Here is a 114,262-nt window from a genome sequence, read left to right as displayed (position 1 = left end):
CGCGCCTTCATTGCGGCCAATCAGGACAACGGCGATTCTCATTCTTGCCCCTCCGGTCTGAGGTGTTTGGGGGGCACGCCCTCTGCATACCCCTCAAAGAGAGCGGCCAGCCATGCCGCCTCGATGTCCGAGGCGAATTCGGCTTGCACCCGTGCGCGCCCAGCCACGCCCATATCGCGGCACAGATGGGCATCATAGAGAAGTCGCCCAATCGCCATGCGCAGGGCATGAGCATCACCCGGAGGCACCAAAAGACCGCTCACCCCATCCTCGACCAGCTCTGGCACGCCTGCAATGCGGGTTGTCACGACCGGCACCCGTGCCGCCATCGCCTCCATCAACACGACTGGCACGCCTTCGGCAAAGCTGGGCAGGATCAAGGCCGTCGCCGTTTGCAGCAGATCCGCCACCTCCGCCTGTGACCGATAGCCCGCAAACGTGATCCGCGATGTCAGGCCCATTTCGCGGGCGCGCCGCTCTAGTTTGCTGCGCTCTGGCCCATCCCCCACCAACGTCAGATGCAGCGCGGGATGATCGGCGCTCAGATCACGCACCGCGTCCAGCAGCATCGGAACGCCCTTGACCCCCGCCAGCCGCCCCACAAACAAAAGCTGCGCCGGTTCAGGCATAGCGGGGCGCTCATACCGCGCCGGATCAACACCGCAATGGACGATATGCAGCTTGCCCCAATGCTCCGGATCGGAAAACGCCATGGCCTGAGAGCGGGCGAAATGACTGATACAGGCGACGAAACGCGCGCGCGCAATCTTTTCATCCAGCCGCCAGCGATAGGGCTCATAGAAAATATCCGGCCCGTGCAGCGTGAAACTATAAGGAATACCCGACATTTCCGACATGAGCATCGCCACGGTGCAGCTGGATTTGGCGATATGATTGTGCAGATGCGTCAGCCCACGGGCGCGCAGATGCTCCGCCAGAACGGCGGCTTCGGCCAGATAGATGAACTGGTAAAGCGTGGCTTTGATCCCGCCGGGGCTGGTGCGCCATGCCAAACGCAGCGCGCGCAGCCATGCACCCGGCCTGCGCCACGCCGCCAGATGCGCCGCGATCAGATGCCGGGGCGAGAGGGCGGCTTCGAGAACATGAAATGTTCCCACGGCCTCGGTCTTCTGCTCGGGTCCGGTGTGATGCTCTGGCCCCGTGCGCCGGATCGAGCATGTCTCGACAGTCAAGCCTCGGGCGCGCAGGGCCGCCACTTCGCGCTGAATAAAGGTATCGGTGGCGCGGGGATATTCGCCGGTCAGATAGGCGATGCGCAAGCTCATGTGGCGGCCTTTGTCGCGCGCAGAAACGCGGTGTCGAAATCATCCTGCGGCACCCAACCAAGCGCCAGTTCTGCCGCTGCGATATCATAGCGGAGCGGCCGCATGCGCGCACGCAGCACGGCGGGGCGCAAGAGCCCCGGCAGCCGCGCGCCCAAAGGCGAGAGCAGCCACGCCAAAGGCAGAATAAGCCGCCAGTTGAGCGGCACCACATGGCGCGGCCAGCCTGTGCGCCGCAGGGCGGCCACATACCGCGCCCGCGTCGGCAGGTCCGCGCCCAGAATATTGAGCGCGCGCCCCTCGCCCGGTGCCTCTGCAGCCAATGCAAAGGCGCGGGCACAATCGGCCAAAGAAACAACCGGCACCTCACCGCCCTGCTCCATCAGGATCAAGGCGCTGCCGATACCCGGCCCCAAATGGGCATTCATTACCCGCCCCGGTCCAAGGATCGCACCGGGGCGCAAGATGGTGTGCCGCAGACCACTCTCGCGCAACATCGCCTCTTGCGCCAGCTTGGCACCGGCATAGGCATCACGCTGCTCAGGGTGGTCTTCCAGAGGCGTCGCCTCGGTGACAACGCCCATTGCATCGGCGCTATAGACTGCGATCGAACTCGACAGCACCAGACGCGGCGGCAGGGGCTGTGCCTGCATCGCCGCAATGAGGCGGCGTGTGGCGTTCAGCGTGTCACTGGTTTGCACCGCCCAATCGCCCGAGAGCGCCCCGGCCAGATGAATCACGCAATCAACGTCCTCGAAAAACCCGCCCAGATCATCCGTCGCCAGATCGACATCGGCGCGCGTCACCCCGCGCACCGCATGCCCGCGCGCACGCGCCTCGGCCATAACCGCGCGGCCCAAAAACCCGCCTGCCCCCGTCACGATCAGGTTCAGACCCATGGGGCAACCTCCATCGGGGCGCAGCGGCTTTCGATCTCGACCACACCGGTTGGACCCTGAAGCGCCAGCGTCACCTCGGTCAGATGCAGCGCCATTGCATTCGTCAGCCGACAGGCGCGCCCTTCGGCCAGAGCCGCCAACATCTCGGCTGGACCAAGCGCGAAATTCATCGACGCCGCCCCCCACCGCCCCACCTTGGGATGCGAGGGCCCACGCGCGCGGATGCGCCGCCCGATCGGATGCTCGATCAGCCTGCGCCGCAAGGTGAACCGCCGGTAAAACCGCACTGCCGCAGCATTGTCCCAGACTTCACGCACCTGAAGCACACCCTTGTCGCCAAAGATACGTAAACGGTGATCATGACTGCCCACAATTGAGCAGGTCAGCCGTGTCACCGGGCCATTTTCAAAGAAAAGCGTGGCCACCGAAACATCAGGCGCACCGCTCGCGCCGGGTTTGTCAGGGATCACCTCGGCAGAGGCAGACACGACCCGCGTGACACTGCCGAACATCGCGATGAGCCAACTGAGCACATAGCCTGCATGCTCCAGCGTGCAGCCAACCGCGAATTCATCGGCATGGGGCCACGCCGCGCCACTTTCGCTCTGCCATTTGGCGTAGGGGGCTTGCGGGATAAAGCCATCATCCATCTCGGCATAGATCAGTCGGGGCGTGCCCGCCACACCGCGCCGCACGGCTCCAATCAGCACCTGCGCTGCCTCGCCCAACAAGGACGAGGGCGCAGAAGCCAGCATGAGGCCGCGCGCCTCCGCCAGATCATGCAGCGCGCGGGCCTGCGCCAATTCCAGTGTCAGCGGCTTTTCGCACCAGACGTGATGGCCCGCCTCCAGACAGGTGCGGCTCACGGCAAAATGCGCCGAAGGGTTGGTGAGGTTCAGCACGACATCGCCGGGGCTAAGCCGCGCCAAGAGGCTCTCAAGCGTTGGCGCACGCGCAACGCCCCAATGCGCTGCAAACGTTGCGATACGGGCTTCGTCATGGTCATGGGCGGCGACCACGGCAATCTCGGGATGGGCCGCGAGCGAGCGCATATAGAGATCGGCAACGAATCCGCACCCCACCAGCGCCACACGCCCCAGCTTTGCCTCTCGGCTGCTGTTCCCTTTGCCCTGTGCCTGCATCATTGCCCCTGTATCTCGGCCTTCGGTTAATCACAGGATCATGGCGAGAATCTGACCATTTCCCTACAGTTTCAAGCCTTTGCGAGCCCATGATGCAGCGCGGGCACAGTCGCCCTTCGCAGCGCCGCGAAAGCCGCGCAATTTCGCCCTAGTGTCACCAAGTCCTGCGGTTCATATAGCATCAAACGCCGCGACTGTCGCAGGGGGATCGGGTGGAATTTCGCATTCAGGATGAGGTGATACGCATCGCGCCCCGCGATGCCTCGCGTCTGTTGTCGGTCCTCAGAGATCGGTTTCGTGCCCGGCGCGGCTTTGCTCTGGCAACGCTGAACCTCGATCATCTGGTGAAACTGCGCCACGATTCCGCGTTTCTGGCGGCCTATTTACGGCATGATCTGGTGGTTGCCGATGGCAATCCGGTGGTGTGGTTGTCACGCCTTGCGGGGCGTCCCGTCGGGCTGGTGCCGGGCGCGGATATGGTGGTGCCCATGGCGCGGCTGGCGGCAGAGGCCGGGGCAAGCGTGGCCCTTGTCGGCAGCACAGAGGCAGCCTTGCACGCCGCCGGAGAGGCGCTTTGTGACCGTGTTCCGGGGCTGGTGATTGCCGCACGCATCGCGCCGCCGATGGGGTTTGATCCGTTGGGCGCGCAAGGGACAGAAGTGATTGCCGCGCTGCGCGCCTCGGGCGCGGGGCTGTGCCTTTTGGCGCTTGGCGCACCCAAACAAGAGATTTTCGCCGCCCGCGCCCACGCCGCACTGCCGCATATGGGATTTGCCAGCATCGGTGCCGGTCTTGATTTCATCGCAGGCGTGCAACCCCGCGCGCCCCTTTGGGCGCGGCGTCTGGCGCTCGAATGGCTATGGCGGATGCTGTCCAGCCCACGTCGGTTGGTGCCGCGCTATGCACGCTGCGCGGCTATTCTGCCGGGGCTGATGGTTGCGGCGTGGCGCCTGCGCGGCTGACACTGCGCCGCCGTGGCCCCCAGAGTGCGGCCCCCCCCAGGATCACGCCCGAGACCGTGGCGATCATGCCCGCCGCACTGACCGCGTTGTCATAGCCCAGCCAGAGCGGGCCATAGCCCGCCAGCACATAGCCTAAGACCGCCGATAGCGTGGCAAACCCTACGCTCCACGCCACTTGGCGACCCAGCCGGTCTGTCATCAGCCGGGCGCTTGCGGGCGGGCAGATAAACATCGCAATCACGATGATTGAGCCCACTGCGTCAAACGCCGCCACCGCCGCCAATGCCGCCACCGCAACAAGCGCCAGCCCCAAGATAGCCGTTGGGATGCCCATGGCGCGGGCAAACCCCTCGTCAAAGGTTGCAATCACAAGTGGCCGCCATAGCACCGCGATAAAGAGCGTCGTGCAGATCAGCACCGCTACCATACGGCCCAATTCGGGCGGCAAACCCGCCAAAGCCGCGGGATCGGTCAGCGCGCCCCAACCATAGCCATCCAGCCAGATCAGGCTTTCTAGATTGCCATAAAGCGCATGTTGAACATCGAGATGCACGCCGGACGCAGCACTTTGTTCCAAGAGCAGCACACCGCCCGCGAACATGGCAGTAAAAACCACGCCCATCGCCGCCCCCGGCTCGATCCGGCCGAGACGACGGATCGCCTCGATCAGGATCACAGCCACCAATGCCGCAGCCGCAGCCCCCAGCATCATCGGCCCGGTGGCGACCATGCCGGTCACGAGGAATCCGGCCACGATCCCGGGCAACACCACATGGCTGATCGCATCACCGATCAGCGCCTGCCGCCGCAACAGCAGGAAATTCCCCGGCAGCGCACAGGCCACCCCCGCTGCAATGCCAATCAGCAGTGGCGCGAGCGACAGCATGACGAAATCCTGCCCCATCACACCGCCCCCTCTGGCCCAAGCCTCCGGTCGAGTGCGGCGATCTGATCGCCCGTCAACACCTCGTCCAATGGGGTCAGACCATCATACCGCGCTGCCGCTGCCTCGAACGCCGGGTCCGAGCGCAGGATTTGCCAACGCCGCTCATCCAGCCGCGCCCGCGCCGCCATGGCACGCCCTGCCTCGGTCGCAACTCCATCGGCGCGCGCCAGACCCGCGCGGCGCATCAATCGCAGCGTCAGCGGCTCATAGACCGGCTGCCCCGCCGCCAGCGCCAAGAGACCTTGGCGCAGATGCACCCGCCGCTGGAACCGCAGATGCCGCAGCGCCGCTGCCAGCACACCGCGACCCGGCGCCATCAAGAGCGACAGCACGAAAAGCGCAAAGGCCGCCAGCACAATCAGCGGCCCGGTGGGCAGGTCGGGTGCCGTAGCGGAAAACGCCGCGCCGAGATAGCCAGCAACCCCGCCAACCGCGCCCGCGATCATCACCACATGGCCTGCGCGTTCCGACCAGAACCGCGCCGCCACCGGCGGGATGATCAAGAGCGCCACGATAAGCACAAGTCCCACCACCTTGAGCCCGGTCACGGTAATGGCCAGCGCCAGCCCCATCATCGCCAGATCGACACGCGCAAGCCGCATCCCCTGACCCACAGCATAGTCCGGATCAAAGGCCACCAGGATCATGGGCCGATGCAAGAGCCGCACCAGCGCCAGAACCACGACACCGCCAGCAGCAATCGTCAGCGCCTCATCGCGCAGCATGCCCGCGGTAGCGCCCAACAAAAAGGTTTCCAGACCCGCCTGCCGCCCCGCATCCATCACCTGCACCACCGTCAGCAGGACCACGCCAAAACCAAAGAACACCGACAGCACCGCGCCAATCGCGGCATCCTCATGCAACCGCGTGCGCGTTGTCAGCCATGTCACCGCCAAAAGACCAAGCACCGCCGACAGCGCCGCCCCCAGCATCAGACCGGGCAAAAACCGGCCCTCGCCACCCAGCGCCACCATCACCATGAACCCCAGCACGACACCGGGCAGCGTGGCATGGCTAATGGCATCAGAGACCAGCGCGCGCTTGCCGAGATAAAGGTAGGTGCCCGTCGCACCCGCGCCCACGCCCAGCATGGCAGCGCCCAGCGTGACCAGCGTGGCGTTATAACCCAGTTGCAGCGTGAGCGCGTCCCAGAGCATGCTCAGCCCGCCGCCGCCCCACCCATCTGCGCCAACGCCAACCGTCCGCCATAGGCGGCTTGCAAATGATCGGGGGTAAACACCTCGGCCACCGGCCCTTCGGCAATAGCGGTGGTGTTGATGAGAAACACGCGGTCGAAATATTCGGCCACCGTGGCCAGATCGTGATGTACGGCAATGACCGTCTTGCCTTCGGCCCTGAGGCCATGCAGCACTGCGATGATTGCCTTTTCCGTTGCGGCATCGACCCCGGCAAAGGGTTCATCCAGCAGATAAAGATCCGCCTCCTGCGCCAAGGCGCGCGCCAGAAACACCCGCTGTTGCTGCCCACCCGAGAGCTGTCCGATCTGGCGATGCGCAAAGCCCTGCATGCCAACTCGATCGAGACAGGCCATGGCCCGAGCACGGTGGCTGGCCCGTACCCGGCCCAAGAGACCCAATTCGCGGGCCAGCCCCATCATCACCACATCGAGCACACGGGCCGGAAAATCCCAATCCACGCTGGCGCGCTGCGGCACATAGGCAATCTGCGCGCGCCGCTCTTGCAGCGGACGCCCAAGGCTTGTGACCTGTCCAGACAGAGGCCGGATGATCCCAAGCGCGGCCTTGAGCAGCGTCGATTTGCCTGCGCCATTAGGGCCGACAATCGCCGTCATCTGGCTTGGGTGAAAATTGACATCAACGGAAAAAACAGCAGGCTTCTCGCCATAAGACACCGTCAGCCCCCGGATCGATAGCGGGCTGTCGGTATTGGGCGCGGGCCGTGTTCCGACCAGTTCCAATGGCATGATCATCCCCCTGCCGACAGATTGCCATCCATGCCCCGTGCTGGGGCAGTGCCGCCAAGGGCATTGGCAATGGTCGTCACATTATGGTCAATCATGCCCAGATAGCTACCCTCATAGGTGCCCGGCGTACCCATGGCATCCGAGAACAGCTCGCCACCGATGATCACCTGATGCCCCTCGGCCGCCGCACCTTCGATCAAGGCACGGATATTACGATCCGACACGGTGCTTTCGACGAACACTGCGCGGATTTCACGACTGACCAGCAGATCGACCAGATCACGGATGCGCGCCAGACCGGCCTCAGATTCCGTGGATAGCCCCTGAATGCCCTCCACCTGATACCCATAGGCCCGGCCAAAATATCCGAATGCGTCATGCGCCGTGACCAGCACGCGCGCAGGCTCAGGCACAGAAGCAAGCGCGCCGGTGGCGTAGTTGCCCAATCGCGCCAGTGCTTCTTTGTAGCGCGCGGCATTGCCGGCAAAGAAATCCGCATCCTCGGGCCGTTCGGCGCTCAGCGCCTCGGCGATGCGATCCACAACAGAGGCCCACAACTCTGGCACCATCCAGACATGCGGATCAAAGCGCCCCTCGTAATCCTCATGCGCGATGCGCGCGGCCATGGGCACCGCCTCGCCCACCGGGACAACGGGCGAACGGGCGGCGAGTTTCAGCAAAAACTCTTCCATCTGCGCCTCAAGATAGAGGCCATGCCAGAGCACCAGATCGGCGCGCGCGAGGGCAGCGATATCGCTGCGGGTCTGACGATAGGAATGCGGATCAATCCCCGGCCCCATCAGGGCCCGCACCGCAACCCGGTCGCCGCCCACAACCCGCGCGGCATCGGCGATCATGCCGGTGGTGGCAACCACCTCGAGCGGGGCGGTTTGGGCGAATGCAGGGCGTGAGGCAAGGACTGCCGCGCCAATCGCTAGGCCAAGCGCGCGGCGGCGGGTCAGAGACGGAAAGGCTGTGATATGATGTGACATGAGAATGAATATGAGAACTATTCGCAACAAGTCAAGGGCTCCTCCGGCCCGATTGATCCCCCTCTGCTTTCATGCCACCGTCGCGGCTGAGGCACGAAGGAGGGAACCACCATGCAGGGTCAGATGATGCATCGGCCGCTCAGGATCATAGACATCCTGTTGCACGCCGCCGAGGCGCATGCCGCCGAAGGCATCGTATCCGCACGGGTTGAAGGTGACCTGCACCGCCAGAGCTATCCGCAAACGCTGGTGCGGGTGGCGCAACTTGCGCAGGCGCTGACCGCATTGGGCGTTGAACAGGGCGACCGGGTTGCCACTTTGGCATGGAACGGCCACCAACATTTTGAGCTCTACTACGGGGTCTCCGGCATCGGTGCGGTCTGCCATACGCTTAATCCGCGCCTCTCGCATGAGCAATTGCTTTACATCATCGCCCATGCCGATGACCGGCTCTTGTTCCTTGATCTTTCCTTTGTGCCGCTGATCGAGGCGATCTTGCCTGATCTACCACAGGGTCTGCGTTTCGTGATCCTGACCGACCGCGCCCATATGCCGGACTGCTCTTTTGACGCGCTCTGCTACGAGGATTTGCTGGCCGCGCAGCCGCCCGATTTTGACTGGCCCACCTTCCCCGAGGATACAGCCGCCGGTCTTTGCTACACCTCTGGCACCACAGGCAATCCCAAGGGCGCGCTCTACACACACCGCTCCACTCTGCTGCATGCATTGCAAGTGCCGCTTTGCCAGACCTCCAGTTTTCGTGCGGGGGCGCGCGTGCTGCCCGTGGTGCCGCTCTTTCATGTCAACGCTTGGGGATTGCCCTATGTGGCGCCGCTCACGGGGATGACACTTGTGATGCCGGGGCCAAATCTGGACGGGGCCAGCCTCTTTCGCCTCATGGAGGCCGAGGGTGTCTATTCCGCTTGGGGGGTGCCAACCGTCTGGGCGGGGCTGCTTGCGGAGATCAAGGCACAGGGCCGCATTCCATCCGGCTTTGCCGATCTGGTGGTCGGCGGATCGGCCATGCCGCGCGTGATGATCGAAGCCTATGAGACGCGCGGCGTCATTGTCTCACAGGCGTGGGGCATGACCGAAACCAGCCCGATTGGGGCCTATGGCGTGCTGTCCCCCGCGCTGCAAACGGCACTGCTGCCAGAGAGGATCACCGCCAAATGCTGCGCAGGGCGGCGGCTTTTTGGGGTAGATTACAAGATCGTCGATGATGCTGGCCAACGCCTGCCGCATGACGGACAGGCGGCAGGCGAGCTATACATACGCGGCAACACTGTGATCAGCGGCTATTTCAACAACCCCGAGGCCACCCGCGCCGCGATGGATAGCGAGGGTTGGTTCGGCACCGGCGATGTCGCCTCGGTCAGTCCCGAGGGGCGGCTCACGATCCGCGACCGCTCAAAGGATCTGGTGAAATCGGGGGGCGAATGGATCAGCTCGATTGATCTGGAAAACGCCGCCCTCTCGCATCCCGGCATCGCTGCCTGCGCGGTGATCGCCGTGCCGCATCCGAAATGGGACGAGCGGCCAGTTTTGGTGGCGGTCGCCACGGGCTCAGAGCGCCCCACGCTGGCCGATGTCTGCACCCATATGGCATCGCATTTCGCCAAGTGGCAATTGCCCGATGATCTGCTGTGGGTCGAGGCACTGCCAATGACCGCCACCGGCAAGGTCTCGAAACTGACACTGCGCGACCAGTTCGCCGATTACATCCACCCCGACATTCGCGGGGACAGCGCATGAGCGGTCTTGACACAGACGCCGTCGCCGCATGGCTTGCCGTGCATTTGCCGGGCTTTGCCGGGCCGCTCACGGCGCAGAAATTCAGCGGCGGGCAATCCAACCCGACCTACCGTCTCATAACGCCCACGCGCAGTTACGTACTGCGTCGCAAACCGCCCGGCGTTCTGTTGAAATCCGCCCATGCGGTCGAGCGGGAATTTCGTTTGCAACGCGCGTTGCAGGACACATCGGTTCCTGTCGCCCGCATGCACATCCTGTGCGAGGATGAAAGCATCATCGGCACGCCCTTCTACATCATGGACGAGGTCAAAGGCCGCAGCTTTGACGCCCCCGCGATGCCCGGTCTCACCCCGCCCGAACGCCACGCTATCCTAGACGAGATGAACCGCGTTCTGGCCGCCATCCATGACGTTGATCTCGTGCAAACCGGCCTTACAGACTACGGCCCGTCCGGCAATTACTACCGCCGGCAGGTGGACCGCTGGTGCGCGCAATATACCGCCACAGCCACCGATGACCTGCCCGAGATGACCGCCCTTATGGCCTGGCTCGATGCGCATATTCCCGAAGATGACGGGCAACGCACGCTGGTGCATGGCGACTACCGCCTCGACAATCTGCTTTTTGCGCCCCATGGCACCGCGTGCGTTGCCGTGCTGGATTGGGAGCTGTCGACCCTTGGCCACCCCTACGCTGACCTCGCCGCCGTGATCATGCAATGGTCTATGCCCGCAACCGCAGAGGGGCGCGGGCTGGCGGGAGTGGACCGCGCCGCCCTTGGCCTCTGGTCGGATGCGGAGTTCATCGCCCGCTATTGCGAAAGACGCGGGATTGCGCCCATTGAGGGGTTCCATTTCTACCTCGCCTTCAGCTATTTCCGCATGGCGGCCATCCTGCAAGGCGTCAAAAGACGCGCGCTGGATGGCAACGCCTCTGACCCCGCGCGCGGTCTGCGTCTTGGGGAGTATGTGCCCGAATTCGCCCGCGCGGGCCTCTCTGCGACCAAGGACAAGATATGACGCAAGACATAGACCCAAACCTGCTTGAACCCCCCTCTGCGCTGCAAACCCATCTTGGATATCGCCTGATTGCCTGGTCCACAGATTTTGCGCGGATCGAACTGCCGCTAGAGCCGTTCCTGATGAACCGTCAGGGGCTGCCGCATGGCGGCATCCACGCCACGCTGCTCGATACCGCCATGGGCTTTTGCGGCTGCTACACCGGCGACCCGGCGCGGCAACAGATGGCTCTGACCCTGTCGCTCACAGTCAATTATCTGGGGCAGGCCAAAGGCACGCGGCTCGTTGCCGAGGCCCGCCGAACGGGCGGCGGCAAATCGACCTATTTCGCAGAAGGCATTGTGCGGGATGACAACGGTACGCATATCGCAACCGGTACAGGCGTATTCCGGCTGCGGCGGGATCAGGTTCAATAATCAGTAGTTATGGTTACAGTTAGTAAATCCAATTATTAATTATTGAACGCATCTGTTACACGACCCGAGGATAACGCGCGTGGCCACTGGAATCGGTCGCATTCTGATCGGCGCAACCAGACCACTCACCAACGACAACGATCTAGGTAGGAGACGAAAATGGACGGTAACAACATCGGCAAATGCCCGGTCATGCACGGCAGCGTGACAGAAACAGGCGCCAGCGTCATGGATTGGTGGCCCAAATCCCTCAATCTCGACATCCTGCATCAGCACGACCAGAAAACCAATCCGCTCGGCGCAGACTTCAACTATGCCGAAGAGGTCAAGAAACTTGACTTCGAGGCCGTCAAGGCCGACGTCAAGGCGCTGATGACCGACAGCCAGGATTGGTGGCCCGCCGATTGGGGCCATTACGGCGGTTTGATGATCCGTCTCGCCTGGCACTCGGCTGGTTCTTATCGTCTGGCCGATGGTCGCGGTGGCGGTGGCCATGGCAATATCCGCTTTGCTCCGCTGAACAGCTGGCCGGACAACGGCAACCTCGACAAGGCGCGCCGCATTCTCTGGCCGGTCAAAAAGAAATACGGCAACAAGCTGAGCTGGGCCGACCTGATCCTGCTCGCGGGCAACATGGCGTATGAATCCATGGGCCTTAAAACCTATGGCTTTTCCTTTGGTCGTGAAGACATCTGGCACCCCGAAAAGGACACCTACTGGGGCGCGGAAAAGGAATGGCTGGCGCCGAGTGACACCCGCTATGAAAGCGTCGAAAACCCGGCCACGATGGAAAACCCCCTCGCCGCTGTGCAGATGGGCCTGATCTATGTGAACCCCGAGGGCGTGAACGGCCAACCCGATCCGCTGGCGACCGCCGGTCAGGTGCGCGAAACCTTTGCCCGCATGGCGATGAATGACGAAGAAACCGCGGCACTGACCTGTGGTGGTCACACCGTTGGCAAGGCGCATGGCAATGGCGATGCGTCGACATTGGGGGCAGAGCCTGAAGCGGCAGACGTCGAAAATCAGGGCTTTGGCTGGGTCAACCCGAACCTGGGCGGCAAAGCCACCAATGCCGTGACCTCTGGCATTGAAGGGGCCTGGACCACACACCCAACCAAGTGGGACATGGGCTATTTCAAACTGCTGTTCGGCTATGACTGGGAACTCACCAAATCCCCGGCGGGCGCGCAGCAGTGGCAGCCCATCGACATCAAGGAAGAGGACATGCCGGTTGATGCGACCGACCCGTCCAAGCGCGTCATGCCGATGATGACCGATGCCGATATGGCGATGAAAATGGATCCGGCCTATCGCGCCATCTGCGAAAAGTTCATGGCGGACCCGGCCTATTTCGACGATTGCTTTGGTCGCGCGTGGTTCAAGCTGACACACCGCGACCTCGGACCGCGGACCCGCTACATTGGACCGGACGCCCCCAAAGAGGATCTGATCTGGCAAGATCCGATTCCGGCAGGATCGACCGGCTACGATGTCGCCGCCGTCAAGGCAAAGATCGCCGCAAGCGGTCTGAGCCTGTCGGATATGGTCGCCACCGCATGGGACAGTGCTCGCACCTTCCGCAACTCTGACCTGCGCGGCGGTGCCAATGGCGCACGCATCCGTCTTGCCCCGCAAAAGGATTGGGACGGCAACGAGCCTGACCGTCTGGCACGGGTTCTGGCAACACTTGAACCCATTGCAGCCGAAACCGGGGCGAGCGTGGCGGATGTGATCGTTCTGGCCGGCAATCTCGGGATCGAACAGGCGGCCAAAGCGGCAGGGTATGCCGTTGAGGTGCCGTTTGCCCCCGGTCGCGGCGACGCAACGGCAGAGATGACCGATGCCGCGTCTTTCGAGGTGCTGGAACCGCTGGCCGATGGCTTCCGCAACTGGCTCAAGAAAGACTACATTGTTGCGCCCGAAGAAATGTTGCTCGACCGGGCACAGCTCATGGGGCTCAATGCGCATGAGATGATCTGCCTCATCGGCGGCATGCGGGTTCTGGGCACCAACCACGGCGACACGGCGCATGGCGTGTTTACCGACAAGGTGGGCGCGCTGACCACGGACTTCTTCACCACGCTCACCGACATGAGCTACAAATGGGAGCCGAATGGCGATGGCACCTATAACATCGTAGATCGCAAATCCGGTGCCGTGAAACACACGGCCACCCGCGTCGATCTGGTGTTCGGCTCGAATTCGATCCTGCGCGCCTATGCAGAGGTCTACGCACAGGACGATGCGCCCGAAAAATTCGTGTGCGATTTCGTCGCCGCATGGACCAAGGTGATGAACGCCGACCGTTTCGATCTGGCCTGATCGGACTGAGCATTCCAATCAGAGAGGCGCGGCGAGAAATCGCCGCGCCTTTTCGTTTCCGCCCCCTTGATCGCTTTTGATTTGGAAACAATCGGGCTATTCTGTGACAAGAGCCACACAACCAAGGGGCCGGACAATGCGAGCGGTATATATCGGATTATTGAGCGTTCTGATCGGGGCACCACCGGTGCTGGCCGGGGCGGTGGACCAGTCATTACGCCCGCAGATGCGGCCCGGTTCGGGCCTCATCACAGCGGCGGTGGTTGTTTCGAGCGACGTGCCAGTGCGCAGCCTACGGCCACAATTGCGCCCGGCGGATGTGTCTGAGACCGCCATCGTGCCGGTCAATGCCAATCCGCGCTTTGACACCTGGGTGGCCGGTTTCCGGGGTCGCGCGCTATCGCAAGGGATCAGCGGACAGGTATTTGACCGCGCCTTTCGTGGTGTGACGTTCAACCCCGACATTGTATCAAAAGACCGCAACCAATCGGAATTCAAACGCGAGATCTGGGACTACCTTGACAGCGCCGTCTCGCCCATCCGGGTCAACAACGGACAAGAGGCGCTGCGCAAACACCGCCGCGCACTCGAACGGATCGAGGCACATTACGGCGTAGAAAAAGAGGTGGTCGCCGCCGTCTGGGGGATGGAAAGCACCTATGGCGAACGGCTTGGTGATTTGCCGTTGATCCAATCGCTGGCGACACTGGCCTATGACGGACGGCGCGGCGCGTTTTTTGAAAAACAGCTCATCGCTGCCTTGCAGATCCTGCAATCGGGCGATGTGACACCTGAAAACATGAAAGGGTCATGGGCCGGGGCTATGGGGCATACGCAGTTCATGCCCACTTCTTACCTGGCCTATGCGGTGGATTTCACCGGCGATGGCAAACGCGACATCTGGTCGGACAACCCAACCGATGCCCTGGCCTCAACCGCCGCCTATCTCAAGCGCTTTGGCTGGACCAAGGGCCAACCTTGGGGCGTCGAGGTACAGGTTCCGCGCGGGTTCAGCGCCGCCGCGGCCAAGGCCAAGCGGCTACCGTCTCAATGGGCGGCGCAGGGCGTGGTCGGTATGGACGGGCGCGCGGTGCGCGATTTCGGCACTGCGTCGATCCTGCTGCCCGCCGGGCTTCAGGGGCCAGCCTTTATGGTTTTCGACAATTTCGGCGTGATCAAACGCTACAATAATTCCGATGCCTATGCGATGGGCGTTGGGCATCTTTCAGACCGGATCGGCGGCGGGCCAGAAATCAGGGGCGCTTGGCCACGTGGCTATAACCCCCTGTCTTTTGACGAAAAAATGGATATGCAGCGCCGCCTGCAACGCAAGGGTTTTGCCATCGAAAAGATCGACGGCATCATCGGCCCCAATACGATCAACGCCATTCGCGCCTTTCAGCAATCGGTCGGGGTGACGCCGGACGGCCTGCCCTCGCAGGAATTGCTGGCGCTGCTCAAACGCTCGTGAGCGTCCGCCAATCCGCACCCGACGAGTTGGCGGGCCTCATCTGCTGCCCGACGTGTGATCTGGTCTATACCGCGCCCCAGGTGGCGATGCGGCAACGCGCCATTTGCGCGCGCTGTCATACAGTCTTGATCGCACCACGGCGAAAGGCAGGCAAGCAGCTGATCGCTCTGGCGCTGACTGTTCTGATCCTGATCGTGGCAGCGGTGCTCTTTCCCTTTTTGTCGATCGGCGCGGGCGGGCTACACCATGACGCCTCGATCCTGCAGGCTGCCTTTGTGTTCGAGGGCGGGCTGTCTGTGCTGGCGGTGGCAGTTCTCTTTTTCATCGTGGTCATACCGGCGCTGCGCCTGATGCTGCTGATCTATGTCTTGGCCCCCATCATCCGCGATCACCCCCCCGCCCCTCTGGCGCGCCCTGCCTTTCGTCTTTCAGAGGCGCTCGTGCCGTGGTCCATGGCCGAAATCTTCGCCATCGGTTGCGCCGTGGCACTGGTCAAACTCAGCGATCTGGCGGATGTGGTCTTTGGCCCGGCGGCGTGGATGTTTGCGGTGCTGGTGGTGCTGGTGGTGGCGACCGACAGTCTGATGTGCCGCTATTCAATCTGGGCCTCGCTGGACGCATGAGAACCGCGCGCGACATGGGACTGGTGGGCTGCACACGTTGCATGGCTGTGGCGCCTCTTGGCACAGCGCGCTGTTCGCGTTGCGGCAGTGCGTTGCAATCCCGCGATCCGATGGCGCTGCAAAAGGTCTGGGCGTGGTGGCTGTTGGGCCTTGGCTGCTACATTCCGGCCAATCTTTTTCCGATGCTAGAGACGCGCACGCTGGTCAGTACGCAATCTGATACGATTGTCGGCGGGGCGGTGACGCTGGCAGAGCATGGCAATTGGGGCGTGGCACTGATTATTCTTGTGGCCAGTGTGGTGATCCCGGTGGCCAAGTTTCTGGTGCTGGCCGCTCTGGCATTCGGCGTCTGGCGCGGCTCGCGCTTGTCAAAGGCGCGGCGGCACCTGCTCTATGAGATAGTCGAATACATCGGCCGCTGGTCGATGATCGACGTTTTTGTTGTGGCGATCCTGTCATCCCTGGTGCAATTGCAGGCCTTGGCCACGATCACACCGGGCCGCGCCAGCCTGTTTTTCGCCCTTTCGGTGGTTTTCACCATGCTCTCCGCGCAAAGTTTTGATAGCCGGATGATCTGGGACGGCACCCGCCGACCCGAAGACCAAGAGGATAGCCAAACGTGACCCAAGACAGCACGCCTCCGCCAGAGCCCACTGTTCTTCCTGCCGGACGGAGCCTGATCGACCGGATTTCAGTGATCTGGCTGGTGCCGCTGGCGGCGCTTTTGGTCGTGCTGGTCGTGGCGTGGCAGGCCTATTCCGAGCGCGGGCCGCTGATCGAAATCGCCTTTGAAAATGCGTCGGGTGTTCGGGCGGGGGCGACCGAGCTTCGCTACCGCGATGTGACCGTCGGCATGGTCGAGGACGTAAGTTTTGCCCCGGGTCTCGACCTCGTGCTGGTCAAGGTCCGCGTGGATCAAGAGGTGGCACCCTATATCGACCGCGACGCCCAATTCTGGGTGGTCCGTCCCCAAGTTACGGCGCGGGGCGTCACTGGCCTTGGGACCGTGCTCTCGGGCGTCTACATCGAAGGTTTGTGGGACAATAGCCCCGGTGCGGCCGTCACGCAGATAGCAGGCCTGCCCGATGCCCCCTTGGAACGGGTGGGGCAGGATGGCCTGCGCCTCATGCTGCGGGCGCAGGGGCGCGCCTCGCTGGTCGAAGGCGCTCCGGTGATCTATCGCGGGATCGAGGTGGGGCGCATCGGGCGACCGCGCATCACTGCTGATGGCAGCTCCGCCGAGGCAGAGGCGCTGATCTTTGCCCCGCATGATCGTCTGATCAACAGCGCGACGCGCTTTTGGGACACCTCCGGCTTTTCCTTTTCGCTCGGACCCGGCGGCGCACAACTCGATTTCTCATCCGTTGCCGCACTTGTGTCCGGCGGCGTCACCTTCGAGACGATGATTTCAGGTGGCACATCGGCGCGGGCCGGAGACAACTACACCGTCTACTCCGAAGAATCCGCGGCACGTGCCAGCCTGTTTCGCGGGGACGACAACGAAATCCTCACGCTTGCGGCAGTGTTCGAGGACAATATCGCAGGTCTTAGCGTGGACGCCCCCGTTGAGTGGAACGGGTTGCGCATCGGTCAGGTGAGCGCGCTTAATGGCGTGGTCGATGAGGCGCGATTTGGCGATGACCGCGTGCGGCTTCTTGTCAGTCTGGCAATCCGTCCGGGACGGTTGGGGCTGGAGGGAGGTGCAGGGCGCGACTCGGCGCTTGCCTATTTGCGCGAGAGCGTGGCGACGGGCCTGCGCGCGCGGCTGGCCTCGGCGTCCATATTGACCGGAGGGCTCAAGGTTGAACTGGTCGAAGTGCCCGATGCCCCCCCTGCCGAAATCGAGACGGCAGATGGCGGCGATCTTCTTTTCCCCACCACCGAAAGCGAGATCGCGGATGTATCGGCAACCGCAACGGGCGTATTCGAGCGGATCAATGCCTTGCCCATCGAAGAGGTGATGGCCGAGGCGATCACCCTGCTGCAAAACGCCAATGCCTTGGTCTCCAGCGCCGATACGCGCGCCGTGCCGGGCAATGTCAACGCGCTTCTGGATGAGACACGCGGCGTGATTGGCGCGCCAGAGGTGCAGGCCCTGCCTGGGCGGCTTGATGCCGTGCTGACCGAGATGGAGACGCTGGTCGCGCAAATCGCGCAAGAGGCCATAGCGGCCAAGTTGAGCACCGCGCTCAGCGATGCCTCTGCCGCGTCTCAAGGTGTGAGCGATGCCGTGAGCGGTGTGCCAGATCTCGTGGCGCGGCTGGATGCCGTGGCGAAAAAGGCCGAAAGCGTCGAGATTGATGCCATGGTTGCACAGTTGACCGCGCTCATAACCTCGGCTGACACGCTTTTGGCGCAAGAGGGCACACAGGCCCTGCCTGCCACGCTGAACGCAACCCTTGACGAAATGCGCAGCGTTCTGGCGCAATTGCGCGAAGGCGGCGTGGTCGAGAATGCCACCGCCGCCCTTGGCTCTGCCCGCGATGCCGCGGATACTTTTGCGCAAGCGGGCCGTGATCTGCCGGGCCTTATTGCCGAGGCCGAGGCCGTGCTGGCACAGGCGCGCGGCACGCTGGCAGGCTATGCCGCCGACAATGGTGTAGGCCGCGACGCCCGCGCCGCAATGCGCGAGGTTGAACGCGCCGCGCGTGCTGTGTCATCCTTGGCCCGAGCCATAGAACGGAATCCAAATTCGCTGCTTTTGGGAAGATGATGAGAATGAAGAGATTTTCCGCCCTGCTTTTGCTGGCCGCCCTCACCGCCTGCACCTCTGCTCCCGAACAGCGACTGACCGTGCCACGCGCGCCGGTTGAGACCAAGCAGCGCATCGCCTTTGGCTCGGTCGCGCTGCGCGAGGTGTCCTTGCCGGGATATGCCGCGGGTGAGGAAATCTATTTCTCGGATGCAACAGGTGTTCTGAGCACTCAACCCGGCCTCTTTTGGGCCGATGATCCGGGCCGCGCCATCACGTTGGAACTCAGCCGTCATCTGGCCCAAATCACCGGCGCGCGGGTGGCGGCAGAGCCTTGGCCCTTTGGTGGCTTTCCCGAGGCGCAGGTCGAGGTGCGGGTCGAAGAGATGCTGGCGCAAGCGGATGGCGTATTCCGGCTTGCCGGGCAGTATTTCGTGTCATCTGAGAATGGCCGCGCACGCGCGCAGCTTTTTGACCTGAGCGTGCCCGTACCGGACGAGGCAGGCATTACCGCCATCGCCGCAGCACGCGGTCAGGCCGTGCGGGATTTGGCGGTTACGATTGCACGCGACGGGCTGCGCTGAGGGCGTCCGATCTTTTACCTACCGACGCTTGCGCTCGGCCTTGCGCCTCTCGACCGTCGCCTTGCGCTTGGCGCTGCCAAGCTTGCGTTTGGGCGGCTTGCCGCGTGTGGCGCGCGGGCCTTTGGGCAGGGTCTCGCCATCAAGGCTAACCAGTTCAAGCGCAATGCCACCTGTCACGGGCGCGGCCTCGGCCAGCTTGACCGTCACGCGCTGCCCCAAGCCAATCGTAAGCCCGGTATCGGACCCCATCAGCGTGCTTGCTTCGCGGTCGAAGTGGAAATATTCCCGGCCCAATGAGCGGACCGGGATCAACCCATCCGCCCCGGTTTCATCCAGTTTCACGAACACGCCGAATTTGACGACGCCGCTGATACGCCCGGTGAATTCCTCACCCAATCGCTCCGACAGAAACGCCGCCAGATAGCGATCATTGGTGTCACGCTCGGCCATCATCGAGCGGCGCTCGGTGTCGGAAATATGCTGCGCCGTCTCCTCAAGCTGCGCTTCTTCCTCATGGCTCAGACCATCTTTGCCCCAGCCATGCGCCGAAATCAGCGCCCGATGGACCACAAGATCGGAATAGCGCCGAATGGGCGAGGTGAAATGCGCATAGGCCTGAAGTGCAAGGCCGAAATGTCCGAAGTTTTGCGGCGCATAATAGGCCTGCGTCATCGCGCGCAGGGTGGACATGTTGATCACCTCGGAATGATCCGTATCGCGCGCTGCATGCAGCAGCGCGTTAAGATGTGCGGTTTTCAGCACCTGACCCTTGGCAAGCACCATCCCCGCCGTCGCCGCTACCTCGCGCAGGGCATCAAGTTTTTCGGGGCTTGGTTCCTCATGCACCCGGAACAAAAGCGCCGATTTGCGCGCCACCAGCGTTTCGGCGGCGGCCACATTGGCCAACACCATACATTCCTCGATCAGCTTATGGGCCTCCAGTCGCTCGGTGAAATTCACCGACAAAACCTTGCCCGCGTCACTCAGGACCACCTTGCGCTCGGGCAGGTCGAGGTCGAGCGGCTGACGACGACGCCGCGCCTCCTCTAATGCGGCATAGGCGGCATAGAGCGGTGTAATCACCTCGTCCATCAGGGGCGCGCATTTGTCATCCGGCGCACCATCCTGCGCCGACTGAACCTGTTGATACGTCAGCGACGCAGCAGAGCGCATAAGACCGCGCACAAACCGATGCCCGATCTTTTCACCGGTCGCGGTGATCTGCATCCGCACCGCGATACAGGCGCGTGGCACACCCTCATGCAGCGAACACAAATCACCAGATAGGCGGTCGGGTAGCATCGGCACAACGCGATCAGGGAAATAGCTCGAATTGCCGCGCTTGCGCGCCTCGTGGTCAAGCGCCGTGCCGGGGCGCACGTAATGCGCCACATCGGCAATCGCCACCCAGATCACATGCCCCCCTTCGTTCTTGGGATCATCATCGGCATGGGCCCAGACCGCATCGTCATGGTCGCGCGCATCCCAAGGATCAATCGTGATCAGCGGCATATCACGCATATCCTCACGGCCCTTGAGGCCCGCAGGTTTCATCGCATCCGCCTCTGCAATCACGGCATCGGGAAAGCTGTCGGGGATTCCGTGCTGATGGATAGCGATAAGCGAAACTGCCTTGGGTGCCGAGGGATCGCCCAACCGGTCCAGAACCCGCGCGCGCGGCAGGCCCATGCGGCCCGCAGGACCCGCCTGTTCCGCCTCGACAAGCTCGCCATCCTGGGCGCCGCCTGTGGCATCCGCGGCCACGTGCCATTCCTTGCCGTCGCCCTTGTCGATAGGCAGGATGCGCCCGCCCTCTGCCCCTTTGCGGAAAATTCCCAGCACTTTTCGCGGGTTGGTGCCGATACGGCGAATCAACCGCGCCTCATAGTGATGGCTTTCGCCCTTGACCTCTTGCAGACGCGCCAGGATGCGGTCGCCTACCCCCATCGCGGGGTCAGAGGCGCGCGGAATAAGAAGCACGACAGGCTCTATTCCCTCACCCGTCCATTCCAAGGGCCGCGCAAGCAGTTCTCCGTCAGAGGCCTGCCCCGTGATCTGCAACACGCTTACAGGTGGCAGCCGGTCAGGGTCACGATAGGATTTCTTGCGCTTTTCCAGATGGCCTTCGTCCTCGAGCTCCTTGAGCAGGCGCTTGAGGTCGATCCGCGCAGCCCCCTTGATGCCAAAGGCCTTGGCGATATCGCGTTTCGCGGTGAGGGTCGGGTTGTCCGAAATCCATTGCAGGATTTCGACCTTGCTGGGCATCTGGCTCATGTCTCGGCCCTAGCACGAAGCGCGAGCGGCGTCATCCGGGAAACCACCGAAATACCGGGCAGGGTTTAGAGAATTCTTCACCCTTTGGCCCCTAAGGTCAGACGAGACCCGCAGAGAGGCCCACGATGAAAACAACCACCCCTTTGGCCCGACTGAGCACCGTCGCCCATGGCGGGGTGGCTGCTCATCTGACGCGCGCGCAAAAGGCGGCGATCATCGTCAGGTTTCTGATCAACGAAGGGGCTGAAATCGCGCTGACCGACCTGCCGGACGTGTTGCAAGCGCGCCTCACCACACAGATGGGGTCGATGCGCTATGTCGACCGAGGAACGCTTGCGGATGTGGTCGCGGAATTCGCGCAGGAGTTGGAGGGGATGGGGCTGACCTTTCCGCGCGGCGTGGCCGGGGCGCTTAGCGCGCTCGATGGCCGGATCAGCCCGCAAACCGCTGCGCGCCTGCGCAAGGAGGCGGGCGTGCGCCAACAGGGCGACCCTTGGGAGCAGGTGAAACACGCCGATCTTGCCGCGCTCATCCCCATTGTCGAACGGGAAAGCACAGAGATTGCGGCCGTGCTCTTGTCCAAGCTCGACGTGGCGCGCGCGGCGGACCTTTTGGGCAAACTCCCCGGAGAATTGGCGCGGCGGATCACCTATGCGGTATCGCAGACCGGCGCGGTCAGCCCCGAGGCCGTTGACAGGATCGGTCTGGCACTTGCCGCGGAATTGCACGACATCCCCGAAACCGCCTTTGCCCAAGGGGCGGTCGAACGTGTGGGCGCAATACTCAACTTCTCGCCCGCCGCGACGCGCGATGACGTGCTGACAGGATTGGACGAAGCCGATCAAGACTTCGCAAACCTTGTGCGGCGCGCGATCTTTACCTTTGTGCATATTCCTGAGCGGGTGAAGCCCACGGATATCCCGCGCATCACGCGGGAAGTGGATCAGGCGGTTCTTGTCACGGCGCTTGCGGGGGCAGCCTCGGGCGATCTGGCGCCCGTGGCCGAGTTCATCCTCAGCAACATGGGCAAACGCATGGCAGAGGCCATGCGTGAGGAAATACAAGAGCGCGGCCGCGTACGCCTGCGCGATGCCGAAGAAGCGATGACCGCCGTGGTCAACGCCGTGCGCACCCTCGAAGCGGCGGGCGAGATCGCCTATGTGACCCCCGAAGAAGACCAGAGCGCGTGACCACTGGACAAGCCACGCCGGCCCTCCTAGGCTTGATCCCATGAGTGATTGGGATGGACGCCGCTGGCACGACATGGGCGGACAGGCTGCCGGGCCTGTGCCGATGGACGGTCATGATTTTGCCCTTTGGGAAAAGCGCATTGATGCGCTGATGGTGCTCTGCGGGGAAAAGGGCCTGTTTACCGTTGACGGGCTGCGTCGCGCTCTTGAGGATATGGGCGAAGACGCGTTTGAGACGTATTCCTATTACGAACGCTGGATCGCTGCCGTGAACCAGAACCTGCTCGAGGCCGGTGCCTATTCGCTTGAGGAATTGGCGGCCCGGATGGATGCTGTTGCCGCGCGCGGTCCAACCTATGCCGAGGCGCAAGATGGCTGAGCGGGTGCGGGTCAAGGCGCTGACGCCGCCGGGTCATGTGCGCGCCCCGTGGTATCTGCGCGGCAAGCAGGGCGTGATCGAGCGATCCTTGGGGGCCTTTCGCAACCCCGAGCAACTGGCCTATGGCCTGACCGCCGAGGAAAAGCCGCTGTATCGCGTCCGTTTTGCCATGCGCGACATTTGGGGCGAAACGGCAGAGAACCCCGACGACACGCTCGATGCCGAACTCTACGCGCATTGGCTGGAACAGGTGGATAGCCATGCCCCATGACCACCACGATCACGATCACGACCATTTCCACCATGAGGGGATGAGCCCCTCTGGCCATCCCTACCGCGCCGACAACGATGGCCCACTGACCTATTGGCAGCGCATGGAAATCGCAGTGCGCGAATTGCTCGTGGAAAAAGGCCTGCTCACCCCCGCCGAGATTGCTGCGCAGATTGAGGCGATGGATGCCCGCAGCCCCGCCAACGGCGCGGCCGTCGTGGCGCGCGCCTGGGTCGATCCCGATTTCAAGGCGCGGCTTTTGGCCAATGCCTCTGCAGCCAGCCGCGAGATGGGGTTCAACATCGGCCCGCTCCATCTGATCGCAGTTGAAAATACCGCCCAGACCCATAATCTCATCGTCTGCACGCTTTGTTCGTGCTACCCGCGCAACCTGTTGGGCTTGCCGCCCGATTGGTACAAGACGCGGGAATATCGCAGCCGTGCGGTGCGCGAACCGCGCGCGGTTCTGCGTGAATTCGGTCTGGACCTGCCCGATGATGTCACCGTCCGCGTCCACGACAGCACCGCCGATATGCGCTATATCGTGTTGCCCGCCCGGCCAGAGGGGACCGACGCGATGGACGAGGCGCAATTGGCCAGCTTGGTCACGCGCGATTCGATGATTGGTACGGGCCTGCCCCGTCAGCCCTGAGAGGCGGCTGGCATGTGCGGACGCTTTGTCATCACCCTGCCCAATGACGCGATGGCGCAACTCTTTGGCGCGGCCCCGGACAACGACCTGCCCGAGCCACCCGATTACAATGTCTGTCCCACAGCCCGGATCGCGACTGTTCGTCTGGGCGAGAGCGGCACGCGGCGGCTTTCGGCCTTGCGATGGGGGTTCTTGCCGAATTGGTATGACAGCCCCACCGCTGGCCCGCTGCTGATCAACGCCCGCGCCGAGACCATTGCTGAGAAACCCGCCTTTCGCGAGGCGGCACGCGCGCGCCGATGTCTCATTCCCGTCGCAGGCTTTTACGAATGGACGCGGGATGGCAACACACGCCTGCCGTGGTTTACCCAAAGGCGCGATGGTGCGCCGCTTATCATGGCCGGGGTCTGGCAAATCTGGGAGCACGGCAATACCCGGATCGACACCTGCGCGATTGTCACCTGCGCCGCGAATGACAGCATGGCGCAAGTGCATCACCGGATGCCGGTGATCCTTGAACCGCAGGATTGGCCGCTCTGGTTGGGCGAGGCGGGGCATGGCGCGGCGCGGCTGATGCGCCCCGCGCCCGAGGACACACTAGAGATGTGGCGCGTCGCCCCAACGGTCAATTCCAACCGCGCGCAGGGGGCTGACCTGATCGTGCCGATCCCACACACGACGGCTTGAACCCCTTCTTTCACGGGGACCCTTTTCTAACCCCGGTCAAACGATATATAGACGTCATGAAACAGACCCTGTCACATGGCAATAATCCGATAGTGCGACTGAAATGATCCAGCATCCGATTACAATGACCGGGCCCAAGGAGGACGCGGGCGATCCTGCGGTGGTCGTTGCCACACGGCCCAAGACCAAGCGCCCGCCGCTCTACAAGGTTCTGCTGCTGAATGACGATTACACGCCGATGGAATTCGTGGTGGCCGTGCTTGAACGGTTTTTCGGCATGTCGCACGCGCAGGCCTTTGAAATCATGCTGACCGTGCACAAAAAGGGGCTGGCGGTCGTGGGTGTCTTCAGCCACGAAATCGCCGAAACCAAGGTGGCGCAGGTGATGGATTTTGCCCGCCGTCACCAACATCCGCTGCAATGCACCATGGAAAAAGAATAACTTGGCCATCGCCACCCGCCTGACACTTGCCCTCGCCGACGGGGTTGCGACCCTGCCCGAGGCTGGACGCATTGCCGTATTCACCCCGCGCGTCGGGGCTGATCTCTCCGCCTTGCCCATGGACCGCGTGCAGGTGATCACGCCACTCAAGCCCGATTATGATTACTTTGCCGGTTTGGGATATGACTGTGCCATAGCCCCCGAGGGGCGGTATGGGGCTGCAATCCTCTGTCTGCCCCGCGCCAAAGCACGGGCACGCGCCGCATTGGCAGAGGCCGCCACCGTCACCGATGGCCTGATCATCGTCGATGGTCTCAAGACCGATGGCATCGAATCGGTGCTGCGCGACTGCCGCCGCCGCGTCGCGGTCAGCGCGCCGTTGTCCAAGGCACACGGCAAGATCTTTAGCTTTGCCGCAGGCCCTGAATTTGCCGATTGGGCCGCAACCACAGCGCAGCCGATTGCGGGTGGATATGTCACGGCACCGGGGGTCTTTTCCGCCGATGCGGTTGATCCGGCATCGCGCCTTTTGGCGGATAGCCTGCCGCAAGCGCTTGGCGCGCATGTGGTCGATCTGGGTGCGGGATGGGGCTATCTAAGCGCGCGCGCTCTGGAACGCGCCGGCATTACCCGTCTTGATCTGGTTGAGGCCGATCATGCGGCCCTCGCCTGTGCACGCCAGAATGTCACAGACGCCCGCGCGCAATTTCATTGGGCCGATGCGACCGTCTGGAAGCCCGACGCGCGTGCCGATAGCGTCATCATGAACCCACCTTTTCACGAGAGCCGCAGTGCCGATCCCGATCTTGGCCGCGCCTTTATACGCGCGGCGGCGGGCATGCTCAAACCCTCGGGTAGTCTCTGGATGGTGGCCAACCGGCATCTGCCCTATGAGACCACGCTGGCACAGTCCTTTACCTCGGTCAGTGAGGTAGCTGGCGACACCCGCTTCAAGATCCTCCACGCCAGCCGTCCTGTGCGCCAGAGCCGCTAGTGCCCCCATGCGCGCCAGACCCAGCTTGAAAGGTCCGATATGTCCTTCTCGATCACCGGAAAAACCGCCATTATCACCGGAGGTGCCAATGGCATCGGCCTCGCTATCGGGCGTCATTTCGCGGACAAGGGCGCCAATGTTGTCTTTGCCGACATGGATGAAGCACGCCTGATCAAGGAATTGGGCGAGAATGACGACAGCAGCAACATCCGCTATTTCGCGGGCGACCTGCGGCAAAAACTGACGCAGGCCAATCTGCTGTCGGCCACGATCGACGCCTTTGAACAGGTGGATATCCTCGTCAATGCCTGCCGCCAGATTGTGCCCTCGGATGCGCTCAACCCCGATGATGACGCGGTTGAGATGCTATTGGAGCAGAACCTTTTGACCGCGCTGCGCATGAGCCAACAGGTCGCGCGCCGGATGATCAAGCAATCCGAAGGCCAGACCGAAGGCAGCGCGGGCACCATCGTCAACCTGTCCTCGATTGCCGCGCGCTGCACCCATCCGGATCTCTTGGCCTATTCGGTGGCCTCGGCGGCACTGGATCAGATGACACGCAGCCTGGCACTTGCCTTGGCACCGCACCGTATCCGGGTCAACGCCCTGGCCTTTGGCTCGGTCATGAGCGCGTCGCTCAAGGAAACGCTACGGGAACACAGCGATTACCGCGCCGATATTGAATGCCACACGCCCCTTGGGCGGATTGCCTCGGCGGCGGAACTGGCAGAAGCGGTGCATTATCTGGCCTGTGATGGATCAGCCTTCATGACCGGACAGATCATGACGGTGGACGGCGGGCGGACCCTGCTTGACCCCTGCGCAGCCCCGGCGCACTAATAGGCAACATCGCCCGAGGACCAGACGCATGACCGACGACTTTACCCAGCAAAAATCACGTGCCGCCGCATGGTTTCGCCAGTTGCGCGACGATATCGTTACCGCGTTTGAGGGGTTGGAGGACAACCACGCCACCGGGCCTCTGTCAGACGCCGCGCCCGCGCGGTTTGAGGTAAGCGACAATAGCCGCCATAGTGACGACGGATCGGACGCCGGGGGCGGGCTGATGAGCGTGATGCGTGGCGGGCGGGTCTTTGAAAAGGTCGGCGTCAATGTGTCAGAGGTCTATGGCACCTTGGGAGAGGCCGCACAGCGCGCCATGGCGGCGCGCGGTGTGCCCGGCATGGACAGCGATCCACGGTTCTGGGCCTCTGGGATCAGCCTTGTGGCGCATATGCAGAACCCGCATTGCCCGGCGGTCCATATGAACACCCGCATGTTCTGGACCCCGCATGCGTGGTGGTTCGGTGGCGGATCGGATCTTAATCCCTGTATCGAGTATCCCGAGGACACGGCCCATTTCCATGGCCAGCAACAGGCGCATCTAGATCCGCATGGCACAGACCTCTATCCGAAACTCAAAGCTTGGGCGGATGAGTATTTCTTTGTGCCGCACCGCAATCGGGCGCGCGGCGTGGGCGGTATTTTCATGGATGACCGCAACACTGGCGATTGGGAGGCCGATTTTGCGCTGACACAGGATATTGGTCGCGCCTTTCTGCCTGCTTATGTTCCTTTGGTGGAAAAACGCCGGGTGCAGCCTTGGTCGGATGCCGACAAGGACACGCAGCTTGTGCATCGTGGCCTCTATGCCGAATACAACCTCGTCTATGACCGAGGCACGAAATTCGGACTGGCCACAGGCCATGACGCCAACGCGGTGCTTATGAGCCTGCCCCCTCTGGCGAAATGGACCTAAGCGCGTCCTAGGCGACGAGCTTTGACAAATCCGCCGCCGCGTGTCGCATCGGTTCTAGATACTCCATCGCCCGCTCGATGCTGAACCGCTGCGTCGGCGCGTGAAAGGCCAGTGTTGCCATCAGCCGGTCGTTGACATCAAGGATCGGCACAGCCAGAGCGATCATATCCTCCATGAACTCTTCGCGGTCGAGCGAGTAGCCTTGCTCGCGCACACGCTGGATCTCGGCCAAAAGGGCATCGGGGTCGGTCAGGGTGTTGGCGGTGCGGGCAACAATATCTGTCGCAGAGAGATAACGCACCAGGTGGCTGCGCGCCAAAGTGCTCAGATACATCTTGCCACTGGCCGTACAATAAAACGGCACACGCGTGCCGATCGGCAATTGTATCCGGAGCGGCCATTGTGTCTCAACGCGCTCTAGATAGATCATGGCATCGCGGTCCGGTAAGGCGATGTTGCAGGTCTCGCCTATTTCGCCGCTCAACCGCTTAAGGATTGCCTGCCGCGCTGTGCGGATGCGCAGCGACGACAGGATACCCCCGGCCATGCTGCGCAGGCGCGGACCCGGGGAATAAGTCCGCCCATCCATGTCGCGTTGCAGAAACCCTTCCTCTTCGAGTGTAGCGAAAAGGCGGTGGATCGTCGGCTTGGGCAGGCCAAGCGCTGCGTTGATCTCGGTGGGCGTGACGGGCACGCCCACGCGCGCGATCTCCTCGAGCACAAGCAGGAGCCTCAGATTGGTGGGAATGGTCCCTGCGTCGTCACCATCCATGTCCTGACCTTTCTCACCGTTGCGGAAGCAGCGCTGTGGATAGGGAAGGCACCAGAGCCACAAGCACCCAAACCGACAACAGCGCCACAAGATAAGGCACGATGTAGCGCAAGAGCTTGAAATAGGGAACGCCCGTCACCCCAGAGGCGACATAGAGGTTCAGCCCATAGGGCGGCGTGACAAAGCCGATAGAGGCCCCGACAAGGAAGATCACCGCAAACTGCACCGGCTCAACCCCGACGGAATGGGCGATAGGGGCCAGAATAGGGGCCAGAATGATCGTCACAGGCAGGCTTTCGAGCACCATGCCACAGACAAACACAATCGCCATCGCGGTAAAGAGCACCGCATAGTACCCGCCCATTGAGGTCACGAAATTACCAATGACTTCCTGTGCCCCCAGAACCGACAGGATCTGTTGCATCACGACTGAAACCGCGATGAGAGGGGCAAGAATACCGGTGATTTGCGCCGAGCGCATGGTGATAGAAGGCAATTCCAGCGGGCTGAATCCTTCGACGACCAGCATCTCCGAGATTTTCTTTTCGCTCACGTCACGCCCTTTGGCACCGCCCATCAGCTTGTAAAGCGGCAGGCTGATAAAGCCCACGATCACGCAAAAGCCCACGGTCACGCCCGCCGCCTCTGTCGGAGAGAATTTGCCGGTGTAGATGCCCCAAAGAACAAGGCCGATGGCAAAGAACCCAAGCCATGCGCCGATGGCGGTTTTGAAAACGCGCAGGGGGCTGAGGGGAATGAGGAACCCCCAGCCATTACGCCAGCAGATCAGAAAGGCGGCGAACATCATCGCCAAAACCATCAGCGCGCCGGGAATGATCCCCGCAACGAACAGTTCCGAAATCGGCAGGTTGAGCAGAAAGCCGTAAACGATGAAAATGATCGACGGTGGGATGATGATGCCCACAGTCCCCCCCGCCGCCGCCGTCGCCGCCGAAAAGCGCGCATCATACCCGCCCTTGATCATCTCGGGATGCAGCATCGAGCCGATGGTCGCGGTAGTGGCCGAGTTAGAGCCCGAGATTGCGGCAAAGAGCCCACAAGCGCCAAGCGCCGCCATGGCCAATCCGCCGCGTATCCACCCTAGGCAGGCATAGGCAAAATCACTCAAGCGCCGCGCAATGCCTGAGCGGTTGATCAAGTCTCCCGTCAGAATGAACAGCGGCATCGCCAAAAGCGCAAAGCCGTCCGTGAACACATCGCCCAATGCGCCCCCAATATTCTGGAGCGGCATACCAAGGACAAATGACACACCGATCACCCAGTAACCGATGACCAGAAACACCGGCACACCCAGCATGAAAAGGAACGTCACCCCAATGGAAATGGCGGTGATGAGGGTTGGGTCGCTCATATCAGTCGCCTCCGATCACAGCTTGGGTGATCAAGGTCTCACCACTGCGGAAATTGGCAATATCGGCTAGGACATTCTCGATCACCCGCGCCACCAGCGTGGTAAAGGCCAGAGGCACGGACAAAAGGAACCACCATTGCATGACATTGTCGGTGCCCAGCATGATTTGGAAATTCGCTGCCGAATTGATCGCCACCTTGGTCGAGGTAACGACCACGACCCAAGAAAACCCGGTCCAGAGCAATGCATCCAGCATGAGGCAGGCCATTTGTCCCGTGCGCGACATCGCGTTGCGGAATTCGGCAAAGGCCAGATGCGTGCGCAGCTTGACGTTATAGCTGCACCCGAAATACGTCATGATCAGAAAAAGAAAGGGCGGCAGGGTGGTCGACCATGGGACCTGTTGTGACAAGACGAAACGGCGAAACACCTCGACAAAGATGATCCCGCCAATGGCCAAATAAGACACGACCATGATCGTCTTTTCCAGATTACGCTCTGACCAAGGGCTGAAGCGATAGAACACCAGAATCAACAAGGCCAGCGCCAGCATCGCCGCCAGCCCAAGCGGCCAAGCCGCCGGTTCGTTCATCGCCTGACTCAACATCCAGGAATCGCCTGCCATGAGGGCACTCATGATATCGCCTGTGCCCTGAAACCAGCCGGTCATGCCCGTTCCTCCCTTTGGGTTGCCGTATGTATTCGCCGCACGTCTCGGCGGCTTGGGGTAACGGGCCGCGCGGATGGCGCGACCCGAGCAGAGCCTATCGCGTCAGGCTGATCGCCACCAGCGGCGCGGCTCGACATTCTCGGGCAAGGTATCCACAGGAATCTCGCGGGCCACGTTGTAGATTTCTTGATAGGTGTCGATGCCACCAGCCCAGCCATTGAGACGCTCACGCCACTGCGCCCATGGCTCTGGATTGAACTCGGGCGAGCACATTTCTTCGGCCATCTTGATCTGATCGTCTGCCAGAAACGCCGGGCGCACATTGTTCTGGGCAAAGATGGTGCCGGGCAGTTGCGGGTCAGAGAAGCCAACGGTTTTGACCAGCGCCGCCTCATTGGCCGCCTGCACATGAACCTGCGCCAGATAGGCGGATTCCATGATGGCATCCTGCAAATGCGGCTCCATCGCGTCAAACACCTTGACCGACATGGAGGTATGTTCCGTGCCGCAGAAGAACCGCAGGTCAACCGATTGGCTGACAACGGGGGCCATGTTGGCATAGGCCACAGCAGAGGCCCAGGTTTCCGCGCCGTCAATGAGGCCCTGCTTGAGTCCGTCCAGTGTTTCTTCCCAGGCCACCGGCACCGGGTTGAGGTTGAGCAACTGCATGGCGATACGGCCCAACTGTGTGCCAGTCACGCGGTTCTTGGTGCCAAACAGCTCTTCCAGCTTGGTGACGGTGGGTTTGTCAGCAAAGGACTGACCCATCTGGAGGCCGCGCAATTCGCAATGCGAGAACAGGAACTTCAGCCCATGCCGACTTTCTAGTGGTTCACGCAAAATCTTTTGCGAAGCGGGGCTATAGAGGAAATGATACTGCGCGGCGCGGCTCGGGAACATATAGGCATAGTCGAGCACGTTGAGATAGGGCGCGCCCCCGGCCGAGTTCTGCGTCGAGGCGGCATACATATCCACCACGCCGGTCTGGGTTTTTTCCACGCAGTTGAGCTGGCCACAAATTTGGTTGTCGCCGATGAACTCTACACGGATTTCGCCGTCAGTGCGTTCTTCCAGATCGCGGGCGAATTCCAGAACGCCGGCGCGCTCGATCAGCAGGTTGCGCGCGTTAAACCCCGAAGCCCCCAGTTTCAGCGTATGTTTCGGCTCTTTGCCAAAGCGTTTTTCATAGGTGCTCTCGGCGGCCCGCGCCACCGACGAAAGCGAGACCGCCCCCGTCAGCGCCCCGGCCCCCAACACAACGGATGATAGGCCAAACTGACCTGACAGACGGAACAGGTCCCTGCGGGAAATTCCGCTCAGGGCTTTCGATACTTTCATGGTCTCCTCCCTATTTTGCAATTTTGATACTTGCAGTCTCAATAATGATCGAATTATCCTTGATCTGGCAAGGAGATTTTTTCCTTGCGCCAAGATTGAGCAAGGAGGCCCGGAATGTCGGAGATTTCAGCGGACTACGTGATCGTTGGCGCGGGTTCTGCCGGATGTGTTCTGGCGAATCGCCTCTCTGCGGATCCTCGGAACACGGTTATTCTGCTTGAGGCGGGTGGGCGCGATTGGAACCCGTGGATTCACATTCCGGTTGGGTATTTCAAAACGATGCATAACCCGGCGGTGGACTGGTGCTATCGCACGGAGCCAGATCCGGGGCTCAATGGCCGCGCACTAGACTGGCCACGTGGCAAAGTTTTAGGGGGCTCATCCTCGCTCAACGGTTTGCTTTATGTGCGCGGACAGCCGCAGGATTACGACCGTTGGGCGCAAATGGGCAATCCCGGCTGGGGATGGGACGATGTGCTGCCGCTCTTCAAGCGCTCCGAGCGACAGGAACGCGGTGCCGACGAGTATCACGGCGATCAGGGCACGCTTTGGGTGTCGAACATGCGCCTGCAAAGGCCCATCTGCGATGCCTGGGTCGCGGCGGCACAAGAGGCGGGCTATCCATTCAACCCCGATTACAATGGGGCCACGCAAGAAGGTGTGGGATATTTCCAACTGACAACGCGCAATGGCAGGCGGTGTTCTGCTGCCGTGGCATTCCTCAACCCGGCGCGCAAAAGACCGAACCTGACGATCATCACCCATGCGCAAGCCAGCCGTATCATGCTGGAGGGGCGACGTGCTGTTGGCGTGGCCTACCGTGACCGGGCGGGGTTGGATCAGGTGGTCAAGGCCGGACGCGAGGTCATCCTCTCCTCAGGCGCGATTGGTTCGCCGCAACTCTTGATGCTCTCGGGCATCGGAGAGGCGGCGCATTTGCAGGATCACGGCATCGAGGTGCGCCAGAATCTGCGCGCCGTGGGCCGCAACATGCAGGACCATCTGCAAGCGCGTCTGGTGTTCAAGTGCCATGATGCCACGTTGAATGACGAGGTGCGCAGCCTGTCCAATCAGGCGCGGATCGCCCTGAAGTATGCTCTTTTTCGCTCGGGCCCCATGGCCATGGCCGCAAGTCTTGCCACGGGCTTTATGCGTACGGGCGACCATGTCGAGACACCAGACATTCAGTTTCACGTCCAGCCATGGTCCGCCGACAGCCCCGGCGAAGGGGTGCATCGCTTTTCGGCCTTTACCATGTCGGTCTGTCAATTGCGGCCCGAAAGCCGCGGGGAAATCCGCCTCGCCTCATCGGACCCGCGGAAGTATCCCAAGATCATTCCAAATTACCTCTCGACCGAGACCGACTGCAGGACCATCGTCGAAGGAATAAGGATTGCCCGTCGCATTGCGCGCTGCGCGCCGCTGACCTCCAAGATCTCAGAAGAATTTCGCCCGGACCGCACGCTGGATCTAGACGATTACGAAGGCACGCTCGACTGGGCGCGGCGCTATTCGACAACGATCTATCACCCGACAGGCACCTGCAAGATGGGACAGGGGCCGGATACCGTCGTCGATGCCCGGCTCCGGGTGCATGGCATCGACGGGCTGCGCGTGGCGGATTGTTCGATCATGCCCGAGATCGTGTCAGGCAACACCAACGCCCCCGCGATCATGATCGGCGAGAAAGCCTCGGACATGATCCTTGCGGATCACGCGGCGGGCTGAGTCCTACTCAGCCCTTCCAGATCGGGTTGGACCAAGCGCGCTTGCCTGCCGCGTCCACCACAGTGACCCGCAACCACGGTGAGGCGACGCAGCGGGGGTCAAGGGTAACGCGCGCGCGGGTCATGGAATGGCCATGCACCGCCACCCCGGCTGATCCGTGGCCCAGCACGATCACCGCAGACGCAGCAGAGCATTCAACCTCGACCGCCCCGTCTTCCAGATGCAGCGCGCGAATTTCAGGACCTTGGCTGGAATAAAACAGCCCCGTCTTGAGTGCGGCAAGCAGAGCCTCGGGGCTGTTTTCCTCTGCCTTGACCATGACCCAGCCACCGAAATGATCCGGTTCCGAGAAATGCGCGTCATCTGTGGCAATCAAGCTCAGACGCCGCCCCTCGCTCAGCAAGAGGTCGGCAATCCCAAATCCGTCTCCCCGGTCACAGCCCATATGGCATCCATGGTTGTAAATCTCGACCGCATGCGCCGCCGTAAGACTGCGCGCATCGGCGAGTGTCAGCCCTGACCATTGTGGATGTGCCACGGCGACAAAGGCCCCGGCGGCGACAGCCCGCGCCGCAATCTCGGGTCCGGTTTCCTGATTGGCAACCGGTTTGAACTCGGGGGAATGGGAGGGGGCGAAATCATCCGGCAGACCCACGGCCAGAATATGCCACACCTCTCCATTGACCAAAGCGCCAGAATGCAACTCGGCCCCAAGCAGGGTGGTAAAGCGATTGCTGCGATAGGCGCGGGTATCGGTGATCGGATAGCCGTAGCGCCCGACAAAATGATCGGTCAGCGCCATGAAATCATAGCCCTCGGCGGCATAGCGACGGCAGACTTCCTCAGGGGGCAATACCCCATCTGAGCGGGTTGAATGGGTGTGCAGATTGCCGCGCCAGAACCGTCCGGGGGCCGAGAATGTGTCGATCATGCCGATGCTCCGTTTGCGGCGCGGCGCTCGCGCTCTTTGAGGATGGCCCAGATCACCGCGCAGGTGATCGTTGCAAGGATAAAGAGAATTCCGATGACATTGACCACCGGCGAAAGACCAAAACGCATACGGGAGCCGATTTCCGTTACCAGCGTATGCTGACCGCCGATGGCAAACATGGTGGTGTTGTAATTCTCAAAGCTCTGCAAGAAGGCGATGACAGCCGCCGTGGCGATGGTGGGGCGCAGGAACGGCAGGGTGATCCGGCGAAACGCCTGCAAAGGCGTGGCACCAAGGTCACGCGCTGCCTCTTCCAGCGCTGCATCCTGTCGCTGCAACCGCGCCATGAACATCAGCATCGCGTAAGAGGAAACAAAGGTGGTCTGCGCAAGAATCGCAGTGAACAGCCCCCCCGCCACCTCAAAATTGCGCCAGAAAATTACGGTTGAGATGCCCAAGATGAGTCCGGGCGTCAAAAGTGGCGACACCATCAACGTATAGAGCACCCCAGCCGCCCGGGTGCCCAACCGCCCCAGCAAAAGGGCCCCCGCCAACGCCATCGGCAGAGCGAGCGCGATCACGGCCCCCGCAATGATCAGCGAGTTGCGCAGGCCCGACCACATTCGCGCATCCGCCCAAAGTTCGCCAAACCAGCCTAGGGTAAATCCCTGCCAGACCGTGACAGACGGCGGCGAATAGGCATTAAATCCCGCTGCGACCATGATCCCGAGCGGCAGGAACATATAGACAAAGAACAGCGCCATATAGAGGCGGAGGATAACACCGCTGCCCTGCCCTCTCATTTCGCAATATCCTTGAGCCGAACCTTGAGCAGCCGCATCATCAGGAAAATGAACCCGGTGCAGACGACCAGCAGGCTAAGCGCATAGGCGGCCCCTACGTTCCAGTTGGTCGCCTGAAAAAAGCGGTTGTAGACCAGTTGCGTGAACCACGGATCAGCGGTGCCGCGCGTCATGATATAAGGCACCGCATAAGACCCCGCCGACAGCATGAATGTCATGATACAGCCTACTGCAATCCCGGGGCGGGCATGCGGCAGCACCACGCGGCGGTGGATTTGAAGGGTTCCGGCCCCCAGATCCCGCGCCGCCTCGATCTGATGGGTATCGAGCGTTTCCAGCACGTTGTAGAGCGGAAAAACCATGAACAGGATATAGGCATAGACCATGGCTATAAAGACGCCAGACCCACTTTCTAGAAAGGGCACCGGGCCAATCCCCACCAGCCCAAGGGCCGCATTGATCGGCCCACCGTAGTTCAGGATCATCTGCCAGGCAAAGACCCGCAGCAGCTCGTTAAGGGCATAGGGCACGATCAGCGCCATCATAATCATCGCGGCCCGGCGCGGCGGCTCTAGCTTGGCGATGGCAAAGGCGATGGGATAGCAGACGACAAAGGCGATGGCCGTCACCGCAAGCGAGGCAAGGATCGTCTTGGCAAAGATTGCAAGATGCGCCTGCCCCATCTGCCCGTAATTGGACAGCGTCCAGGTTTTGACAGGCGTGGTTTCCCGGGCTTCGAGCGTGGCAATTTCGGCCCGAACCGTGTCGCGCTCGGTGTCGATAGCGGCGCGGGCTGCGGCGTCTGCGGCGGCCTGATGGTCCAGCGCGAGAACATCGAGACGATTGTAGAGCCCGTCGATTTTGACCGACAGTTCGGCGGCGCCGTCGGGGCGCTGCATGGTCCAGAACGACTGCTCGATCATGATGATCTGTGGCGCGGCAATCAGGCCCAGAATCCAGACCCCCACCAGAAACACGATCAGTGCCGACAAGGGTGCCCCAAAGGCGCGGCGCAACTCAGTCATGGGCGGTTTCGCCCAAGGGCAGGATCACCCCAGCCTCTTGCGAGAACCCAAGGCGCAACGGGCCCTCCGCAAGGGGGATGCCCCCGCCATTCACACGGTGCACGGTCAAATGGCTTTGGCCGGTGTCAATCACGAGCGTCGAGAATGCCCCCTCCATATCGCGACGTATGAGGCCACCGGCCAGCATGTTGGCGCGGCTCTCGCCTTCGGTCAGCACATGCAACCGCTCGGGCCGCAAAAAGAGAAACGCTTGTGCGCCAACACCCAAACCCGCCGGATTGAGCGCGACAAAGGCCCCCTCGGGTGTGGCGATGCGGGCGCTTTGCCCGTCTTCCGCCTCGATGCGCCCGGTCAAACGGTTGGTTTCGCCGACAAAGGTTGCAACAAAGGCATTAGTGGGGCGGTCGTAAAGGTCGTCCGCCGTGCCCAATTGCACCAGCCGTCCGGCGTTCATGACGGCCACCCGGTCGGACATGGTCAGCGCCTCGCCCTGATCATGGGTGATATAGACAAAGGTGATGCCAGTCTCGCGCTGTAACTGCTTGAGTTCGGCGCGCATGTGCTGCCGCAGCTTGAGATCCAACGCCGAGAGCGGTTCGTCCAACAGCAGAACCGCCGGTTCAACGGCCAGAGCACGGGCAATCGCCACCCGCTGACGTTGCCCCCCCGACAATTCCGAAGGCAGCTTGTCGGCCTGTTCGCCAAGGGCGACCATCGTGAGCAGTTCAAGCGCCCGCGTGCGGCGTTTGGCCTTGCTCCAGCCGCGCATCTCTAGGCCAAAGGCGACATTCTCCCACACTGGCATCAGGGGAAAGAGCGCAAGATTCTGAAAGATCAGCGCAGTTGGACGGTCCGAGGGCGCAATGCCCGCCATCGACCGGCCACCGATCAGTATGCTGCCCTCTGAAGGGTCCAAAAACCCCGAGACAAGGCGCAGAATCGTGGTTTTGCCACAGCCCGAGGGGCCAAGGATCGAGAAAAACTCGCCCGCGCGAATGGTCAGGTCCGTGGGGTGCACGGCCTGAAAGTCGCCAAATCGCACGGCGGCTGAGCAGAGGGTGATTTCCATACCGCGAGCGGAAACTGTCATTGGGGTCGTTCCATGAAACGGGCGCGGGGAACTCTCCCCGCGCCACTCTGTCAGCTCAGGCGTTGGTCAGTTTTTCGGAATACTCTTCGCGCACCGCCGAGAACCACGGCGTGAACATCGGCCACCACCACAGGTTCTCGATCGCACCGTTCTGATAGGCAAAGGCAAACGCCGTCTTGTTGGCCTCGCTCAGATGCGCCGATGCGCCGACAGCCGCTGAATTATAGCCGGTCGCATTGGCAAACATGCCGCCGATTTCCGGGCTCATCAGAAAGTTGAGGAACTCATAGGCCTGATCGACATTCTCGGCACCCGAGGGGATCGCAGCGGTATCCATCCACGCCAGAGCGCCCTCTTTCGGGGCGGCATAGCGCCACTTGGGGTCCACATCCATGTGCAGCTTGATGCCGGTTGTATCCCATGTCTGGCCGATGGTGCAGCCCGCATCGGTAAAGGCACCGGTGGCCTCGGTGGCGTTATTCCAATAAGCGCCGATATTGGCCTTGTTCTTGGCGGCAAAGGCCACGCAGGCATCAAAGATACGGCGCGTGTCTTCTTCGGTCTTGTAGAGATCCATGGCCCGGTTCGACGGCACTTCGCCAATCGAGTCGAGATAGATCGCAAGGGTGATCAGCACTGATTTCTGGCGCATGGCAACCTTGCTATCCAGCCCGTCAGCCCAGAGATGGGCATAGGACAGATCGGCAGGCGCGACATCGACAGCGCTCGAATCCCACGTCATGCCCTCAGTGCCCCAATCGAACGGGACCAGATAACGCTTGCCGCGATGCGCAGCCCCCAGTTCCAGCGACGAACGCCACAGCGCGGGCTCGATCCGATCCACCTTGAGGCGGCTCTCGTCGATCTCAGCCAACAGGTTGCCCTCGTCATAATTGGGACGGGTGTCAACCGAGGGGAAGAGAATGTCAAAGCCCTTGCCGCCAGCGGCGCGCAGCTTGGACGCGGCTTCTTCGTTCGAGCCATAGGTCGAGACATTCACCTTGATGCCGGTGGCCTTGGTAAAGGCTTCGGGGATCTCGCCATTCTGGAAGTAATCGCCCCAAGCAAAAACATTCACCTCGCCAGACGAGGCAAGCGCGCGGCGCGCAATCAGCGGGGTCGCCAGGGCGGCGGCACCCGTGGCCAGCATGGCACGACGGGACAGGGATTGAAGGGGATAGGTCATTCTTGTCTCCTGAGTTTGATCAACTCCGGCCCAAAACTGGCCGAGTTGCTCAGGCGTTTAGAATGCTCAGGCAACAATCACGTGACAGTCCCCGGCTCTTGCCGGGAACTGCCCAAGGTCAATCGCGCGACTTGGCCCGGCCAAAGAGACGCGTCACGATCACAAAGAAGAGCGGCACAAAGACCACGCCCAACACTGTGCCCGAAATGGTCCCGCTCAGCACGCCGGACCCAATGGCATTGCGCCCACCGGACCCTGCGCCAGAACTCAGCACAAGCGGCAGAACGCCAAGAGAGAACGCCATCGAAGTCATGATGATCGGTCGGAACCTTTGACGCGCCGCCTCGATCACCGCCTCCAGAATGGTCTCGCCTGCCTCATAGCGTTCTCGGGCAAACTCTACGATCAGGATCGCATTCTTGCCCGTCAGGCCCACCACCGTCAGCAGCCCCACCTGAAAGAATACCCCATTCTCAAACCCGCCAATCCACGCGCCGGTCAGCGCGCCCACGATGCCGATGGGCATGGCCAACATGACCGCAAAGGGAATTGACCAGCTTTCATAGAGGGCCGCCAATGACAGGAACACCGCCGCCAAAGAAAGCGCGTAGAGCAGCGGTGCCTGATTGCCCGACTCGCGCTCTTCCAGCGACAGCCCGGTCCAGGCCAGCTCATAGCCCTGTCCCAGTTCCGCCACGAGACGCTCCATCTCGGCCATCGCCTCGCCCGTCGACACACCGGGCGCGGGCGAGCCCTGCAACTGCACCGATGGGATGCCGTTGTAACGATAAAGCCCCTGCGCGCCGTAATCCCATCGCCCTTCGGCGAAATTGGAAAACGGCACCAGCCCGCCGCTGGCGTTTCGTACCCGCCATTTGTCAATATCGGTGGGTTGCGCGCGCGCGTCGGCCTCTCCTTGAACATAAACCCGCTTGATCCGGCCCTGATCAAGGAAGTCGTTCACATAGCTGCCCGCCCAAGCAATCTGGAGCAATTGCCCCACATCCGTCGGCGTCAGCCCCATAGCCCCCGCCTTGCGCCAGTCGATATCAAGATTGTATTGCGCCGCATCCTCTAGCCCGTTGGGCCGAGCCGAGGCGATAAGATCGCTTTGCGCCGCCATGCCCAGCAGCTGATTGCGCGCGGCCATCAGATCGGCATGGCTTTGCCCCGCCCGCGCTTGCAGGTAGAAATCAAAGCCCGACACATTGCCCAGCTCGATCACCGAGGGCGGCACGACCGGGAACACCATCGCATCACGGATCTGGCTAAAGGCCCCAAAGGCACGGCCCGCCAAGGCCTGCACGCTCTGTCCCGGTTCGGTCCGCTCTTCCCAATCCTTGAGCTGAACAAAGGCCAGACCCATGTTCTGCCCATTCCCCGAAAAGCTGAAGCCGACGACGCCGAACATCGAGTTCACAACATCGGTTTCTTGTTCGAGATAATAATCCTCGACCTGCTTGATCACCTCCAGCGTGCGCTCGGCGCTTGATCCGGTAGGGGTTTGGATGAGGGTAAAGAGAATGCCCTGATCTTCTTCGGGCAGGAACCCGGTGGGCGTGCGCAGGAACATCAGCGCCATGCCCAACGCCAACGCCAAATAGACAACGAACACCCGCACCGGGCGGCGCACCGACCAGCCCACCGCGCCGCCATAGCCATTGGTCAGCTTACCAAAGCCGGTGTTGAACCACGCGAACGGTCCGCGCGTCGCACCATGGCCGTTCTTGGCCTTGAGCAGGGACGCGCAGAGCGCGGGCGTGAGGGTGATCGCAACCACCACCGACAGCGCCATGGCGGACACGATGGTGATCGCGAATTGCTGATAGATCACACCGGTCGAGCCGGGAAAGAACGCCATTGGCACGAACACCGCCGAAAGCACCATGGCAATGCCCACCAGCGCTCCGGTGATCTGGCCCATGGATTTATGCGTAGCTTCACGCGGGCCAAGGCCCTCTTCCTCCATGATACGCTCGACATTTTCAACAACGACAATCGCGTCATCAACCAAAAGGCCGATCGCCAGCACCATCGCCAGCATCGTCAGCGTGTTGATCGAGAACCCCGCCGCCGCCAGCACCCCGAAGGTGCCCAACAAGACAACAGGCACCGCGAGGGTAGGGATAAGCGTCGCGCGCAGGTTTTGCAGGAAGAGGAACATCACGAGAAACACAAGACCAATCGCCTCGAACAGGGTCTTGACCACTTCCTTGATCGAAATCTCGACAAAGGGCGTGGTGTCATAGGGGATCACGTAATCCACACCTTCGGGAAAGAAGCGGGCGAATTCGACCATCCGCTCCTTGATCGCGCGCGCCGTATCGAGGGCATTCGCCCCCGGTGCCAGAGTGATCGCCATACCTGCCGCAGGGTCGGTGTTGAACCGCGCCGTCGTGGCATAGTTTTCCGCCCCAATCTCGACCCGCGCCACATCGTCGAGCAGCACGAGGCCGCCGTCAGTCTCGGCACGCAGCACGATCTGACGGAAATCCTCAGGCGTGCTGAGCAGCGATTGCGCGGTGATCGTGGCGTTGAGTTGTTGGCCTTCGACCGCCGGTTGCGCGCCAAAGGCACCAGCAGAAATCTGCGCGTTCTGCGCCGAAACCGCCGCCACAACGTCTGACGGCGTCAGGCCGAATCCCGCCAGCTTGGACGGGTCGAGCCAGATCCGCATCGCATATTGCGCACCAAAAACGTTGACCGATCCGACCCCCTCGGTCCGACTTAGTTCATCAACAAGGTTGGTGACCATGTAATCCGACAGGTCCACCTGATCGAGCGTGCCATCGGTCGAGATCATCCCAACCACCATCAGGAAGCCTGCCGAGGATTTCTCGACCGTGATCCCCTGACGCTGCACAATCTCGGGCAAGAGTGGCGTGGCCTGACCTAGTTTGTTTTGAACCTGCACCTGCGCGATATCCGCATCTGTGCCCGTCTCAAAGGTCAGAGTCACCTCGGCACTGCCCGCCGAGGTCGAGCGAGACGAGAAATAGCGCAGGCCGTCCAGCCCAGTCATCTGCTGCTCGATCACCTGTGTGACCGTATTGGCCACAGTATCGGCCGAGGCCCCGGGATAATTGGCGGTGACCGTGACAGAGGGCGGCGCGATTTGCGGATATTGCGCCACAGGCAGGATCAGGATGGCCAGCACCCCGACCCCCATGATCAGGATCGAAATGACCCATGCGAACACCGGGCGGTCGATAAAAAAGCTGGCCATTCGGAATATCCTCTGCCCGGTCGGTTATTGTTGTTGTGCGGCGGCGCGCTCTTCAGGCGTCACGGTCGCCCCCGGTGCGGTTTTCTGGAACCCTGCCACCATCACGCGATCACCAGGGTTCAACCCCTCATCCACCACCCAGGCATTGCCACGGTCTTGGATAATGTTCAGCGCGCGTTCCTCGATCACACCGTCACCATTGACCACCCAAGCAAGCGGACGACCGCGCCGATCGCGAACCACGCCCTCTTGCGGCACGAGGTACACATCGCGCGCCACTTCAACCGGCATGTCCACCTGCACATACATCCCCGGCAGCAAAAGAAGATCAGGATTGTCGAACTGCATCCGCAGCGTGACAACCCCGGTTTGCGGATTCACATTGGGTTCCGCCGCCTTGAGCTGACCTGTCTCGCTATAGTCCGAGCCATCCGCCAGCTTGAGCCGTACCGTGGCATCCGCATCCTCAAGCTCGCGCTCCGTCTCACCGCGCCGCCACCGCAAGAGGTCTGCAGCGGATTGCGTCACATCGACATAAACCGGATTGATGTTGCGGATCACAGTCAAAGGCTGGGCTTGGCTTGCGGTCACAAGCGCACCCTGCGAGGTTAATGACAGGCCTATCCGCCCCGACAGGCGGGCCCGAATAGTGGTGCGTGACAGCTCGATTTCCGCAGAATTGAGCTGTGCTTCGGCGAGTTCCAGCCCTGCTGCCGCCGCATCGCGGGTCGATGTCGCCTCGTCAAGCGCCTGCTCGCTGGCGACATTTCGGGATTGCAGTTCTACCAGACGTCTCGCCTCGCGCTCTGCCGCGCGCAGCTGCGCTGCGGCCTGCGCCACACCGGCACGCGACTGCCGCACAGTGGCCTCATAGGTGGCCTTGTCGATCTGATAGAGGGGATCACCGATGGTCACATCAGCCCCTTCTTCAAACAGGCGTTCCGTGATGATCCCGTTGACCTGCGGACGCACCTCAGCCTCTGCCGAAGCTGCCACGCGCCCCGGCAAGAGCGACGTCAAGGTCACATCCTGCGGCGCAAGCGTTACAACGGTCACGGGTGTCGGCCCCTGGGCCTGTTGCGCAATGGCAAATCCCGGCACAAAGCCAGCACAGAGCGCGAGCACGCGGATCATTCGGGGAAACGCAGCCATCAGAGACCCTTTCACGATATGGATTGGCAGAACGGCGTCCAGTCAGATATAAAACGCGTGCGTTTTATAAATATGACAAACGGGCAAATGGCAACAGCACAGCGCCATGCGCACAACCAATGTGCGAAAATGAGGCCACGTGATGCGAGATGGCACACGACGCGAGCAAGCCCAGAGCAAGATCCGGCGCGGACGCCCGGTCACACGCAGTTGCGAAGACCGGCGCGACGCCATTTTTGCCTCACTCGAAGCGGTGCATGCCGAGCGCGGTCTAGACGGGGCCACGATGGAGGCAATCGCCGCCCATGCAGGGATGTCCAAGCGGACGCTTTATGCCGCTTTTTCCAGCCGCAGCGCGCTCTTTCGGGCCTATATCAATAAGGTGGCCGATGCGTTCATCCGTCCGCTGCCCGACGCCGACACGGCCCTGCCCATCGCCGCGCGACTTGAGCGTGTGTTATCCCAAGGTGTCCGGCATCAGGGTTATGGCTTGCCGCTGGAAATCCTGCGCGCCTTCATCGCACAGGTGCCGCAGGCACCGGATATAGGCCGCGATCTGGTCCAAACCCTGATGCGACGTGATCTGTCGATCCTCAAGGCCGAGTTGGACCGTGGTCTTGACCGAAGTGAAATTGCGGTTGCAGATACCACTGACGCGGCGCTCCTGCTGCTCGATATGGTGCGGCCATGGCCGCTGGAGTCTCTGCTGGATCCCACCTGTCTTGCAACACCAGAGGCCCTTGCCATGCGGCAAAGATTGGCGATCCGAGTGTTTCTCAACGGCCTTGTGCCTTAGTTGCCCGGCACTCCAGCCGCCAGGACCAGCGGTGGCTGCACCTGCAATCCCCCCTCCCGCACGATGAAATCGACAATGGCATCAACGCCCAAGCCGCGCCGCACTTGCGCCAGCACATAGGGCCTACCAGCGCGGGCCTGCGCCGTATCCGCCTCAAGACGCACCAGATCGACGCCAACATAGGGGGCAAGATCGGTCTTGTTCACCACCAACAGGCCCGATTTCGTTACCCCCGGCCCACGTTTGCGCGGAATGTCCTGACCGGCGGCAGTATCAATCACATAAAGGGTAATATCCGCCAATTCCGGGCTGAACGTCGCGGCAAGGTTGTCACCGCCAGACTCGATCAGGATGAGATCGAGATCAGGAAAGGCGACCGTCAGCTCCTCCACTGCGGCCAGATTGATAGAGGCATCCTCGCGAATGGCCGTATGCGGGCAGCCGCCGGTTTCCACCCCGCGAATGCGGTCTGCGGGCAGGACCTGCGCACGCAGGAGGTATTCGGCATCCTCGCGGGTGTAAATGTCATTGGTGATAACCGCCATCGAACAGCGCGGCGCCAGCGCACGCGCCAGCATTTCGGTCAGCGTCGTCTTGCCCGCGCCCACTGGGCCACCGATCCCCACACGCAGCGGGCCATTCATGCTCTTGCCTGTCATGTCCGGAATATCCTCACGTCCTGAGTTTCATGTCGCAACGCCGCAAGATCACCCGCCAGCGCACAGGTCCCGATCTCGTCAAGGGTGGCTCGCGCCGCCCGATCCGCCTGCGCGTGAATATCCGGCAAAAGCCGCGCCAACGCAGCCTGCCCTTCGGTCTGACCCAATGGCACGTGGCGGACGCTGATGGTCACAAGGTTCCCGACAAAGCCATGCAGATAAAGCGCGATCACATCGCGCTTGGGCAGGTCCAGCGCCGCCGCCGCCTCGCCCACCGCCACAGGTAGCAAACGCGCGGGCAAGGCGCGCCCGGTGATCCCCGCCACGCATCGCGCCAGTGCCGCCCCCTGTTCCCGGCTTTCCTGCAAGCGTTCGGCGCAGGGTTGCAGCGCGCGTGCAAGATCGTCGAGCCTGTCACATTCCCCATCCAGCGCATGGGCCAGCAGCACCGCATCTTGCCAGCCAGCGCCATATCGCAGGATATTGCCAAGCCATACCACAAGGCTTGCGGCATCCCGCACCGTGCCTGCCGCAATCTCAGCCTCCAGACCATGTGAATAGGCAAACGCCCCGGTTGGAAAGGCTGGCGAGAGCCATTGCACAAGCGTGAGATGCGCAGAGCTGAGCATCAGGCGTGGCTGTGATGGGCGCGGCTGTGATCCCCGTGGTCATGCCCCATGGTGCGCCCCTTGCCATAGGCCCCGCCCTCGGGCCGGAACGGGCCAGTGACGGGCGTCAGCTTTGCACCCAGATAGGCCAGCATCGCCTCGATCACGTGGTCGCGGCGGATACACAGATGATCCGCGCCAATCTGGCAAGGCGTGTGCCGGTTGCCGATATGCCAAGCCAGCCGCGCAAGATCGCCACGCACCTCAATCAGATCTTCGGGTGCGGCCTCGACCGCCACCGCGCGCCCATCGTCGAGCGCAAAGCCCCAGTGATCGTCAAGGTTCGTCACCTCTGCCAGATCGACAAGAAATGCCAGGCCATCCCGCCCCACCAGCCGCTTGCGGCGCATCAGCCGCGCGTCATAATCCAGCACGACCGTGTCAGACACCCGATCAGGGGCGTGATGAAGCAGGTGGCGGGCAACAGGCAGGTCGGTCATGGCAGGCCCTCAGAACATGAAATAGCGTTGTGCCAGCGGCAACTCAGAGGCTGGTTCGCAAGTGAGCAATTCGCCATTGGCGCGCACCTCGTAGGTTTCGGGATGCACCTCGACCTCGGGTGTCAGGCTGTTGTGGATCATGTCGCGCTTGGTGATCTTGCGGGTATTGGCGACGGCGAGGGTCTCTTTGGCCAGCCCCAAGGCCGCGCCGATCCCCTCGGCCTGCGCTGCGGCACTGACAAAGAGCACGGCAGAGCGTTCCACCGCCCGCCCATAGGCCCCGAACATGGGCCGCGAATAAACTGGCTGGGGCGTGGGAATAGATGCATTGGGATCACCCATCTGCGCCAAAACGATCGTGCCGCCCATCAGCACCATTTCCGGCTTTGCACCAAAAAACGCCGGGCTCCAGAGCACAAGATCAGCGCGCTTGCCGGGGCTGACACTTCCGATATAGGCGCTCATCCCGTGTACAATGGCGGGGTTGATGGTGTATTTCGCGATATAGCGTTTCACCCGCATGTTGTCGTTATCGCCGGTCTCTTCCGGCAACCGCCCGCGCTGCTTGCGCATTTTTGAGGCCGTTTGCCATGTGCGGATGATCACCTCGCCCACGCGCCCCATCGCCTGACTGTCCGAGGCCATGACAGAAAACGCGCCCATGTCGTGCAGGATATCCTCGGCGGCGATGGTTTCACGCCGGATCCGGCTCTCGGCAAAGGCCACATCCTCGGGGATCGCTTTGTCCAGATGGTGACAGACCATCAGCATATCGAGATGTTCCTCGATCGTGTTGACAGTGTAGGGCATGGTCGGGTTGGTCGAAGACGGCAGGATATGTTCATAGCCCACCACTTTCATGATGTCCGGCGCGTGCCCTCCGCCTGCGCCCTCGGTGTGAAAGGCATGGATCGTGCGGCCTTTGATGGCGGCAAGGGTATTTTCCACAAAGCCGCTTTCATTCAGCGTGTCGGTGTGGATCATCACCTGCACATCCATGTCATCGGCAACACTCAGGCAGCAATCAATCGCACCGGGCGTGGTGCCCCAATCCTCGTGCAGCTTCATCGCGCAGGCCCCCGCGCGGATCATTTCGATCAGCGCCTCGGGTTGGCTCGCATTGCCCTTGGATGACAGGCCGAAATTCATCGGGAACGCATCCAACGATTGCAGCATCCGCCCGATATGCCACGCTCCCGGCGTGCAGGTTGTGGCAAGCGTGCCATGCGCGGGGCCGGTGCCGCCACCCAGCATGGTGGTGATCCCGGAATGCAGCGCATCCTCGATTTGCTGCGGGCAGATGAAGTGGATATGCGCATCAAAGCCACCCGGAGTAAGGATCTTGCCTTCTCCGGCGATGATCTCGGTGCCCGGACCGATGATGATATCGACACCCGATTGCGTGTCTGGGTTACCCGCCTTGCCTATGGCGGCAATCAAGCCATCGCGCAGGCCGACATCCGCCTTGGTGATCCCTTGATGATCGACGATCAGCGCGTTGGTGATGACGGTATCCATCGCACCCCCGGCGCGGGGGATCTGGCTCTGGCCCATCCCGTCGCGGATCACCTTGCCGCCGCCGAATTTCACCTCTTCGCCATAGGTGGTCAGATCACGCTCTACCTCGATGATGAGATCGGTATCACCAAGCCGCAGCCGGTCGCCCGTGGTGGGGCCATACATGGCGGCATAGGCAGAGCGGGGGATCGCATAGGGCATCTAGAGGTCTCCCATCACCTGTTGATTAAAGCCGAACACACGCCGCGCGCCGCCGTAGGGGATCAGCCGCACCTCGCGGCTTTGCCCCGGCTCGAACCGGACGGCGGTGCCAGCAGGAATATCCAGACGCTGGCCGCGCGCCGCGTCGCGGTCAAAGCTGAGGCCGCTATTGGCCTCGGCGAAATGGTAATGGCTGCCGACTTGAACTGGTCTGTCGCCGGTATTGGCAACCATCAGCACAGTCACCGGAGCGCCTGCATTCAGGGTGATGTCACCGTCAGCGGGCAACACCTCGCCGGGGATCATTTGCGCCTCCGACCCAGCACATAGCCGCCAGCAGCTGCGATCACCCCGACAACGCCAAGCCACATTGCGTCAATCCCATGCGGGTGCAGATGCGGACCAGGGTCGGCCAGTGCCAGCGTCGGTGTGAGCAGGAAAAAGGCAACGGGATAGCGCATGATCAGTTCCTTTCAGCGGATGGGATTATGAACGGTGACAAGCTTGGTGCCATCAGGAAAGGTCGCCTCGACCTGCACTGCATGGATCATCTCTGCGATGCCATCCATACAGTGCTGGGACGTGATGACATGCGCACCCGCCTCCATCAGATCGGCCACCGTGCGCCCGTCGCGCGCGCCCTCGACCACGTAATCGGTGATCAGCGCCACGGCCTCGGGGTGGTTAAGTTTGACGCCGCGTGCGAGCCGCCCTCGTGCGACCATCGCGGCGAGGCTGATCAACAGCTTGTCCTTTTCACGCGGGGTGAGGTTCATCGCGGTTCTCTCCTAAATCTGCCAGACGCGGGGCAAAGGGCCAGGGCGCAACACCGAAACCAGCCGCATGATCTGCCGCTTGAGCGGCCAGCCATCAGCGGCCATAAGGCGGATCACCAGCTTGCCGTCAAAGCCCGACGCGCCGCTGGTCACGCCCTCTTCGGTCAGTTCTGCACGAGCGCGCTCCACCGCATCCGCAGCCCCCGGCGCCACCAACGCCAGCGTGGCAAAGGCCCGCGCTGCGCCCAAAATGGCGGGACCAGCGGTCAACGCCTCGGTGCCCAAATGCAGCGGCTCGATCAGCACCGGGCGGCCCAAGCGCATGATCCGGCGCGTATCGCGCAGCGTTACATCGGCCAGTGTCTCGCCCATGGCAATGCGGCCCAAAACGATGGCCTCCAGCATCAGGCAAGAAGCATCCTCGGCCAAGTCTATCTCGGTTTCGCGGACGAGGTGGCTGCTGTCATAGAGGATGGTTTCCTGCGGCAGCCAATCGAGGTGCCCGCCGCCCCCTACAGAATGCCGCACCGTGACATGCGCCGCACCATCCGCGCTGCGATAGGCGCGTTCAGCGGTCTGCGTGGTGGCGGTGGCACGGCACCCCGCTGCCAAATCAAGACGGTAGGCCAAGGTGTCTCCCCCCGCCAAACCGCCGGATGTGTTGAGAAAGACCACCTCAGGGCCAGAGGCACCCGGATGCACGAACGCTTTGGCCGACCCCGCCTGGTGCAGCCGGTCCAGCCTCGCCCCGGCTGGGCCCGGCAAGAGGGCGACATGTGCCGCGCCGTGGCTACGCTGATGCAAGGGGGCGGGACAGGCGGTCATGGGTGATTCCGAGTTGCGACAGGTCAGAGGCTACCTGTTGTGTCGGGGCCTGCCAGTCGCCCGGCGCGCCAGCCTGAAATCCCACAGGCGCGCCGGCTGTATATGCCTATTTTTAGCGCAGATGGCCTATTAAATAGACACCTCACGCAAGAGCCGGTCGCGCTCCACCATCGCCGCAGGCTCGGACAGCCGCACTTCACCCCGGTTCAAGACGACCAGATCATCCGCCAGCCCATAGGCGAAATCGAAATACTGTTCGACCAACACGATGGCAATTTCCCCCTCGTCCCGCAGCAAACCAATCACCTCGCCAATTTGCTTGATGATATTGGGTTGAATCCCCTCGGTCGGCTCATCGAGCAAAAGCACGCGCGGCTTGGCGATCAGCGCACGGGCAATGGCCAACTGCTGCTGCTGCCCGCCCGAGAGGTCGCCGCCGCGCCGGTCCTTCATCTGGTCCAGCACCGGAAAGAGATCATAAATCCGCGACGGAATCCGGTGGTCGGATTTGGGCAGACAGGCAAAGCCGGTTTCGAGGTTTTCGGTCACAGTCAGGAGCGGAAACACCTCGCGCCCCTGCGGCACATAGCCGATGCCGGCCCGCGCCGCCTGCGCCGCGCTCAGATGATCCAGAACCGCCCCATCAAGCGTGATGTGCCCACCCGAATAGGGATGCCGCCCGGCAATCGCCTTTAGCAAGCTGGTCTTGCCCACACCATTGGTGCCCATCACCGCCGTCACAGCACCCGGGCGCGCCGTCAGGCTGACACCATGCAGGATCTGTGACGCACCGTAATGCAGCGTGAGGTTCTCGACGCTCAGCATCGCTTATCTCCCCAGATAGACATCAATCACCTGCTGGTTTTGGGTCACATGATCCAGACTGCCCTCGGCCAGAACCGAGCCTTCGTGCAGCACCGTCACCTTGCACCCCAAGCGGCGGATGAATTCCATGTCATGCTCGATCACAACAACGGCGCGGGTCTGCGCCGCGCGTTTGAGAATATCCGTCGTATGCTCGCGCTCGGCGGGGGTCATCCCGGCGGCGGGCTCATCCACCAGCAAGAGACGCGGATCTTGGGCCAAGAGCATGCCGATTTCCAGCCATTGCTTTTGCCCATGGCTCAACTCTCCGGCGCGGCGCGGTAGCGCATCAAGCAGGCCGATTTCCTCAGCCAATTCAGCAATCCGGGCCGTGGCACGCAAGGAGCGGCGATAGAACAACACATCAAACGGCCCGCGCTTGGCCTTGAGCGCCATGGCAAGGTTCTCGCGCACGGTCTGCGCCTCAAAGACCGTCGGCTTTTGAAACTTGCGCCCAATCCCTGCCCGCGCGATCTGGCTTTCGCTCATCCCAAGCAGCGAGACGGATTTCTCTCCCCAGATCACGCGGCCCTCATCGGGCCGCGTCTTGCCGGTCACGATATCCATAAAGGTTGTCTTGCCTGCGCCATTCGGTCCGATCACGGCGCGCAATTCAGGTTCTGCCACTTGGATCGACAGGTTATTGATCGCGCGGAACCCGTCAAAGGTCACGGAAACGCCTGAAACTTCTAGAAGCGTGCTCATGGTTTTCTCACGATCTTGTCAAAGAGGCCACCGATGCCACGCGGAAAGAACAGTGTCACCGCAACAAAGCCGAGGCCCAGCAACACCAGCCACCAATCGGTCCAATTGATCGTATAGAACCCGAGGTTGATGTTGGGCGCACCGCCCCCCGTGAACCAGCTTGACGCAAGGCTGACAACCGCAGCCCCAATCACCGCCCCATAGAGCCGCCCACGCCCGCCGATGGCCACCCAGACGGCAAGGTAAATCGAGGCAATCGGCGCAATCTCGGCTGGGTTGATAATACCAGCCTGCGGATAATACAGCGCCCCGGCGATTGCCGACACCACCGCTGTCAGCGTGAAAATGACCAGTTTGTAACTCTCGACATCATAGCCCAGAAACCGCACCCGCGCCTCATTGTCGCGAATGGCGCGGATGACCGATCCGAATTTGGCCGAGACCAGCCAAGCAAAAAGCAGATAGCCGAGCCCAAGCGCAAGCGCTGAGGCCCAGAAGAACCACAGCGACAACGTGGATTGCGGCACATGATCAAGACCGGGAATATTTTGCAGGCCCGACAGACCGTTGTTGCCCCGCAACCCGGTGTCGTTCTGGAAAAGATAAAGCGACAGCGCCAGCGTCATCGCCTGCGTGAGAATGGAAAGATATACCCCGGTAACCCGACTGCGAAACGCCAGCCAGCCAAAGACCAGCGCCAAAAGGCCCGGCACCAGCAAAACCATCAACAATTGCAGCGTGAGACTGTGCGCAAAGCCCCAAAGCCATGGCAATTCATTGCTGCCCACCACACCAAAAATCTGGCTGGCGATGGCATTTTGAACCTCGCTCTGCGTTGGAGGAATGGGCGCAGCGGAGAGCGACTCGACCACGATCCCTTGGGTGCGGGCATACATCAGCCACATGCCGATGGCATAGCCGCCAAGGCCGAAAAAGGCGAAATGCCCTAGGCTGAGGATGCCGCAATAGCCCCAGACCACATCCATCGCAACCGCGATGAGACAAAGGCAAAGCGTCATACCAAGGATCTTGACCATCGAGGTTGAGAGAAGCGCAATGCCGAACCCCTCGGACAAAACCGTCACCCCAAGGGTGAAGAGCGCGAGGCAACCAAGGAACCACAAAACCGACGGGTTCTCTGCCAAAAACCGCTTGCGTGGGGCAATCTCGGGTTTGCTCATGGCTCAGTCCCCCGCCGCACGACCCTTGAGGGCGACGATACCCTTGGGCCGGAATTGAATGAAAAGGATGACGAAAAGCACCATATAGGTCTGCGCGGCCAGGGTGTTCGAGGGGTTGAACCACTCGATCCCCTTTTGCAGAAACCCGATCATCGAGGCCCCCGCCAGCGTGCCCCAGACGTTGCCGACGCCGCCCACTACAACGGTCATAAAGCTCTGAACGATGTAATTCGCCCCCATCTCGGATGTGACCTGCGCGTAAAGACCAATCGCCACGCCCGCGATGCCAGCGATGCCCGACCCAAGGCCAAAGGTCAGCATGTTGATGCGGTCCGGGTCGATGCCCATACTTGCCGCCATCCCGGGATTTTGAGTGACCGCGCGCACCTCCAGCCCCAGCCGCGTGCGCTTGAGGATGAAAAGCAAGAGCGCCAGAAAGATCAGGGCAAGCACGAAAATTGCCACGCGAATATTGCTGATGCTGACAATGTCATTCAGCGTCAACGCCCCGCTCAGCCAGTCAGGGGCCGTCAGAGGGCGCGCCTGCGTGCCAAAGATGTTCTTGGCGAGCTGTTGCAGGGCAATCGAGATGCCAAAGGTCGCGAGCAGTGTTTCCAATGGCCGGGTGTAAAGATGCCGGATCACCAGCCGCTCCATCACCACGCCCGCGCCAAAGGTCACGACAAAGGCCAGTGGCAGGGCAATGATCAGGCTGACGGTGTAATCGGGGATGAACAGCTGCACCACATAGCCGGTGTAGGCCCCCATCATGATGAATTCGCCATGCGCCATGTTGATCACGCCCATGACGCCAAAGGTGATGGCAAGACCGATGGCCGCGAGGAAAAAGATCGAGGCGAGCGAGAGCCCGTCAAGCACCAGATCGAACGTCTGAAAGAGGCCAAGCGCGCGCGAGGTGGAAGCGAGCGCCGCCTCGGCGGCGGCTGTCACCTCGGGGTTCGGCTCGGCATAGACCTCGTAGAACACATGCGCCGCAACTGCGCGCGCCACTTCATCATCGGCAGCGCGAGGGGGCACAGTGCCTGCAGCCTCCAACGCCTCATAGGCGCGGGCGCGGGCATCATCTGTATTGAGAAGATGCAAGGGCACCCCCCCCACAGCCCCATCGACGATATGCTGTGCCAGCACATCACGACGATCAGTGGCGCTCTGACGTGGCGGCGCGAGATTGGCAGCCACCAGCCGATCATAGGCCTCAACCTCGGAAACATCCGTGCCAACCTCAAGCACGCGCGCAATATTAGCATCAGTGGGCAGGGCGGTGCCGACGCCCTGCGCGCGAGCCGTCAATTGGTTGAGCACGCTGCGCGCTTCAATGCTGATATCCCCGGCCAACCCTTCGATTGCCGCGAGGCGGTAGGGCAGCGCCGATGCAAACTGCGCGGTCAATAGCGTCAGAAGCCGTTCTTTGCGCTGTTTCAGCGCGGGATCTGTCTCGGTCTCAATAGACTTGCTCAATGGGTCGATCTGGCTGGCGTCCCCACTGCGGGCAATCGCGTCTAGTGCCGCCGCGCGTCGCGCCGGATCGGGCGCATTCAGCTCAAAGGGCACAAGCGCCGCCGCGATTACCCCACGCACCCCAGAGTTGGGCCGGATTTGATTAACGTCACGGCTGCTGACCTCGGCCACCGCAGCCCCGCCGTCGATGTCGATCAGACGCAGTGCGCCGCCCGCCTCTTCAGCATAGAAAAACAGCCCATCGTCAGGCCGCTCATAGACCCCGCGATCCTGCCACCGCAGCAGGAATTCGGCGGTTCCGGGCCGGTCCGCAGCCATCAACGCAGACAGCACCCGATCAACGGTGCTGCGCGATGGCTTGGCGATCTCTGCCTGATACTCTTGCAAGAGCGGCTGTAGCCCCTCTTGTGCCCGTCCCTCGGAGGGCCGCAACAGGGACAAAAGGCCAATGGCCAGCACTGTCGCCACAAGCCGGGCGAGAAAAAGAAACGAACGCATCTGGATATGGGCCTTGCCTGAGAGGAAAGGCGCGCAGGGGGCTCCCCCCGCGCGCCCGGTGCGCGTCAGTAGTTCGACGTCATCTGCACGCAGGTCTTGGTCTCGGTGTTGTACATACCGCAGCCAAGATCTTTCCAATCGCTCGTGAGCGGTGCGCTCTCGGGCAGGTAATCGGTCCAGGCATCGCCCGGCACCTCTGAGGTCTGGCTGATGATGTCAAACTGCCCATCGGCCCGGATCTCGCCGATCAACACCGGCTTGGTCAGGTGATGGTTCGGCAGCATGACAGCCGTGCCGCCGGTGAGGTTCGGAAATTCCTGTCCCCACATCGCCGAGCGCACCGCGTCCACATCGGTGGTGCCCGCCGCTGTGACCGCGTTCACCCACATGTTGAAGCCGATGTAATGTGCCTCCATCGGGTCGTTGGTTACGCGGTTTTCACCGGCATAGGCCTTCCACGCCTTGACGAATTCGGCGTTGATCTCGGTATCGGCGGACTGGAAATAGTTCCATGCCGCAAGATGGCCCACGAGTTCGGTGGTATCGAGACCCGACAGTTCTTCCTCACCCACAGAGAAGGCCACGACAGGAATGTCGTCGGCGCTTACACCGGCGGCGGCAAGTTCCTTGTAGAAGCCGATATTGGCATCGCCATTGATGGTCGAAATCACACCGACCTTTTTACCGCCAGCGCCCAAAGCAACCACATCCGCGACAATGGTCGCCCAGTCGGAATGGCCAAACGGGGTGTAGTTGACAAAGATGTCCTCGGCGGCGACGCCCTTGGATTTGAGATAGGCGTCAAGGATGTTGTTGGTGGTGCGGGGATAGACATAGTCTGTACCCAACAGAGCAAAGCTCTCGACGCCCAATTCTTCAAGGAAGTAATCCACCGCCGGGATCGCCTGCTGATTGGGCGCGGCACCGGTGTAGAACACGTTCCGCGAGGATTCCTCACCCTCGTATTGCACCGGATAGAACATCAGGCCGTTCAGTTCCTCCAGCACCGGCAGGGCGGATTTGCGGCTGACACTGGTCCAAGAGCCAAAGATCACATCAACCTCGTTCACCGTCAGCAACTCGCGCGCCTTTTCGGCAAAAAGCGGCCAGTCAGAGGCCGGATCGACCACGACTGCCTCAATCGGGCAACCCAGCAACCCGCCCTTGGCGTTCTGCTGTTCCACCAGCATCAGGACTGTGTCCTTGAGCGTGGTTTCCGAGATTGCCATCGTCCCCGAGAGCGAATGAAGCACGCCCACCTTGACCGGGCAATCCTGAGCCAGCGCAGGGGCCGCCACAAGAACGGTGGTCGCAACGAGGCTCGCCATAAATGTTCTTTTCGTCATATTGTTCGGAACTCCCTTGTCCGGGCTGCGCGCGTCGTGGCGTTGTTCAATTTCGGGTCCCCCACCGTCATTTTGGCGACGCAGCATTTTGTTTGCACCTCTCCGCAGAGGAGCGCCGTTTGGTGTGACCAGCGCCGCCTTCAGAGGGTCTGAGCGATTTCAGACAGAACGAAGCAAACAGATTTGCGGCGATTTGCTCTAGCGAGAGCGTGCAGCGCGGTGGCGAACCTGCCAAGATTACCGCTTTTTGGGCAGTTCGCAGGCGCACCGCCTATTTTATTTGCGATTGCAGAAAAAATGCCGCGCTGCGGCATTGCGCGATCAAGGCTTTTGCCCGCGCCCTTGCACAAGAATACCAAGAAGGCCCAACAGGCCTGATCCCACCATCAGCGTGACCGATACGGCATTCAGCACAGGGGTCGAGCCTTCGCGCATCCGGTCGAACATCGTCACCGTCAGCGGCGCATTCGATCCGTTCAGGATCAGCGTGGTATTGAAATTCTCAAACGAAATCAAAAAGGCCACGATCCCCGCACCAAAAAGCGCGGGCCGCAGCCATGGCAAGGTGATAGTCAGAAAGACCACCGCAGGGCTTGCCCCGAGGTTGAGCGCCGCCTCTTCCAGCGTGCGATCAAAGCGGCGCAGGCGCGCGGCGATCACCAGTGTCGCAATCGTGGTGATAAAGGAAAACTGCCCGAGAATCACCAGAAACAGCCCCGGTCGCAGGGCGGAAACCTCGTATCCCGTCAGTGAATTCACCGCCTCTGCCAGAGTGGACGAAAACACGAGGATGGAAATGCCCAAGATCACCCCCGGAATGACCAAGGGTGCCAGCATCATGATATAGGCGAATTCCTTGAACCGGAAATCGTGGCGATCAAAGAGAAAGGCGGTGGTGGTCGCCACACTCAGCGACAGGGCCGTGACCCAGAATGCCACAAACGCCGAGTTAAAGAAGCCCGCGACGATGCGCCGGTCGTTGATCAGACCCAAGCGAGGTTGCTCCGCCCCGATGAACCAATCCAGCGTAAACCCTTCCCACGGGAGGCCAGGAAACTGACTGTCGTTGAATGCAAAAACCGCCACCACCGCCAGCGGCAGCGCCATGTAGACAAAGAACAGCGCGACATAGGCCGCATAGGCAAAGCGCAACAGCGGCGAACGGGGGAGCGAAGCCAGCATCCTAGCGCCCCAGCGTATTCGAGAGCGACTGCCCCGACAGCCGCAACAAGAGCCAGACAAGCGCGCTCGACGTGGCCAAGAGGATAAAGCCAAAGGCCGATCCCAACTCCCAGTTGAAGCGCGTGATGAACTGCGAATAGATCTGCGCGGTGAACCACTGTCCGCTCTTGCCGCCCAGCAAGGTCGGCGTCAGATAATTGCCAAGCGCCAGCATGAACACCACGATAGAGCCCGCGATGATCCCCGGCATGGCATAGGGAATGACGATACGCGTCAGCACGGTCCAGCCATTGCCGCCCAGATCATACCCCGCCTCGACCAGCGCATCATCCATGCCGTCAATGGTGGAAATCAGCGGCACGATCATAAAAAGCATCGAGGTATAAACCAGCCCGATCAGAATGGCTGCGTCATTATAAAGAAACTCAACCGGCCCCGATGTGATCCCCAAGCCCTGCAAGGCGTTGGAAATCAGCCCGGTTTCCCGCAAGAGCAGCATCCAGCCAAATACGCGCACGATCTCGGAAACCCAGAACGGCAAAAGGCATAGCATGAAGAGCGCCGCCTTGGTGCGGCCCTGCGCAATCTTGGCGATGTAATAGGCCACAGGAAATCCGATGAGGAATGTCAGAACCGTGGCGATGATGGAAAAGACCACCGTGCGCAACAACGTCCAAGGATAGACCCACGTCGCCGCGAAATCCGCATAGTTTCGAAACCCGGTTTCATAGACGCGCGGGGCCACTTTTTCGCGCAAGGACAGGATCAGCATGTCGATATGCGGGATCACGATCAAAAGCGCGATCCATGCTATGAAGGGTGCGAAAAGCAACCAAAAGACCAGCTTGCCCTCGCGCATCACACCCCCGCCGCCGCAAAGGACACGACAGACCCCGGCCCTAGCCCTAGCGCCACAGAGGCTCCGCGCCGCAAGGGTTCAGCCTCTCCTGATTGTGGCAACAGCGCTTCGATCACGTCGCCCCCCGGCAGGCGTGCCAATATCCGACTTTGCGCACCGTTAAAGAGCACATCCTCGATCACCGCTTCCAGCCGGTTGGTGCTGTCTTGCGCAGGCGCGCCCACGGCGATGGATTCGGGCCGGATAAAGATGTCGAGCATTCCCCCCACCTCGACCGAACCCGACCGGGGGGGCGCGGCAACCAGTGTCAGCCCCTGATCCGTTGCCAGCTTGCATCCCGCACTATCCGCCGCGATCACGCGCGCGCGCAGTTTGTTGGCATCGCCCACGAACCCGGCGACAAAGGCGGTCTGCGGCCTGAAATACAATTCCTCTGGCGTGCCCACCTGTTCGAACCGCCCGGCGTTCATCACCGCAACCCGGTCCGACATCATCATCGCCTCGGATTGATCATGGGTGATGTAAACAAAGGTTGTGCCGAATTCGTGCTGCAACTGCTTGAGTTCGATTTTCATATGCTCGCGCAGTTTGAGATCGAGCGCACCCAATGGCTCGTCCAGCAGCAACACGGCCGGGTCGAGCACCATCGCCCGCGCAATCGCGATCCGCTGCTTTTGTCCGCCCGAAAGCTGATCGATCCGCTTGGGTCCAGCATCCGCTAGACCCACCCGGCCCAGCACACCTGCAACCGCGCGGGTAATCTCGGCGCGGGGTGTGCCGCGACGGCGCAGACCATAGGCGATATTTTCGGCGACGGTCATCATCGGGAACAGCGCCAGATGCTGAAACACAAGATTGACAGGCCGCCGGTTGGGGGGCGTATCCAGAACCGACGCACCCTTGATCAGGATATCGCCCGCATCCGGGCGCGCAAACCCTGCCATCATCCGCAGCAAAGTGGTCTTGCCGCAGCCAGACGGGCCAAGAATTGAAAAGAAGGACCCCTTGGGGATTGCAAAGGACACGTCGTCCACAGCCGTGAAGCTGCCGAACCGCTTGATCAGGTTACGGCATTCGAGATCGGCGGAAATACTGTCCACGTGGTTTGACCTTTTAGGGGTGACGCGGCGGTTGACCCGCCGCGCCCCATTCCAGTTATTGCGCCGCGATCTGATCCAGCAAACGGCCTTCGATATCCTCAAGACCGGCGGGGATTGGCGGGAACCACTTGATGTTGGAAATCACCTCGGGCGGGAACGCCTCTTGATAGGCGGCACGCAGTGCCGGATCGACCAAGTCGTCAGACCCTTTGGAGGCCGAGAAAGACCCCGCTTGATTGACGATCTGCGCCGCAACATCAGGGCGCATCACAAAGTTGATCCATTTGTAGGCGGCCGCATCATTCTCGCCTTTGGCGGGAATGGCAAAGGTGTCGATCCAGCCCAAGGCCCCTGTCGAAGGGGCCACGAAGTTCCACTTGGCATCCTCGGCATTCAGCTTGAAGCCGGTGGCATCCCACGCCTCTGCGGCCACAACCTCGCCTGAGCGCATCATCGCCAAGAGATCATCAGCACCGCTCCAATAGGCTTTTACATTGGCCTTGCATTCGCCCATGGCAGTTGCGGCGGCGGTGATGATTTCCTCGTATTTCGCAGGGTCAGAATAGGCCGCGAACGGATCCTCTCCGGCGGCAAAGGCAAAGCCCAGAAGGGCTATCCGCTTGGTCCGCATGGAAATTTTTCCCGCGTAGTCAGCCGAGCAGAGATCGGCATAGGTCTTGATATCGCCCGCAACCGAGCGGTCCACAGCAAAGCCTGACACGCCCCAGATATGCGCCACGCCGTAAGCCGCGCCATCCACCGTGGTTGCGGCCACCGAGGCATCATAAAGATCGCCGATGAATTGCTCTTTGTCGATCTGGCTCAGATCGAGCGGCTTGTAGATGCCGAATTCCTGTTGCGGCCCAAGGATACGGTCTTGGCTGGGCTGTGCCAGATCAAAACCTGCCCCACCCGTGGCCCGCAGCTTGGAGATCATGTCCTCGTTATTGGACAGGGTCACTTCTACGTCGATGCCCGTCTCGGCCTTGAAGGCGGTGATCACAGACTCGGGCGCGTAACCGCCCCAAGTCAAAAGGCGCAAGGTCTCGGCAGACCCGGCAGTGCCGATCAGCGCAAAGGCTGCGCTGGTCAGGACGGTTCCCAACAGCTTTCTCATAGTCCACTCCCTGTGTATCGCCCGGTTCCCGGGCCTTTGTTGTGGCCAGACGCTATGCCGCTGCCCGGCATGCGTCAAGCCATGCGCAGATTACGCCTGAGCGAGGGCTGTCGCCAACCCTCGCTATTCAACAGCAACAGAGCCGAGAGGATCAGAGCGTCAGGATTGTCGAGCCCGTCGTCTGCCGCCCTTCCAGCGCGCGATGCGCCTCTGCAACTTGATCCAGAGGGAAACGCTGCCCGATATTGACCTTGATTGCGCCGCTCTCGACCTTGTCGAAGAGATGCCGCGCCATATCCTGACAACGGGCGTGATCGGCGAGGAAGGTGAACAGCGTCGTGCGCGTCAGCTTGAGAGATCCCTTGGCTGCCAGCGTCAAAAGGCTCACCGGATCAACCGGGCCAGAGGCATTGCCAAAAGACATCATCATTCCCAAGGGCTTGAGGCAATCGAGGGATGGCGCGAACGTATCCTTGCCAACACCGTCCATCACAACATCCACACCCTTGCCATCGGTCAGCGCCTTGACCTCTGCCACGAAATCACTATCGCGATAGTTGATGCAGGCTGAGGCGCCGTTTTCCATCGCAAGGCGGCATTTTTCATCCGTGCCTGCGGTGCCAATCAACCGGATACCTTCTGAGCGCGCCCATTGGCAGGCCAAGAGGCCGACACCCCCCGCAGCGGCATGGAACAGCACGGTTTGCCCCGCCTCAAGAGGCCAGACCCGATGAAAGAGATATTCCACCGTCATCCCTTGCAACATGATCGACGCGGCATCTTCAAACGAAATGCCATCCGGCAGCGGGCAAACCTGCGACGCGGGCATCACCCGCGCCTCGGCATAGGCACCCGGCGGGGTCGCGGCATAGGCGGCGCGATCACCGGCTTTCAGGTGGGTCACACCCTCGCCAACTGCCTCGACAATACCTGCCGCTTCCATCCCCAAAGCATGCGGATAGGCCAGCGGATAGAGGCCAGTGCGCTGATAAACATCAATAAAATTCAACCCACAGGCCATGTGGCGGATGCGGATTTCACCCGGCCCCGGCTCTCCTACGGGCCAATCGACCAGCTTCAACTCGTCTGCACCGCCCGCTTTTTCGATAATGACTGTTCGCGCCATGTCGTGCTCCCTCTCATTCATTGCATGATCCCTGTCGCCATGTGGCGATTGGCGGGGAATAAAGGCCAGTCCGCGGCGAAAGGCAATCCCGGCGCTTGGGATTTCCCAGTCTGCAATCCGCATGACCCAATCCTGACCAGCCGTGCCGCATGACGACCAAGTGTTTGTTAAAAAACGGAAAAAGGGCAAAGATGAACGCGTGCATGCGCAACGCTCTGTCTTTGACCGCTGACTATGTCCCTTTGAAACCTGAGGTGTGGCGGCGTGAAATGGGCCAACCGATCCAAGATCCAATAGATCAATGACAGCGAGGCCCTGCGCGGCTATGCTGAGCAGGACCCGGCAGAAACATGGGGTAAAGCATTGTGAACAAACTGGAAACTGCACTTGCTGCGATTGACGCGGCCAACCGTCATGACCCGGATTTGCGCGAGGGCGAACCGGCGGCTTGGCTTTATGGGCGACGGATGAGCGCGGAATGCACTCGGCTGTTTCCAGAGGCATCAGAGCCGTTGCAGATTGCCGCGCGCGGCCAGCATATCGAGCGCTGGGTATTGAAAAGACAGGATTTTCCAGAGGGGCGTGCCGGATATCTGACATGGCGCACGACCCTTGCCAAGCATCACGCGGCCCGCGTGGGCGAAATCATGCAAGACGCAGGCTATGACAGCCACGACATTGATATTGCAGGAAAAATGATCCGAAAAGAGGGCATCAAGCGCGATGCGGACGTGCAGGCGCTGGAGGATGTCATCTGTTTCACCTTTCTCAAGTGGTATTTCGCCCCCTTCGCCCCCTCGCAAGACCCGGAAAAGCTGGATCGGATCGTTACGAAGACCGCGCTGAAAATGTCGGAGGAGGGGCGCGCGCGGGTGTTGGAGGAGTTCGATCTGCCCGAGAGTTTGGCCGTTCATTTCCGGGTTTGAACCTTACAGAGCTTACGAAGCTTGAGGCGATTTTGTAAGGTTTTCCAGAACATTTCGCGATCAGACAGAGCACCGGCCAGCGCAGGCAGAAACGTGCCAGCGCGATGGTAAATCCAAGCCGTCAAAATGAGCCGACACCCGCCAGAACATGCACCGCGTGACAGCAGGTGAGATGGGAACAAAAGGTTAAGAACGGGTGCGTGCCCCATCCGATTGCGGCCAGAGCCGGGGCCGGTGTGACGCATGTGGAGTTTACCCACGACGGGCGCTATGTCTTGGTGTCCATCTGACAGGACGCCGGTGCGGGGATCGTTTACGATGCGGTCACGCTAGACGAAGTGACCCGCCTGCCGATGCGCAAACCCTTGGGGACAAACATTGCCGATACCAAGATCACATTCCCGGACGGAACCCGCCATGAACACCGCCGCAATCATTGTAAGCCATGGCCAACCTTCGGACCCGGACCCCGCCGAGGCGGCGCTGGCCGATTTTGCCGCTGAAGTGGCACAGGCTCTGCCCGGCTGGCATGTGGGATCGGCCACGCTGGCCAAGCCCGGCGCGCTGGAGGCGGCGCTGGTTGAGGCTGGGCCGGGCGCGCATGTTTATCCCTATTTCATGACGGGGGGGTGGTTCACCGGCGATGCATTGATGCAGCGGCTGGAAGGGTCGCGCGCGGTTGTCTTGCCGCCCTTTGGTCTTGACCCCGGATTGCCCGGCTTGGCGGCCGCGCTCTTGACAGACACGATGGCTGCGCGGGGATGGCAGGCACCGGAGGTGCGGGTGTTTCTGGCGGCGCATGGATCAGGGCGCAGCACGCAAACGGCGCGCGATACGCAAGGGTTTGCCGAAGCACTTGCCGCGGTGTTGCCCTTGGCGGAATTGCGGGTGGGGTTTGTCGAGGAACCCCCCTATCTGGCGGATCAGGCGTTTGATCTGGGCGCGACGGCGATTTGCCTGCCGTTCTTTGCCGCAAAGGGCGGGCATGTTCTGGACGATGTTCCCGAAGCGCTGGATCTGGCGGCGTTTCAGGGTGTTTTGCTGGATCCTATCGGCTGTGCGCCGGGAGCGGCGGCGCTGGTGGCGCGCAGTTTGGCGCGGGCGATGGTGGCGGCCTGATGCGCGGCTCTTTTGCTGCTGTATCCGTCAACCGCGCGGGCGGGGCGATTACTCTCGTCCTGCTGGCGCGAATGGGCCACGTGCTGGGCTGCCGCCAGTAAAGGCGCTGGTTGAGCGGGCTGTCATGGGGCCGCTTGTTTGAGACGGGCCAGAGGTGGCTGTGAAAGTGCCAGCATCGCGGCCAGTTCCGGGCGGCAGGAGCCGCAGCTTGTGCCCGCGTGCAGGGCTGCGCCGATCTGCTCGACGCTGGTCAGGCTTTGCGCCGCAATCGCCGCCATGATCGTATTGAGCCCGACATTGAGGCAGGCGCAGACCGTCGGACCGGGATCGAGCGTGCCCACCCCCGGACGCCCCGCCAGAAGCGAGGCCCCTGCCCGCCCCACCTCGGCGGCCAGATGGCCGCGCGCAAGCTGCACGGGGTCAGGCGCGATAAAGAGCGCGGCCAGCGTGCAGCCATCGTGCATCAAGGCCAAGCGATGCGTGCCGCGCATGCGATCCTCGACACTGAGGCAGATGGCATCGGGCAAATCAAAGAGGGCGCGCGCGTAGGCTTCCCATGTCTCGGGCCTGTCCAGCCCGGCCAATTCACTGCGCCAGCCGCCTGAATGACGGGCGCGCGCCCAATAGGTTGCATCGGGATGTTGCGGGCCGGTAGACACGGCAAAGCCATACCATGCGGGGGCAAGCGGGGCGATGGCGACAACGGCGGCCTTGCTCTCGGGTTGGCCAGAGACAGGGTCTGTCACCGGCGCGATGAGGGCATCGACGCGGCCCATCGGGGCGGTATCGCCGGTCCAGTGGATCGGGGCGAAAACTTGGCCGGGTTGCACCCGGTCGGTGATGGCGACGCGCAGGATGGCTGCACCCTGGGGGCTGGTGACGCGGGCGAGGGTCGCCGGAGCAAGGCCAAGGCGCGCGGCATCCTGCGGGTGGATTTCGAGGAACGGCTCGGCGATGTGCTGGGTGAGGCGCGGGGCAAGGGCGGTGCGCGTCATCGTATGCCACTGGTCACGGATGCGGCCCGTATTGAGCCGGAATGGATAGCGGCGAGCGGTTTGCGCGACCGGAAGGCGCGGTGAGATGGGCAGCATCCGCGCGCGGCCATCGGGCGTGAAGAATCCGCCCTGTCCAAAGAAACGCCCCCCCTGTTGCTGGGCTGTGACCGGCCAGCGGGTGGGCGGCAGCGCGTCATAATCAGCCTGCGCCAGACCCGAGATGTCAAAGTCGCGCCCCAGATGGCCGGCAATGCCGGACAGGGCCGCGTGTTCGGCAAAGACCTCGGCGGCGCTGGTCCAGCCAAAGGCATCAGCCCAGCCCATCCGCGCGGCCACATCGGCGATCATGCGCCAGTCATCCCGCGCCTGACCGGGGGCGGGCAGGAAGGGGCGTTGGCGGCTGATGGTGCGGTCGGAATTGGTGACAGTGCCGGATTTCTCGCCCCATGCGGTGGCAGGCAGCACCACATCGGCAAGCCGGGTGGTGTCGGTGCGGGTGATGTCACTGACCACCACGAAATCACAGCCTTTGATGGCGGCGGCCACTGCATCGGCATCGGGCATGGAGACGGCGGGATTGGTGTGAATGATCCAGAGCGCCTTGATCCGTCCGGTTGCCACGGCCTCAAACATCTCGACCGCCTTGAGGCCGGGCTGATCGGGCATTGCGGGACTGGCCCAGAACCCCTGCACGGCGGCGCGGTGTTGGGGGTTTTCAAGGTCGAGGTGACAGGCCAACATATTGGCAAGCCCCCCCACCTCGCGGCCGCCCATGGCGTTGGGTTGGCCGGTCACGGAGAACGGCCCCATGCCGGGGCGTCCGATCCGACCTGTGGCAAGGTGACAATTCAGGATCGCATTGACCTTGTCGGTGCCGCTGGAGGATTGGTTGATCCCTTGGGAATAGACGGTCACGACCCGGTCCGTCGTGGTGAACCAGTCGAGGAATTGCGCGAGATCACCGGGGGCCAGCCCCGTCAGACCGGGATCACTGGCGCGCGCGGCGGCAAGTGCCGCGTCAAACCCGCTGACATGCTGCGCCACATAAGAGCGGTCCACCGCGCCACGATCCGCGAGGGCGACCAGAGCCGCGTTGAAGAGTGCGGCATCGCTACCGGGGGTGAGGGAAAGATGCAGATCGGCGCTATCACAGGTCGCGGTGCGGCGCGGGTCCACCACCACAATCCGGGTTCCGCGCGCCTTTTTCGCGGCGACCAGCCGCTGATAAAGCACAGGATGGCACCAAGCGAGGTTGCTGCCCACCAGCACCACCAGATCTGCGGTATCGAGATCCTCATAGGTGCCGGGCACAGTGTCTGACCCGAAGGCCCGTTTATGCCCCGCAACCGAAGAGGCCATGCAGAGCCGCGAGTTCGTATCGACATTGGCGGTGCCGATATAGCCCTTGATGAGCTTGTTGGCGGCGTAATAATCCTCGGTCAGCATCTGGCCCGAGAGGTAAAAGGCCACGCTATCAGGCCCGTGATCCCGGATGGCCGCCTGAAAGCGGCTGGCCACGAGATCAAGCGTCGTCTCCCAATCGGCGGGTTTGCCGCCAATCTGCGGTGACAGGATACGATCCGTAAGCCCGAGGGTTTCGCCCAAGGCGGTGCCCTTGGAGCAGAGCCGCCCGAAATTGGCCGGGTGATCGGGATCGCCTTTTACCGTGGCCCCCCCTTGACCATCGGGCGAGACAAGAAGGCCGCAACCGACGCCGCAATAGGGGCAGGTGGTGCGCATGCTCATGCCGCCGCCACAGGGATGAGGCGCGCCGCATCCAGCAGGATGCGCCCGCCCGCGACCCGTGCCGCGTAGGTGGCGACCGCCCCTGCATCCGCCCCCTGCGCCAGCCCGGTTTCAAGGTTGAACACCCAGTTATGTAGGGGGCAGGTCACGGCATGGCCATGCACGATCCCCTCTGACAGGGGGCCGCCCTTGTGCGGGCAGCGATCCGAGAGGGCAAAGACCTGATCGTCGGCGGTGCGGAACACGGCGACGCAGCCCTGAGCGGTCTTAACAACCCGCGCCCCGCGTTGCGGAATATCCTCTAGCGCGCCGATATCGAGCCAGTTTTGATCGGGGCTCCTCATTCCGCCGCCTCCTGTGTCAGATCGGCCAGCGGCGCGAAATCCGCCTGCGCCTGTGGGGTGGCGCGGTCTGCCCAAGGGTCGCGTTGATACAGGCTTTGCGACAGATCGAACCGGGCGATCAGGGCGGCGCGGGTGGCGGCATCCTCGACAATCTGCGCCTGCACCCATGCCAAACCCACCTTGGCCAGCCATTTATAGGGGCGATCCAGATATTTGGCGTGTTCGCGGTAAAGCTGCACAAAGGCCACGGTCAGGTCGATCGCCTCTTGTTCTGTGGCGACCTTGGCCAAACGATCTGTTTCGCGCAGGTCCATCCCGGCGGCACCGCCAACGCCGATCTCGAACCCGGAGTCGACGCAGACGATGCCCACATCCTTGCAGGTGGCTTCGGCGCAGTTGCGGGGGCAGCCCGAAACCGCCAGCTTGACCTTGTGCGGGGTCCACGACCCCCAGAGGCGTTGTTCCAGCTTGATCCCCAGCCCGGTCGAATCCTGCGTGCCAAAGCGGCAAAAATCGGTGCCGACACAGGTTTTGACAGTGCGCAGGCCCTTGGAATAGGCGTGGCCTGACACCAGCCCCGCCGCGTTCAGATCGGCCCAGACATGCGGCAGGTCTTCTTTCCTGACACCCAAAAGGTCGATGCGCTGGCCGCCTGTCACCTTGACCGCCGGGATGGCGTATTTGTCGGCGGCATCGGCAATGGCGCGCAATTCGCGGGGGTTGGTCATGCCGCCCCACATGCGCGGCACCACCGAATAGGTGCCGTCTTTTTGGATATTGGCGTGGTTGCGTTCGTTGACGAAGCGGCTTTGGGCATCGTCGGTATAATCCATCGGCCAGTCGGCGAGCAGGTAAAAGTTCAGCGCAGGTCGACAGTGATGACAGCCACAAGAGGTTCTCCAACCCAGTTCCTGCATCACGGCAGGCATGGATTTGAGGCCGCGCGCCTTGATCAGGCGGCGCACATCCTCGTGCGTCAGGTCGGTGCAACCGCAGATTGGCTGGGCTGCGGGCCTCTGGAAGGCATCGCCGAGCGTGCTGGCCAGAACCTGCTCGACCAGCCCTGTGCAGGTGCCACAAGAGGCGCTGGCCTTGGTCTGGGCCTTGATCGCTGTGAGGGTGGTGGCACCGCCATGGATTGCGGCCACGATCGTGCCTTTGCAAATGCCGTTACAGCCACAGATTTCCGCCTCAGGCGGCAAGGCTGCAACGGCTGCCAAAGGGTCCGTTTGGGCCCCCCCCTGATAGGCCGGGCCAAAGATCAGCGTGTCGCGCATCGGGGCAATCGGGGTGCCGTCCTTGATCAGGCCAAAGAACCATGAGCCATCGGCGGTGTCGCCATAGATCACCGCGCCAATCAGGCGGTCGGCCTCGATGATCAAGCGTTTGTAGACGCCGCGCGCCGGGTCTCGAAACACGATATCCTCGCGCCCTTGGCCCTCGGCAAAGTCGCCAGCGCTGAAGAGGTCAACGCCCGTGACCTTGAGCTTGGTTGCGGTCTGGGCCGGTTGAAACGCCGCCGCCTGTCCCAGAAGCGTTGCCGCAACCACCCGTGCCTGATCGTAGAGGGGGGCCACCAGCCCAAAAAGCTGTGCGTTATGTTCCACGCATTCGCCCACGGCCAGAATATCGGGGTCAGAGGTTATCATCTGGTCATTCACCAAGATGCCGCGCCCGATTTCGAGGGCGGCATCGGTGGCGATGCGGGTTTCGGGGCGGATGCCGACGGCCATGCAGACCAGATCAGCCGCGTAGATCGTGCCATCCTCGAGCAACACGGCCTCGACCCGGTCTTGGCCGAGAATTGCCTTGGTGGCCCCTTTGCAATGCACGCGGATGCCGCGCGCCTCGAGATCCTTTTGCAGCAGATAGCCTGCGGCGGGATCAAGTTGTCGTTCCATCAGGTGGCCCATCAGGTGAATGACCGTCACCTCCATGCCGCGCGCCGCGAGACCTGCCGCCGCCTCGAGCCCGAGCAATCCGCCGCCGATGACAACGGCCTTGGCGCATGGTCGCGCAGAGGCGTCGATCATGGCCTGCGTGTCGTCCATATCACGATAGGTAAGGACGCCGGGCAGATCCTTGCCTGCGACGGGGATGAGGAAGGGGGCCGATCCGGTGGCAATCAGCAGCTTGTCATAGGGTGCGGTGCCCGTATTGGAATAGACCAGCTTGGCCGCGCGGTCGATCCGCACCACGCTTTCGCCGAAGCGGCAGGTGATGTTGTGCTGCGCGTAAAAGGCATCGTCATGGGTGACGATATCCGCATAGGTTTTTTCCCCTGAAAGGACGGGCGAGAGCATGATCCGGTTGTAATTGCCGCGCCGCTCGGCGTTGAAGAGGGTGATATCCCAGCCGTCGGGATCGGCAGCCAGCAGATGCTCGAGCGCCCGCCCCGAGGCCATGCCCGCGCCGATGACAACAAGTTTGCGTTTCATCATGCAGCCTCTTTCTTGTGAGCGCCGTGTTCGTAATCCTCAAGGAATTGCAGAACCTCAGCGCGGTAGCTGTAGTAGTCGGGATGTTCGAGCAGCGCCTTGCGGGTGCGGGGGCGGGGCAGGTTTACATCCACGATTTTGCCGATGCGGGCATGCGGCCCGTTGGTCATCATCACCACACGATCCGCGAGCAAGATCGCCTCGTCCACGTCATGGGTCACGCAAACCGCCGTCACCTTGGTGCGCGACCAGACCTCCATCAGCACCTCTTGCAATTCCCAGCGCGTCAGGCTGTCCAGCATGCCAAAAGGCTCATCCAGCAACAAAAGTTTGGGGGAAAGGGCGAAGGCGCGGGCAATGCCCACCCGCTGTTTCATACCGTTGGAAAGATCGGCAGCGCGCCGGTCCATGCTGTCGCCCAAGCCCACACGTTCAAGATAGTATTCCACCACATCCTGACGTTCCGCGCGGCTGGCACGCGGATAGACACGATCCACACCGATGGCCACGTTTTCCTTGGCGGTCAGCCAAGGAAAGAGGCTGGGCGCCTGAAACACCACGGCGCGCTCGGGATCGGCCCCGCGCACCTCGTGGCCATCAAGTTTGATCGCGCCGCCGGAGATTTCGTTGAGACCGGCCGCCATGGTCAGAACGGTGGATTTACCGCACCCCGAATGGCCGATCAGGCTGATGAATTCGCCCTTTTTCATCTTGAGGTCGAAGCGGTCGACCACGGTCAGGGGCCCCTCGGAGGTTGGATAGACCTTGGAGAGCTGCGAGAATTCGAGATATTTTTCGGCAAGCGGGCTTTTGGCGGCTTCGGCATAGGCCTTGGGCGTGCCGTGAATGGGCGTGACCTGTGGCAAGTGCCGTGTCTCTGCGACCTTGGACGCGATGCCCACCTCCATCAGGTATTTCGTGACATCGGCGCGCAGTCGCTTGAACGCTGGATCGTTGTTCATGGCACTGCGGATACGTGGACGCGGCAGCGCGACCTTGAAGGCGGTGCCGAGGGTGCCATCCGGGGTCAATGGAATGATGCGGTCGGCAAGCAAGAGTGCTTCGTCCACATCATTGGTGATGAGAACGACGGTTTTTTGGTCCGCCTGCCAGATCCGCGTGATCTCGTCCTGCAGGTTGGCGCGGGTGAGCGCGTCAAGCGCTGAGAGCGGTTCATCCAGAAGCAGGACTTCGGGTGTCATGGCAAGGGCACGCGCGACCGAGACCCGTTGGCGCATGCCCCCGGACAATTCCGCCGGATACCGCGTCTTGGCGTGGCTGAGGCCCACCATGGCGATGTATTTATCCACCATGGCCGCCCGTTCGGCGCGGCCTGCGGATTTGTGCACGGCATCCACCGCAAGCGCCACATTGCCCGCAACCGTCAGCCACGGCATCAGCGAATAGGACTGAAACACCACCCCCCGTTCCGGCCCCGGCCCGGTGATGGGTTTGTTTTTGAACAAGACCTCGCCGCTGTCAGGCTGGGAGAGCCCCGCCATTTGGTTGATCAGCGTGGTCTTGCCCGTGCCGGAAAAGCCCAGGATCGCCAGAAACTCGCCCTCTTCGACCGCAAGGGTAATGTTCCTGAGCACCTCGCGGCGCTGCAATCCGGTGCCGAAGCCCTTGCACAGGTTTTTGAATTCCAGAATGGCCATGGCGATTTACCTGTTGTCCGAAAAGGTGAAGAGCGATTGCGCCGCATACATCAGGCGATCCAGCAAAAAGCCAATGATGCCGATGGTGAAGACCGCAACCATGATCTTGGCGAGGCTGGTGGACGAGCCGTTCTGAAATTCGTCCCAGACGAATTTGCCAAGGCCGGGGTTTTGCGCCAGCATTTCCGCTGCGATCAGCACCATCCAGCCCACACCAAGCGAGAGCCGCAGCCCGGTGAAGATCAGAGGCAGCGCCGAGGGCAGCACGAGGCGGGTGATCTTGGTCCAGGTGGTTAGTTTCAGCACCCGGCTGACCGAGATCAGGTCACGGTCAATGCTGGCCACCCCCAGCGAGGTGTTGATCAGCGTGGGCCAGAGCGAGCAGAGCGTCACGGTGATGGCCGAGGTCAGGAACGACCGCGAAAACATGCCGTCTTGCGTCACATAGACCGCCGAGACCACCATGGTGACAATGGGCAGCCAAGCCAGAGGGCTGACGGGTTTGAAAATCTGGATCAACGGATTGAGCGCCGCGTTGGCGGTTGGCGACAGCCCCGCCGCAATGCCCAGCGGCACAGCCACGGCGGTGGCAATCAGAAAGCCGAAGAACACCGTCTGAACCGAGGTCCAGATCTGCGCATAATAGGTGGGCGAGCCGGTGTAGGGCCGTTCGCGCACGCGGTCGGCCTGACCGGCGGCAATCAGCTCTGCGTTGCGTTGATCCTGACGCGCGAAGAAGTCGGCCTTGCGCGCCTGTTCTGCAACATGCTCGTCATGCAGTACGATCGCCTGTTCCCAGACCTGCGCCGGGCCGGGGATCGCCCCAAGCGATGTCTCCACCCGTGGTGCCAAATTGCCCCAAAGCACGAGGAATCCGAGGATCGCCAGAACCGGCACGCCCAGAAGTTGCCAGATCTGTCTGGCCTGTGCTTTGGGGTTGTCGCCTGCCGCCGCCTTGAGCAGCGGGGTCAGAAAGGACAGGCCCAACACCTTGAACCAGCCGTCCAGCCTGTTGATCCGAGTGAACAGCCGCGCGCGGCGTTCGGTTTGAAGTTGGGCGGGGTCGATTGCCGTCATGTCTTGCACTCCTTGCCAATGGCGGGGCCTCAGCCCTGCACCTCGTTGCCCACAACGGTTTGATCGCCCTTGAGGCCAATTGGCAGGCTGTCGATATAGGCATTGGGCGCGCGGCCATCGAAGGGGATGCCGTCTATCGCGTGATCCACCACATCGCGGAACCCGTCATTGCCAAAGGGGAAAGCATCGGCAGGCACCACACCATCCTCGACCAGCGATTGGGCTGCGGCCTCGAAAAGATCGGTGCGGAACACGCTGCGCGCCGTTTCGACATACCAGTCGTCGGTTTGCGCCTGCGTGATCTGGCCCCACCGGCGCATCTGGGTCAGATACCAGACGGCATCAGAGGCGAAGGGATAGTTGGCATTGTAGCGGAAGAACACGTTGAAGTCGGGCACCGGCCGCACGTCTCCCTGTTCATATTCAAAGGTGCCGGTCATGGAGTTGCGCAGCACCGCCACATCCGCGCCGACATAGGTTGGGCGGCTGATGATCTGCACCGCCTCTTCGCGGTTGGCATTGTCATTTTCATCCAGCCAGAGCGCGGCGCGGATCAAGGCACGGGTCAGGGCACGCACGGTGTTGGGGTTGTCCTGAACAAAGTCGGAACGCAGGCCAAGCACCTTTTCGGCACGCATCGGGAACACATCCAGATCGGTGGCCACTGGCACGCCAATGCCCATGGCAACGGCCTGCTGGTTCCACGGCTCGCCCACGGTATAGCCCGAGATGGTGCCCGCCTCGAGGGTGGCGGGCATCTGGGGCGGTGGTGTCACGGACAAGAGCGCCTCGGCGTTGATCTGGCCCGAGATGTTGTCGGTGCTGTAGAAACCGGGATGGATACCGCCTGCGGCAAGCCAGTAGCGGAGTTCGAAATTATGGGTCGAGACCGGAAAGACCATGCCCATGTTGAACGGGCGGCCCTGATCGGCAAAAGCCTCAAGCGCCGGGCGCAGCGCGCTGGCGGAAATGGGGTGAAGGGGCTTGCCCTCGGCATCCGACGGAATGGCGGGGCGCATGAGATCCCAAACCTCGTTCGAGACCGTTGTCGCGTTGCCGTTCAGGTCCATCACGAAGGGGGTGACGATATGCGCCTGAGTGCCAAAACCGATGGTCGCCGCCAAGGGCTGACCCGCAAGCATATGCGCGCCGTGCAGGTTGCCGTCGATCACCCCGTCAAGCAGCACCTTCCAGTTGGCCTGTGCCTCGAGGGTGACAAACAGGCCCTCGTCCTCGAAATAGCCCTTTTCATAGGCGATGGCGAGCGGGGCCATATCGGTGAGCTTGATGAACCCGAGGGTCAGATCCTCTATTTCGGGCAGGGTATCGGCGCGCAGCGATGTGGCGGCAAGAGCGGCGATCAGGGTGGTCGTTGTAATGAGCTTGCGGATCATGAAGGTCTCCTCTGGCGATGGCCCGGAACACCGGGTTGAAAACGAAAAAGCCGCCGACCTCGTTTGCGCAGAATGCGCAAGCAGGTCAGGCGGCTATGCCCATGGGGGTCCTTCATTGGACCCTGATTTAACGAATCGGCATCCTTGCCAACCCGTCCCTATGATGTGGCAAGACGGGCGCTGCATTGCAGCAAAAAAGCGCGCGACGGCCCTGCGTTTTTCTGCGCGAGCGCTTTGATGCCTAAAAAATCATCCGAATTTCTGGCCGGAGTCGAAAATCTGCCCATCGAAAAATACATCGGGCGTGAGGATCATTTCCCCCTGTTCAGAGGCGACGGCGGTCGGGTGAAGCAGGCTGCCTTCCAGCTTTTCAGAGGCACCGGGCAGGTCTGCGCCGGCGGATCGCAGGTTCAGCCGATAGAGATCGGTCCGACAAATCGCCTTGGCGGCGGCAAGGCTGAGGCTGCGATCAAACCCGTGGCGCGCCGCCATCTGGTCGGCGAACCAAGCCGCTTGGGACCGCCAAGGAAAGCTGGCCGCGCCATCGAAAAAGCGGATCATATCCGGCACACGGCGCAATTCGCCCTGTGGGGAAATCACCATCTCGCCCCTTAGGGCGCGATCCAGGAGTTCGGCGGGGGCGTTCACATATTCGGACCGTGCCAGAATTTCAGAGGCGATGGCGCGGTTTTCGGGCAGGCAGAGCCACCGCGCCGCGCGCCAGATCGCGCGCATCAGCCGCCCCGTCAGAGAGGGATTCTCGCATACCCAGTCATGGCGGGCGGCCAATACCTTTTCCGGGGCGACCGCCCATATCGCGCGGCTGGGCAGCAAGAGCGTGCCAGCGCCCTGCTCGACCGCGACAGAGCCCCACGGCTCTCCGACACAGAAGGCGTCGATTTCGCCAGCGGCGAGTGCTTCGGCCATGCGCGGCGGCGGAATGGTATTCAACGCGAATTCCAGATCAGCATCCCGCAGCCAGTATCGGACAAGTTCGACATGGGTCGAAAAGGGAAACGGCACACCGATCCGCAAGACGCCGTTCGCCGCCAGAGCGAGATCGCGCGCCGCGCACGCCGCGTCGGCAAAGCCGAAATCATGGCCCGTGGCGCGCAGCCGATCAGAAAGCGCCTGCGAAACGCCGATCACATCGCCGTTCAGCGAGAGAACCTGAAGGATATCCAGCCGTTCCACAGCGCCGCCCAACCCCAAGGCCATCGCCACCGGCAAGGGGGCCAGCATATGCGCCGCATCCACCTGGCCCCAGAGCAACAGATCACGCAGGCTGGACCATGATGGCGCGCGGCGCAGGTCAAAGGCCAGCCCCTCTGCTGCGGCAAATCCCATTTCATGCGCGATGACAATCGGGGCCATATCCAGAAGCGGAACAAAACCAATCCGCAGCACGGCAAGGGTCATGAGAGCAACCCCGCCGCTGTGACCAGCGCGCTGGCCACTTCGGCCACCTTGCGGCCTTGATCCATCGCGGTCTTGCGCAAGAGCGCATAGGCCTCTTCTTCGGTCAGGCCGCGCGCTTTCATCAAGATACCCTTGGCACGGTCGATCAGCTTGCGCTCTTCCAGCGCGCGGCGGGTGGTTTCCAGCTCCCTCCGCATGCGACGGAACATCTGGAAACGGGCAATGGCGGCGTCCATCACAGAGGCCACACGCTCGGGCTGCAACCCGTCCACGACATAGGCCGATACGCCAGCCTCGATCGCCTGTTTCGTCAAATCCCTATCCGTGCGGTCAACAAAAAAGGCGACAGGCCGCTCCATCGGACCAGAGGCAAGGGCCATTTCCTCGAGCGTGTCGCGCGATGGGTTGGACATGTCTATCAGCACGATATCGGGGGCAATATCAGATACACGCCGGGAGAGGCCTGCCGGTTCGGCAATGACCGTCACCTGGTGGCCAAGCGGTTGCAGGCTGTCGATCACCAGTTTGGCGCGGGTTTCGTCTGGCTCTACAATAACGATGTGAAGTTTCATGCCCTGCGCTCGCTGCCGTGCCCCGTTGGAGGTCATGGGCGGTGGGCAAGTGCAATCGCTTTTGGCGGGATACCCATCGCACCGGGCCGGAGCATCGCCCGTTTTGCGTGCTTCGCAGGCAAACCGCCTATAAGGCAGGCAGAACTGCAAAGCCGGGCGATGAGCCCTTGTTCGGCGGAGTGTTGGGCAATCCAGTCACGGATTTTATAGCCCATCACAGGATCGCGTTACGCCCGGCGCGCTGTGGGATCTGCACGATTGTCTTAGATGTATCTGAAGCGCCTAGGCGGTTCAGACGTGCCGATCTGGCTTGAGTGGCAAGACGGCAAGCCGCATCTGCTTTTCTGTTTCTATCAGCGCGAAGAAAGCGATCCCGATCACAAGGATCAGCATCCCGTCGAAGAGGGGCACGGCCTGGGTGCCGAGGATCGCCTGAAACGGCGGCAGGTAGGTGATTGCGACCTGTGCCACAGTGACGGCGGCAACGCAGGCCCAGACAATCGGTGTGCCCTTTGCTGCGGCCCAAGTGAGGGAGGTGCCATAGATGTTGCGGATGAAGAACAGGTAGAAAATCTGAAGCACAACGAGGGTGTTCATCGCGATGGTCTGGGCGAGAGGAACCGGATACCCCCTGTCAGTTGCATAGAAATACATCCCGAAAACCGCCATCGAGATCAGAGTTGAGATAAGGGCGATCTGCCAGATCAGCGTACCGGTCAAAAGCGGTGCCCCGCGTGGGTGGGGTGGGCGGCGCATGGTGCCGGGCTCTGACGGCTCAAACGCGAGCGCCAGACCAAGGGTGACGCCGGTGATGAGGTTGACCCAGAGGATTTGCACAGCCGTGATCGGCAGGGCCATCCCGGCAAACAAGGCCACGATGATCGTCATCGCCTCGCCCGCATTTGTGGGCAGCGTCCAGCTGATCACCTTTTTGATATTGTCGTAAACGGTCCGGCCCTCGCGCACTGCGGCGGCGATGGAGGCGAAATTGTCATCCGCCAGAACCAGATCGGCGGCTTCCTTTGCGGCTTCGCTGCCTTTGAGGCCCATGGCGATCCCGGCATCTGCGCGCTTGAGGGCGGGGGCATCGTTTACCCCATCGCCGGTCATGGCCACGGCCAGGCCGCGCGCCTGCAACGCGGTGACAAGGCGCAGCTTGTCCGCAGGAGAGGTGCGGGCGAAAATATCGGTCGCAAGCGCCGCCTCGGCAAGCTCTGCGTCATCCATCGCCGCAAGATCAGCGCCGGTCAGCACGCGCGCGCTGTTTCTGAGCCCGATCATTCCGCCAATGGCGCGGGCCGTCGCGGCATGATCGCCGGTGATCATCTTGACCCGGATTCCGGCGGCATGGCATTCGGTAACCGCTGCAATCGCCTCGGGGCGGGGGGGATCCACAAGCCCGACGAGACCAATCAGGGTGAGATGCGCGTCAAGGCCCAAGTGGGTGAGGCCAGTCTGCGTGACGGGGGCGGTGCCTGTAGCAACGGCAATCACGCGCTGCCCTTCTGAGGCGAAGTCTTCGATCTTGGCATGCCAATAGGCACGGTCGAGCGGCTCTGTCTTGTGCCCGGCTATGCGCTGGTCGGCGCAAAGGTTCAACACCGCCTCGGGGGCGCCTTTGACATGAATCCACAAGCGGCCCTCTGGATCACGATCAAGCGTCGCCATGTAGCGATGCGCCGCATCGAAGGGGATCGCATCACTGCGTATCCAGTCTTGAAAAGATCTGTGACCCTGACCTGTGATCTTGCCGGCCAAGGCCGACAAGGCGCCCTCCATCGGATCCCCCTCAACGTGCCACGCATCGCCATGGGGATGCAGCATGGCATCGTTGCAAAGTGCTGCCACGCGGGCAAAGTCCTGCAAAACCATCTGGTCGGCGGGGGCTGTATCGGCATCAGGCCCGCGCAATGCGCCGTGCGGGGCATAGCCGCTGCCGCTGACCTTGACCACGTGCCCTGCCGGGGCCAGCGCCACCACCATCATTTCGTTGCGCGTGAGCGTGCCGGTCTTGTCCGAGCAGATCACAGACACTGACCCCAGCGTTTCAATCGCAGGCAGGCGGCGGATGATTGCATTGCGCCGCGCCATCGCCGTTACACCGACGGCAAGCGTGATCGTGAGGACGGCGGGCAGGCCTTCGGGAATGGCCGCAACAGAGAGGCCGACAATCGCCATGAAGAATTCGCGAAATGGCAGATGCCCCACGAAATATCCGTAAACCAGCAGCGCGGCGGCCACCATGAGGATGAATACCGAAAGCCAACGCGCGAACAGATCCATCTGCGCCACGAGTGGGGTGGTCAGCGTCTCGATGCTGCCCAACATGCCACTGATCCGACCAATCTGGCTGTGACCACCGGTGGCCGTGACCACACCGCGCCCCGTGCCCGATGCGATGAACGTGCCGGAAAACAGCATCGACGATTGATCGCCAAGCGGCGCATCTTGGGGCACCGGCGCAATTGTCTTGTCGGTGGGCACGGATTCGCCCGTAAGGATCGCCTCTTCGGCCTTGAGGCCGCGCGCCTCGATCAGCCGGAGATCGGCAGGCACCCGATCACCCGCCTCGATCAGCACGATGTCGCCCGGCACCAGATCAGCGGCGTCGATACTGAGCCTTTGACCATCGCGCAGAACGGCGCAGTTCGGTGCGAGCATCTTGCGAAGTGCCGCCATCGCCTGTTCGGCCCGGCCTTCTTGAAGAAAGCCGATGAGGGCATTGACCAGAACCACAGCAAGGATCACCCCGGTATCGACCCAATGCCCCAAGGCCGCCGTCACCATCGCAGAGGCAAGGAGAACGTAGATCAGCACATTGTGGAAATGGCCGAGGAACCGCAGGATCGGATTGCGTCTGGGCGGCTCTGGCAGACGGTTTGGGCCATGGGCCGCCAGACGGCGGGCGGCGTCTTGTGATCTCAGCCCGTCGCGCGTGACATCGAGCGCGGCAAGGGCGCTTTCGGGGGATGTTGCGTGCATGGCGGCTGTTTGACGCGCGTCGGTCATCCTGCTCTCCTTGACGTGGTTAAAACTGCGGCGGGGACGCGCGTGCCGTCCAGGGTGACGTGAGAGTTTTGCCGAAGCGTTTGTGCCATTCTCATGAAAACTTGGTCATGCCCCCGACGCGCAACTCTCGAATGGTTAAACTCGGGGCAACATCTGCCAGCATAGTGCACCAGGTCGGAGGCGTATTTGATTCATGTCAGGGGCATTTTCGGCGAATAGGAGGATACTTGGCCCATGAGTGGTCTTTCGCCCTGATGGCCCGGCAGCGTGTGCCTGCGTGCCTTGGCTACCTTGGGCGGTGCGCGCAGGACTGCGCGCGAGACTGTAGCCGGTGAGCATCAGACGAACACGCGCATTGAGTTGCCCCCTCAGATCACAGGAGAGCATTGCAGCATGGCCCACACCCCCAGCCGAAGCCAGAAACCGCGCTCCAAGACTGACGCGGCAGAGCGCCTGCCCTTGGTCGTGCCCTTGGTGCAAACACCTGCAGAAGAGCCATCCCACGCAAGCCGCGATCCACATCCCCACGCGGCCCTTGACCGAAGCGCCATGGCCAGTCTTGCGCAATTCACCGGTGGGCTGTCGCCACACGCGATGATTGATGCCTGGAGCGACTGGGCCATGCATCTGGGCCGTGCGCCGGGGCGGCAATTGGAGCTGATGGAACGGTGGCGGGCCAATGCGTTGAAGCTGATGCAATTTGCCTCCGCGCAGGCGTTGGATCAGCCTGCGGAAAAGCCATTCAAGCCGGGGCCCTATGATACGCGCTGGTCGCATCAAGGCTGGGACAAGCCGCCCTTTTCCCTCTGGCAGCAGGGGTTTCTGGCCACGCAAGACTGGTGGCATGCGGCAACATCAGAGCTGCGCGGATTGCGCCGACAGAATGCGGATCGCACCGGCTTTATGATGCGACAGCTTCTTGATACGGTGTCGCCTTCCAATTTCCCATTGGGCAATCCGGAAATTCTGGAAAAGACACGGGCGACAGGCGGGCGCAACTTGATTGACGGGGCTGCGCGCTGTGCTGACGACGCCCGGCATATTCTGGCGCAGGAGCATCGGCCTGTGCCGAAAGAGTTTGCGCTTGGCAAGGTTCTGGCCTGCACGCCGGGTGTCGTGGTCTATCGCAACGACCTGATGGAGTTGATCCAGTATTCGCCCACCACATCCGACGTGCAGGCCGAACCAGTGCTGATCGTGCCGGCATGGATCATGAAATACTACATTCTCGATCTCTCGCCCGAGAATTCCTTGGTCCGGTGGCTGGTTGGACAGGGATTCACTGTCTTTTGTATCTCGTGGCGTAATCCGGGAGCGGAAGACGCGGACCTGTCGCTAGAGGCGTATCGCAAGCAGGGCGTCATGCAGGCGCTAGACGTCATCAACGACATCGTGCCGGGGCAAAAGGTGCATGCCAACGGCTATTGCCTTGGTGGGACGCTACTGGCTATCGCGGCGGCGGCAATGGCGCGCGACGGTGAGGACCGATTGGCATCGGTCACCCTGATGGCGGCCCAGGTAGATTTCGCCGAAGCGGGCGAATTGCTGCTTTTTCTCGACGAAAGTCAGGTCGCCTTTCTGGAGGATCTGATGTGGTCGCAGGGCTATCTGGACCGGCCGCAGATGTCGGGGGCCTTTGCCGCGATCCGGTCTGAGGATTTGATCTGGTCGCGCGCGGTGCGGCGGTATTTCCTCGGAGAGCCGGACTTGCCCACCGATGTCACCGTTTGGGTCAATGACACCACCCGGATGCCAGCCCGGATGCATTCGGAGTATCTGCGCGGCATTTTTCTGGAGAACCGCATCTCGGCGGGGCGATTTGCCGTGGATGGCAAGGTTATCGCGCTCAAGGATATCTCGGGGCCGGTCTTTGTCATTGGCACCGAGACCGATCACATCGCACCGTGGCGCTCCGTCTACAAAACAGCCCTCTTTACCGATTGCGACCTGCATTTTCTGTTGACCAAAGGGGGCCATAACAGCGGCATCTTGTCAGAGCCGGGGCATAGAGGGCGGCACTATCGGATCGGCCATCGCCCGGCGCTGGCGCTTTACCGCGATCCCGATACATGGCTGGCGGCGCATGATCCTGTGCCCGGATCGTGGTGGCCCGAATGGTCAAAATGGCTGGCACGCCAAAGCAGTGGCACCGTCCCTGCGCGCCAACCCGGCACAGATGCAAACTATCCCAGTATCGCGACAGCACCGGGGACATATATCCACCAGACCTGAGGCCGTGCAGGGGCGTAGCCGGGTTTGAAAAGAACGGGACCGCCCCGACGCGGTGCCCCGCAATCTCTCTGGCGCTGTCGTGGTGCCTGCGGCGGCGCTGGAAAATCAACGGCGACACAGCACGCCTTGACTGTGGCTTCGCCATGAATTCATGGTCACAATGGCGGGGCCTGCGCGTTGCATATCGTCGGCGTAAACGCGCAGCCGCATCGGCCCTGCCCCGGCCAGTAATGTCAAAGGAAAGCCCTGAATGCGTCTTTCGGTCAATGTCTACCAACAGGCGGCGCGATCCGTCGAAATCCGACAGAGAATTCGCGCGGCAATCCACGAGACGCCTTGTATTTTCTCTCGAGGTGGGTCGAACGATCAGTCGCGTTTGGCCTATAAATGCGAAAATCTGCAAAGAACCGGGTCGTTCAAATTTCGCGGGGCCATGGCCAAACTGACCACACTGCCCACGGACACGCCGGTGATCACGGCCTCGTCGGGCAATCATGGGCTGGCCGTTGCCACGGCGACGCAGATGACAGGCCATGCGATGACGGTTGTGCTGCCAGAAACCGTGGCACAGGAAAAACTGTCGCGTATTCAGGCGCTTGGCGTGCGCACGATCCTGCATTCAAACGATTCCGGCCTTGCTGAACGACACGCGAGGGAGATGGCCGTCGCAGAGGGGATCACCTATGTGTCGCCCTACAACGACGCCGATGTCATCGCCGGACAGGGCACCATCGGGCTTGAATTGATTGACCAATTGCCAGAGCTTGACACCGTTTATATCGCCATGGGCGGGGGTGGTCTTATTTCCGGCATTGGCTGCGTGCTGAAAGCCTACGCGCCGCGAACGCGTATCGTGGGGGTAAGCGCCGTGAATTCCTCGGCCTTTGCCACGAGCCTGCGTGCCGGTCATCCTGTCGAAGTGGACCACAAGCCAACGCTTGCCGATGGTGTCGCCGGTGGTTTCGACGCGGATACGATCACCCTGCCGCTTGCCGCTGAAGTGGTCGATGACATGATCGACTGCACCGAAGCGGAAATCGCCGCAGGCATCGAGCAGATCGCATGGACCGAGAAGATGCTGGTCGAGGGTTCGGCGGCACTGGCCTTGGCGGCTTGGACAAAAGACACGGGCCGACGCGGAACAGGACCAAGCGTGGTCTTGCTGTGTGGCGCGAATTTCGATCGGGCCGCACTCGCGCCGATCCTGAGAGGCGACGCGTGAAATAAGGCTGATGGACCTTAGGGGCTAGAAATTGCGCCAGATCATGCAGTGAAACCGTTTCGGCGTTTCAACGAAAAACCGAAACGATGTCACCGTGCCGCCTTAGGCACATTTGCTGTGTCCGCAGCTTGCACAGGTCATGCAACCCTCGATCATGCGCATGTCGTATTGGCCGCAGGCGGGGCAGGCGGGGGATTTGCGGGGGCTGTCCTGACCTGCGACCTGCGCATGCGGATCCTCTTTGAGGCCCATACCTTCGCCCGCTAGAAACCCGATCTGGACCATGTGCTGTTCGAGCACGCCGCCGATGGCGGCCAGAATGCTGGGCACGTATTTGCCCTGCATCCAAGCGCCGCCGCGCGGGTCGAACACGGCTTTGAGCTCTTCCACCACAAAGGACACATCGCCCCCACGCCGGAACACCGCCGAGATCATGCGGGTCAGGGCCACCGTCCAGGCATAATGTTCCATGTTCTTGGAGTTGATGAACACCTCGAAGGGCCGCCGATGCCCGCCCAGAACAATGTCATTGACGGTGACATAGATCGCATGGTTGCTGTCGGGCCATTTCAGCTTGTAGGTGGCACCCTCCAGCTCTTTGGGGCGGTCGAGCGGTTCGGACATATAGACCACCTCGCCGCCGGTTGCAGGGACATCGCCCCGCGTTTCACCCGGGGCCTTGTCCGTGGTCTCGGACACGCTCAGGACGCTGCCTGTCACCGCATTGGGCCGATAGGTGGTGCAGCCTTTGCACCCCAGATCCCAAGCCTGAAGATAGACATTCTTGAACGCCTCAAAGGAGATGTCCTCGGGGCAGTTGATGGTTTTCGAGATGCTGCTATCCACCCATTTCTGCGCCGCCGCCTGCATCTTGACGTGATCCTCGGGCGGCAGGGTCTGGGCGTTGACGAAATGCTCGGGCAGAGGCGCATCGCCCATCCGGTCGCGCCACATCTGCACGGCGTAATCTATCACCTCTTCCTCGGTGCGGCTGCCATCCTTTTGCAGCACCTTGCGGGTGTAGCTATAGGCAAAGACAGGCTCGATTCCGCTGCTGACATTGCCCGCATAAAGGCTGATGGTGCCAGTCGGCGCGATGCTGGTCAGAAGCGCGTTGCGAATGCCATGTTCAGCCACGGCGGCGCGCACATCGGCATCCATCGTCTGCATCGTGCCAGAGGCCAGATAGGCGTCGCGGTCAAAGAGCGGGAACGCGCCCTTTTCGCGGGCCAAGTCAACGCTTGCAAGATAGGCCGCCCGCGCGATGGCATGCAACCACGCCTCGGTCTGTTGCACGGCGGCGTCCGAGCCATAGCGCAGCCCGACCATCAAGAGCGCATCGGCAAGCCCCGTCACGCCCAGCCCGATCCGCCGTTTGGCCTGCGCCTCGGCGGCCTGCGCAGGTAAGGGAAAACCGCTGACATCCACGACATTGTCCATCATGCGCACAGCCACGCGCACCAGATCGTCAAGTGCGGCCTCATCCACCCGCGCGCCCGCTGCAAACGGCTCTGCCACCAACCGCGCCAGATTGATCGAGCCCAAGAGGCAGGCACCATAGGGCGGCAGGGGCTGTTCGCCGCATGGGTTGGTCGCCGCAATCGTTTCGCAATAGGCCAGATTGTTGGCCGCGTTGATGCGGTCGATAAAGATCACGCCCGGTTCGGCATAATCATAGGTGGCCTGCATGATCCGGTTCCACAGATCCCGCGCTTGCACGGTATGATAGACCTTGCCGCCAAACTGAAGGTCCCACGGGCCGTCAGCCTTGACCGCCTCCATGAAGGCATCGGTGATCAAGACCGACAGGTTGAACATCCGCAGCCGCGCCGGATCGGATTTCGCGGCGATGAAGGCCTCGATATCTGGATGGTCACAGCGCATTGTGGCCATCATCGCACCGCGCCTGCTACCTGCCGACATGATCGTGCGGCACATCGCGTCCCACACATCCATAAAGCTGAGTGGGCCGCTTGCATCCGCCGACACGCCCTTGACCTCGGCCCCCTTGGGCCGGATCGTGCTGAAATCATAGCCGATGCCGCCGCCCTGCTGCATGGTCAACGCCGCCTCGCGCAGCCCGTCAAAGATGCCGCCCATATCGTCAGGCACGGTGCCCATGACGAAACAGTTAAAGAGCGTCACCTTGCGTGCGGTGCCAGCCCCGGCGGTGATCCGACCTGCGGGCAGGAATTTGAAATCCTCAAGCGCGTGATAGAACCGCTCTTCCCAGAGCGCCGGCTCTGCCTCGGCCACTGCCAAAGCGCGCGCGATCCGCCGCCAGCTGTCCTCGACACTTGCATCGCCAGCGTCCCCATTCCGGAACCGGTATTTCATGTTCCATATCTGTTCGGAAATCGGGGCGGCAAATCGGGTCACGGCGGTCTCCATCCACGGGCAGAGAACCACAATAGCTTGAAGCTGCCGGTATTTCCACTACCCTATCTGCCCGGATGGGAGATTCTTTATCGTGGCCTTGCACCTGATCAAACTGAGCGTCGGCACCACCTCTGTCGAGGATCTGGAGGAGTGGCATAAAGACCCCCGCGCCAAAGGGCCGGACGGCCTGCCGCGCCACGTCACCCGCATGTGGCCCAAGCGCGAAGACGAATTGTTGGACGGTGGCTCGATCTATTGGGTCATTCAGGGGCTGGTGCAATGCCGCCAACCGATCCTGCGGCTGGATGAGGTGACTGGTGGCGACGGCATCCGCCGCTGTGCCATCGTGCTTGAACCGGGGTTGATCCGCACGGCGACAGCGCAAAAGCGCCCCTTTCAAGGCTGGCGGTATTTGCCCGGTTCTGATGCGCCGCCCGACCTTGGCTCAGCGCGCGCCAAGGATGATACGCTGCCGCCTGCCCTCTCGGCCGCTCTGGCGGATATTGGCGTTCTGTGAGCGGATGCGCTATGGCGCTGACGGGGTAAGAACACGCGAACCACTGGCGCGCCGCCCGCATGTGAACGTGCGGATCGGTGTGGGTGACGCTGAGCGCAAACCCAACACAAATGCCGCTGTGCAACGCCACTGCGCGCGAAAAACCATGCGCCCTGCGCTTCAACTCTCCTGAGGCAGTTTTCGCCATAGGGTTGCGCATTTCACACGGCGACTTGCGAAAATCCGCCGAAAAAAGTATATTCTGGGCATTTCCCTGCCACTCACGGGTGTGTGATCGAAATGGCTGGGTCAGGTGCTTGTCTTGATGGGACGGTCGCCCGATATATCCAGCAACGGTGCGAACCGTGTGTCGAAGGGGCGATCCTCCTCCCCGACCTGAGCGACATAAACTGACTGAAAGGAAACAAGATGCTGAAAACAACCACAGCGCTGATGACCGCAACCGCCCTGATGGCCGCCCCTGCCTTCGCTGGCAATGTGCAAGAGCCAACGCCGGAGCCGGTGATCGCAGCCCCGGTTGCACCGCCGGCACCTGTTGGCCCGAATTGGACTGGCTTTTACGCGGGTGGCCAGCTTGGCTATGGCGATGTTGACACCGGCGCTGCTGGCGTGGACGGAGACGGCCTGATCGGCGGTCTGATCGCCGGGTATGATTATGACTATGGCAACAACTGGGTTGTTGGTCTGGGTCTCGATTACGACTTTGCTGATATTGACCTTGGGGCCGCTGCTTCGCTGGAAGATGTGTTTCGGATCAAATCGCGTCTCGGTTACAAGGTCGGCAACGGCCTGCTTTACGGCACCGGCGGGTATGCCTGGGCCGACACCGACACGCTTGGTGATGACAACGGCTATTTCTTCGGCGCGGGCTATGAGCATATGATCAGCCAGAACCTGTCTCTGGGCGGTGAAGTGCTCTATCACAAGTTCGAAAATTTTGGCACCGCTGGTGTTGATGTCGATGCCACCACGGTACAGGCGCGGGCTGCATTCCGCTTCTGATAAGGCGCAAGCAGTGGGGTGGTCCTAACGGACCGCCCCATTTTTTTATTCCAGATCAAGCCTTTGCTTGAGCGCCTTGAGCGTAAGCCTATCGGCAGGCTCCATCGGGGCCATCCGCGATTTGAAAAGCGTTGCCTGAGATTTCAGGATCAACCCATCCTCCAACACCTTGAGGTGATTGGCCCGCAGCGTATCGCCGGTTGAGGTGATATCGGCAATAGCCTCGGCGGTTTCGTTCTTGACCGTGCCTTCGGTGGCACCCTGACTGTCCATCAGTTGATAATCCGCAACGCCATTCTCGCGCAGGAAATCCCGCACCAATCGGTGATATTTGGTGGCGATGCGCATGCGGAACCCATGCTTGAGCCGGAATGCCGCAGCAGCGGCATCAAGATCGTCAAGATGGCTGACATCCACCCAGCAACGTGGCACCGCCAGCACCAGATCGGCCTGACCAAAGCCCAGTTCCGCCAGCTCTGCCACCTGATTTTGCCACTGCCCCAGCTTTTCGCGGATCAGGTCGGTGCCTGTCACACCCAGATGGATGCGTCCGGCTGCCAATTCACGCGGGATTTCCCCGGCGGAGAGCAGGATCAGTTCGACGTTGTCGATGCCCTGCACATAGCCCGCATATTCACGCTCGGACCCCGAGCGCCCCAGCGTGATCCCGTGCTTGGCGAACCAGTCAAAGGTTTTCTCCATCAGCCGCCCTTTGGACGGCACCCCCAGTTTCAGGGTCATGTCGCACCCCCAAGGCCCAGCACCAGACCGGGCCGGATGACGCCGCCCACCGCCGGAATTTCCCGCCCCCGCCCCAACTGTCGGGTTAGCGCATCATAGCGCCCGCCGGTGGCAATGGGCGGCAGGTCGGGACGGCTCTCGGCGTAAAAGCCAAAGACGAAGCCATCGTAATATTCCATCTGCGTGCGCCCATAGCTGGCTTCGAAATCCAGTTTGGTGATGTCGAGCCCGCGTTCGGACATCGCCGAAAGACGTCGTGCCAGACGGTCCACCGCGCCATGAATGGCGGGCATGTCCACCGCGATATCGCGCAGTCGCTCCAGCGCGTTATCGCTGGTTTCGCGCACCGCGAGGATGGCATCCAGCAACTGCACCTCAGAGGTGGAAATCGGCCCCGCCGCCGCATCCTCGCGCAGCGCGGTGATCCGGCCTGCGATTTCATCCGGGCCACGCAGCCCGATCAGGGGCTCGGCCCCCGCCATCGGGTCTGCCATCGCCAAAAGGGCGGCCCGCGCCTCGGGGACCACGGCGCGCCCTGAAAACCGGTCAATCAACGCGCGAAACCGCCGGGGCCGCCAGATATGCCGCCGCAGTGCGGCCTTGCGGCGCTCGGTCGTGCGCAGCCCCTCAACGGCCGCCATCAGGATGCCGATATCCCCCGTCGCCGCACGCAGGCCAAGCGGGCGCAGGATGTCAAAGAACATCGCGAAAACCTCTGCATCCGCCGCCTCTGGTGCGGCGCGTTCAAAGATTTCAAACCCCACTTGGGTGTATTCGTTGGCGCGCTGCGCATCCTCTTCCTGACGGCGAAACACCTCGCCGGAATAGGTATAGCGGGCAGGTTCCGCGCCATGTTCCATATGCATCTGCACCACCGGCACGGTGAAATCGGGGCGCAGCATCTGTTCGCCGCGCAAGGCATCCGACGTCACATAGGCGCGTGCGCGGATATCCTCGCCGTATAGGTCCAAGAGCACTTCGGCGGGTTGCAACACAGAGGTTTCCACCGGCAGCGCGCCTGCCGCCTCAAAGAGCGCCCGCAAGCGCGCAGCCTCGGCCCGGATCGCGGCACGTTCCGGCATCAGCTTTGCTCCGCGAGGATGTCTCGGACTTTGTCCACAAGTGCGGCGCGCGGCACCTCATATTGGCTGGGCCGTTCTTTCCATTCTTCAACCGTCGCATTTTCGGCGATCTGCGCCCCAAGGATCAGGTCCTTGATCTGCACCACGCCCTTGGCAAACTCGTCGCCGCCACAGATCACCGCGATAGGGCTGCCGCGCCGGTCGGCGTATTTCATCTGATTGCCAAAGTTCTTGGGGTTGCCAAGGTAGACTTCGGCGCGAATGCCCGCTTGGCGCAACTCACCGACCATGGCCTGATAGTCGGCCATCCGGTCGCGGTCCATCACGGTGACCACCACCGGGCCACGCTCTGCGCTGCTGATCTTGCCCTTGGCATGCAGCGCGGCAAGCAGGCGATCCACGCCGATGCTGACCCCGACAGCGGGCACCTGCTGCCCGGTGAAGCGCGCGACAAGGTCATCATAGCGCCCACCACCCGCCACGCTGCCGAATTGGCGCGGGCGGCCTTTTTCATCAAGGATTTCAAAGGTGAGTTCCGCCTCGAACACCGGGCCGGTGTAATAGCCAAGGCCACGAACGACCGAAGGGTCAATCACGATGCGGTCGGGGCCATAACCTTGGGCGGCGAGAAGGGTGGCGATTTCTTCGAGTTCGTCGACGCCTTCGCGCCCTATTTTAGACCAATCCACGATTTCACTTAGAAAATGGCAAAGTATCGCGTTTCTGCCTTCGAGGGGTTTCCGCTGGTCAGGTTCACTATTGGTATTGGTTGCGTTCAAGATAGCATTGTCGACCAATTCATTAGCTTTGACGAAGGCCAAAACCTTTTCGATTTGAAGGTTGGTCAGGCCTGCACCTTTAGTAAAGTCACCACTCTCGTCTTTCCGCCCTTCGCCTAGCAGGGCGCGCACACCCTCTGGTCCCAAACGATCCAGTTTATCAATCGCGCGCAAAACGATCCCGCGTTCTTCCGCGAAGCGGTCCGGTTCTGCGGGGTCAAGCAGCCCCGCAACCTCCAACACCCCATTCAAAACCTTGCGGTTATTCACCCGCACCACATAATCGCCGCGCGGGATGCCCACCTCTTCCAGCGCATCGGCCAGCATGGCGCAAATCTCGGCATCCGCCGCCATTGACGCCGTGCCCACCGTATCTGCATCGCATTGATAGAACTGGCGAAACCGCCCTGGTCCCGGCTTTTCATTGCGCCAGACAGGCCCCATCGCATAGCGCCGATAGGGTGTCGGCAGATCGTTGCGGTGTTGGGCATAAACGCGGGCCAAGGGCGCGGTCAGGTCATAGCGCAGTGCCAGCCATTTCTCGTCTTCATCCTGCCAGGCAAAGACCCCCTCATTGGGCCGGTCGACATCGGGCAGAAACTTGCCCAGCGCCTCGACCGTCTCGACCGCGCTCGATTCCAGCGCGTCAAAGCCATAGCGATGATAGACCCCGGCAATCGCGTTCAGCATCGCGGCGCGGGTCGTCACCTCGGCGCCGAAATAATCGCGGAACCCTTTGGGCGTTTCGGCCTTGGGGCGGGGCTCTTTTTTGGGCTTGGCCATGGCATGCGTCCTTGCGGCATCTGTCGTGGCGCGGTCTAGCCCAAGGGCCGCGCCGGGGCAAGGCGGCTGCGCGATTGACCGCAGGCGCATCCGCGCGTAATCCGATGCCATGACCGAGATCGAAGAAAAACTGGCCCACCTGATCCGCACGGTCGATGACCTGTCGGATGTTATCGCACGCCAAGACCGCGAGCTTGACCGCCTGCGCGTCCGGGTCGAGATGCTGCTCGCGCGCGAAGCGGCCCGGCACGGCGAGAGCGATGGTGGCGTGATCCTTGGCGACGAGCGCCCGCCGCATTACTGACACGGGGTTATCTTACAACCAGAGGTCCCGGGTCAGGCCCGGGACGACTGCGAAGACGTCGTCAGATTTCCTCGACCATCACCACGCCTGTCAGGCTCTTGATCGCGCCTTTGATCTGAGGCGTCACGGGATATTCCGCGCCGCTGTCAATCTCGACCTCGCCGGGCAGACCCGCGCCCATCAGGCAGAAATGGATCGGGCCGGGGCGCGCACCGCGCGCCGCTTGGCTGGCCCCCTGCAACACCGCGGCAACCGATCCGATTGCCCCAGGCTGATCCACAAAGATCCGCAGGCCCACCGCGCCCGCCCCGGCCACCATCCCGTCAATCGGCTGAACGGCGCGGCAGAGCAGTTTCAACTGATCCGCCTCCAGCGTCGCCTCGGCGGTGATCACCACCTGCGCGCCGGTTTCCAGAAATTCGCGGCATTTCTCGAGCGTGTCGGAAAACAATGTCACCTCGTAGCCGCCGGTCGTATCGCTGAGCTGCGCAAAGGCAAAGCGGTTGCCACGTGCCGATTTCCGCTCTTGCCGCCCGGCCACGACCCCGGCCATCTTGACCAGCGCCGGGCCGCGTTCGGCCTGTGCTGTCACCTCGTCCAGCGTTTTCACATCCTGACGCCGCAACACGGTCATATAATCGTCAAGCGGATGCCCCGAGAGGTAGAACCCAACAGCCTTGAATTCCTCGGTCAGCCGCTCGGCGGGCAGCCAATCATCAACCGGGGCCAATCGCGGTTCAGGCAAATCATCGCCCGCCTCGCCAAAGAGCGAGACCTGACTGGAATTCTTTTGCTCATGGATCGCCGCTGAATAGCTCATCAGCGCCTCGATGCTCTCGAACACGCGGCGGCGGTTGCGGTCCAGCGCGTCAAACGCCCCGGCGCGGGCCAGCATTTCCAGCGGGCGCTTGCCCACCCGTTTGAGATCGACCCGCTGCGCCACATCATAGAGCGTGGCAAAGGGCCGGTTGCCCCGCCCCACGGTGATCAGCTTCATCGCCTCGCCGCCCACGTTCTTGAGCGCGCCCAGCGCATAGTGCAGCACGCCGCCCTGCACATCGAACGTCGCCTCAGAGCGATTGACGCAAGGCGCGGCCCAAGGCAGGCTCAGCCCCTTTTTCACCTCTTGGAAATACACCGCCAGCTTATCCGTGAGGTGAATATCGCAATTCATCACCCCAGCCATGAATTCGACCGGGTGATTGGCCTTGAGCCAGGCGGTTTGATAGCTGACCACCGCATAGGCCGCCGCGTGGGATTTGTTAAAGCCGTAGTTGGCAAATTTCTCGAGCAGGTCAAAGACCTCGCTGGCCTTTTTCTTGTCGACACCATTTTCCATGGCGCCTTTCTCGAATTTCGGGCGCTCCTTGGCCATTTCTTCGGCGATTTTCTTGCCCATGGCGCGGCGCAACAGGTCAGCACCGCCCAAGGAATAGCCCGCCATCACCTGCGCGATTTGCATCACCTGTTCCTGATAAACGATGATGCCTTGGGTTTCCTCTAGGATATGGTCAATCGAGGGGTGAATCGACTCGAGCTCACGCAGGCCGTTCTTCACCTCGCAATAGGTCGGGATATTCTCCATCGGGCCGGGACGGTAGAGCGCCACAAGCGCCACGATATCCTCGATGCAGGTGGGTTTCATGCGCTTGAGCGCATCCATCATGCCGCTCGATTCCACCTGGAACACGGCGACTGTCTTGGCACTCGCATAGAGCCTATAGGATTTCTCGTCATCGAGCGGGATCGCCCCGATGTCATACTCAAACCCCTCGGGGGGATCGTAGAGCACGGTGCCATCCGCCGCCACATTCAGCGGGCGGCCCGCCTTGCGGATCATGTCGACCGCGTTCTGAATGACCGTCAGCGTCTTGAGGCCGAGAAAGTCGAACTTGACCAGCCCCGCCTGTTCCACCCATTTCATGTTGAACTGGGTTGCGGGCATATCGGAGCGCGGGTCTTGGTAGACAGGCACGAGCGCATCAAGCGGCCGGTCGCCGATCACCACCCCGGCGGCATGGGTCGAGGCATTGCGCAACAGCCCCTCAACCTGTTGCGCATAGGTCAAAAGCCGATCCACGACCTCTTCGTTCTTGGCCTCTTCGCGCAGGCGCGGCTCGTCGGCCAGCGCCTTTTCGATGCTCACCGGCTTGACGCCTTCGACCGGGATCATCTTGGACAGGCGGTCCACCTGCCCATAGGGCATTTGCAACACGCGCCCGATGTCGCGCACAGCCGCCTTGGACAAGAGCGCGCCAAAGGTGATGATCTGGCCCACCCGGTCACGGCCATATTTCTCTTGCACGTATTGGATCACCTCCTCGCGGCGATCCATGCAAAAATCGATGTCAAAGTCGGGCATGCTGACCCGCTCTGGGTTCAGGAACCGTTCAAAAAGCAGGCTGTAGCGCAGCGGATCAAGATCGGTGATGGTCAGCGCATAGGCCACCAGACTGCCCGCCCCCGAGCCCCGCCCCGGCCCCACCGGAATATCGTGATCCTTGGCCCATTTGATGAAATCGGCCACGATCAGAAAATAGCCGGGAAAGCCCATACCCTCAATGATGCCCAGCTCGAATTCGAGGCGCTTTTCATAGTCTTCCACCGGCGCGGCATGGGGGATAACCGCCAGGCGCGCAGCAAGCCCCGCCCGCGCCTGACGGCGCAGTTCCTCAACCTCGTCATCCGCGAATTTCGGCAAGATCGGATTGCGCTTATAGGCCCCAAAGGCGCAGCGGCGCGCGATTTCGACCGTGTTTTCCAGTGCCTCGGGCAAATCGGCAAAAAGCGCGGCCATCTCTTCTTGGCTTTTGAAATAGTGCTGCGGGGTCAGGCGGCGGCGCGGCGCGCTTTGATCGACATAGGCCCCCTCGGCCACGCAGAGCATGGCATCATGCGCCTCATACATGTCGGATTTGGGAAAGTAGACATCGTTGGTCGCCACCAGCGGCAGGCCCATGGCATAGGCCATCTCGATCAGACCACGCTCGGTCAGGCGCTCGGCCTCGGGCGCGCCACCGTCACCGGGATGACGCTGCAATTCGACATAGAGCCGGTCGCCAAACGCCTGCGCCAGACGCTGCATCAACGCCTCCGCCGCCGGGCGCTGCCCCCCCTGCAAGAGCCGACCCACCGGCCCATCCGGCCCACCCGTCAGGCAGATCACCCCCTCGGCATGATGCGCCAACTCGGTCAGCGTCACATGCGGCAGGCTGCCATCGCCGCGCAGATAAAGGCAGGAGTTGAGCTTCATCAGGTTCTCATACCCGCACTCACTCTGCGCCAAGAGGACGAGGGGGGCAGGCGGTTTCGCGCGCTCTCCGGGTGCCAGGCTGAGATAGGCCAGATCGACCTGACAGCCCATGATCGGCTGCACGCCCGCGCCCTGCGCGCTCACGGAAAACTCTAGCGCGGCAAACATGTTGTTGGTGTCGGTCACGGCGACGGCGGGCATGCCTGCGGCCACGCAGAGGCCGGGCAGCTTCTTGAGCCGCATCGCCCCCTCCAGCAGGGAATATTCGGTATGCACCCGCAGGTGAATGAATCGGGGATCAGCGCTCATATCCGCACCCTAGCCCCGGTTGCGGCTGAACAAAAGACTTGCCAAACCGCCTGCCCCCGGCTTTCATCGGGTCACGATAGGCAAAGCCCGCCACCTTCTACGCCGCATCGAAGGTCAGGCACGCTGGGGCAGGCATGGTAACGCGGCGGGCAGCGGCTCATGACCCTCACGTTTCTTCTGAATGGAGAGAGCGTGGCGCTTGGGGATGTGACCCCGACCACAACTCTGCTTGACTGGCTGCGAGAGGCGCGCGGCCTGACCGGCACCAAGGAAGGCTGCAACGAGGGCGATTGTGGGGCCTGTACCGTGATCGTCAGTGACGAGACCGGCACGCGGCCCCTCAACGCCTGTATTCTCCTCATGCCACAGCTTCAGGGCAAGGCCCTGCGCACGGTCGAGGGGATCAGCGGCCCCGAGGGGCAATTGCACCCGGTTCAAGCGGCGATGATTGCGCATCACGGCTCGCAATGCGGGTTTTGCACGCCGGGCTTTATCGCCTCGATGGCCTGCGCGCATCTTAATGGCGAGCGGGATCACGACCGGGTTCTGGCGGGCAATCTTTGCCGATGCACCGGCTATGCCCCCATCCTGACCGCCGCCCGCGCCGCCGAACCTGCCGCCATTCCCGCGTGGATGACGCAAGATCGCAATATCATCTGGCCCGAAATACCTTCGGGGGGGCCCGAAGGGCGGGGGGCAGACAGCCCCCCTGCGTTGCTGCAACCCCAGAGCGCCGATGAGGCGGCGCGCCTCTATGCCGCCCATCCTGAGGCGACGCTGATCGCGGGCGCAACCGATGTGGGCCTGTGGATCACCAAACAGCTGCGCGACATCAACCTGCCAATCTTTCTGGGGGGCTGCACGGACCTGAGCACCGCAGAGGTGACAGACAGGGATATGCGCCTTGGCGCGGGCTTGACCATTGCCCGGCTGATGCAGACGATTGCCCCCTATCACCCCTCCTATGCCGCGATGCTGCGGCGCTATGGCTCGGAACAGGTGCGTGCGGCGGCGACGCTTGGGGGCAATATCGCCAATGGCTCGCCCATCGGCGACAACGCGCCCGCGCTCATCGCCCTTGGGGCCACCCTGCATCTGCGCCACGGTGACACGCGCCGCCAGATGCCGCTCGAGGCGTTCTTTCTGGGCTACGGCCAGCAGGACCGCGCGCCGGGCGAGATGATCGAGGCCATCACCCTGCCCCGCCAGCCAGACCGCCTGCGCTGTTACAAAGTCTCGAAGCGCTTTGATCAGGATATTTCGGCGGTGCTGGGCTGTTTCAACCTGACCATTGAGGCGGGCCGGATCACTGACGCGCGGATCGCCTTTGGCGGCATGGCGGGCATTCCCAAGCGTGCCGCCCATGTCGAAGCGGCACTGATTGGCCAGCCTTGGACCGAGGCGACGATCACCGGCAGCGATGCAGCGTGGGCGCAGGATTTTGCGCCGCTGTCAGACATGCGCGCCTCTGCCGACTATCGCCTCTGCGTCGCGCGCAACCTTTTGATGCGCCATTTTCTAGAGGATCAGGGCATCGCCACATCGGTTCTTGAGGTGCAGCCATGAGCGTGGCGCGCCCTCTGCCCCATGACGCCGCACGCCTGCATGTGACGGGCACCGCGCGCTATGTCGACGATATCCCCAGCCCACGCGGCACGCTGCATCTGGCCTTTGGCCTCAGCACCATCGCGGCCGGGCGCGTGACCGAAATGGACCTTGCGCCGGTGCGCCAATGCGCCGGGGTCGTCGCCGTGCTGACCGCCGCTGACTTGCCGCAGGGGGCCGATTGCTCGCCCTCGGCCCATGACGAACCGCTCTTGTGCACGGGCGCGGTGCTCTATCACGGCCAGCCGCTCTTTCTGGTCATCGCCACCAGCCATCTGGCCGCACGCCGCGCCGCGCGCCGGGGACAGGTATGTTACGAAGAAACGACGCCCCTTCTGACCATCGACGCCGCATTGGCCGCCAATAGCCGCTTCGAAGACGGCCCGCGTATCTGGCAAAGGGGCGATACCACGGCGGCCATCGCCAAGGCGGCCCACCGGGTGGGTGGCGTGATCGAGATGGGCGGGCAAGAGCATTTCTATCTTGAAGGCCAGGCGGCCCTTGCGCTGCCGCAAGAGGGGGGCGACATGGTGATCCACGCCTCGACCCAGCATCCGAGCGAAGTGCAGCACAAGGTGGCCGAGGCCCTTGGCCGACCCATGCATGCCGTCCGGGTCGAGACGCGGCGCATGGGCGGCGGCTTTGGCGGTAAGGAGAGCCAAGCCAACGCCCCCGCCATCGCCTGCGCCGTCGCAGCGCGGCACACGGGGACGCCCTGCAAGATGCGCTATGACCGCGACGATGACATGGTGATCACCGGCAAGCGCCATGATTTCCGCATCACCTATCAGGCCGGGTTCGACGCCACCGGGCGGCTGACAGGGGTGGATTTCGTGCACTACGCCCGCTGCGGCTGGTCGCAGGATCTGTCGCTGCCGGTGGCCGACCGCGCCATGCTGCATGCCGATAACGCCTATTTCCTGCCCGCCGTGCGGATCGAGAGCCATCGGCTGCGCACCAACACCGCCTCTGCCACCGCGTTCCGGGGCTTTGGCGGGCCGCAGGGCATGCTGGGCATCGAGCGGGTGATGGATCATGTGGCGCATCATTTGGGCCTTGATCCTGTCGTGGTGCGGCAGCGCAATTACTATGCCGCAGCCGTCGGAGGGGGGCTGTCTGCCCCCCGCGCTGCGCGCCCCCCCGAAGGTGTTTCGGGCCAGATGAAACCGCAGGTCACGCCCTATGGGCAGAAGGTCGAGGATTTCATCCTGCACGAGATGACCGAGCGGCTGATGCAAACCTCGGACTATGCCGCGCGGCGGGCAGCGGTGACGGCGTGGAACGCCCGCAATCCCGTGCTGAAAAAGGGCCTAGCGCTGACGCCGGTCAAGTTCGGGATTTCCTTTACGCTCAGCCATCTCAATCAGGCGGGCGCTTTGGTGCATGTCTATCAGGATGGGTCTGTGCATCTCAATCACGGGGGCACGGAAATGGGACAGGGCCTGTTTCAGAAGGTGGCACAAGTGGCCGCCGCGTGCTTTGGCCTGCCGCTAGAGGCCATCAAGATCACCGCGACCGATACCGCCAAAGTGCCCAATACCTCGGCCACAGCGGCAAGTTCCGGCAGCGATCTCAACGGTATGGCGGTTCAGGCGGCCTGCGATACGATCCGCGACCGGATGGCTGCCTGTCTGGCGGCGCATCACACCGTGCCGCCCGAGGAGGTGCAATTTGACGGCGGTCGCCTGCGGGTGGGAACGGCCCACCTGAGCTTCGCAGAGGCCGCCCGGTTCTGCTACGAACAGCGCGTGAGCCTGTCCGCCACCGGCTTTTACAAGACGCCCGACCTTGCGTGGGACCGGATCAAGGGAGAGGGGCGGCCATTTTATTACTTTGCCTATGGGGCGGCCGTGACCGAGGTGATCGTCGACGGCCTGACCGGCGAGAACCGCATCCTGCGCGCCGATATCGTGCATGATTGCGGGGCCTCGCTTAATCCCGCGCTCGACATCGGGCAGATCGAGGGCGGCTATGTGCAGGGGGCGGGCTGGCTGACGCTCGAGGAACTGGTGTGGGACAAGGCCGGACGGCTCAGCACCCACGCGCCCTCGACCTATAAGATCCCTGCCTGTTCAGACCGGCCAGCGGTGTTCAACGTGGCGCTGTGGGAGGCGCAGAATCCGCGCCCAACGATCTATCGCTCCAAGGCTGTCGGCGAGCCGCCCTTTATGCTGGGGATTTCGGCGCTGATGGCGCTCAGCGCTGCGGTGGCGGCGTTTGGTTCGGGCTATCCGGCGCTTGACGCCCCGGCCACACCCGAGCGGCTGCTGAGCGCTATCGCGCGTCAGAAAGCGCGCCGCGATGCGTGACCTCGACGATCTGCGCGCAGCCGTCGCGCGGGAGGGACAGATCGCACGGGTGGTGATCGCCGCCACCCGTGGTTCTGCGCCACGCGCCGCCGGGGCTGCGATGCAGGTCTGGCCCGGAGGGCAATCGGGCAGCATCGGCGGCGGGCGGCTGGAGCATGAGGCGGCAGGTTCGGCACGACGGTTTTTGGCAGAGGGCGGGAATGCCCGCGTGCTGCGCCAAGCGCTTGGTCCGGCCCTTGGCCAATGCTGTGGCGGGTCGGTGGTATTGGTGATCGAGCGGTTCGACCAGCACAGACTTGACGCAGCGGTTGAGGCGCTTGAGCGATCGGGCCGTTGGGCACGGCAGATTGAAGGGCGCATCGCCCCCCCGCCTGCCGCCCGGCCCAGCGCCGGTACGGGTGTTACATGGGCAAACGGCTGGTTGATCGAGCCACTTTGCCCGCGCCTTGCGGTGGTGATCCACGGGGCGGGCCATGTGGGCCGCGCCTTGGCCACCCTGCTTGCCCCATTGCCCGATCTGGCAGTGACGCTGGCCGATGCGCGGGCCGAGATGCTGCGCGGGCTGCCCCAAGGGATCACCGCCGCCGTTGATCCCCTGCGCGCCCTCGGCCAAGCGCCTGATACCGCCGCACATATCATTGTAACCCACGATCATGCGCTGGATCTGGAGCTGTGCCACCGCCTGTTGCAACGGTCCTTTGGGTGCGCGGGTGTCATCGGCTCCGCGACCAAATGGGCGCGGTTTCGGCAGAGATTGACAGCACTTGGGCATACGGACGCGCAGATTTCGCGCATTTCCTGCCCCATTGGCGATCCAAACCTTGGCAAACACCCGCAAGCCATTGCGCTTGGCGTGGCGGCTGCGTTACTGAAAGAGCCGGGTATCAAGGCCGCAGACCGAAGGAGAACCGCGTGACAGGCGATTTGCTGACCGTCTCGGGTCTGACCAAGGCCTATCCGGGAGTTGTCGCCAATGACGCCGTATCCTTTGCCATCCGCGAGGGCGAAGTGCATGCCCTGCTGGGCGAGAATGGTGCCGGGAAATCAACCCTCGTCAAGATGATCTATGGGCTGGTCAAGCCCGACAGCGGCACCATGACGCTGCGCGGCACCCCCTATGCCCCACCAGACCCCCATGCCGCGCGCCTGGCGGGGGTGGCGATGGTGTTTCAGCATTTCTCGCTTTTTGATGCGATGAGCGTGGCCGAGAACGTGGCCCTCGGGATGGAACGCCCGCCAGCGCTGCGCGATCTGGCCGCGCGCATCCGTGCCGTCTCGGAAACCTATGGCCTGCCGCTTGATCCCGACCGGACCGTTGGTGATCTTTCGGCAGGAGAGCGGCAGCGCGTCGAGATCATCCGCTGTCTCCTGCAGGAACCCCGCCTTTTGATCATGGACGAGCCGACATCGGTGCTCACACCGCAAGAGGTGGATATCCTGTTTCAGACCCTGCGCAAGCTGACGGGTGAAGGCGTGGCGATCCTTTACATCTCGCACAAGCTCGAGGAAATCCGCGCCCTCTGCGATCATGCCACGATCCTGCGGCAGGGCCGCAACGTGGGCACCTGCACACCGCGCGACACTTCGGCCCGCGCGATGGCGGAAATGATGGTGGGCACAACCTTTGCCGCGCCGGAACGCGCCGGGCGTGCCAAGGCGGGTGTGGTGCTGGAGGTGTCTGACCTGTCGGTCGCGGCGCAGGGGCAGTTCGGCACCGCGCTTCACGCGATTTCCTTTGCCGTGCAGGCCGGAGAGGTGCTGGGCATCGGCGGGGTTGCGGGCAACGGGCAGGATGAGCTTTTGGCCGCGCTGTCGGGCGAAATGCCGGTGACGGCAGAGGCTGTGCGCCTGAAGGGCATGGCGATCGGTCAGCACGGCCCCGGCACCCGCCGCGCGATGGGTCTGCTTACCGCACCTGAGGAACGGCTGGGCCATGCCGCCGCCCCCGACATGAGCCTGACAGAGAATGCGATCCTGACCGGGGCGGCGCGGGAAAGCCTGCTCAATCGTGGGTTTCTGAGATGGGAGGCGGCCGAGGCCTTTGCCCGCCGTATCATCACCGGCTTTGACGTGCGCACGCCCGGCCCGGGCACTGCCGCCCGGGCGCTGTCGGGGGGCAATCTGCAAAAATTCGTGATTGGCCGCGAAGTGCTGCAACGGCCCGAGGTTCTGGTGGTCAACCAGCCCACCTGGGGTGTCGATGCCGCCGCCGCTGCCGCGATCCGCCAAGCCCTGCTTGATCTGGCCACTGGGGGGGCGGCGGTGATCTGCATCAGTCAGGACCTTGACGAGTTGATCGAGATTTCCGACCGGTTCGGCGCGTTGAGCGAAGGACGGCTTTCGGACATCAGGCCGACCCAAGGCCTGAGTGTCGAAGAGATCGGATTGATGATGGGCGGCGCACATGGCATGGAGGTGGCGCATGTGTGACCTGTCGTTATTGAGTATTTTAGCCATAAAGAAACGCATAAAGAAACATGGGCGCGCGCCATGCTGAAGCTGGAAAAGCGCCCTCAACCCTCACGGCTCTGGACTTGGGCCACGCCGGTTTTGGCGGTGCTGATCACCATGCTGGCGGGTGGGGCGCTTTTTGCGGCACTTGGCGAAGACCCGGTAGCGGCCATCTCGACGATTTTCTGGCAACCGCTTTTTGGCGAGTTCGCGTTTTATTACCGGCCGCAATTGCTGATCAAGGGCGCGCCTCTGGTGCTGATCGCCATCGGGCTTAGCCTTGGGTTTCGTGCCGGTATCTGGAACATCGGGGCCGAGGGGCAATATATCGTCGGCGCACTGGCAGGGGCCGGGGTGGCGCTTGCGTTTTATCCAGCGGAGAGCGCGCTGATCTTTCCGCTGATGATCCTTGCTGGCGCGCTTGGGGGCTGGGCCTGGGGCATGATCCCGGCGGTGCTCAAGCTGCGGTTCGGCACCAATGAAATCCTCGTGTCGCTCATGCTCGTCTATGTGGCAGAGCAATTGCTGGCGGCCATGGCCCTTGGGTTGATGAAGAACCCCGAAGGGCGCGGATTTCCCGGCTCGCGCAACCTGCGCCAATATGACAGCGCGCATAATGCAGAGCTTATTGCTGGCACGGGTATGCATTGGGGGGTGGTGGCGGCGCTGATCGCAGTGATTTTCGCCTATGTGCTGCTCAGCCGCCATATCCTTGGCTATCATATCCGGCTTGCGGGTCAGGCGCCACGCGCCGCCCGTTTTGCCGGCGTGCGCCCGGCGCGGTTGGTTCTATTCTGTCTGGGCACATCGGGCGCTTTGGCGGGATTGGCGGGGCTTTTTGAAGTGGCGGGGCCCGCCGGGCAGGTCAGCATTGATTTCAACGTGGGCTATGGGTTTACGGCGATCATCGTGGCCTTTTTGGGCCGATTGCACCCGGTCGGCATCCTGCTTGCGGGGCTTTTGATGGCGCTCACCTATATTGGCGGCGAATTGGCGCAATCCAACATGGGGCTACCTGCGGCCGCGATCCAACTCTTTCAGGGGATGCTGTTGTTTTTCCTTTTGGCCGTGGACCTGCTGACCAATTACCGCGTCCGGTTGGTGACACGGGAGGTGGCGTGATGCTTTTGTCCTCGATTGATCCGGCGCTGCTTTTGGCCTCGCTCATCGTCGCCTCTACGCCCATTCTGCTGGCGGCATTGGGCGAGTTGGTTGTCGAGCGGGCGGGCGTGCTCAACCTCGGGGTCGAGGGGATGATGATCACCGGCGCAATCTGCGGATTTGCCATGGCTGTCAATTCCGGCTCGCCGGTCGTGGGGTTTGTGGCCGCCGCCGCCGGGGGCGCTGTTCTGGCGCTTCTCTTCGCGCTGCTGACCCAATTTGCCCTTGCCAATCAGGTGGCTAGTGGCCTCGCGCTGACGCTCTTTGGCCTTGGCCTCTCGTCGCTGATCGGACAGGGCTATGTCGGGATCAAGCCGCCGCCGACCACGCGGCTTGACCTGCCTGTGCTGAGCGATCTGCCTTTTGTCGGGCGTGTGTTGTTTTCCCATGATCTGATGGTTTACTTCGCCCTAGCGCTTGTGGCTTTGGTCTGGGCGCTGCTGAAATATTCGCGCGCCGGGCTGATCCTGCGGGCGGTGGGTGAAAACCATGAGGCCGCGCATGCGCTTGGCTACAAGGTGGTGCGCATCCGCGTTCTGGCGATCCTGTTTGGCGGGGCTTGCGCCGGGTTGGGCGGGGCCTATCTCAGCCTTGTGCGGGTGCCGCAATGGACCGAAGGCATGACCTCTGGGGGGGGCTGGATCGCGCTTGCCCTAGTGGTTTTTGCTTCGTGGAAAGTGGGGCGCGTTCTGCTTGGCGCGTGGCTCTTTGGCGGGGTTTCGGTATTGCAGCTCAATCTTCAGGCGGCAGGCGTTGCGATCCCGGTCGAATATCTTTCCATGTCGCCCTACTTGATCACCATCCTCGTGCTGGTCATCATGTCGTCTGACAAATCCCGCGCGCCCGGCTCTTTGGGCCGCATTTTTCACGCCTCGCAATAAGATCACATCACAGATCACAACAGGGAGATCCCGAATGAAACTCACGCATCTACTGACCTCAGCCGCCTTGGCGCTTGGTCTGGCAAGCGCCGCCGTGGCGCAGGACAAGACCAAGATCGGCTTTATCTACGTCGGCCCCATCGGCGATGGCGGCTGGACCTATGAGCATGACAAAGGCAGGCTCGCGGTTGAGGCGCATTTCGGCGATGCCGTCGAAACCGTCTATCAAGAAAGCGTGCCCGAGGGCGCCGATGCCGAACGCGCCATCACGCAAATGGCGCTGCAAGGGGCGGATCTGATCTTTACCACCTCGTTTGGCTTTATGGAGCCGACGCTGGCAGTGGCCGAAAAGTTCCCCAATGTGAAATTCGAACACGCCACCGGCTACAAGACCCTGCCCAATGTCTCGACCTATTCCGCCCGTTTCTACGAGGGGCGCGCGGTGCAGGGCCATATCGCGGGCAAGATGACCAAATCGAATATCGTGGGCTACATCGCCTCTTATCCGATCCCAGAGGTCATTCGCGGCATCAACTCGGCCTATATTCACGCGAAAAAGGTCAACCCCGATGTCGAGTTCAAGATCATCTGGGCCTACACTTGGTTTGACCCCGCAAAAGAGGCAGACGCCGCCACTGCCCTGATCGAGCAGGGCGCGGACGTGATCCTGCAACATACCGATTCCACCGCGCCGCAAGCCGCTGCCGAAAAGGCGGGCAATGTCGTGACCTTTGGACAGGCGTCGGATATGGCCGAATACGCCCCCTTCCCGCGCGTGTCGTCGATCATCGACAACTGGGCCCCCTATTACATTGACCGCACGCAGGCGGTGATTGATGGCACATGGGAGAGCACGCAGACATGGGACGGCATCGGGCCGGGCATGGTCGGCATTGGCGAGATTTCCGATGCGGTGCCTGCGGATGTCAAGGCAGAGGCGCTGGCCCTCAAGGCCGCCATGGCGGACGGCAGCTATCACCCGTTCACCGGGCCGCTGAAAAAGCAGGACGGGTCGGATTGGCTGGCCGAGGGCGAGGTTGCCGATGACGGCACGCTCTTGGGCATGGATTTCTATGTCGAAGGGCTGACCGGAGAGATCCCCAACTAAGCCGAATTGACAGGGTTTGAAAAACGACAGCCGCCGGGGAACCGGCGGCTGTTTGTTTGTACACCGCAGGCCTGGAGCCCGACATCACCGCCGGTCGGTTTCAGAACAGACGCGCGCGCCGCAGGCCATACTCTTGGGCAAACGCACCGCCAGGAGACCGCCCATGGGCACCCCCGACACCCTGATTGATCTTGCCCGCTACCCGGTCCACCAAACGGGGCACGCGCGCGACATCATCCTAGACCGCGTCCGCGCCGATCTTGGCCGCGATGGCTGTGCGGTGCTCAAAGGGTTCCTTACCCCGGCGGGGGTGGAGATCCTGCGTGCGCAGGCTGAGAGCGTCGCCGACAAGGCCTTTCGCTCCTTTAATCGCACCAATCCCTATTTCACCAAGGACGACCCGACCCTGCCCGCACACGATCCGCGTCGTCGGTTTTTCGAGCGCTCCAACAGCTTCATTCCGGCGGATAACTTTCCGCCCGCAAGCCCGCTGCGCGCGCTTTATGAATATCCAGCGCTCAGCGCCTTTATTCAGGACTGTCTGGAGGAAGAGAATTTCTATCCCTACGCCGATCCGCTGGCCGATGTGATCGTGAATGCCGCCGACGAAGGCAATGGATTTCCATGGCATTTCGACACCAATAATTTCACCGTCACCATCGCCATTCAGAATGCCGAAGAGGGGGGCGCGTTTGAATATGCGCCCAATATCCGCGCCGGGGGCGAGAATTTTGCCGAGGTGGAAAAGGTGCTGGATGGCACCTCTGACACGGTCAGAACGCTTGTGCTGGAACCGGGCGATCTTCAGATTTTCCGGGGTCGCTATTCGCTCCACCGGGTCGCCCCCTTGCGCGGCAAGACCCCGCGTTACGTCGCGATCCTGTCCTATGTGGAAGAGCCGGGAATGGTCGGCACGCCTGAACGCTGTCGCCAGCTCTACGGGCGCACCTTGCCGATCCATCACGAGCGCGCAGGTCAGAGGGCCGACGCCTATCTCGATTAACCCTCGTTGGGATACCAGAAGAGCGCGGCCCAGATCACCATACCGACATAGGCCAGACACATCACGATCAACGCCGCCCAAGTAAAGATCACCAGCGCCGCCGCCACGCAGGCAAAGGCCAAGAGGAAGAACTTGACGTTCTCGCGCGAGATGCGGGTTTTCTTGAACGACCAGATCGGCACCGGCGAAATCATCAGAAGGCCGACACCGGCCATATAAAGCCCGGTGAGGAACGCAGGCGGCGGGGACATATCCGGCAGTGCAAAGGTCACGAACATCGGCAGCATCGCCAAAAGCGCGCCTGCGGGCGAAGGCAGACCTTGGAAATAGGCCCCTGATCCGCCCTTGCCGCCCTCTTCGCGCGCACTGACATTAAACCGCGCCAGACGCATGACGCAGCACACGGCAAAGAAGAGAACCGCAATCCAGCCTGCTTGTCGTGCGTCCTGAAGGCCCCAATAGTAGATCACCAGCGGGGCCGCGACGCCGAAATTCACGAAATCCGCGAGCGAATCAAGCTCGGCGCCCATCGCGCTTGAACTGCGCAAGAGCCGCGCCAAACGCCCATCCAGCCCGTCCAGCACCCCGGCGATCAGCAGGAGTTGCACGGCGCGCACATAATCCCCCTGCACGCCCAGCCGGATCGCCGTGACCCCGGCACAGATCGCGGCAACGGTCAGCATATTTGGCAAAAGCTGTGCGAGCGTGACCTCGCGGCGCGCTGGCGGCTCTGGCTCTGGTGTCACTGGCCCAACTCCGCGATCACGGTTTCCCCTGCCACCATGGTTTGTCCCACGCGCACGCTTGGGACCACACCTTCGGGCAGATAAATATCAAGCCGAGACCCAAAGCGGATAAGGCCAAAGCGCTCACCACGCCCAAGGGCATCCCCCGGTTTTACGAAACACACGATCCGCCGCGCCACCAGCCCCGCGATCTGAACCACCGGCAAGAGCCGCCCATCAGCCATTTCGATCACCACGCCATTGCGCTCGTTATCCGCGCTGGCCTTGTCGAGCGACGCATTGAAGAACTTGCCGGGGCGATAGGCAACAGCGCTGACCCGCCCGGCGACTGGCGCACGGTTCACATGGCAGTTGAACACGCTCATGAACACGCTGACGCGCGTGAGCGGCGTGGCGGGCAGGCCCAGTTCGGCAGGCGGCACCGCCGGTTCGATCAGCGACACCATGCCGTCGGCGGGGCTGATGATCAGACCGGGGCGTTCGGGGGTCACACGCTCTGGGTCACGAAAGAAATAATAACACCAGACCGTGAGGCCCACACCGATCCAGCCCAAAACATCCCAGAGCATGAAAAGCCCAAAGGTGATCAGCGCAAAGATCGCCACGAACTTGCGCCCCTCCGGATGCATCGGCTTGATGAAGGTTTCATGCATTTTCATGCGCGGGCACTCCTTGCGGCAGGTTCAGGTCTCTTTCTATCCGCCTAAGCTCATGCCTCTCAACATGCAAGGTGACAGCTTTTCTTTGCTGCTTGCGCGTGGCACTCTGTGCACCATGAGAACAGTGATCACCTCCCCCGATGGAACCCCGGCCAGCCGCTTTGCCTTTGGCACCATGCAATTCGGCGATGCCGCTGATGAAGCCGCCTCGCGCGCGATGTTCGATGCGTGTCTTGCGGCGGGCATTACGCATTTCGACACGGCGCATCTGTACACCGATGGGGCGGCGGAAACGCTTTTGGGCCAATTCGCCGCACCGCACCGCGACCGGCTGACGATTGCCACCAAGGCCGGATATTCCGGCGGGGCGGGGCGGGCAAATATCCTCGCGCAGTTCGATATTTCCCGCCAACGTCTTGGTATGGACAAGGTCGAGATCCTCTATCTTCACCGCTTTGATCCCGACACGCCCCTTGAAGAAACCTTGGAAACCTTTGCCGATTTGCGCGCGCGCGGGCAGATCGACCATGTCGGCCTGTCGAATTTCGCCGCTTGGCAGGTGATGAAGGCCGCATGCATCGCGGCGCGGTTTGATCTGACGATTTCGATCCTGCAACCGATGTATAGCCTCATCAAGCGGCAGGCCGAGGTTGAAATCCTGCCGATGGCCGCCTCCGAAGGGATGGTGGTGGCGGGGTACTCGCCGTTGGCCGGGGGGTTGCTCACCGGCAAATATGCACGTGGCGAAACCGGGCGGCTCACGGGCAATGAACGCTACGCCGTGCGCTATGGTCAGGGCTGGATGCAAGAGGCCGCCGTTCACCTGAGCCAGATCGCGCAAGAGCTGGGCACCGATCCCGCGACCCTTGCGGTGGCATGGGCAGCACAGCACCCGGCGCGGCCTGTGCCAATCATTTCCGGGCGCTCTGCCGCGCAGATTGCGCCGTCGCTGGCCGCTCTGGAATTCGATATGGACGCGGCGCTCTATGCGCGGATGGCCACGCTCAGCCCCGCCCCGCCCCCCGCCACTGACCGCACCGAAGAGGCCTGAGCCGATGGAGCAACGCCCCCTGCCGCCCACGGCGTCGATCGCACATGCGGGCGACGGGGCCAAACTGCACGCGCCCTCTGCCGAACGCAACGCAGCAGCCATCACCGAGGCGCTTGCCTCGATTGCCCCCGCAACAGGCCGTGCGCTTGAGATTGCAAGCGGCACGGGGCAGCATATCGTGGGCTTTGCCCGCGCGATGCCCGGCCTTGACTGGCAACCAACCGAGATTGACCCCGCGCGGCGCGACAGTATCAACGCCTGGGCGGCAGAGGCCGGGTTGCCCAATCTGCGCGCCGCCCTGCCCCTGAACGCCACCCAAGCCGGTTGGGGCGCAGAGCACGGCAACCGCGCCCTGATCGTGCTGATCAACCTCTTGCACCTCATCTCAACACCCGAGGCGCAAACGCTGGTGCAAGAGGGGGCCGATGCCCTCGCCCCCGGCGGGCGCTTTGCCCTTTACGGGCCGTTCCTGCGGTCAGGCGAGGCCACCTCCGAGGGTGACGCCCGGTTTCATGCCAGCCTCATCGCGCAGGACCCCGCCATCGGCTACAAGGATCTGGAAGAGGTCCAGCATTGGCTGCGCGACGCGGGGCTCATCCTGATCGAAAGCCGTGCGATGCCTGCCAACAATGTCCTGCTGATTGCTGAGCGTTCCGCCTGATCTGGATCAAGGCCACGAGAGGCGTAGCATGGTTTCTGCCGAGGCAGAGACAGGTATGGAGATCCCGCAAATGCGTTGGCCAGACAAGATCGACACCACCCGACAGGAATTGCGCGCGCTGAATGCGCTTATCCCCGACACCGCCCGCGCCTTTGGCGGCTTGGGCAAGGCCGTCAAGGAAGGCGGCACGCTTGAGTTCAAGGTCAAGGAATTCGTGGCCCTCGGCATTGCGGTCGCCACCAAATGCGAACCCTGTATCGCCCTGCATATGGAGGCGCTTATTCGCACTGGGGCCACCCGCGAAGAGGTGGGCGATGTGCTGGCCATGTCAATCCAGATGGGCGGCGGCCCGGCGATGATGTATGCCGCCAAGGCGCTCGCCTGTTACGATGAATTGGCGGAAAAAGGGTAGGCCGTACAAAAACGGCTGACCGGGCGGCAGTCTTTGCGTTAGGCTCGAAACAGGTATCACTGTAACGGGTTTTCAGATGCTGCGTCCTTTTTTACTCTGCCTCGCCCTCATATGCGGGCCCGCTCTGGCAACCGAGCGGTATGGCGATTATGCCCCGGTCGATTTCGGCCCGCGCGGGCCGTCTAGCTATCCGGTGCATGGCCTTGATGTGGCGCGGTTCCAGAACGAAATCGACTGGCGGCGCGTGGCGCTTTCGGGTGTGGCCTTTGCCTTTATCAAGGCAACCGAGGGCGGCGATCTCAAGGACGCGCAATTCGACCGCAACTGGCAATTGGCGGCGCGCGAGGGCATCCCGCGCGGGGCCTATCATTTCTACTATTTCTGCACCCCGCCCGAGGTGCAGGCGCAATGGTTCATCCAGAATGTGCCACGTCGGGGCCGCGCGTTGCCGCCCGTGCTTGACATGGAGTGGAACCCGTTTTCCCCCACCTGCGTGGTGCGCCCACCGGGGGCAGAGGTGCGCAGGCAAGCGCAGATTTTCCTTGATATCGTCGAGCGGTATTACGGCCAACGCCCGATCATCTACACCACGCCGGAATTCTACGAACAAACCGGCATTGGGCAGATCGAGGGGGTGGAATTCTGGCTGCGCGCGGTGGCGAAGACGCCCGATCAGGTCTACCCCGGCAAACGCTGGACCTTTTGGCAATATACCGGCACAGGCATTGTGCCGGGGGTCGAGGGCGGCGTCGATATCAACGTCTTTGCCGGGTCAGAGAGGCAGTGGAAAGACTGGCTGGGCACGCATTGGAAATAGGGGCACCAATTGGTGCCCCCTGTTATGTTCACCCATCCTTGCGGATGGTCTCGTTCTTGGGGTCATAGGGGCTGTCGCAGGTCACGACCGCATCCCAAAGCTGATCGAGCATCTTGACCTTGAGCTTGGTGCCCTCGACCGCCTGCTCGGGTTTGACATAGCCCATACCGATGGATTTCCCGAAGGCCACCGAATAGCCACCCGAGGTCAGGCGACCAACCCGCTCGCCTTCGGGCGTGTAGAGCACCTCACGCCCCCAGGGATCGGCATCCGCAGGCCCGTCGATCAGAAGCGTGCAGCATTTCACGCGCACGCCGGTCTCGACCATCCGGGCCTTGCCGCGGAATTCCTTGTCCAGATCGACAAAGCGCGGCAGATCAGCCTCGAGCGGGGTCGCGTCGCGGCCTAGCTCATTGCCAAAGGCGCGATAGCTTTTCTCTTGCCGCAGCCAGTTCTGCGCGCGGGCGCCGACCAGCTTCATCCCATGCTTTTCGCCGGCCTTTTCCAGCAAATCGAACAGGTAATTTTGCATCTCGATGGGGTGATGCAATTCCCAGCCCAATTCGCCGGTATAGGCCACGCGGATGGCATTGACCGGGCACATGCCCAGTTCGATGCGCTGCGCCGAAAGCCACGGGAACCGCTTGTTGCTCAGCGCAGTTGCCGGATCGGCATCCTTGATGACGGCGTTCAGCACGTCGCGCGATTTCGGCCCGGCGATGGCAAAGACACCCCATTGGGTGGTCACGTCCTGAATCTCGATATAGCCGAATTCGCCCGCCATATCCTCGGCTGATTTGCGCAGATAATCGGCGTCATACTCGGTCCAGGCCCCGGCAGAGACGAGGTAATATTCATGCTCTTTGAGGCGCACGATGGTGTATTCCGTACGCGTTGTGCCATGATCGGTCAGCGCATAGGTCAGGTTGATGCGGCCCACTTTTGGCAGCTTGTTGCAGGTGAACCAATCGAGGAACGCGGTCGCCCCCGGCCCTTTGACCATATGCTTGGAAAACGCCGTGGCGTCGATCAGGCCCACGCCTTCACGGATCGCGCGCGCCTCTTCCACCGCATATTGCCACCAGCCGCCCCGGCGGAAGCTGCGCGCGTCATGGTCAAAGTTTTCCGGCGCGTCGAGTGGCCCGTAATAGTTGGGGCGTTCCCAGCCATTGACGAACCCGAACTGCGCGCCGCGCTTCTTTTGCCGGTCATAGGCGGGCGAGGTGCGCAGCGGGCGGCACGCGGGGCGCTCTTCATCCGGGTGGTGCAGGATATAGACGTGATCGTAGCATTCTTCGTTCTTGCGCGCGGCAAACTCGGTCGTCATCCAGTTCGAGGAATAGCGCTTGGGATCAAGGCTTGCCATGTCGATCTCGGCCTCGCCATTCACCATCAACTGCGCGAGGTAATAGCCCGTGCCGCCCGCGGCGGTAATGCCAAAGCTAAAGCCCTCGGCCAGCCACATGTTGCGCAGCCCCGGTGCGGGGCCGACCAGCGGGTTGCCATCGGGCGTATAGCAGATCGGCCCGTTGAAATCATCCTTGAGACCCGATTCCTCGCAGGACGGGATGCGGTGGATCATCGCCATATACTGTTCTTCGATCCGCTCCAGCGCCAGCGGGAAGAGATCAGCACGGAAACTGTCCGGCACGCCATATTCAAAGCAGGCAGGCGCGTTTTTCTCATAGACACCCAGAATCCAGCCGCCGCGCTCTTCGCGCACGTAGCTTTGCGCATCGGCGTCGCGCACGACGGGGTGTTCTTTGCCGCCCTGTCTGCGGAATTCGACCAGCGCCGGGTCCTGATCCATCACGACGAACTGATGCTCGACGGGGATTGCCGGGATCTTGATGCCCAGCTTCTTGGCGGTGGTTTGCGCATGGTTGCCGCTCGCCGTCACGACATGCTCGGCGGTGATCACGATCTGCTCGTCCGAGGGCACCAGATTGCCGCCCTTTTCCACCATCTTGGTGCAGGTCACCTCCCACGCGGTGCCGGTCCAGTGGAACGCATCCGCCTGCCACTTGCGCTCGATCATCACGCCGCGCTGACGCGCCCCCTTGGCCATGGCCTGCGTCACATCGGCGGGGTTAATATAGCCGTCGGTGTTGTGATAAAGCGCACCCTTGAGGTCGGACGTATTGATCAGCGGCCAGCGTTCCTTGATCTCGTCAGGGGTCAACCACTGATAAGGCACGCCGCAGGTTTCGGCGGTCGAGGCATAGAGCATATACTCGTCCATCCGCTCGTCGGTCTGCGCCATGCGCAGGTTCCCCACGACGGCAAAGCCCGCATTCAGCCCGGTCTCGGCCTCCAGCGTCTTGTAGAACTCCACCGAATACTTGTGGATATGCGTGGTGGCAAAGGACATGTTGAAGAGCGGCAGCAATCCCGCCGCATGCCAGGTCGAGCCAGAGGTCAGCTCGTCCCGCTCCAGCAGCATGACATCCTCCCACCCGGCCTTGGCCAGATGATAGGCAATCGAGGTGCCAACGGCACCGCCGCCAACGACGAGGGCTTTGACCTGGGTTTTCATGACGAGCGACTCCCTTAGGGTGACTTGAGTTGGGGCGATGTTTATCAATCCTGCCAATTCGCGCGCAGCCCATCCGACGCAACGCCGCACGAAAGCGACGTCGCGCCGGATCGTATGCGAAAACAGAGGTGTGGATTTCTCTGGCGAGGATTGATAGCGTGCGCCGCAATGCAGAAATGACCGGAATTCAGCCTATGAGCGCCACTGCCAACAAGACCGCCCCCCTGCCGGAGGATATCCGCGCGATGAAAGGCGGCACGCCCATCGTCAGCCTCACGGCCTATACAACACCGATGGCGCGCATGATGGACGCCGCCTGTGATTTCGTGCTGGTGGGCGACAGCGTGGGCATGGTGGTGCATGGCCTGCCCTCGACCCTCGGTGTCACGATGGAGATGATGATCCTGCACGGTCAGGCGGTGGCACGCGGCCTGAGCCATGCCATGCTGGTGATCGACATGCCCTTTGGCTCTTACGAGGAAAGCCCGGAACAGGCGTTCCGTAATGCCGCGCGCATCATGCGCGAAACGGGGGCGGCGGCGGTCAAGCTCGAAGGTGGGCGGCACATGGCCGACACCATCGCCTTTCTCGTGGCGCGTGGCGTGCCGGTGATGGCGCATATCGGCCTTACCCCGCAGTCCATCAACACGCTTGGCGGCTATAAGGTGCAGGGGCGCGGCGATGCCGCCGAGACGCTCTTGGCCGATGCCCGCGCCGTCAGCGCGGCAGGGGCCTTTTCGGTCGTGCTGGAAAAGGTCACAGCCACGCTGGCCGACCGGATCACCGCTGAAATCCCCATTCCCACCATCGGCATCGGTGCCTCGGTGGGCTGCGACGGGCAAATCCTCGTGGTCGATGACATGCTGGGGCTTTTCACCGCCTTCAAACCGAAATTCGTCAAGCGCTACGCCAGCTTGGGCGCAGAAGGAGAGGCGGCTATTGCCGCCTATGCCGCCGAGGTGCGCGCCCGGACATTCCCCGCGCCCGAACATACCTTTGCCGACAAGGCCCCGCGCGGATGAGCGCGCCCATTCTGCGCGACCTTGACGCGCTGCGTGCCGCCACCCGGCCTTGGATTCTTGCGGGCGAGACGATTGGCGTCGTGCCCACCATGGGCGCGCTGCATGACGGGCATCTGTCACTCGCAGCGGCAGCCAAGGCCATCTGCGACCGGGTGATCGTGACTATCTTTGTCAATCCCAAGCAGTTCAACAATCCCGAAGACCTCAAGAACTATCCCCGCACCGAAACCGAGGATGCGCGCAAGCTGGAACGCTTTGCGGTAGACGCCCTCTGGGTGCCGGAGGGCGATCAGATGTATCCACCACATTTCGCCACCACCGTTTCTGTCGCGGGCCTCACCGACGTGATGGAGGGTGTCTATCGACCGGGCCATTTCGACGGGATGGCCACTGTCGTGACCAAGCTTTTTACCCAGACGGCGGCCACCGACGCCTTTTTCGGCGAAAAGGACTATCAGCAACTGATGGTCGTGCGCCGGATGGCGGCGGATCTCGATATTCCGATCACTGTGCATGGCTGCCCGACGATCCGGGAAATCGACGGTCTGGCCATGTCCTCGCGCAACCTTTTGCTGTCGGACCGCGCCCGCACCACGGCCCCCGTGCTGCATGAGGTGATGGAGCAGATCGCGGACGGGCTGCGCGCCGGCACCGATTTCCAAGCGCTGCACACCAAGGCCGTGGCGCGGCTGGAACGTGCGGGCTTTACCGGGGTCGATTACCTTGATCTGCGCGCGCAGGACGATCTATCGGCCTTGGCGGCCCCCACGCGCCCGGCCCGTCTTTTTGCGGCCGCATGGCTTGCGGGCGTGCGCCTGATCGACAATATCGCGATCGGAAGCTGAGCGGTTTCACCGGTGTCTAAACATTCAAAGTCCGGCGCCCGCAACACGCGCCGCTCTTTGAGTATTTGCAGAACAGCGAACTCAAACCCCCAGCAACTCTGCAAGGGCAAGCGCCATCACGCGTGCCGAGTGTTCCATATCGTCGATCCCCACATATTCATCCGGCTTGTGCGCCAGATCGAGGATGCCGGGACCATAGGCGATGCAGTTCTTCAGCCGCCCGATCCGGTCGATATGTTTCTGGTCATAGGTGCCGGGGCTGACCACGTAATCGGCGGCATGGCCGAACACCTGATCCACCGCCCGCGCCACCGCCCCCACCACCGGCGCATCGCGCTCGGTCATTGTGGGCAGGACACGGTGCAATTCCCGGATCGTATAGTCAAACCCCGGCCTGCCTTGGCGCAACGCCTCTAACAGGTCGCGAATTTCTGTTTCGACCGCGCCGATATCCTCTTCGATCAGGAACCGCCGGTCGATCACCATCCGGCAACGGTCGGGCACGCAAGGGCTGGGCAGGCCGGTGTAATCGGCGTCTTGCTCTGGCTCTCCGCCATGGATGGAATTGATGTTGAGCGTCGATTGCCGCGCGCCCTCGGGAACCACGGGCATCTCGGTGCGCCGGGCCGCCAGTGCCGGGAAAAGCTGTTCCTCCATCCGCGCGATGACCGCGCCCATGTGGCGCACGGCGCAATCCCCCAGAAACGGCATAGAGCCATGTGCAATCTCGCCGTGGGTCTCGATCTCGGCCCACCAGACACCGCGATGCCCAAGGCAAATCCGATCCTTGCCCAAAGGTTCCGGAATGATGACGTGATCCACCCGGCCGGGGCTGAAATAGCCGCGCTCGGCCAGATAGGCCACGCCGCCAAAGCCGCCCGATTCCTCATCCGCCGTGCCGCTGATCTCGATGGCCCCGGCGTAATCGGGGCAGGTGGCGACAAAGGCCTCTGCCGCGATGATGCTTGCCGCAAGTCCGCCCTTCATGTCACAGGCGCCCCGGCCATAGATTTTCCCGTCGATCACCGCCCCGCTAAAGGGGTCCACGCTCCAGCCATGGCCGACCTCGACCACGTCGATATGGCTGTTGAAATGCACGCAAGCGCCGGGGCGCGCGCCCTCACGCCGCGCCACGATGTTCCAACGCGGGTGCCGGTCACTGTCGCCGGGGGCCGCTGTGGCGCGGATCAATTCGGTCGTGAACCCCGATGCACGCAAACGACGGTCGAGATAATCACAAATCTCGCGATAATTCTCGCCCGGCGGATTGCGCGTCGGAATACGGATCAGGTCTTGGGTCAGCGCGATCAGGTCGGCGCGCCGCGCAGCGATTTCCTGGCGCAGGCGATCTGGCAGGGTCATTGTGCCCAGCCCGGCGCGCGCCGGAACAGCGCTTCGGCATCCTCGACCATGCGTGCGATGATCTCGGCCACCGGGGGGCGGTCATGGATCAACCCCGTTGCCTCGCCGACAAAGGTATTGGCGCGGTCAGGATCACCCGCTGCCCAGCCCGTCGCCCAGTCAGCGCGCGCGCTCATATCGGTGCGCAGTGCATCGGGATCATCATGCCACCGCTCTGTCACTGCATTGCGCAGCACCCGCGCCGTATAACGCGCGGGCCACCGCAGATCGCGCGCGGCATCCATCACCGTGGAGCGGATCGTCTGATCGCCGGTGGCGGCAATCGCAGCATCGGTCATCGCCTCAGACACCTGCGCCTCGGCAGAGGCCCAGAGGCGTGAGCCGATCAGAACGCCCTCTGCCCCCAGCATGAGGGCGGCGGCCAATCCCCGCCCATCGGCAATGCCCCCCGCCGCCACGAGCAGCACCTCGGGGGCGTGAACCGCCAGCCAATCGGCCACCTCGGGCACAAGTGTGATCGTGCCGCGCCGCTCGCCATGGCCCCCGGCCTCGGCCCCCTGCGCCACGATCACCTGCGCGCCGCAGTCCGCAGCGCGCTGCGCGTCACGCAGGGTCTGAACCTGACAGACGAGCGGCACGCCAGCATCGGCAATCCGTGGCGCAAAGGGGGCCGGATCGCCAAACGACAGGCAGAGCGCCGCCGGTTTGCGCGCCAGAACCTGATCCAGAACAGCCGGATTCTCGGCCATTTTCCACGTGATGAACCCGCATCCCACCCGCGCATTCCCAGCCTCGGCAAAGGCGCTATCCAGCCAGTCGGCCTTGCCATAGCCCCCACCAATCAGGCCCAACCCGCCCGCATGGGTCACAGCAGCCGCAAGCCGCCCCCCGGCAGCAAAGGCCATTGGCGCGCAAAGAATGGGATGGGTCAGGCCAAAGGCCTCGGTCAAACGGGTTCGCATGGGGCGAGTATGCCCGCGCAATCGCCTTCAGGACAAGAGGTCTGTGATCAGCCCCGGCAGGTCGGTGAAATCCGAAAACGCCCGGTCATGGGTGATCCGCTCGACCGGCCCTTTGCGATAGCCCTCGGTGTAAAGAACAAAAGGCACGCCCGCCCGCGCTGCGGTTTCCGCATCAACCTCGCTATCGCCGACAAAGACCATGTCCCGCGCACCAAGCGCTGCGGCGGTGGCCTGAAGCGGGGCCGGGTCCGGCTTGCGTACGGTCAGGCTGTCACCCCCGATGATCACCGGGAAATAGCCATCCAACCCCAGATGCGCCAAGACTGCATGAGCAGGACCTTTGGGCTTGTTGGTGCAGAGACCAAGGGCAAGATCGGCCCCCGCCAGCCCATCGAGCGCGCCCATGACACCCGGATAAACCTGTGTCAGGGTCACGGCGGTTTCGTAATCGGCGATGAACTCTTCGATCATTCGGGCGCGCAGCGCGCCATCCCCTGCCCGCCCACGCGCCGTCAGGCAACAGGTGATGAAATGCGGCACGCCGCTGCCGATGAAACTGCGGGTTTCGTCGGGCGTGAACGCCGCAAACCCATGCTGTGCCATCAGGCGGTTGGCGGCGGCATGGATGTCCGGCGCGCTGTCGATCAGTGTGCCGTCGAGATCAAAAATGACCGCACGGCTCATGCCATGGCACCGGTCGCCGCCTCTGCCGCGCGACGGATCGCGCGGATATTCTCGCCATAGACGCCCGGATTGTCGACGCTGCCGCCCTTGAACACAGCAGAGCCCGCCACCAGCACATCGGCCCCTGCCGCCGCCATCAGGGGGGCGGTTTGCGTGGTGATGCCACCGTCAATCTCGATATGGATGGGTCGGTCGCCAATCATCGCGCGCAGGCGTTTGACTTTGTCGATCTGGCTATGGATGAACTTTTGCCCGCCAAAGCCGGGGTTTACCGTCATCACACAAATGAGATCCACCATATCAAGCAGATGCTCAACCGCGTCGATCCCCGTGCCGGGATTAAGCGCCAGAC

At 62.2% G+C, this 114,262-nt stretch carries 101 protein-coding genes (2 of these 101 only partly in view); 42 read left to right on the top strand and 59 right to left on the bottom strand.

Features of this window, described 5'->3' with window-relative positions; translation table 11 throughout:
• The 4 genes in view from ROSMUCSMR3_RS12940 to ROSMUCSMR3_RS12925 are tightly spaced (each overlapping or abutting the next) and all read right to left on the bottom strand, a layout consistent with a single transcriptional unit that may run on beyond the window.
• Positions 1–42, bottom strand: the 5' end (the start) of a protein-coding gene (locus tag ROSMUCSMR3_RS12940; protein ID WP_081507562.1) for a glycosyltransferase. Its footprint begins 918 nt before the window's first position; 42 of the gene's 960 nt are visible here — the first part of the coding sequence; it begins with the start codon at positions 40–42; its stop codon lies beyond the left edge, outside the window.
• Positions 39–1,286 (bottom strand): glycosyltransferase, encoded by a 1,248-nt coding sequence (locus ROSMUCSMR3_RS12935; RefSeq protein WP_081507561.1) that lies wholly within the window; start codon positions 1,284–1,286, stop codon positions 39–41. Before ROSMUCSMR3_RS12935 ends, ROSMUCSMR3_RS12940 begins: the two co-directional genes overlap by 4 nt.
• Complete coding sequence (locus ROSMUCSMR3_RS12930) at positions 1,283–2,182, bottom strand: NAD-dependent epimerase/dehydratase family protein (RefSeq protein WP_081507560.1); 900 nt, start codon at positions 2,180–2,182, stop codon at positions 1,283–1,285. Before ROSMUCSMR3_RS12930 ends, ROSMUCSMR3_RS12935 begins: the two co-directional genes overlap by 4 nt.
• Entirely contained in the window at positions 2,173–3,327 is a 1,155-nt protein-coding gene (locus ROSMUCSMR3_RS12925) for a Gfo/Idh/MocA family protein (RefSeq protein WP_081507559.1), read from the bottom strand. The genes ROSMUCSMR3_RS12930 and ROSMUCSMR3_RS12925 overlap by 10 nt, the downstream gene beginning before the upstream one ends.
• A gap of 209 nt (positions 3,328–3,536) precedes the next feature.
• Here ROSMUCSMR3_RS12925 and ROSMUCSMR3_RS12920 point away from each other — a divergent pair, with 209 nt between their 5' ends.
• Positions 3,537–4,286, top strand: coding sequence for a WecB/TagA/CpsF family glycosyltransferase (locus ROSMUCSMR3_RS12920; RefSeq protein WP_081507558.1), 750 nt, complete (start codon positions 3,537–3,539; stop codon positions 4,284–4,286).
• Here the strand turns inward: ROSMUCSMR3_RS12920 and ROSMUCSMR3_RS12915 are convergent.
• The 4 genes from ROSMUCSMR3_RS12915 to ROSMUCSMR3_RS12900 are packed head-to-tail and all read right to left on the bottom strand — an operon-like array spanning position 4,240 to position 8,169.
• Positions 4,240–5,190, bottom strand: coding sequence for a metal ABC transporter permease (locus tag ROSMUCSMR3_RS12915; protein WP_198385521.1), 951 nt, complete (start codon positions 5,188–5,190; stop codon positions 4,240–4,242). The two genes, ROSMUCSMR3_RS12920 and ROSMUCSMR3_RS12915, sit on opposite strands and share 47 nt — an antisense overlap.
• Complete coding sequence (locus ROSMUCSMR3_RS12910; RefSeq protein ID WP_008279376.1) at positions 5,190–6,389, bottom strand: metal ABC transporter permease; 1,200 nt, start codon at positions 6,387–6,389, stop codon at positions 5,190–5,192. The genes ROSMUCSMR3_RS12915 and ROSMUCSMR3_RS12910 overlap by 1 nt, the downstream gene beginning before the upstream one ends.
• Positions 6,390–6,391: 2 nt before the next feature.
• Positions 6,392–7,183 carry a metal ABC transporter ATP-binding protein gene (locus ROSMUCSMR3_RS12905; protein ID WP_081507556.1) on the bottom strand — a complete coding sequence of 264 codons (792 nt, stop codon included), beginning with the start codon at positions 7,181–7,183 and terminating at the stop codon, positions 6,392–6,394.
• Positions 7,180–8,169, bottom strand: coding sequence for a metal ABC transporter solute-binding protein, Zn/Mn family (locus tag ROSMUCSMR3_RS12900; RefSeq protein ID WP_081507555.1), 990 nt, complete (start codon positions 8,167–8,169; stop codon positions 7,180–7,182). The genes ROSMUCSMR3_RS12905 and ROSMUCSMR3_RS12900 overlap by 4 nt, the downstream gene beginning before the upstream one ends.
• Positions 8,170–8,280: 111 nt before the next feature.
• Between ROSMUCSMR3_RS12900 and ROSMUCSMR3_RS12895 the strand changes: the two genes are divergently transcribed.
• The 9 genes from ROSMUCSMR3_RS12895 (at position 8,281) to ROSMUCSMR3_RS12855 (ending at position 19,054) form a co-directional block, all read left to right on the top strand.
• Positions 8,281–9,924 (top strand): long-chain fatty acid--CoA ligase, encoded by a 1,644-nt coding sequence (locus ROSMUCSMR3_RS12895; RefSeq protein ID WP_081507554.1) that lies wholly within the window; start codon positions 8,281–8,283, stop codon positions 9,922–9,924.
• Positions 9,921–10,943, top strand: a complete 1,023-nt coding sequence (locus ROSMUCSMR3_RS12890) for a phosphotransferase family protein (RefSeq protein ID WP_081507553.1) — start codon at positions 9,921–9,923, stop codon at positions 10,941–10,943. The genes ROSMUCSMR3_RS12895 and ROSMUCSMR3_RS12890 overlap by 4 nt, the downstream gene beginning before the upstream one ends.
• On the top strand, positions 10,940–11,359 hold the full coding sequence (locus ROSMUCSMR3_RS12885) for a PaaI family thioesterase (RefSeq protein ID WP_008279381.1): 420 nt from the start codon (positions 10,940–10,942) through the stop codon (positions 11,357–11,359). Before ROSMUCSMR3_RS12890 ends, ROSMUCSMR3_RS12885 begins: the two co-directional genes overlap by 4 nt.
• A 159-nt stretch (positions 11,360–11,518) precedes the next feature.
• Positions 11,519–13,684 (top strand): catalase/peroxidase HPI, encoded by a 2,166-nt coding sequence (katG, locus tag ROSMUCSMR3_RS12880; RefSeq protein WP_081507552.1) that lies wholly within the window; start codon positions 11,519–11,521, stop codon positions 13,682–13,684.
• A 136-nt stretch (positions 13,685–13,820) separates the two neighbouring features.
• Entirely contained in the window at positions 13,821–15,155 is a 1,335-nt protein-coding gene (locus ROSMUCSMR3_RS12875) for a lytic murein transglycosylase (protein WP_081507551.1), read from the top strand.
• Positions 15,152–15,778, top strand: coding sequence for a paraquat-inducible protein A (locus ROSMUCSMR3_RS12870; RefSeq protein WP_008279385.1), 627 nt, complete (start codon positions 15,152–15,154; stop codon positions 15,776–15,778). Before ROSMUCSMR3_RS12875 ends, ROSMUCSMR3_RS12870 begins: the two co-directional genes overlap by 4 nt.
• A complete protein-coding gene (locus tag ROSMUCSMR3_RS12865; RefSeq protein ID WP_008279386.1) occupies positions 15,775–16,401 on the top strand; it encodes a paraquat-inducible protein A in 627 nt (208 codons plus the stop codon). Before ROSMUCSMR3_RS12870 ends, ROSMUCSMR3_RS12865 begins: the two co-directional genes overlap by 4 nt.
• Positions 16,398–18,491 carry an MlaD family protein gene (locus tag ROSMUCSMR3_RS12860; protein ID WP_237183445.1) on the top strand — a complete coding sequence of 698 codons (2,094 nt, stop codon included), beginning with the start codon at positions 16,398–16,400 and terminating at the stop codon, positions 18,489–18,491. The genes ROSMUCSMR3_RS12865 and ROSMUCSMR3_RS12860 overlap by 4 nt, the downstream gene beginning before the upstream one ends.
• Positions 18,492–18,496: 5 nt before the next feature.
• Entirely contained in the window at positions 18,497–19,054 is a 558-nt protein-coding gene (locus ROSMUCSMR3_RS12855; RefSeq protein WP_081507550.1) for a PqiC family protein, read from the top strand.
• A gap of 18 nt (positions 19,055–19,072) precedes the next feature.
• Here ROSMUCSMR3_RS12855 and rnr read toward each other — a convergent pair whose 3' ends face one another.
• Positions 19,073–21,328, bottom strand: a complete 2,256-nt coding sequence (gene rnr / locus ROSMUCSMR3_RS12850) for a ribonuclease R (protein ID WP_081507549.1) — start codon at positions 21,326–21,328, stop codon at positions 19,073–19,075.
• A gap of 125 nt (positions 21,329–21,453) precedes the next feature.
• On the opposite strand from rnr, the gene ROSMUCSMR3_RS12845 reads away from it, so the two are divergent.
• The 9 genes from ROSMUCSMR3_RS12845 (at position 21,454) to hemF (ending at position 27,702) form a co-directional block, all read left to right on the top strand.
• Complete coding sequence (locus ROSMUCSMR3_RS12845; protein WP_081507548.1) at positions 21,454–22,518, top strand: flagellar motor switch protein FliG; 1,065 nt, start codon at positions 21,454–21,456, stop codon at positions 22,516–22,518.
• 40 nt (positions 22,519–22,558) lie between these two features.
• Entirely contained in the window at positions 22,559–22,897 is a 339-nt protein-coding gene (locus ROSMUCSMR3_RS21860) for an SH3-like domain-containing protein (RefSeq protein WP_037296735.1), read from the top strand.
• The gene (locus ROSMUCSMR3_RS21855) at positions 22,890–23,168 is read left to right on the top strand and encodes an SH3-like domain-containing protein (RefSeq protein WP_335743529.1); all 279 of its coding nucleotides are present in this window, start codon (positions 22,890–22,892) and stop codon (positions 23,166–23,168) included. Before ROSMUCSMR3_RS21860 ends, ROSMUCSMR3_RS21855 begins: the two co-directional genes overlap by 8 nt.
• Positions 23,158–23,820 (top strand): nitrile hydratase subunit alpha, encoded by a 663-nt coding sequence (gene nthA / locus ROSMUCSMR3_RS12830; RefSeq protein ID WP_081507546.1) that lies wholly within the window; start codon positions 23,158–23,160, stop codon positions 23,818–23,820. Before ROSMUCSMR3_RS21855 ends, nthA begins: the two co-directional genes overlap by 11 nt.
• Positions 23,821–23,832: 12 nt before the next feature.
• Positions 23,833–24,507: an SOS response-associated peptidase gene (locus tag ROSMUCSMR3_RS12825; RefSeq protein WP_081507545.1), complete on the top strand. Its 675-nt coding sequence runs from the start codon at positions 23,833–23,835 to the stop codon at positions 24,505–24,507.
• Positions 24,508–24,631: 124 nt separating this feature from the next.
• Positions 24,632–24,949, top strand: a complete 318-nt coding sequence (clpS, locus tag ROSMUCSMR3_RS12820; RefSeq protein ID WP_232279150.1) for an ATP-dependent Clp protease adapter ClpS — start codon at positions 24,632–24,634, stop codon at positions 24,947–24,949.
• 1 nt (position 24,950) lies between these two features.
• Positions 24,951–25,943: a class I SAM-dependent methyltransferase gene (locus tag ROSMUCSMR3_RS12815; RefSeq protein ID WP_198385520.1), complete on the top strand. Its 993-nt coding sequence runs from the start codon at positions 24,951–24,953 to the stop codon at positions 25,941–25,943.
• Positions 25,944–25,982: 39 nt separating this feature from the next.
• Positions 25,983–26,783, top strand: a complete 801-nt coding sequence (locus ROSMUCSMR3_RS12810; protein ID WP_008279397.1) for an SDR family NAD(P)-dependent oxidoreductase — start codon at positions 25,983–25,985, stop codon at positions 26,781–26,783.
• Between the two features lie 28 nt (positions 26,784–26,811).
• A complete protein-coding gene (gene hemF, locus ROSMUCSMR3_RS12805; RefSeq protein ID WP_081507544.1) occupies positions 26,812–27,702 on the top strand; it encodes an oxygen-dependent coproporphyrinogen oxidase in 891 nt (296 codons plus the stop codon).
• Positions 27,703–27,709: 7 nt separating this feature from the next.
• Here hemF and ROSMUCSMR3_RS12800 read toward each other — a convergent pair whose 3' ends face one another.
• From ROSMUCSMR3_RS12800 to ROSMUCSMR3_RS12785, 4 genes are all read right to left on the bottom strand, one after another.
• Positions 27,710–28,474 carry an IclR family transcriptional regulator gene (locus tag ROSMUCSMR3_RS12800; RefSeq protein ID WP_081507543.1) on the bottom strand — a complete coding sequence of 255 codons (765 nt, stop codon included), beginning with the start codon at positions 28,472–28,474 and terminating at the stop codon, positions 27,710–27,712.
• A 13-nt stretch (positions 28,475–28,487) separates the two neighbouring features.
• Positions 28,488–29,846 carry a TRAP transporter large permease gene (locus tag ROSMUCSMR3_RS12795; protein ID WP_008279400.1) on the bottom strand — a complete coding sequence of 453 codons (1,359 nt, stop codon included), beginning with the start codon at positions 29,844–29,846 and terminating at the stop codon, positions 28,488–28,490.
• A gap of 1 nt (position 29,847) precedes the next feature.
• Positions 29,848–30,516 carry a TRAP transporter small permease gene (locus ROSMUCSMR3_RS12790; protein WP_081507542.1) on the bottom strand — a complete coding sequence of 223 codons (669 nt, stop codon included), beginning with the start codon at positions 30,514–30,516 and terminating at the stop codon, positions 29,848–29,850.
• Between the two features lie 102 nt (positions 30,517–30,618).
• A complete protein-coding gene (locus tag ROSMUCSMR3_RS12785) occupies positions 30,619–31,854 on the bottom strand; it encodes a TRAP transporter substrate-binding protein (protein WP_037296743.1) in 1,236 nt (411 codons plus the stop codon).
• Positions 31,855–31,968: 114 nt separating this feature from the next.
• Between ROSMUCSMR3_RS12785 and ROSMUCSMR3_RS12780 the strand changes: the two genes are divergently transcribed.
• On the top strand, positions 31,969–33,582 hold the full coding sequence (locus ROSMUCSMR3_RS12780; RefSeq protein ID WP_081507541.1) for a GMC family oxidoreductase: 1,614 nt from the start codon (positions 31,969–31,971) through the stop codon (positions 33,580–33,582).
• 7 nt (positions 33,583–33,589) lie between these two features.
• Here the strand turns inward: ROSMUCSMR3_RS12780 and ROSMUCSMR3_RS12775 are convergent, their stop codons facing one another.
• From ROSMUCSMR3_RS12775 to ROSMUCSMR3_RS12745, 7 genes are all read right to left on the bottom strand, one after another.
• Complete coding sequence (locus ROSMUCSMR3_RS12775) at positions 33,590–34,513, bottom strand: CehA/McbA family metallohydrolase (protein ID WP_081507540.1); 924 nt, start codon at positions 34,511–34,513, stop codon at positions 33,590–33,592.
• On the bottom strand, positions 34,510–35,316 hold the full coding sequence (locus ROSMUCSMR3_RS12770) for an ABC transporter permease (RefSeq protein WP_081507539.1): 807 nt from the start codon (positions 35,314–35,316) through the stop codon (positions 34,510–34,512). Before ROSMUCSMR3_RS12770 ends, ROSMUCSMR3_RS12775 begins: the two co-directional genes overlap by 4 nt.
• Positions 35,313–36,341, bottom strand: a complete 1,029-nt coding sequence (locus ROSMUCSMR3_RS12765; protein ID WP_081507538.1) for an ABC transporter permease — start codon at positions 36,339–36,341, stop codon at positions 35,313–35,315. The genes ROSMUCSMR3_RS12770 and ROSMUCSMR3_RS12765 overlap by 4 nt, the downstream gene beginning before the upstream one ends.
• Positions 36,334–37,410, bottom strand: a complete 1,077-nt coding sequence (locus tag ROSMUCSMR3_RS12760; RefSeq protein ID WP_081507537.1) for an ABC transporter ATP-binding protein — start codon at positions 37,408–37,410, stop codon at positions 36,334–36,336. The genes ROSMUCSMR3_RS12765 and ROSMUCSMR3_RS12760 overlap by 8 nt, the downstream gene beginning before the upstream one ends.
• Before the next feature lie 76 nt (positions 37,411–37,486).
• Positions 37,487–38,617 (bottom strand): extracellular solute-binding protein, encoded by a 1,131-nt coding sequence (locus tag ROSMUCSMR3_RS12755; RefSeq protein ID WP_081507536.1) that lies wholly within the window; start codon positions 38,615–38,617, stop codon positions 37,487–37,489.
• Between the two features lie 118 nt (positions 38,618–38,735).
• Positions 38,736–41,843, bottom strand: coding sequence for an efflux RND transporter permease subunit (locus ROSMUCSMR3_RS12750; protein ID WP_008279409.1), 3,108 nt, complete (start codon positions 41,841–41,843; stop codon positions 38,736–38,738).
• A gap of 24 nt (positions 41,844–41,867) precedes the next feature.
• Positions 41,868–42,977 (bottom strand): efflux RND transporter periplasmic adaptor subunit, encoded by a 1,110-nt coding sequence (locus ROSMUCSMR3_RS12745; RefSeq protein WP_081508627.1) that lies wholly within the window; start codon positions 42,975–42,977, stop codon positions 41,868–41,870.
• Positions 42,978–43,137: 160 nt separating this feature from the next.
• Here ROSMUCSMR3_RS12745 and ROSMUCSMR3_RS12740 point away from each other — a divergent pair, with 160 nt between their 5' ends.
• Entirely contained in the window at positions 43,138–43,791 is a 654-nt protein-coding gene (locus ROSMUCSMR3_RS12740; RefSeq protein WP_008279411.1) for a TetR/AcrR family transcriptional regulator, read from the top strand.
• On the opposite strand, the gene ureG is transcribed toward ROSMUCSMR3_RS12740, so the two are convergent.
• The 18 genes from ureG to ROSMUCSMR3_RS12655 form a co-directional block, all read right to left on the bottom strand.
• Entirely contained in the window at positions 43,788–44,450 is a 663-nt protein-coding gene (ureG, locus tag ROSMUCSMR3_RS12735; protein WP_081507535.1) for an urease accessory protein UreG, read from the bottom strand. The genes ROSMUCSMR3_RS12740 and ureG overlap by 4 nt on opposite strands.
• On the bottom strand, positions 44,447–45,079 hold the full coding sequence (locus ROSMUCSMR3_RS12730) for an urease accessory protein UreF (protein WP_081507534.1): 633 nt from the start codon (positions 45,077–45,079) through the stop codon (positions 44,447–44,449). Before ROSMUCSMR3_RS12730 ends, ureG begins: the two co-directional genes overlap by 4 nt.
• Positions 45,079–45,558, bottom strand: a complete 480-nt coding sequence (locus tag ROSMUCSMR3_RS12725) for an urease accessory protein UreE (protein ID WP_008279414.1) — start codon at positions 45,556–45,558, stop codon at positions 45,079–45,081. The genes ROSMUCSMR3_RS12730 and ROSMUCSMR3_RS12725 overlap by 1 nt, the downstream gene beginning before the upstream one ends.
• Positions 45,559–45,567: 9 nt before the next feature.
• Complete coding sequence (gene ureC / locus ROSMUCSMR3_RS12720) at positions 45,568–47,277, bottom strand: urease subunit alpha (protein WP_081507533.1); 1,710 nt, start codon at positions 47,275–47,277, stop codon at positions 45,568–45,570.
• On the bottom strand, positions 47,278–47,583 hold the full coding sequence (locus ROSMUCSMR3_RS12715; RefSeq protein WP_008279416.1) for an urease subunit beta: 306 nt from the start codon (positions 47,581–47,583) through the stop codon (positions 47,278–47,280).
• Positions 47,580–47,738, bottom strand: a complete 159-nt coding sequence (locus ROSMUCSMR3_RS21160) for an LPXTG cell wall anchor domain-containing protein (RefSeq protein WP_151976836.1) — start codon at positions 47,736–47,738, stop codon at positions 47,580–47,582. Before ROSMUCSMR3_RS21160 ends, ROSMUCSMR3_RS12715 begins: the two co-directional genes overlap by 4 nt.
• A gap of 12 nt (positions 47,739–47,750) precedes the next feature.
• The gene (locus tag ROSMUCSMR3_RS12710; RefSeq protein WP_081507532.1) at positions 47,751–48,053 is read right to left on the bottom strand and encodes an urease subunit gamma; all 303 of its coding nucleotides are present in this window, start codon (positions 48,051–48,053) and stop codon (positions 47,751–47,753) included.
• Between the two features lie 12 nt (positions 48,054–48,065).
• Positions 48,066–48,878 carry an urease accessory protein UreD gene (locus ROSMUCSMR3_RS12705; protein ID WP_081507531.1) on the bottom strand — a complete coding sequence of 271 codons (813 nt, stop codon included), beginning with the start codon at positions 48,876–48,878 and terminating at the stop codon, positions 48,066–48,068.
• 129 nt (positions 48,879–49,007) lie between these two features.
• On the bottom strand, positions 49,008–49,703 hold the full coding sequence (urtE, locus tag ROSMUCSMR3_RS12700) for an urea ABC transporter ATP-binding subunit UrtE (protein WP_081507530.1): 696 nt from the start codon (positions 49,701–49,703) through the stop codon (positions 49,008–49,010).
• A 3-nt stretch (positions 49,704–49,706) separates the two neighbouring features.
• Positions 49,707–50,447 carry an urea ABC transporter ATP-binding protein UrtD gene (urtD, locus tag ROSMUCSMR3_RS12695; RefSeq protein WP_008279421.1) on the bottom strand — a complete coding sequence of 247 codons (741 nt, stop codon included), beginning with the start codon at positions 50,445–50,447 and terminating at the stop codon, positions 49,707–49,709.
• Positions 50,444–51,628: an urea ABC transporter permease subunit UrtC gene (gene urtC / locus ROSMUCSMR3_RS12690; protein ID WP_008279422.1), complete on the bottom strand. Its 1,185-nt coding sequence runs from the start codon at positions 51,626–51,628 to the stop codon at positions 50,444–50,446. Before urtC ends, urtD begins: the two co-directional genes overlap by 4 nt.
• Positions 51,629–51,631: 3 nt before the next feature.
• Positions 51,632–53,605 carry an urea ABC transporter permease subunit UrtB gene (gene urtB, locus ROSMUCSMR3_RS12685; RefSeq protein WP_081507529.1) on the bottom strand — a complete coding sequence of 658 codons (1,974 nt, stop codon included), beginning with the start codon at positions 53,603–53,605 and terminating at the stop codon, positions 51,632–51,634.
• Between the two features lie 65 nt (positions 53,606–53,670).
• Positions 53,671–54,933: an urea ABC transporter substrate-binding protein gene (urtA, locus tag ROSMUCSMR3_RS12680; protein WP_237183444.1), complete on the bottom strand. Its 1,263-nt coding sequence runs from the start codon at positions 54,931–54,933 to the stop codon at positions 53,671–53,673.
• A 339-nt stretch (positions 54,934–55,272) separates the two neighbouring features.
• Entirely contained in the window at positions 55,273–56,133 is an 861-nt protein-coding gene (locus tag ROSMUCSMR3_RS12675) for an ABC transporter permease (RefSeq protein ID WP_008279425.1), read from the bottom strand.
• Position 56,134: 1 nt separating this feature from the next.
• Positions 56,135–56,992: an ABC transporter permease gene (locus ROSMUCSMR3_RS12670; RefSeq protein ID WP_081507528.1), complete on the bottom strand. Its 858-nt coding sequence runs from the start codon at positions 56,990–56,992 to the stop codon at positions 56,135–56,137.
• The gene (locus ROSMUCSMR3_RS12665; RefSeq protein WP_081507527.1) at positions 56,992–58,092 is read right to left on the bottom strand and encodes an ABC transporter ATP-binding protein; all 1,101 of its coding nucleotides are present in this window, start codon (positions 58,090–58,092) and stop codon (positions 56,992–56,994) included. The genes ROSMUCSMR3_RS12670 and ROSMUCSMR3_RS12665 overlap by 1 nt, the downstream gene beginning before the upstream one ends.
• Positions 58,093–58,147: 55 nt before the next feature.
• Positions 58,148–59,209 carry an extracellular solute-binding protein gene (locus tag ROSMUCSMR3_RS12660; protein ID WP_008279428.1) on the bottom strand — a complete coding sequence of 354 codons (1,062 nt, stop codon included), beginning with the start codon at positions 59,207–59,209 and terminating at the stop codon, positions 58,148–58,150.
• Positions 59,210–59,360: 151 nt separating this feature from the next.
• Positions 59,361–60,335: a quinone oxidoreductase family protein gene (locus tag ROSMUCSMR3_RS12655; RefSeq protein WP_081508625.1), complete on the bottom strand. Its 975-nt coding sequence runs from the start codon at positions 60,333–60,335 to the stop codon at positions 59,361–59,363.
• A 365-nt stretch (positions 60,336–60,700) separates the two neighbouring features.
• Between ROSMUCSMR3_RS12655 and ROSMUCSMR3_RS12650 the strand changes: the two genes are divergently transcribed.
• Together ROSMUCSMR3_RS12650 and ROSMUCSMR3_RS12645 are read left to right on the top strand one after the other, a co-directional pair.
• Positions 60,701–61,261 carry a DUF4202 domain-containing protein gene (locus tag ROSMUCSMR3_RS12650; RefSeq protein WP_008279430.1) on the top strand — a complete coding sequence of 187 codons (561 nt, stop codon included), beginning with the start codon at positions 60,701–60,703 and terminating at the stop codon, positions 61,259–61,261.
• A 417-nt stretch (positions 61,262–61,678) separates the two neighbouring features.
• Positions 61,679–62,380 (top strand): sirohydrochlorin chelatase, encoded by a 702-nt coding sequence (locus ROSMUCSMR3_RS12645; protein WP_081507526.1) that lies wholly within the window; start codon positions 61,679–61,681, stop codon positions 62,378–62,380.
• Between the two features lie 122 nt (positions 62,381–62,502).
• Here the strand turns inward: ROSMUCSMR3_RS12645 and ROSMUCSMR3_RS12640 are convergent, their stop codons facing one another.
• The 9 genes from ROSMUCSMR3_RS12640 to ROSMUCSMR3_RS12600 all read right to left on the bottom strand — a co-directional run bounded on the left by ROSMUCSMR3_RS12640 (position 62,503) and on the right by ROSMUCSMR3_RS12600 (position 77,032).
• The gene (locus tag ROSMUCSMR3_RS12640; RefSeq protein ID WP_081507525.1) at positions 62,503–65,121 is read right to left on the bottom strand and encodes a nitrate reductase; all 2,619 of its coding nucleotides are present in this window, start codon (positions 65,119–65,121) and stop codon (positions 62,503–62,505) included.
• The gene (gene nirD / locus ROSMUCSMR3_RS12635; RefSeq protein ID WP_008279434.1) at positions 65,118–65,465 is read right to left on the bottom strand and encodes a nitrite reductase small subunit NirD; all 348 of its coding nucleotides are present in this window, start codon (positions 65,463–65,465) and stop codon (positions 65,118–65,120) included. The genes ROSMUCSMR3_RS12640 and nirD overlap by 4 nt, the downstream gene beginning before the upstream one ends.
• On the bottom strand, positions 65,462–67,903 hold the full coding sequence (nirB, locus tag ROSMUCSMR3_RS12630) for a nitrite reductase large subunit NirB (protein WP_081507524.1): 2,442 nt from the start codon (positions 67,901–67,903) through the stop codon (positions 65,462–65,464). The genes nirD and nirB overlap by 4 nt, the downstream gene beginning before the upstream one ends.
• Entirely contained in the window at positions 67,903–69,561 is a 1,659-nt protein-coding gene (locus tag ROSMUCSMR3_RS12625; protein WP_081507523.1) for an ABC transporter ATP-binding protein, read from the bottom strand. Before ROSMUCSMR3_RS12625 ends, nirB begins: the two co-directional genes overlap by 1 nt.
• Before the next feature lie 6 nt (positions 69,562–69,567).
• A complete protein-coding gene (locus ROSMUCSMR3_RS12620; protein ID WP_081507522.1) occupies positions 69,568–70,638 on the bottom strand; it encodes an ABC transporter permease in 1,071 nt (356 codons plus the stop codon).
• 29 nt (positions 70,639–70,667) lie between these two features.
• Positions 70,668–72,032 (bottom strand): CmpA/NrtA family ABC transporter substrate-binding protein, encoded by a 1,365-nt coding sequence (locus tag ROSMUCSMR3_RS12615; RefSeq protein WP_087148876.1) that lies wholly within the window; start codon positions 72,030–72,032, stop codon positions 70,668–70,670.
• Between the two features lie 249 nt (positions 72,033–72,281).
• The gene (locus tag ROSMUCSMR3_RS12610) at positions 72,282–73,451 is read right to left on the bottom strand and encodes a CmpA/NrtA family ABC transporter substrate-binding protein (RefSeq protein WP_081507521.1); all 1,170 of its coding nucleotides are present in this window, start codon (positions 73,449–73,451) and stop codon (positions 72,282–72,284) included.
• Positions 73,448–74,023, bottom strand: coding sequence for an ANTAR domain-containing response regulator (locus ROSMUCSMR3_RS12605; RefSeq protein WP_008279442.1), 576 nt, complete (start codon positions 74,021–74,023; stop codon positions 73,448–73,450). The genes ROSMUCSMR3_RS12610 and ROSMUCSMR3_RS12605 overlap by 4 nt, the downstream gene beginning before the upstream one ends.
• 291 nt (positions 74,024–74,314) lie before the next feature.
• Positions 74,315–77,032: a cation-transporting P-type ATPase gene (locus ROSMUCSMR3_RS12600; protein ID WP_081507520.1), complete on the bottom strand. Its 2,718-nt coding sequence runs from the start codon at positions 77,030–77,032 to the stop codon at positions 74,315–74,317.
• Positions 77,033–77,425: 393 nt separating this feature from the next.
• Between ROSMUCSMR3_RS12600 and ROSMUCSMR3_RS12595 the strand changes: the two genes are divergently transcribed.
• Both ROSMUCSMR3_RS12595 and ROSMUCSMR3_RS12590 read left to right on the top strand, forming a co-directional pair.
• Positions 77,426–79,264, top strand: coding sequence for a PHA/PHB synthase family protein (locus ROSMUCSMR3_RS12595; protein ID WP_081507519.1), 1,839 nt, complete (start codon positions 77,426–77,428; stop codon positions 79,262–79,264).
• A 250-nt stretch (positions 79,265–79,514) separates the two neighbouring features.
• Entirely contained in the window at positions 79,515–80,486 is a 972-nt protein-coding gene (locus ROSMUCSMR3_RS12590) for a pyridoxal-phosphate dependent enzyme (RefSeq protein WP_237183442.1), read from the top strand.
• A gap of 102 nt (positions 80,487–80,588) precedes the next feature.
• On the opposite strand, the gene ROSMUCSMR3_RS12585 is transcribed toward ROSMUCSMR3_RS12590, so the two are convergent.
• Positions 80,589–82,865 carry an adenosylcobalamin-dependent ribonucleoside-diphosphate reductase gene (locus ROSMUCSMR3_RS12585; protein WP_037296973.1) on the bottom strand — a complete coding sequence of 759 codons (2,277 nt, stop codon included), beginning with the start codon at positions 82,863–82,865 and terminating at the stop codon, positions 80,589–80,591.
• 91 nt (positions 82,866–82,956) lie between these two features.
• Between ROSMUCSMR3_RS12585 and ROSMUCSMR3_RS12580 the strand changes: the two genes are divergently transcribed.
• Positions 82,957–83,382: a DUF1489 family protein gene (locus ROSMUCSMR3_RS12580; RefSeq protein ID WP_081507518.1), complete on the top strand. Its 426-nt coding sequence runs from the start codon at positions 82,957–82,959 to the stop codon at positions 83,380–83,382.
• Between the two features lie 408 nt (positions 83,383–83,790).
• The gene (locus ROSMUCSMR3_RS12575; RefSeq protein ID WP_008279448.1) at positions 83,791–84,384 is read left to right on the top strand and encodes an outer membrane protein; all 594 of its coding nucleotides are present in this window, start codon (positions 83,791–83,793) and stop codon (positions 84,382–84,384) included.
• A gap of 45 nt (positions 84,385–84,429) precedes the next feature.
• On the opposite strand, the gene hisG is transcribed toward ROSMUCSMR3_RS12575, so the two are convergent.
• Genes hisG through hisS form a run of 3 tightly spaced genes read right to left on the bottom strand, consistent with a single transcriptional unit; the run spans position 84,430 to position 87,769 of the window.
• On the bottom strand, positions 84,430–85,125 hold the full coding sequence (gene hisG / locus ROSMUCSMR3_RS12570) for an ATP phosphoribosyltransferase (protein ID WP_081507517.1): 696 nt from the start codon (positions 85,123–85,125) through the stop codon (positions 84,430–84,432).
• Positions 85,122–86,207: an ATP phosphoribosyltransferase regulatory subunit gene (locus ROSMUCSMR3_RS12565; protein ID WP_081507516.1), complete on the bottom strand. Its 1,086-nt coding sequence runs from the start codon at positions 86,205–86,207 to the stop codon at positions 85,122–85,124. Before ROSMUCSMR3_RS12565 ends, hisG begins: the two co-directional genes overlap by 4 nt.
• Complete coding sequence (hisS, locus tag ROSMUCSMR3_RS12560) at positions 86,207–87,769, bottom strand: histidine--tRNA ligase (RefSeq protein WP_081507515.1); 1,563 nt, start codon at positions 87,767–87,769, stop codon at positions 86,207–86,209. Before hisS ends, ROSMUCSMR3_RS12565 begins: the two co-directional genes overlap by 1 nt.
• A 109-nt stretch (positions 87,770–87,878) precedes the next feature.
• On the opposite strand from hisS, the gene ROSMUCSMR3_RS12555 reads away from it, so the two are divergent.
• Entirely contained in the window at positions 87,879–88,073 is a 195-nt protein-coding gene (locus tag ROSMUCSMR3_RS12555) for a SlyX family protein (RefSeq protein ID WP_081507514.1), read from the top strand.
• A gap of 61 nt (positions 88,074–88,134) precedes the next feature.
• Here ROSMUCSMR3_RS12555 and dnaE read toward each other — a convergent pair whose 3' ends face one another.
• Positions 88,135–91,635: a DNA polymerase III subunit alpha gene (gene dnaE / locus ROSMUCSMR3_RS12550; protein ID WP_081507513.1), complete on the bottom strand. Its 3,501-nt coding sequence runs from the start codon at positions 91,633–91,635 to the stop codon at positions 88,135–88,137.
• 159 nt (positions 91,636–91,794) lie between these two features.
• Here dnaE and xdhA point away from each other — a divergent pair, with 159 nt between their 5' ends.
• The 8 genes from xdhA (at position 91,795) to ROSMUCSMR3_RS12510 (ending at position 102,153) form a co-directional block, all read left to right on the top strand.
• The gene (gene xdhA / locus ROSMUCSMR3_RS12545; RefSeq protein ID WP_081507512.1) at positions 91,795–93,201 is read left to right on the top strand and encodes a xanthine dehydrogenase small subunit; all 1,407 of its coding nucleotides are present in this window, start codon (positions 91,795–91,797) and stop codon (positions 93,199–93,201) included.
• Positions 93,198–95,549 carry a xanthine dehydrogenase molybdopterin binding subunit gene (xdhB, locus tag ROSMUCSMR3_RS12540; RefSeq protein ID WP_081507511.1) on the top strand — a complete coding sequence of 784 codons (2,352 nt, stop codon included), beginning with the start codon at positions 93,198–93,200 and terminating at the stop codon, positions 95,547–95,549. Before xdhA ends, xdhB begins: the two co-directional genes overlap by 4 nt.
• Positions 95,542–96,465, top strand: coding sequence for a xanthine dehydrogenase accessory protein XdhC (gene xdhC, locus ROSMUCSMR3_RS12535; protein ID WP_081507510.1), 924 nt, complete (start codon positions 95,542–95,544; stop codon positions 96,463–96,465). Before xdhB ends, xdhC begins: the two co-directional genes overlap by 8 nt.
• Positions 96,462–97,979: an ABC transporter ATP-binding protein gene (locus tag ROSMUCSMR3_RS12530; RefSeq protein ID WP_081507509.1), complete on the top strand. Its 1,518-nt coding sequence runs from the start codon at positions 96,462–96,464 to the stop codon at positions 97,977–97,979. Before xdhC ends, ROSMUCSMR3_RS12530 begins: the two co-directional genes overlap by 4 nt.
• Positions 97,980–98,039: 60 nt before the next feature.
• Positions 98,040–99,122: an ABC transporter permease gene (locus ROSMUCSMR3_RS12525; protein ID WP_081507508.1), complete on the top strand. Its 1,083-nt coding sequence runs from the start codon at positions 98,040–98,042 to the stop codon at positions 99,120–99,122.
• Complete coding sequence (locus ROSMUCSMR3_RS12520; RefSeq protein WP_008279460.1) at positions 99,122–100,042, top strand: ABC transporter permease; 921 nt, start codon at positions 99,122–99,124, stop codon at positions 100,040–100,042. The genes ROSMUCSMR3_RS12525 and ROSMUCSMR3_RS12520 overlap by 1 nt, the downstream gene beginning before the upstream one ends.
• A 34-nt stretch (positions 100,043–100,076) precedes the next feature.
• The gene (locus tag ROSMUCSMR3_RS12515; protein WP_081507507.1) at positions 100,077–101,150 is read left to right on the top strand and encodes a BMP family ABC transporter substrate-binding protein; all 1,074 of its coding nucleotides are present in this window, start codon (positions 100,077–100,079) and stop codon (positions 101,148–101,150) included.
• 163 nt (positions 101,151–101,313) lie between these two features.
• Positions 101,314–102,153: a hypothetical protein gene (locus tag ROSMUCSMR3_RS12510; RefSeq protein WP_081507506.1), complete on the top strand. Its 840-nt coding sequence runs from the start codon at positions 101,314–101,316 to the stop codon at positions 102,151–102,153.
• On the opposite strand, the gene ROSMUCSMR3_RS12505 is transcribed toward ROSMUCSMR3_RS12510, so the two are convergent.
• Entirely contained in the window at positions 102,150–102,899 is a 750-nt protein-coding gene (locus ROSMUCSMR3_RS12505) for a CDP-alcohol phosphatidyltransferase family protein (RefSeq protein ID WP_037296766.1), read from the bottom strand. The genes ROSMUCSMR3_RS12510 and ROSMUCSMR3_RS12505 overlap by 4 nt on opposite strands.
• The gene (locus tag ROSMUCSMR3_RS12500; RefSeq protein ID WP_008279464.1) at positions 102,896–103,558 is read right to left on the bottom strand and encodes a phosphatidylserine decarboxylase; all 663 of its coding nucleotides are present in this window, start codon (positions 103,556–103,558) and stop codon (positions 102,896–102,898) included. The genes ROSMUCSMR3_RS12505 and ROSMUCSMR3_RS12500 overlap by 4 nt, the downstream gene beginning before the upstream one ends.
• A gap of 115 nt (positions 103,559–103,673) precedes the next feature.
• Here ROSMUCSMR3_RS12500 and ROSMUCSMR3_RS12495 point away from each other — a divergent pair, with 115 nt between their 5' ends.
• The 4 genes from ROSMUCSMR3_RS12495 to ROSMUCSMR3_RS12480 all read left to right on the top strand — a co-directional run bounded on the left by ROSMUCSMR3_RS12495 (position 103,674) and on the right by ROSMUCSMR3_RS12480 (position 106,499).
• The gene (locus ROSMUCSMR3_RS12495) at positions 103,674–104,609 is read left to right on the top strand and encodes an aldo/keto reductase (protein ID WP_081508622.1); all 936 of its coding nucleotides are present in this window, start codon (positions 103,674–103,676) and stop codon (positions 104,607–104,609) included.
• 4 nt (positions 104,610–104,613) lie between these two features.
• Positions 104,614–105,270 carry a DUF938 domain-containing protein gene (locus ROSMUCSMR3_RS12490; RefSeq protein WP_081507505.1) on the top strand — a complete coding sequence of 219 codons (657 nt, stop codon included), beginning with the start codon at positions 104,614–104,616 and terminating at the stop codon, positions 105,268–105,270.
• A gap of 70 nt (positions 105,271–105,340) precedes the next feature.
• The gene (locus tag ROSMUCSMR3_RS12485) at positions 105,341–105,682 is read left to right on the top strand and encodes a carboxymuconolactone decarboxylase family protein (protein ID WP_037296980.1); all 342 of its coding nucleotides are present in this window, start codon (positions 105,341–105,343) and stop codon (positions 105,680–105,682) included.
• A 76-nt stretch (positions 105,683–105,758) separates the two neighbouring features.
• Positions 105,759–106,499, top strand: coding sequence for a GH25 family lysozyme (locus tag ROSMUCSMR3_RS12480; RefSeq protein WP_008279468.1), 741 nt, complete (start codon positions 105,759–105,761; stop codon positions 106,497–106,499).
• Between the two features lie 28 nt (positions 106,500–106,527).
• Here ROSMUCSMR3_RS12480 and ROSMUCSMR3_RS12475 read toward each other — a convergent pair whose 3' ends face one another.
• A complete protein-coding gene (locus ROSMUCSMR3_RS12475; protein WP_081507504.1) occupies positions 106,528–109,035 on the bottom strand; it encodes a GcvT family protein in 2,508 nt (835 codons plus the stop codon).
• A 194-nt stretch (positions 109,036–109,229) separates the two neighbouring features.
• Between ROSMUCSMR3_RS12475 and panB the strand changes: the two genes are divergently transcribed.
• Positions 109,230–110,057: a 3-methyl-2-oxobutanoate hydroxymethyltransferase gene (gene panB / locus ROSMUCSMR3_RS12470; protein ID WP_008279470.1), complete on the top strand. Its 828-nt coding sequence runs from the start codon at positions 109,230–109,232 to the stop codon at positions 110,055–110,057.
• Entirely contained in the window at positions 110,054–110,902 is an 849-nt protein-coding gene (gene panC, locus ROSMUCSMR3_RS12465; RefSeq protein WP_081507503.1) for a pantoate--beta-alanine ligase, read from the top strand. Before panB ends, panC begins: the two co-directional genes overlap by 4 nt.
• A gap of 81 nt (positions 110,903–110,983) precedes the next feature.
• Here panC and ROSMUCSMR3_RS12460 read toward each other — a convergent pair whose 3' ends face one another.
• The 4 genes in view from ROSMUCSMR3_RS12460 to rpe are tightly spaced (at most 27 nt apart) and all read right to left on the bottom strand, a layout consistent with a single transcriptional unit that may run on beyond the window.
• Positions 110,984–112,264 (bottom strand): acetylornithine deacetylase/succinyl-diaminopimelate desuccinylase family protein, encoded by a 1,281-nt coding sequence (locus ROSMUCSMR3_RS12460; RefSeq protein WP_081507502.1) that lies wholly within the window; start codon positions 112,262–112,264, stop codon positions 110,984–110,986.
• Positions 112,261–113,226 (bottom strand): NAD(P)H-dependent flavin oxidoreductase, encoded by a 966-nt coding sequence (locus ROSMUCSMR3_RS12455; protein ID WP_081507501.1) that lies wholly within the window; start codon positions 113,224–113,226, stop codon positions 112,261–112,263. The genes ROSMUCSMR3_RS12460 and ROSMUCSMR3_RS12455 overlap by 4 nt, the downstream gene beginning before the upstream one ends.
• A gap of 27 nt (positions 113,227–113,253) precedes the next feature.
• Positions 113,254–113,910, bottom strand: a complete 657-nt coding sequence (gene gph / locus ROSMUCSMR3_RS12450; protein WP_081507500.1) for a phosphoglycolate phosphatase — start codon at positions 113,908–113,910, stop codon at positions 113,254–113,256.
• A protein-coding gene (gene rpe / locus ROSMUCSMR3_RS12445; RefSeq protein ID WP_008279475.1) for a ribulose-phosphate 3-epimerase crosses the window boundary here: on the bottom strand, positions 113,907–114,262 show its 3' portion. The gene runs 346 nt beyond the window's last position; 356 of the gene's 702 nt are visible here — the last part of the coding sequence; its start codon lies beyond the right edge, outside the window; it ends in the stop codon at positions 113,907–113,909. The genes gph and rpe overlap by 4 nt, the downstream gene beginning before the upstream one ends.

Origin of the sequence: Roseovarius mucosus (assembly GCF_002080415.1) — a bacterium.
Taxonomy (GTDB): domain Bacteria; phylum Pseudomonadota; class Alphaproteobacteria; order Rhodobacterales; family Rhodobacteraceae; genus Roseovarius; species Roseovarius mucosus_A.
This window is presented reverse-complemented; position numbering and strand designations above follow the sequence as displayed.

Bases quoted from the DNA above. Each gene is read 5' to 3' on its own strand.
- ROSMUCSMR3_RS12800 (WP_081507543.1), bottom strand. From the start codon at position 28,474: ATGGATGGTGACGACGCAGGGACCATTCCCACCAATCTGAGGCTCCTG.
- ROSMUCSMR3_RS12855 (WP_081507550.1), top strand. From the start codon at position 18,497: ATGAAGAGATTTTCCGCCCTGCTTTTGCTGGCCGCCCTCACCGCCTGC.
- ROSMUCSMR3_RS12520 (WP_008279460.1), top strand. From the start codon at position 99,122: ATGCTTTTGTCCTCGATTGATCCGGCGCTGCTTTTGGCCTCGCTCATC.
- katG (WP_081507552.1), top strand. From the start codon at position 11,519: ATGGACGGTAACAACATCGGCAAATGCCCGGTCATGCACGGCAGCGTG.
- ROSMUCSMR3_RS12645 (WP_081507526.1), top strand. From the start codon at position 61,679: ATGAACACCGCCGCAATCATTGTAAGCCATGGCCAACCTTCGGACCCG.
- ureG (WP_081507535.1), bottom strand. From the start codon at position 44,450: ATGACAGGCAAGAGCATGAATGGCCCGCTGCGTGTGGGGATCGGTGGC.
- ROSMUCSMR3_RS12480 (WP_008279468.1), top strand. From the start codon at position 105,759: ATGCTGCGTCCTTTTTTACTCTGCCTCGCCCTCATATGCGGGCCCGCT.
- ROSMUCSMR3_RS12900 (WP_081507555.1), bottom strand. From the start codon at position 8,169: ATGTCACATCATATCACAGCCTTTCCGTCTCTGACCCGCCGCCGCGCG.
- urtA (WP_237183444.1), bottom strand. From the start codon at position 54,933: ATGGCGAGCCTCGTTGCGACCACCGTTCTTGTGGCGGCCCCTGCGCTG.
- ROSMUCSMR3_RS12475 (WP_081507504.1), bottom strand. From the start codon at position 109,035: ATGAAAACCCAGGTCAAAGCCCTCGTCGTTGGCGGCGGTGCCGTTGGC.
- ROSMUCSMR3_RS12760 (WP_081507537.1), bottom strand. From the start codon at position 37,410: ATGGAAATCACCCTCTGCTCAGCCGCCGTGCGATTTGGCGACTTTCAG.
- urtE (WP_081507530.1), bottom strand. From the start codon at position 49,703: ATGCTGAGCGTCGAGAACCTCACGCTGCATTACGGTGCGTCACAGATC.
- ROSMUCSMR3_RS12615 (WP_087148876.1), bottom strand. From the start codon at position 72,032: ATGATCCGCAAGCTCATTACAACGACCACCCTGATCGCCGCTCTTGCC.
- ROSMUCSMR3_RS12705 (WP_081507531.1), bottom strand. From the start codon at position 48,878: ATGACCGCCTGTCCCGCCCCCTTGCATCAGCGTAGCCACGGCGCGGCA.
- ROSMUCSMR3_RS12845 (WP_081507548.1), top strand. From the start codon at position 21,454: ATGAAAACAACCACCCCTTTGGCCCGACTGAGCACCGTCGCCCATGGC.
- ROSMUCSMR3_RS12765 (WP_081507538.1), bottom strand. From the start codon at position 36,341: ATGACTGAGTTGCGCCGCGCCTTTGGGGCACCCTTGTCGGCACTGATC.
- ROSMUCSMR3_RS12915 (WP_198385521.1), bottom strand. From the start codon at position 5,190: ATGGGGCAGGATTTCGTCATGCTGTCGCTCGCGCCACTGCTGATTGGC.
- ROSMUCSMR3_RS12935 (WP_081507561.1), bottom strand. From the start codon at position 1,286: ATGAGCTTGCGCATCGCCTATCTGACCGGCGAATATCCCCGCGCCACC.
- ureC (WP_081507533.1), bottom strand. From the start codon at position 47,277: ATGCCCTATGCGATCCCCCGCTCTGCCTATGCCGCCATGTATGGCCCC.
- ROSMUCSMR3_RS12750 (WP_008279409.1), bottom strand. From the start codon at position 41,843: ATGGCCAGCTTTTTTATCGACCGCCCGGTGTTCGCATGGGTCATTTCG.
- ROSMUCSMR3_RS12575 (WP_008279448.1), top strand. From the start codon at position 83,791: ATGCTGAAAACAACCACAGCGCTGATGACCGCAACCGCCCTGATGGCC.
- ROSMUCSMR3_RS12905 (WP_081507556.1), bottom strand. From the start codon at position 7,183: ATGATCATGCCATTGGAACTGGTCGGAACACGGCCCGCGCCCAATACC.
- ROSMUCSMR3_RS21160 (WP_151976836.1), bottom strand. From the start codon at position 47,738: ATGCGCTATCCCGTTGCCTTTTTCCTGCTCACACCGACGCTGGCACTG.
- nthA (WP_081507546.1), top strand. From the start codon at position 23,158: ATGCCCCATGACCACCACGATCACGATCACGACCATTTCCACCATGAG.
- ROSMUCSMR3_RS12625 (WP_081507523.1), bottom strand. From the start codon at position 69,561: ATGGCCATTCTGGAATTCAAAAACCTGTGCAAGGGCTTCGGCACCGGA.
- ROSMUCSMR3_RS12675 (WP_008279425.1), bottom strand. From the start codon at position 56,133: ATGCTGGCTTCGCTCCCCCGTTCGCCGCTGTTGCGCTTTGCCTATGCG.
- gph (WP_081507500.1), bottom strand. From the start codon at position 113,910: ATGAGCCGTGCGGTCATTTTTGATCTCGACGGCACACTGATCGACAGC.
- xdhC (WP_081507510.1), top strand. From the start codon at position 95,542: ATGCGTGACCTCGACGATCTGCGCGCAGCCGTCGCGCGGGAGGGACAG.
- urtB (WP_081507529.1), bottom strand. From the start codon at position 53,605: ATGCGTTCGTTTCTTTTTCTCGCCCGGCTTGTGGCGACAGTGCTGGCC.
- hisS (WP_081507515.1), bottom strand. From the start codon at position 87,769: ATGGCCAAGCCCAAAAAAGAGCCCCGCCCCAAGGCCGAAACGCCCAAA.
- ROSMUCSMR3_RS12710 (WP_081507532.1), bottom strand. From the start codon at position 48,053: ATGAACCTCACCCCGCGTGAAAAGGACAAGCTGTTGATCAGCCTCGCC.
- ROSMUCSMR3_RS12865 (WP_008279386.1), top strand. From the start codon at position 15,775: ATGAGAACCGCGCGCGACATGGGACTGGTGGGCTGCACACGTTGCATG.
- ROSMUCSMR3_RS12610 (WP_081507521.1), bottom strand. From the start codon at position 73,451: ATGACCCTTGCCGTGCTGCGGATTGGTTTTGTTCCGCTTCTGGATATG.
- urtC (WP_008279422.1), bottom strand. From the start codon at position 51,628: ATGAGCAAACCCGAGATTGCCCCACGCAAGCGGTTTTTGGCAGAGAAC.
- rnr (WP_081507549.1), bottom strand. From the start codon at position 21,328: ATGAGCCAGATGCCCAGCAAGGTCGAAATCCTGCAATGGATTTCGGAC.
- ROSMUCSMR3_RS12895 (WP_081507554.1), top strand. From the start codon at position 8,281: ATGCAGGGTCAGATGATGCATCGGCCGCTCAGGATCATAGACATCCTG.
- panB (WP_008279470.1), top strand. From the start codon at position 109,230: ATGAGCGCCACTGCCAACAAGACCGCCCCCCTGCCGGAGGATATCCGC.
- ROSMUCSMR3_RS21860 (WP_037296735.1), top strand. From the start codon at position 22,559: ATGAGTGATTGGGATGGACGCCGCTGGCACGACATGGGCGGACAGGCT.
- ROSMUCSMR3_RS12715 (WP_008279416.1), bottom strand. From the start codon at position 47,583: ATGATCCCCGGCGAGGTGTTGCCCGCTGACGGTGACATCACCCTGAAT.
- nirD (WP_008279434.1), bottom strand. From the start codon at position 65,465: ATGAGGAGCCCCGATCAAAACTGGCTCGATATCGGCGCGCTAGAGGAT.
- ROSMUCSMR3_RS12910 (WP_008279376.1), bottom strand. From the start codon at position 6,389: ATGCTCTGGGACGCGCTCACGCTGCAACTGGGTTATAACGCCACGCTG.
- ROSMUCSMR3_RS12595 (WP_081507519.1), top strand. From the start codon at position 77,426: ATGGCCCACACCCCCAGCCGAAGCCAGAAACCGCGCTCCAAGACTGAC.
- ROSMUCSMR3_RS12660 (WP_008279428.1), bottom strand. From the start codon at position 59,209: ATGAGAAAGCTGTTGGGAACCGTCCTGACCAGCGCAGCCTTTGCGCTG.
- hemF (WP_081507544.1), top strand. From the start codon at position 26,812: ATGACCGACGACTTTACCCAGCAAAAATCACGTGCCGCCGCATGGTTT.
- ROSMUCSMR3_RS12460 (WP_081507502.1), bottom strand. From the start codon at position 112,264: ATGACCCTGCCAGATCGCCTGCGCCAGGAAATCGCTGCGCGGCGCGCC.
- hisG (WP_081507517.1), bottom strand. From the start codon at position 85,125: ATGACCCTGAAACTGGGGGTGCCGTCCAAAGGGCGGCTGATGGAGAAA.
- ROSMUCSMR3_RS12485 (WP_037296980.1), top strand. From the start codon at position 105,341: ATGCGTTGGCCAGACAAGATCGACACCACCCGACAGGAATTGCGCGCG.
- ROSMUCSMR3_RS12885 (WP_008279381.1), top strand. From the start codon at position 10,940: ATGACGCAAGACATAGACCCAAACCTGCTTGAACCCCCCTCTGCGCTG.
- ROSMUCSMR3_RS12605 (WP_008279442.1), bottom strand. From the start codon at position 74,023: ATGAAACTTCACATCGTTATTGTAGAGCCAGACGAAACCCGCGCCAAA.
- ROSMUCSMR3_RS12825 (WP_081507545.1), top strand. From the start codon at position 23,833: ATGTGCGGACGCTTTGTCATCACCCTGCCCAATGACGCGATGGCGCAA.
- ROSMUCSMR3_RS12775 (WP_081507540.1), bottom strand. From the start codon at position 34,513: ATGATCGACACATTCTCGGCCCCCGGACGGTTCTGGCGCGGCAATCTG.
- ROSMUCSMR3_RS12600 (WP_081507520.1), bottom strand. From the start codon at position 77,032: ATGACCGACGCGCGTCAAACAGCCGCCATGCACGCAACATCCCCCGAA.
- xdhA (WP_081507512.1), top strand. From the start codon at position 91,795: ATGACCCTCACGTTTCTTCTGAATGGAGAGAGCGTGGCGCTTGGGGAT.
- ROSMUCSMR3_RS12890 (WP_081507553.1), top strand. From the start codon at position 9,921: ATGAGCGGTCTTGACACAGACGCCGTCGCCGCATGGCTTGCCGTGCAT.
- ROSMUCSMR3_RS12810 (WP_008279397.1), top strand. From the start codon at position 25,983: ATGTCCTTCTCGATCACCGGAAAAACCGCCATTATCACCGGAGGTGCC.
- ROSMUCSMR3_RS12555 (WP_081507514.1), top strand. From the start codon at position 87,879: ATGACCGAGATCGAAGAAAAACTGGCCCACCTGATCCGCACGGTCGAT.
- ROSMUCSMR3_RS12790 (WP_081507542.1), bottom strand. From the start codon at position 30,516: ATGACCGGCTGGTTTCAGGGCACAGGCGATATCATGAGTGCCCTCATG.
- ROSMUCSMR3_RS12455 (WP_081507501.1), bottom strand. From the start codon at position 113,226: ATGCGAACCCGTTTGACCGAGGCCTTTGGCCTGACCCATCCCATTCTT.
- ROSMUCSMR3_RS21855 (WP_335743529.1), top strand. From the start codon at position 22,890: ATGGCTGAGCGGGTGCGGGTCAAGGCGCTGACGCCGCCGGGTCATGTG.
- ROSMUCSMR3_RS12510 (WP_081507506.1), top strand. From the start codon at position 101,314: ATGGGCACCCCCGACACCCTGATTGATCTTGCCCGCTACCCGGTCCAC.
- ROSMUCSMR3_RS12740 (WP_008279411.1), top strand. From the start codon at position 43,138: ATGCGAGATGGCACACGACGCGAGCAAGCCCAGAGCAAGATCCGGCGC.
- ROSMUCSMR3_RS12565 (WP_081507516.1), bottom strand. From the start codon at position 86,207: ATGCCGGAACGTGCCGCGATCCGGGCCGAGGCTGCGCGCTTGCGGGCG.
- clpS (WP_232279150.1), top strand. From the start codon at position 24,632: ATGACCGGGCCCAAGGAGGACGCGGGCGATCCTGCGGTGGTCGTTGCC.
- nirB (WP_081507524.1), bottom strand. From the start codon at position 67,903: ATGAAACGCAAACTTGTTGTCATCGGCGCGGGCATGGCCTCGGGGCGG.
- ROSMUCSMR3_RS12655 (WP_081508625.1), bottom strand. From the start codon at position 60,335: ATGGCGCGAACAGTCATTATCGAAAAAGCGGGCGGTGCAGACGAGTTG.
- ROSMUCSMR3_RS12780 (WP_081507541.1), top strand. From the start codon at position 31,969: ATGTCGGAGATTTCAGCGGACTACGTGATCGTTGGCGCGGGTTCTGCC.
- urtD (WP_008279421.1), bottom strand. From the start codon at position 50,447: ATGAGCACGCTTCTAGAAGTTTCAGGCGTTTCCGTGACCTTTGACGGG.
- xdhB (WP_081507511.1), top strand. From the start codon at position 93,198: ATGAGCGTGGCGCGCCCTCTGCCCCATGACGCCGCACGCCTGCATGTG.
- ROSMUCSMR3_RS12640 (WP_081507525.1), bottom strand. From the start codon at position 65,121: ATGAGCATGCGCACCACCTGCCCCTATTGCGGCGTCGGTTGCGGCCTT.
- ROSMUCSMR3_RS12745 (WP_081508627.1), bottom strand. From the start codon at position 42,977: ATGATCCGCGTGCTCGCGCTCTGTGCTGGCTTTGTGCCGGGATTTGCC.
- ROSMUCSMR3_RS12525 (WP_081507508.1), top strand. From the start codon at position 98,040: ATGCTGAAGCTGGAAAAGCGCCCTCAACCCTCACGGCTCTGGACTTGG.
- ROSMUCSMR3_RS12725 (WP_008279414.1), bottom strand. From the start codon at position 45,558: ATGACCGACCTGCCTGTTGCCCGCCACCTGCTTCATCACGCCCCTGAT.
- ROSMUCSMR3_RS12875 (WP_081507551.1), top strand. From the start codon at position 13,821: ATGCGAGCGGTATATATCGGATTATTGAGCGTTCTGATCGGGGCACCA.
- ROSMUCSMR3_RS12500 (WP_008279464.1), bottom strand. From the start codon at position 103,558: ATGAAAATGCATGAAACCTTCATCAAGCCGATGCATCCGGAGGGGCGC.
- ROSMUCSMR3_RS12490 (WP_081507505.1), top strand. From the start codon at position 104,614: ATGGAGCAACGCCCCCTGCCGCCCACGGCGTCGATCGCACATGCGGGC.
- dnaE (WP_081507513.1), bottom strand. From the start codon at position 91,635: ATGAGCGCTGATCCCCGATTCATTCACCTGCGGGTGCATACCGAATAT.
- ROSMUCSMR3_RS12785 (WP_037296743.1), bottom strand. From the start codon at position 31,854: ATGAAAGTATCGAAAGCCCTGAGCGGAATTTCCCGCAGGGACCTGTTC.
- ROSMUCSMR3_RS12670 (WP_081507528.1), bottom strand. From the start codon at position 56,992: ATGCGCGAGGGCAAGCTGGTCTTTTGGTTGCTTTTCGCACCCTTCATA.
- ROSMUCSMR3_RS12590 (WP_237183442.1), top strand. From the start codon at position 79,515: ATGCGTCTTTCGGTCAATGTCTACCAACAGGCGGCGCGATCCGTCGAA.
- ROSMUCSMR3_RS12755 (WP_081507536.1), bottom strand. From the start codon at position 38,617: ATGACCTATCCCCTTCAATCCCTGTCCCGTCGTGCCATGCTGGCCACG.
- ROSMUCSMR3_RS12495 (WP_081508622.1), top strand. From the start codon at position 103,674: ATGAGAACAGTGATCACCTCCCCCGATGGAACCCCGGCCAGCCGCTTT.
- ROSMUCSMR3_RS12730 (WP_081507534.1), bottom strand. From the start codon at position 45,079: ATGCTCAGCTCTGCGCATCTCACGCTTGTGCAATGGCTCTCGCCAGCC.
- ROSMUCSMR3_RS12925 (WP_081507559.1), bottom strand. From the start codon at position 3,327: ATGATGCAGGCACAGGGCAAAGGGAACAGCAGCCGAGAGGCAAAGCTG.
- ROSMUCSMR3_RS12515 (WP_081507507.1), top strand. From the start codon at position 100,077: ATGAAACTCACGCATCTACTGACCTCAGCCGCCTTGGCGCTTGGTCTG.
- panC (WP_081507503.1), top strand. From the start codon at position 110,054: ATGAGCGCGCCCATTCTGCGCGACCTTGACGCGCTGCGTGCCGCCACC.
- ROSMUCSMR3_RS12795 (WP_008279400.1), bottom strand. From the start codon at position 29,846: ATGAGCGACCCAACCCTCATCACCGCCATTTCCATTGGGGTGACGTTC.
- ROSMUCSMR3_RS12620 (WP_081507522.1), bottom strand. From the start codon at position 70,638: ATGACGGCAATCGACCCCGCCCAACTTCAAACCGAACGCCGCGCGCGG.
- ROSMUCSMR3_RS12770 (WP_081507539.1), bottom strand. From the start codon at position 35,316: ATGAGAGGGCAGGGCAGCGGTGTTATCCTCCGCCTCTATATGGCGCTG.
- ROSMUCSMR3_RS12930 (WP_081507560.1), bottom strand. From the start codon at position 2,182: ATGGGTCTGAACCTGATCGTGACGGGGGCAGGCGGGTTTTTGGGCCGC.